The sequence below is a fragment of the Nocardiopsis akebiae genome (genome assembly GCF_018316795.1).
In the GTDB taxonomy this organism is placed as follows: Bacteria; Actinomycetota; Actinomycetes; order Streptosporangiales; family Streptosporangiaceae; genus Nocardiopsis; species Nocardiopsis dassonvillei.
In genome coordinates this window covers 6369237-6484579 of sequence record NZ_CP074132.1, presented here as the reverse complement: position 1 = coordinate 6484579, position 115343 = coordinate 6369237, and the positions used below count along the sequence as shown (strand labels likewise).

The 115343-nt window shown below is 73.4% G+C and carries 94 protein-coding genes and 3 pseudogenes (2 of these 97 cut by a window edge); 56 read left to right on the top strand and 41 right to left on the bottom strand.

Going from position 1 to position 115343, the window contains the following annotated elements:
* From KGD83_RS27815 to KGD83_RS27800, 4 genes are all read left to right on the top strand, one after another.
* Nucleotides 1-19 carry the 3' portion of an ATP-binding protein gene (locus KGD83_RS27815; protein WP_249352050.1) on the top strand. 518 nt of this gene lie to the left of the window's left edge, so 19 of the gene's 537 nt are visible here — the last part of the coding sequence; its start codon lies off the left edge, out of view; its stop codon occupies nucleotides 17-19.
* A gap of 50 nt (nucleotides 20-69) precedes the next feature.
* Complete coding sequence (locus KGD83_RS27810) at nucleotides 70-285, top strand: hypothetical protein (protein ID WP_212641855.1); 216 nt, start codon at nucleotides 70-72, stop codon at nucleotides 283-285.
* 428 nt (nucleotides 286-713) lie between these two features.
* On the top strand, nucleotides 714-1883 hold the full coding sequence (locus tag KGD83_RS27805) for a methyltransferase domain-containing protein (protein WP_212641854.1): 1170 nt from the start codon (nucleotides 714-716) through the stop codon (nucleotides 1881-1883).
* A gap of 288 nt (nucleotides 1884-2171) precedes the next feature.
* Entirely contained in the window at nucleotides 2172-2312 is a 141-nt protein-coding gene (locus KGD83_RS27800) for a hypothetical protein (RefSeq protein WP_212641853.1), read from the top strand.
* Between the two features lie 139 nt (nucleotides 2313-2451).
* Here KGD83_RS27800 and KGD83_RS27795 read toward each other — a convergent pair whose 3' ends face one another.
* A complete protein-coding gene (locus KGD83_RS27795; protein WP_212641852.1) occupies nucleotides 2452-2859 on the bottom strand; it encodes a hypothetical protein in 408 nt (135 codons plus the stop codon).
* Between the two features lie 686 nt (nucleotides 2860-3545).
* Between KGD83_RS27795 and KGD83_RS27790 the strand changes: the two genes are divergently transcribed.
* From KGD83_RS27790 to KGD83_RS27780, 3 genes and pseudogenes are all read left to right on the top strand, one after another.
* Nucleotides 3546-4151 carry a suppressor of fused domain protein gene (locus KGD83_RS27790; protein ID WP_212641851.1) on the top strand — a complete coding sequence of 202 codons (606 nt, stop codon included), beginning with the start codon at nucleotides 3546-3548 and terminating at the stop codon, nucleotides 4149-4151.
* An 83-nt stretch (nucleotides 4152-4234) separates the two neighbouring features.
* Nucleotides 4235-4480, top strand: a pseudogene (locus KGD83_RS27785) (type II toxin-antitoxin system Phd/YefM family antitoxin); the annotation flags it as partial.
* Nucleotides 4481-4482: 2 nt separating this feature from the next.
* Nucleotides 4483-4743: pseudogene (locus KGD83_RS27780) on the top strand (Txe/YoeB family addiction module toxin).
* A gap of 51 nt (nucleotides 4744-4794) precedes the next feature.
* Here KGD83_RS27780 and KGD83_RS27775 read toward each other — a convergent pair.
* The 3 genes from KGD83_RS27775 to KGD83_RS27765 form a co-directional block, all read right to left on the bottom strand.
* Nucleotides 4795-9825: a DNA repair ATPase gene (locus tag KGD83_RS27775; protein WP_212641850.1), complete on the bottom strand. Its 5031-nt coding sequence runs from the start codon at nucleotides 9823-9825 to the stop codon at nucleotides 4795-4797.
* A 10-nt stretch (nucleotides 9826-9835) separates the two neighbouring features.
* Nucleotides 9836-11875 carry a flotillin family protein gene (locus KGD83_RS27770; RefSeq protein WP_212641849.1) on the bottom strand — a complete coding sequence of 680 codons (2040 nt, stop codon included), beginning with the start codon at nucleotides 11873-11875 and terminating at the stop codon, nucleotides 9836-9838.
* 183 nt (nucleotides 11876-12058) lie between these two features.
* Entirely contained in the window at nucleotides 12059-12700 is a 642-nt protein-coding gene (locus KGD83_RS27765) for an OB-fold-containig protein (protein ID WP_212641848.1), read from the bottom strand.
* Nucleotides 12701-12996: 296 nt separating this feature from the next.
* Here KGD83_RS27765 and KGD83_RS27760 point away from each other — a divergent pair, with 296 nt between their 5' ends.
* The 4 genes from KGD83_RS27760 to KGD83_RS27745 all read left to right on the top strand — a co-directional run bounded on the left by KGD83_RS27760 (nucleotide 12997) and on the right by KGD83_RS27745 (nucleotide 16323).
* Nucleotides 12997-13437, top strand: a complete 441-nt coding sequence (locus tag KGD83_RS27760; protein WP_212644638.1) for a YciI family protein — start codon at nucleotides 12997-12999, stop codon at nucleotides 13435-13437.
* 127 nt (nucleotides 13438-13564) lie between these two features.
* Entirely contained in the window at nucleotides 13565-14827 is a 1263-nt protein-coding gene (locus KGD83_RS27755; protein ID WP_212641847.1) for an RNA polymerase sigma factor, read from the top strand.
* Between the two features lie 165 nt (nucleotides 14828-14992).
* Nucleotides 14993-15979: an NAD-dependent epimerase/dehydratase family protein gene (locus tag KGD83_RS27750; protein ID WP_212641846.1), complete on the top strand. Its 987-nt coding sequence runs from the start codon at nucleotides 14993-14995 to the stop codon at nucleotides 15977-15979.
* An 80-nt stretch (nucleotides 15980-16059) separates the two neighbouring features.
* Entirely contained in the window at nucleotides 16060-16323 is a 264-nt protein-coding gene (locus tag KGD83_RS27745) for a type II toxin-antitoxin system Phd/YefM family antitoxin (protein WP_212641845.1), read from the top strand.
* 169 nt (nucleotides 16324-16492) lie between these two features.
* Here KGD83_RS27745 and clpB read toward each other — a convergent pair whose 3' ends face one another.
* The 5 genes from clpB to dnaK form a co-directional block, all read right to left on the bottom strand.
* Nucleotides 16493-19108, bottom strand: a complete 2616-nt coding sequence (gene clpB, locus KGD83_RS27740; RefSeq protein ID WP_212641844.1) for an ATP-dependent chaperone ClpB — start codon at nucleotides 19106-19108, stop codon at nucleotides 16493-16495.
* 86 nt (nucleotides 19109-19194) lie between these two features.
* Complete coding sequence (locus tag KGD83_RS27735; protein WP_013156454.1) at nucleotides 19195-19680, bottom strand: heat shock protein transcriptional repressor HspR; 486 nt, start codon at nucleotides 19678-19680, stop codon at nucleotides 19195-19197.
* Nucleotides 19677-20840, bottom strand: coding sequence for a molecular chaperone DnaJ (gene dnaJ, locus KGD83_RS27730; RefSeq protein WP_212641843.1), 1164 nt, complete (start codon nucleotides 20838-20840; stop codon nucleotides 19677-19679). Before dnaJ ends, KGD83_RS27735 begins: the two co-directional genes overlap by 4 nt.
* 139 nt (nucleotides 20841-20979) lie before the next feature.
* On the bottom strand, nucleotides 20980-21732 hold the full coding sequence (gene grpE / locus KGD83_RS27725; RefSeq protein WP_212641842.1) for a nucleotide exchange factor GrpE: 753 nt from the start codon (nucleotides 21730-21732) through the stop codon (nucleotides 20980-20982).
* Nucleotides 21733-21767: 35 nt separating this feature from the next.
* Nucleotides 21768-23621 carry a molecular chaperone DnaK gene (gene dnaK / locus KGD83_RS27720; protein WP_212641841.1) on the bottom strand — a complete coding sequence of 618 codons (1854 nt, stop codon included), beginning with the start codon at nucleotides 23619-23621 and terminating at the stop codon, nucleotides 21768-21770.
* Nucleotides 23622-24059: 438 nt separating this feature from the next.
* Here dnaK and KGD83_RS27715 point away from each other — a divergent pair, with 438 nt between their 5' ends.
* Nucleotides 24060-25106, top strand: a complete 1047-nt coding sequence (locus tag KGD83_RS27715) for a polysaccharide lyase (RefSeq protein WP_212641840.1) — start codon at nucleotides 24060-24062, stop codon at nucleotides 25104-25106.
* 568 nt (nucleotides 25107-25674) lie between these two features.
* A complete protein-coding gene (locus KGD83_RS27710) occupies nucleotides 25675-27888 on the top strand; it encodes a (Fe-S)-binding protein (protein ID WP_212641839.1) in 2214 nt (737 codons plus the stop codon).
* A 113-nt stretch (nucleotides 27889-28001) separates the two neighbouring features.
* On the opposite strand, the gene KGD83_RS27705 is transcribed toward KGD83_RS27710, so the two are convergent.
* The gene (locus KGD83_RS27705) at nucleotides 28002-29291 is read right to left on the bottom strand and encodes an alpha/beta hydrolase (protein ID WP_212641838.1); all 1290 of its coding nucleotides are present in this window, start codon (nucleotides 29289-29291) and stop codon (nucleotides 28002-28004) included.
* 74 nt (nucleotides 29292-29365) lie between these two features.
* Between KGD83_RS27705 and KGD83_RS27700 the strand changes: the two genes are divergently transcribed.
* The 6 genes from KGD83_RS27700 to KGD83_RS27675 all read left to right on the top strand — a co-directional run bounded on the left by KGD83_RS27700 (nucleotide 29366) and on the right by KGD83_RS27675 (nucleotide 35763).
* Nucleotides 29366-29974, top strand: coding sequence for a TetR/AcrR family transcriptional regulator (locus KGD83_RS27700; protein ID WP_212641837.1), 609 nt, complete (start codon nucleotides 29366-29368; stop codon nucleotides 29972-29974).
* Nucleotides 29975-30223: 249 nt separating this feature from the next.
* Entirely contained in the window at nucleotides 30224-30988 is a 765-nt protein-coding gene (locus KGD83_RS27695) for a DUF2470 domain-containing protein (RefSeq protein ID WP_212641836.1), read from the top strand.
* A gap of 178 nt (nucleotides 30989-31166) precedes the next feature.
* Nucleotides 31167-32159, top strand: a complete 993-nt coding sequence (locus KGD83_RS27690; protein WP_212641835.1) for an ABC transporter ATP-binding protein — start codon at nucleotides 31167-31169, stop codon at nucleotides 32157-32159.
* Between the two features lie 57 nt (nucleotides 32160-32216).
* Nucleotides 32217-33068, top strand: a complete 852-nt coding sequence (locus KGD83_RS27685; RefSeq protein ID WP_212641834.1) for an ABC transporter permease — start codon at nucleotides 32217-32219, stop codon at nucleotides 33066-33068.
* 179 nt (nucleotides 33069-33247) lie between these two features.
* On the top strand, nucleotides 33248-34552 hold the full coding sequence (locus KGD83_RS27680; protein WP_212641833.1) for a sensor histidine kinase: 1305 nt from the start codon (nucleotides 33248-33250) through the stop codon (nucleotides 34550-34552).
* Nucleotides 34549-35763, top strand: coding sequence for a sensor histidine kinase (locus KGD83_RS27675; protein ID WP_212641832.1), 1215 nt, complete (start codon nucleotides 34549-34551; stop codon nucleotides 35761-35763). The genes KGD83_RS27680 and KGD83_RS27675 overlap by 4 nt, the downstream gene beginning before the upstream one ends.
* A gap of 9 nt (nucleotides 35764-35772) precedes the next feature.
* On the opposite strand, the gene KGD83_RS27670 is transcribed toward KGD83_RS27675, so the two are convergent.
* From KGD83_RS27670 to KGD83_RS27660, 3 genes are all read right to left on the bottom strand, one after another.
* Nucleotides 35773-36519: a hypothetical protein gene (locus KGD83_RS27670; protein WP_212641831.1), complete on the bottom strand. Its 747-nt coding sequence runs from the start codon at nucleotides 36517-36519 to the stop codon at nucleotides 35773-35775.
* A 125-nt stretch (nucleotides 36520-36644) separates the two neighbouring features.
* Nucleotides 36645-37100, bottom strand: coding sequence for a hypothetical protein (locus KGD83_RS27665; RefSeq protein WP_212641830.1), 456 nt, complete (start codon nucleotides 37098-37100; stop codon nucleotides 36645-36647).
* Between the two features lie 270 nt (nucleotides 37101-37370).
* Nucleotides 37371-37925, bottom strand: a complete 555-nt coding sequence (locus KGD83_RS27660) for a gamma carbonic anhydrase family protein (RefSeq protein WP_212641829.1) — start codon at nucleotides 37923-37925, stop codon at nucleotides 37371-37373.
* Between the two features lie 398 nt (nucleotides 37926-38323).
* Between KGD83_RS27660 and KGD83_RS27655 the strand changes: the two genes are divergently transcribed.
* Together KGD83_RS27655 and KGD83_RS27650 are read left to right on the top strand one after the other, a co-directional pair.
* On the top strand, nucleotides 38324-39577 hold the full coding sequence (locus KGD83_RS27655) for an ATP synthase F0 subunit B (protein ID WP_212644637.1): 1254 nt from the start codon (nucleotides 38324-38326) through the stop codon (nucleotides 39575-39577).
* A 199-nt stretch (nucleotides 39578-39776) separates the two neighbouring features.
* Nucleotides 39777-40226, top strand: a complete 450-nt coding sequence (locus KGD83_RS27650; protein WP_019609259.1) for a GNAT family N-acetyltransferase — start codon at nucleotides 39777-39779, stop codon at nucleotides 40224-40226.
* 10 nt (nucleotides 40227-40236) lie between these two features.
* Here KGD83_RS27650 and KGD83_RS27645 read toward each other — a convergent pair whose 3' ends face one another.
* On the bottom strand, nucleotides 40237-42003 hold the full coding sequence (locus KGD83_RS27645) for an MDR family MFS transporter (protein ID WP_212641828.1): 1767 nt from the start codon (nucleotides 42001-42003) through the stop codon (nucleotides 40237-40239).
* Nucleotides 42004-42209: 206 nt separating this feature from the next.
* Between KGD83_RS27645 and KGD83_RS27640 the strand changes: the two genes are divergently transcribed.
* Together KGD83_RS27640 and KGD83_RS27635 are read left to right on the top strand one after the other, a co-directional pair.
* Nucleotides 42210-42827, top strand: a complete 618-nt coding sequence (locus KGD83_RS27640; RefSeq protein WP_212641827.1) for a TetR family transcriptional regulator — start codon at nucleotides 42210-42212, stop codon at nucleotides 42825-42827.
* A gap of 108 nt (nucleotides 42828-42935) precedes the next feature.
* Nucleotides 42936-43592 carry an SAM-dependent methyltransferase gene (locus tag KGD83_RS27635; RefSeq protein WP_212641826.1) on the top strand — a complete coding sequence of 219 codons (657 nt, stop codon included), beginning with the start codon at nucleotides 42936-42938 and terminating at the stop codon, nucleotides 43590-43592.
* A gap of 67 nt (nucleotides 43593-43659) precedes the next feature.
* On the opposite strand, the gene KGD83_RS27630 is transcribed toward KGD83_RS27635, so the two are convergent.
* The gene (locus tag KGD83_RS27630) at nucleotides 43660-44040 is read right to left on the bottom strand and encodes a RidA family protein (RefSeq protein ID WP_047868469.1); all 381 of its coding nucleotides are present in this window, start codon (nucleotides 44038-44040) and stop codon (nucleotides 43660-43662) included.
* Between the two features lie 183 nt (nucleotides 44041-44223).
* Between KGD83_RS27630 and KGD83_RS27625 the strand changes: the two genes are divergently transcribed.
* Together KGD83_RS27625 and KGD83_RS27620 are read left to right on the top strand one after the other, a co-directional pair.
* Nucleotides 44224-45822 carry an N-acyl-D-amino-acid deacylase family protein gene (locus KGD83_RS27625; protein ID WP_212641825.1) on the top strand — a complete coding sequence of 533 codons (1599 nt, stop codon included), beginning with the start codon at nucleotides 44224-44226 and terminating at the stop codon, nucleotides 45820-45822.
* Nucleotides 45819-46781: a sugar kinase gene (locus KGD83_RS27620; protein ID WP_212641824.1), complete on the top strand. Its 963-nt coding sequence runs from the start codon at nucleotides 45819-45821 to the stop codon at nucleotides 46779-46781. The genes KGD83_RS27625 and KGD83_RS27620 overlap by 4 nt, the downstream gene beginning before the upstream one ends.
* A gap of 15 nt (nucleotides 46782-46796) precedes the next feature.
* Here KGD83_RS27620 and KGD83_RS27615 read toward each other — a convergent pair whose 3' ends face one another.
* Nucleotides 46797-47114, bottom strand: coding sequence for a hypothetical protein (locus KGD83_RS27615; protein ID WP_013156478.1), 318 nt, complete (start codon nucleotides 47112-47114; stop codon nucleotides 46797-46799).
* A gap of 235 nt (nucleotides 47115-47349) precedes the next feature.
* Here KGD83_RS27615 and KGD83_RS27610 point away from each other — a divergent pair, with 235 nt between their 5' ends.
* Both KGD83_RS27610 and KGD83_RS27605 read left to right on the top strand, forming a co-directional pair.
* The gene (locus KGD83_RS27610) at nucleotides 47350-47640 is read left to right on the top strand and encodes a DUF6412 domain-containing protein (RefSeq protein WP_013156479.1); all 291 of its coding nucleotides are present in this window, start codon (nucleotides 47350-47352) and stop codon (nucleotides 47638-47640) included.
* 131 nt (nucleotides 47641-47771) lie between these two features.
* Nucleotides 47772-48491 (top strand): YidC/Oxa1 family membrane protein insertase, encoded by a 720-nt coding sequence (locus KGD83_RS27605; RefSeq protein ID WP_212641823.1) that lies wholly within the window; start codon nucleotides 47772-47774, stop codon nucleotides 48489-48491.
* A gap of 43 nt (nucleotides 48492-48534) precedes the next feature.
* Here the strand turns inward: KGD83_RS27605 and KGD83_RS27600 are convergent, their stop codons facing one another.
* The 3 genes from KGD83_RS27600 to KGD83_RS27590 form a co-directional block, all read right to left on the bottom strand.
* Entirely contained in the window at nucleotides 48535-49152 is a 618-nt protein-coding gene (locus KGD83_RS27600; RefSeq protein ID WP_212641822.1) for a superoxide dismutase family protein, read from the bottom strand.
* A 63-nt stretch (nucleotides 49153-49215) separates the two neighbouring features.
* On the bottom strand, nucleotides 49216-49710 hold the full coding sequence (locus tag KGD83_RS27595; protein WP_212644636.1) for a DUF3291 domain-containing protein: 495 nt from the start codon (nucleotides 49708-49710) through the stop codon (nucleotides 49216-49218).
* Nucleotides 49711-49730: 20 nt separating this feature from the next.
* A complete protein-coding gene (locus tag KGD83_RS27590; RefSeq protein ID WP_212641821.1) occupies nucleotides 49731-50429 on the bottom strand; it encodes a helix-turn-helix transcriptional regulator in 699 nt (232 codons plus the stop codon).
* An 84-nt stretch (nucleotides 50430-50513) separates the two neighbouring features.
* Here KGD83_RS27590 and KGD83_RS27585 point away from each other — a divergent pair, with 84 nt between their 5' ends.
* Both KGD83_RS27585 and KGD83_RS27580 read left to right on the top strand, forming a co-directional pair.
* Nucleotides 50514-51134, top strand: a complete 621-nt coding sequence (locus KGD83_RS27585; protein ID WP_212641820.1) for a YigZ family protein — start codon at nucleotides 50514-50516, stop codon at nucleotides 51132-51134.
* 109 nt (nucleotides 51135-51243) lie between these two features.
* A complete protein-coding gene (locus KGD83_RS27580) occupies nucleotides 51244-52797 on the top strand; it encodes a hypothetical protein (RefSeq protein ID WP_212641819.1) in 1554 nt (517 codons plus the stop codon).
* 56 nt (nucleotides 52798-52853) lie between these two features.
* On the opposite strand, the gene KGD83_RS27575 is transcribed toward KGD83_RS27580, so the two are convergent.
* On the bottom strand, nucleotides 52854-54311 hold the full coding sequence (locus KGD83_RS27575; RefSeq protein ID WP_249352049.1) for a hypothetical protein: 1458 nt from the start codon (nucleotides 54309-54311) through the stop codon (nucleotides 52854-52856).
* Between the two features lie 316 nt (nucleotides 54312-54627).
* On the opposite strand from KGD83_RS27575, the gene KGD83_RS27570 reads away from it, so the two are divergent.
* The 8 genes from KGD83_RS27570 to KGD83_RS27535 all read left to right on the top strand — a co-directional run bounded on the left by KGD83_RS27570 (nucleotide 54628) and on the right by KGD83_RS27535 (nucleotide 68747).
* Nucleotides 54628-59295 carry a hypothetical protein gene (locus tag KGD83_RS27570; RefSeq protein WP_212641818.1) on the top strand — a complete coding sequence of 1556 codons (4668 nt, stop codon included), beginning with the start codon at nucleotides 54628-54630 and terminating at the stop codon, nucleotides 59293-59295.
* 37 nt (nucleotides 59296-59332) lie between these two features.
* On the top strand, nucleotides 59333-59659 hold the full coding sequence (locus KGD83_RS27565; protein ID WP_212641817.1) for a hypothetical protein: 327 nt from the start codon (nucleotides 59333-59335) through the stop codon (nucleotides 59657-59659).
* 29 nt (nucleotides 59660-59688) lie between these two features.
* Entirely contained in the window at nucleotides 59689-60336 is a 648-nt protein-coding gene (locus KGD83_RS27560) for a hypothetical protein (RefSeq protein ID WP_212641816.1), read from the top strand.
* Nucleotides 60337-60491: 155 nt separating this feature from the next.
* Nucleotides 60492-60788, top strand: a complete 297-nt coding sequence (locus tag KGD83_RS27555; protein ID WP_017563317.1) for a WXG100 family type VII secretion target — start codon at nucleotides 60492-60494, stop codon at nucleotides 60786-60788.
* A gap of 95 nt (nucleotides 60789-60883) precedes the next feature.
* Nucleotides 60884-65284, top strand: a complete 4401-nt coding sequence (locus KGD83_RS27550; RefSeq protein WP_212641815.1) for an FtsK/SpoIIIE domain-containing protein — start codon at nucleotides 60884-60886, stop codon at nucleotides 65282-65284.
* A 138-nt stretch (nucleotides 65285-65422) separates the two neighbouring features.
* On the top strand, nucleotides 65423-67057 hold the full coding sequence (locus tag KGD83_RS27545; RefSeq protein WP_212641814.1) for a serine/threonine-protein kinase: 1635 nt from the start codon (nucleotides 65423-65425) through the stop codon (nucleotides 67055-67057).
* A 29-nt stretch (nucleotides 67058-67086) separates the two neighbouring features.
* The gene (locus tag KGD83_RS27540) at nucleotides 67087-67488 is read left to right on the top strand and encodes a spore-associated protein A (RefSeq protein ID WP_212641813.1); all 402 of its coding nucleotides are present in this window, start codon (nucleotides 67087-67089) and stop codon (nucleotides 67486-67488) included.
* A gap of 20 nt (nucleotides 67489-67508) precedes the next feature.
* A complete protein-coding gene (locus KGD83_RS27535; RefSeq protein WP_212641812.1) occupies nucleotides 67509-68747 on the top strand; it encodes a sulfotransferase family protein in 1239 nt (412 codons plus the stop codon).
* A 145-nt stretch (nucleotides 68748-68892) separates the two neighbouring features.
* On the opposite strand, the gene KGD83_RS27530 is transcribed toward KGD83_RS27535, so the two are convergent.
* Entirely contained in the window at nucleotides 68893-69654 is a 762-nt protein-coding gene (locus tag KGD83_RS27530; RefSeq protein WP_212641811.1) for a DUF4184 family protein, read from the bottom strand.
* Nucleotides 69655-69682: 28 nt separating this feature from the next.
* Complete coding sequence (locus KGD83_RS27525) at nucleotides 69683-70417, bottom strand: hypothetical protein (RefSeq protein ID WP_212641810.1); 735 nt, start codon at nucleotides 70415-70417, stop codon at nucleotides 69683-69685.
* Nucleotides 70418-71209: 792 nt separating this feature from the next.
* On the opposite strand from KGD83_RS27525, the gene KGD83_RS27520 reads away from it, so the two are divergent.
* The 5 genes from KGD83_RS27520 to KGD83_RS27500 all read left to right on the top strand — a co-directional run bounded on the left by KGD83_RS27520 (nucleotide 71210) and on the right by KGD83_RS27500 (nucleotide 78052).
* Entirely contained in the window at nucleotides 71210-73144 is a 1935-nt protein-coding gene (locus tag KGD83_RS27520; protein ID WP_212641809.1) for a methylmalonyl-CoA mutase family protein, read from the top strand.
* Nucleotides 73141-75357 carry a methylmalonyl-CoA mutase gene (gene scpA, locus KGD83_RS27515; protein WP_212641808.1) on the top strand — a complete coding sequence of 739 codons (2217 nt, stop codon included), beginning with the start codon at nucleotides 73141-73143 and terminating at the stop codon, nucleotides 75355-75357. Before KGD83_RS27520 ends, scpA begins: the two co-directional genes overlap by 4 nt.
* A 69-nt stretch (nucleotides 75358-75426) precedes the next feature.
* Nucleotides 75427-76587 (top strand): methylmalonyl Co-A mutase-associated GTPase MeaB, encoded by a 1161-nt coding sequence (gene meaB / locus KGD83_RS27510; protein WP_212641807.1) that lies wholly within the window; start codon nucleotides 75427-75429, stop codon nucleotides 76585-76587.
* 419 nt (nucleotides 76588-77006) lie between these two features.
* Nucleotides 77007-77378, top strand: a complete 372-nt coding sequence (locus tag KGD83_RS27505; protein WP_061079278.1) for an STAS domain-containing protein — start codon at nucleotides 77007-77009, stop codon at nucleotides 77376-77378.
* A 38-nt stretch (nucleotides 77379-77416) separates the two neighbouring features.
* On the top strand, nucleotides 77417-78052 hold the full coding sequence (locus KGD83_RS27500) for a class I SAM-dependent methyltransferase (RefSeq protein WP_212644634.1): 636 nt from the start codon (nucleotides 77417-77419) through the stop codon (nucleotides 78050-78052).
* A gap of 146 nt (nucleotides 78053-78198) precedes the next feature.
* On the opposite strand, the gene KGD83_RS27495 is transcribed toward KGD83_RS27500, so the two are convergent.
* Complete coding sequence (locus KGD83_RS27495) at nucleotides 78199-78858, bottom strand: hypothetical protein (protein WP_212641806.1); 660 nt, start codon at nucleotides 78856-78858, stop codon at nucleotides 78199-78201.
* A 16-nt stretch (nucleotides 78859-78874) separates the two neighbouring features.
* Entirely contained in the window at nucleotides 78875-79270 is a 396-nt protein-coding gene (locus KGD83_RS27490; protein ID WP_212641805.1) for a hypothetical protein, read from the bottom strand.
* Nucleotides 79271-79454: 184 nt separating this feature from the next.
* Between KGD83_RS27490 and KGD83_RS27485 the strand changes: the two genes are divergently transcribed.
* Nucleotides 79455-81935, top strand: a complete 2481-nt coding sequence (locus KGD83_RS27485; protein ID WP_212641804.1) for a PEP/pyruvate-binding domain-containing protein — start codon at nucleotides 79455-79457, stop codon at nucleotides 81933-81935.
* Here the strand turns inward: KGD83_RS27485 and KGD83_RS27480 are convergent.
* Together KGD83_RS27480 and KGD83_RS27475 are read right to left on the bottom strand one after the other, a co-directional pair.
* A complete protein-coding gene (locus tag KGD83_RS27480; RefSeq protein ID WP_212641803.1) occupies nucleotides 81932-82528 on the bottom strand; it encodes a hypothetical protein in 597 nt (198 codons plus the stop codon). The two genes, KGD83_RS27485 and KGD83_RS27480, sit on opposite strands and share 4 nt — an antisense overlap.
* A complete protein-coding gene (locus KGD83_RS27475) occupies nucleotides 82525-82893 on the bottom strand; it encodes an MFS transporter (protein ID WP_212641802.1) in 369 nt (122 codons plus the stop codon). Before KGD83_RS27475 ends, KGD83_RS27480 begins: the two co-directional genes overlap by 4 nt.
* A gap of 328 nt (nucleotides 82894-83221) precedes the next feature.
* Here KGD83_RS27475 and KGD83_RS27470 point away from each other — a divergent pair, with 328 nt between their 5' ends.
* Nucleotides 83222-83839: a DUF1707 SHOCT-like domain-containing protein gene (locus tag KGD83_RS27470; protein WP_212641801.1), complete on the top strand. Its 618-nt coding sequence runs from the start codon at nucleotides 83222-83224 to the stop codon at nucleotides 83837-83839.
* 159 nt (nucleotides 83840-83998) lie between these two features.
* On the opposite strand, the gene KGD83_RS27465 is transcribed toward KGD83_RS27470, so the two are convergent.
* Together KGD83_RS27465 and KGD83_RS27460 are read right to left on the bottom strand one after the other, a co-directional pair.
* Nucleotides 83999-84628 (bottom strand): hypothetical protein, encoded by a 630-nt coding sequence (locus tag KGD83_RS27465; RefSeq protein WP_212641800.1) that lies wholly within the window; start codon nucleotides 84626-84628, stop codon nucleotides 83999-84001.
* On the bottom strand, nucleotides 84625-85173 hold the full coding sequence (locus KGD83_RS27460) for an ATP-binding protein (protein WP_212641799.1): 549 nt from the start codon (nucleotides 85171-85173) through the stop codon (nucleotides 84625-84627). Before KGD83_RS27460 ends, KGD83_RS27465 begins: the two co-directional genes overlap by 4 nt.
* A gap of 424 nt (nucleotides 85174-85597) precedes the next feature.
* Between KGD83_RS27460 and KGD83_RS27455 the strand changes: the two genes are divergently transcribed.
* From KGD83_RS27455 to KGD83_RS27440, 4 genes are all read left to right on the top strand, one after another.
* Nucleotides 85598-86404, top strand: a complete 807-nt coding sequence (locus KGD83_RS27455) for a helix-turn-helix domain-containing protein (RefSeq protein ID WP_249352047.1) — start codon at nucleotides 85598-85600, stop codon at nucleotides 86402-86404.
* Nucleotides 86404-86616, top strand: a complete 213-nt coding sequence (locus KGD83_RS27450) for a DUF397 domain-containing protein (RefSeq protein WP_212641797.1) — start codon at nucleotides 86404-86406, stop codon at nucleotides 86614-86616. The genes KGD83_RS27455 and KGD83_RS27450 overlap by 1 nt, the downstream gene beginning before the upstream one ends.
* 102 nt (nucleotides 86617-86718) lie before the next feature.
* Nucleotides 86719-87390, top strand: coding sequence for a hypothetical protein (locus KGD83_RS27445; RefSeq protein WP_212641796.1), 672 nt, complete (start codon nucleotides 86719-86721; stop codon nucleotides 87388-87390).
* A 134-nt stretch (nucleotides 87391-87524) separates the two neighbouring features.
* Nucleotides 87525-88508, top strand: a complete 984-nt coding sequence (locus KGD83_RS27440; RefSeq protein WP_212641795.1) for a LacI family DNA-binding transcriptional regulator — start codon at nucleotides 87525-87527, stop codon at nucleotides 88506-88508.
* Nucleotides 88509-88832: 324 nt separating this feature from the next.
* On the opposite strand, the gene KGD83_RS27435 is transcribed toward KGD83_RS27440, so the two are convergent.
* The 3 genes from KGD83_RS27435 to KGD83_RS27425 all read right to left on the bottom strand — a co-directional run bounded on the left by KGD83_RS27435 (nucleotide 88833) and on the right by KGD83_RS27425 (nucleotide 92847).
* Entirely contained in the window at nucleotides 88833-89399 is a 567-nt protein-coding gene (locus tag KGD83_RS27435) for a hemerythrin domain-containing protein (protein WP_212641794.1), read from the bottom strand.
* Nucleotides 89400-89630: 231 nt separating this feature from the next.
* Complete coding sequence (xylA, locus tag KGD83_RS27430) at nucleotides 89631-90788, bottom strand: xylose isomerase (protein WP_212641793.1); 1158 nt, start codon at nucleotides 90786-90788, stop codon at nucleotides 89631-89633.
* A 55-nt stretch (nucleotides 90789-90843) separates the two neighbouring features.
* A complete protein-coding gene (locus KGD83_RS27425) occupies nucleotides 90844-92847 on the bottom strand; it encodes a beta-galactosidase (protein ID WP_212641792.1) in 2004 nt (667 codons plus the stop codon).
* Nucleotides 92848-92932: 85 nt separating this feature from the next.
* Between KGD83_RS27425 and KGD83_RS27420 the strand changes: the two genes are divergently transcribed.
* The 3 genes from KGD83_RS27420 (at nucleotide 92933) to KGD83_RS27410 (ending at nucleotide 98343) form a co-directional block, all read left to right on the top strand.
* Nucleotides 92933-95248, top strand: coding sequence for a glycosyl hydrolase family 95 catalytic domain-containing protein (locus tag KGD83_RS27420; protein ID WP_212641791.1), 2316 nt, complete (start codon nucleotides 92933-92935; stop codon nucleotides 95246-95248).
* A 92-nt stretch (nucleotides 95249-95340) separates the two neighbouring features.
* Nucleotides 95341-98067 (top strand): cellulose binding domain-containing protein, encoded by a 2727-nt coding sequence (locus KGD83_RS27415; protein ID WP_212641790.1) that lies wholly within the window; start codon nucleotides 95341-95343, stop codon nucleotides 98065-98067.
* 120 nt (nucleotides 98068-98187) lie between these two features.
* Nucleotides 98188-98343, top strand: a complete 156-nt coding sequence (locus tag KGD83_RS27410) for a hypothetical protein (protein WP_249352046.1) — start codon at nucleotides 98188-98190, stop codon at nucleotides 98341-98343.
* A gap of 83 nt (nucleotides 98344-98426) precedes the next feature.
* On the opposite strand, the gene KGD83_RS27405 is transcribed toward KGD83_RS27410, so the two are convergent.
* From KGD83_RS27405 to KGD83_RS27395, 3 genes are read right to left on the bottom strand one after another with little or no spacing between them, the layout of a single operon-like run.
* Nucleotides 98427-99341, bottom strand: a complete 915-nt coding sequence (locus KGD83_RS27405) for a carbohydrate ABC transporter permease (RefSeq protein WP_212641789.1) — start codon at nucleotides 99339-99341, stop codon at nucleotides 98427-98429.
* Nucleotides 99338-100378 carry an ABC transporter permease gene (locus KGD83_RS27400; protein ID WP_249352045.1) on the bottom strand — a complete coding sequence of 347 codons (1041 nt, stop codon included), beginning with the start codon at nucleotides 100376-100378 and terminating at the stop codon, nucleotides 99338-99340. The genes KGD83_RS27405 and KGD83_RS27400 overlap by 4 nt, the downstream gene beginning before the upstream one ends.
* A complete protein-coding gene (locus KGD83_RS27395; RefSeq protein ID WP_212641788.1) occupies nucleotides 100371-102029 on the bottom strand; it encodes an extracellular solute-binding protein in 1659 nt (552 codons plus the stop codon). The genes KGD83_RS27400 and KGD83_RS27395 overlap by 8 nt, the downstream gene beginning before the upstream one ends.
* A 201-nt stretch (nucleotides 102030-102230) precedes the next feature.
* Here KGD83_RS27395 and KGD83_RS27390 point away from each other — a divergent pair, with 201 nt between their 5' ends.
* A complete protein-coding gene (locus KGD83_RS27390; RefSeq protein WP_212641787.1) occupies nucleotides 102231-105194 on the top strand; it encodes a glycoside hydrolase family 3 protein in 2964 nt (987 codons plus the stop codon).
* Nucleotides 105195-105248: 54 nt separating this feature from the next.
* Here the strand turns inward: KGD83_RS27390 and KGD83_RS27385 are convergent.
* Nucleotides 105249-105671: pseudogene (locus tag KGD83_RS27385) on the bottom strand (serine hydrolase domain-containing protein); the annotation flags it as partial.
* An 89-nt stretch (nucleotides 105672-105760) separates the two neighbouring features.
* Nucleotides 105761-107131 carry an ROK family transcriptional regulator gene (locus KGD83_RS27380; protein WP_212641786.1) on the bottom strand — a complete coding sequence of 457 codons (1371 nt, stop codon included), beginning with the start codon at nucleotides 107129-107131 and terminating at the stop codon, nucleotides 105761-105763.
* 249 nt (nucleotides 107132-107380) lie between these two features.
* On the opposite strand from KGD83_RS27380, the gene KGD83_RS27375 reads away from it, so the two are divergent.
* On the top strand, nucleotides 107381-107968 hold the full coding sequence (locus KGD83_RS27375) for a GNAT family N-acetyltransferase (protein ID WP_212641785.1): 588 nt from the start codon (nucleotides 107381-107383) through the stop codon (nucleotides 107966-107968).
* A 78-nt stretch (nucleotides 107969-108046) separates the two neighbouring features.
* Nucleotides 108047-108517 carry an NUDIX hydrolase gene (locus KGD83_RS27370; protein WP_212641784.1) on the top strand — a complete coding sequence of 157 codons (471 nt, stop codon included), beginning with the start codon at nucleotides 108047-108049 and terminating at the stop codon, nucleotides 108515-108517.
* On the opposite strand, the gene KGD83_RS27365 is transcribed toward KGD83_RS27370, so the two are convergent.
* Nucleotides 108510-109229, bottom strand: coding sequence for an HAD family hydrolase (locus KGD83_RS27365; protein WP_212641783.1), 720 nt, complete (start codon nucleotides 109227-109229; stop codon nucleotides 108510-108512). The genes KGD83_RS27370 and KGD83_RS27365 overlap by 8 nt on opposite strands.
* A gap of 202 nt (nucleotides 109230-109431) precedes the next feature.
* Nucleotides 109432-109989 (bottom strand): isopentenyl-diphosphate Delta-isomerase, encoded by a 558-nt coding sequence (gene idi / locus KGD83_RS27360; protein ID WP_212641782.1) that lies wholly within the window; start codon nucleotides 109987-109989, stop codon nucleotides 109432-109434.
* A gap of 282 nt (nucleotides 109990-110271) precedes the next feature.
* Between idi and KGD83_RS27355 the strand changes: the two genes are divergently transcribed.
* Complete coding sequence (locus KGD83_RS27355; RefSeq protein WP_212641781.1) at nucleotides 110272-111759, top strand: SDR family oxidoreductase; 1488 nt, start codon at nucleotides 110272-110274, stop codon at nucleotides 111757-111759.
* A gap of 74 nt (nucleotides 111760-111833) precedes the next feature.
* Here the strand turns inward: KGD83_RS27355 and KGD83_RS27350 are convergent, their stop codons facing one another.
* The 3 genes from KGD83_RS27350 to KGD83_RS27340 all read right to left on the bottom strand — a co-directional run bounded on the left by KGD83_RS27350 (nucleotide 111834) and on the right by KGD83_RS27340 (nucleotide 114132).
* Nucleotides 111834-111983 carry a type II toxin-antitoxin system TacA family antitoxin gene (locus KGD83_RS27350; RefSeq protein WP_212641780.1) on the bottom strand — a complete coding sequence of 50 codons (150 nt, stop codon included), beginning with the start codon at nucleotides 111981-111983 and terminating at the stop codon, nucleotides 111834-111836.
* Between the two features lie 119 nt (nucleotides 111984-112102).
* Complete coding sequence (locus tag KGD83_RS27345) at nucleotides 112103-112789, bottom strand: response regulator (RefSeq protein WP_275956958.1); 687 nt, start codon at nucleotides 112787-112789, stop codon at nucleotides 112103-112105.
* A 92-nt stretch (nucleotides 112790-112881) separates the two neighbouring features.
* Nucleotides 112882-114132: a sensor histidine kinase gene (locus KGD83_RS27340; protein WP_212641778.1), complete on the bottom strand. Its 1251-nt coding sequence runs from the start codon at nucleotides 114130-114132 to the stop codon at nucleotides 112882-112884.
* A 151-nt stretch (nucleotides 114133-114283) separates the two neighbouring features.
* Between KGD83_RS27340 and KGD83_RS27335 the strand changes: the two genes are divergently transcribed.
* Nucleotides 114284-115343: the 5' portion of a DUF418 domain-containing protein gene (locus KGD83_RS27335; protein ID WP_249352044.1), read on the top strand. 242 nt of this gene lie beyond the right edge of the window; only the first 1060 of its 1302 coding nucleotides appear in the window; it begins with the start codon at nucleotides 114284-114286; its stop codon lies off the right edge, out of view.

The window sequence follows — 115343 nt, the reverse complement described above, 5'->3', positions numbered from 1 at the left end:
TCCCACCACCAAGGTCTGAGGAACGGCACTGCCTCGCTACGCCCACCCGCCGAACACGGAAAGCGCCTCATGCCCGACTACAGCTACCTCCTCGACGGTCGCCCCGACGTTTTCACCCCCGGCGAAGTCGCCGCCCTGTTCAACATCCGCCCCCGCAGCCTCCACCGAGGCGACTGGGACCGCGTCCTCCGGCCCTTCCGCACCCCGGGCGGAGCACGCCGCTACCCCAAGGAACACATCGCCGTCCTCCTGAATCAGCCGGATGAATCCGCCCCTATCCCGTAGCGCCGCCACGAGCCGGTCCGCGCGTCCGCGACGGTCTGCCGACCTGGCGCGAGGTATCCGAAGCAAGGAAGGAACTCCCTATGTCCTCCACGAACCTCTCGACACTGCTGGAGTCGCCCGACGGCGAGTCCCGCGCGCAGATCGCCCGCCTCATCGACACCCTCCGCACCACTACCTGAACCGACCAGAGGACCGCATTTCCCCTGTCAGCACCCGGTCACACGGACAGACCGATCCCGGCCAATGTCCTGACGCAGCGTGCTGGCGGGACTACCTTCACATCAACCGCCCTCTCACACCGAGGAGACCGCCATGGGCAAACGTGAGGACAAGTCGACCAGCGACGGCCACAAGCCCGACCGCCCCATTCCGCCGCCCACCCCCAACGACGGTGGCAGTGGCGGAGGAAAGCACGAGCGCGACGACAAATGACCAACCCCGAACACCTCTCGTCCCGCCTCGTCGAGGAGATCGCCCCCTCCCCGGCCTGGCGGGACACCTTCGAGCGGGTTCCCCGCCACCGCTTCATCCCCGACCGCATCTGGGTCGAGGACGGGGACGAGCTGACAACCCTCGACAGGGCCGATGACCCCGAGGCGTGGTCGCGTGCCTGCTACGCCGACCGGCCGGTCATCACCCAGATCGACGACGGAGACCCGACCGGGCGCGGATACAGTTCCTCGTCGGCGTCCATGCCGAGCATCGTGGCGCTGATGCTGGAGGCCACCGACCTCGCCGCCGGTCAGCGGGTGTTGGAGATCGGCACCGGAACCGGATGGAACGCCGCGCTGCTCGCTGACAGGGTCGGTGCCGGGAACGTGACGTCGGTGGAGATCGACCCGGCCGTGGCCGCGCGGGCCGAGGAGAACCTGGAGGGCCACGGTGTCCATGTGGTCGTCGGGGACGGTGAGAAGGGTTGTCCGCCCGACGCCCCCTACGACCGGGTGCTGGCGACCGCCGCCGTCCAGCGGGTTCCCTACCCGTGGGTGGAGCAGACGGCGCCCGGCGGGCGGGTCGTGACCCCGTGGGGGACGAGCTTCCACAACGGCACGCTGCTCCGCCTCCGGGTCGGAGCGGACGGAACGGCGTCCGGGAGGTTCGGCGGGAACGCGGGCTTCATGTGGGTGCGCGGCCAGCGGACGCCGCACGGCACGCTCGAAGAGCGCGTCCGTCCCGACCACGAGTACGCCGAGAGCACCACGGACCTGCACCCGTACGAGCCGGTCGGTGACTTCGACGCGAGCTTCGCGATCGGCCTGCGGGTCCCCGGCATGAAGGACCTGCTGGTCTTCGACGACGACGTGCCGGGCAACCCGGACTACACGGTGTACCTGATGGACCCCGGTTCGGGCTCGTGGGCCTCGTGGCGGATCCGGTCCGGCTCTCATGAGTTCGGGGTTCGCCAGCACGGCCCGCGCCGCCTCTTCGACGAGCTGGCCGGGGCCCACGCCTGGTGGCGGGAGGCGGGCCGCCCGGAACACTCCCGGTTCGGCGTGACCGTGACCAGCGGGGGCCAACGCGTGTGGTTGGACGACCCCAACAACGTCCTTCCCACGGGGCAGAGCGCCGCCGGACGAACGGAGAACGGCCAGGCCTGACCGGAGTCGTATCCGAACCCTCGTCCGCGCTTGTGGACCTTCTGGTCGAGGAGGGCGCGCTGGTGCCCGGCGACCGCCTAACCGAGGCGTTCCGACGCGTGGACCGGGGCGTCTTCGTCCCGGCCTTCGCCCTGCACGAGGAAACCCCGCGGGGCGCGCGCTACAGGCTCCTGTCCGGCGAGGACCCCGACCAGCGTGAGGATTGGGTCCGCCACGTCTACGCCGACGAGACGCTGACCATCGGGATCGCCGGAGAACCGGTGACCGACGCCCTGCCCGGGGGCGCGGGTGGAGGAAGCGCACCGGTGGTGGCTCGCCAACGGCCAGCCGGGCTGGAGCGCCTTCGGCGTCACCGTCACGCCCGGGGACCAGCACGTGCGGTTCGGTTCGGCGGAGAGCGACCAGCGCTGGCCGCTGCCGCTCCCGTAGGCAACGGCCCCCTCCGGTTGGGGGCCGGTGTGTGCACTGCCGCCGCGCGGAACGGCTGAGGTCACAGGGAAGGGGCGGCACTCCGTGGAGGAGTGCCGCCCCTTCGGGCCCTCTCAGCCGCTGTCCCGGTTCCCGGGGATCAGGGCTGGAACTCGGTGATCGTCTGGGCGATGCCGTCCTCGACCTCGACCCCGGCCAGGACGACGGTCCCGTCCTTCAGCTCGGCCTCGAACTCCTCCATGTCGCACTCCACGGTCCCGGTCATGTCGTCGTTGGGGACCTCGGGTGCGCAGGTGTACAGGCCGCCGAGGATCTCGGTGTCCTCGGTGACGTAGAACGCCTGGTCACCGACGAGGTACTCGTACGGAGCCAGGTGCACGACCTCGCCGGAGAGGGTTCCGGTGAACCCGTCGGCGCTGGCCTCCACACCCTGGTTCCCGGCTCCTTGCTGCTCGGCGGCCGCCGCCGGGCTGAAGCCGGTCGCACCGAGGGTGAGCAGGCCTGCGGAGAGAACGGCCAGCGCGCTCGTGCGGATGTCGCGATTCATCGTGTTCCTTTCCTATGGGGAGCGGTGTGTTAATTGACTCACCAGGGATTGGGGGATGAGTGCGTTATGTGTCGACTTTCCCCTAGTCGGGCTGCTCAAACACGTGTCGAGGATATCGGTGAAATCCTGGGGTGCTGCAGTGGCGTCGTTCCAGGGAGATCAGAGATTCCGCCATGAAATTTCAAGGGTTGATCGTGCAGGGTTGGTTTGTGTTGTCCGGGTGAGGGAAGGATGGACCTTCGCCTGTTCGGTATCGCTGTCTGTGCAGGCTGGCTCGACCCCAGGTGTTCCGTGGCCGGGGGGGGCCTCGCAGCCGGTACCCATGATCAATGGCGGGAGCTAAATATCCCGTTAGCCGTCGCTGGTTCCCCCGATTTGTCCACGGCGGGGCGGCCGCCTCCTATCGGCGGACGCATGAGTCGTGTAAATCGACCCGTTCGCCTTGGATGCTTGTTCGGGCTCCGCGGTTCTCCTTTCCGGGAGAACGCGCGGATTCTCCCGGGCGGGCCCGGCGGTTCCGCGCCGCCCGAACACTCCTCGGGGAGCCCCCGGCCTTCCGCCCGCGGTCGACCGCCCGCGCCGCGCCCGTTCGGCGTCCCGGCGCATCCGTCCCCGGCCCGCGCGCTCACGGCGCGCTCGTATCCTCGGACCCGGACCCGTCACCCGAGCTGGAGAGCGACGACGCGATGCTGGAGATGCTGCCCGGACTCGTCCGGATCTACGAGGAGTGGGCGGAGCGGTACCCCGACGTGCAGCCGCTGACCATCCAGTTCGCGCCGGACGGCAAGCCCGCCGACGGTCTCGACGGGGTGCTCGCCTACCCCCTGGACGGCCACTGGCTGCTGGTGTCCTTCGGCCTGACCGAGCTGGGGGAGAAGACCAGCGGGGAGCCCCGCGTCTCCGGGTCGGGCTTCGAGTTCACCTGCCGCGTCCCGCGCGAGGACGGCGACGAGGCCGTGCCCGCCTGGATCCTGCGCGTCATGCACGCCCTGGCCGACCGCTTCGTCGCGGGCAGCGACCTGGACGTGGGCCACTGGATCGTCACCCCGTCCCCGCTCGGCGGCGAGCCCGCCAACGGCGACATGACCTCGCTGGTCATCGTCCCCGACACCGAGATCCGCGCCATGGACACCCCCAACGGGATCGTCCTCTTCTTCCAGCTCGTCGGTCTGCTGGCCGAGGAGGGCGAGGCGATCCAGCAGGCGGGGACCGCCGCGCCGCTCGTCGCCCTCCTGCGTGACCGCGACCCGAGGATGGTCACCGACCCCTCGCGCGAACCCGTCCGCCTCTGACCCCACCGGAGACGACAGCCCAGCAGCATGCGTACGGAATGCTGTACATGATGGGAGCGGTGACGGAACCAGGAGGCGCAGCTGTGAAGACGGTGAGCTACTCGGAGTCCCGCGCGAACTACGCGGCCACGCTCGACTCCGTCGTGAACGACCGCGAGGAGGTCGTGATCACCAGAGCCGGACACGAGCCCGTGGTCATGATGGCGCTGTCGGAGTACGAGACACTCAAGGAGACCGCCTACCTCCTCCGCAGCCCCCAGAACGCGCGACGCCTCGTCACCGCCGTCGAGGAGTCGGAGTCCGACCAGGGCATGGAGCGGGGCCTGGCCGAATGGACCTCGTCCGGGCGCAGGGCGCCTGGGAGGACTACGTCTGGTGGCAGGGCCGGGACCGCGAGATCCTCAAACGCATCAACACCCTGATCAAGGACATCGACCGCAACGGAAACGACGGCATGGGCAAGCCCTAACCCCTCCGTCACGGCTTCCACGGGTACTGGTCCCGGCGGATCACCGACGAACACCGGTTGGTCTACCGGATCGGCGGGGACGAGATCCGCATCGCCGCCTTCCGGTACCACCACGGGAAATGATCATGTGGGCCGCCACCCGCAGCGGGTGGCGGCCCGCACGTTGTCATCCGGTCAGTGCCCGGAGCCCCGTTCCCGCCCGATCGCGGCGCCGATCTCGCCCACCCGGTCGGCCAGCAGGCCCATCGCGCCGATGGCCCTGGTCATCGGGTCGTCCTCGGCGCCGCCCAGCGCTCGGCCGCGCCGGAAGGCCTCCTTGACCTCCGTCCACCGGGCCTCCTGCTCGGGGGTCATGACCCCGCGCAGCTCCGCGAGCTTGAGCAGGTTGGCCTCCGCGCCCGAGGTCAGGGTCTGCGCCTCGCCCATGTAGTGGTCGTCGATCACGGCCTCCACCTCGGCGTCGTTCATGACCGGCACGATCCGCTCCGCCAGCCGGTTCATGTTGCGGTACGAGCCCTGGAGCCGGAACGGCGGCTCGGTGCGCGCCTCCTCCGACTGCGCCGCGGAGGCGATGTAGGCCGCGTTGTTGGTCATCACCACCTCCTGCACCCGCAGCAGCTTGCGCAGCACCGACACGATCCGGTCCACCTCGACCGCCGAGTAGGGGTGGTCGAGCTGGTCCGCGCCCACCGAGTCGTCGCCCCGCGCCATCCGCACGAACCGGTACACGTCATCCCTGCTCCGCGTGGACAGCGGGGCCAGGGTCGGGTTCGAGGTGAGCGCGTTCTCGACGTAGCTCAGCGCGAACAGCTCCTCCCTGCCCGCCAGCACGTCGCCCAGGTTGTACACGTCGGCGCGGTTGGCCAGCATGTCCGGAAGCCGGAACCGCTTGCCCTGCTCCGTGTACGGGTTGCCCGCCATGCACACCGCGAAGCGCTTGCCCCGCAGGTCGTAGGTCCGGGTCCGCCCGTTCCACACCCCCTCCATGCGCCGCTGGCCGTCGCACAGCGAGATGAACTTCTGGAGCAGCTCGGGGTTGGTGTGCTGGATGTCGTCCAGGTACAGCATCGTGTTGGCGCCCATCTCCAGCGCGAAGGAGATCTTCTCGACCTCCTGGCGTGAGGTGGCGTCCGGCGCCTCGTCCGGGTCCAGCGAGGTCACCGCGTGCCCGAGCGCTGGCCCGTTGACCTTGACGAACACCAGCCCCAGACGGCTGGCCACGTACTCCATGAGCGTGGTCTTGCCGTAGCCGGGCGGGGAGATGAGCAGCAGCAGGCCGCTCTGGTCGGTGCGCTTGTCGTCCCCGGCCGCGCCCAGCTGCTTGGCCAGGTTGTCGCCGATCAGCGGCAGGTACGCCTCGTCCAGGAGCCTGTTGCGGACGAACCCGCTCATCACCTTGGGCCGGTACTCCTCCAGCCGCAGCCGCTCGCGCTCGGCCGCCACCAGCTCGTTGCGGCGCCGCTGGAAGTCCCGGTAGGCGGGCACCTCCTCCAACCGGAACCGGCGGGTGCGCGGCAGGAACTCGTCCAGCCGCAGCTCCAGGGAGCGCTCGCGCACGCGCGGGTGCGACCCCAGCAGCCCGTCCACGTCCTCCGCGACGGCCGCCGACGACTCGTACCGCTCCACCGCGCCGCCGGTCAGCTCGATCGCGGCGGCCTCCGGCAGGTCGCCCGGGTCCACCTCCTCCAGGGTGGTCGCGAACGCCTCCAACCAGGCCGCCACGAGCTGGTGGCGCGCGTTCAGGTCGCCGTCGAGCGCGCGCAGGTCCTCCTCGAAGGCCTTGCGGGTGCTCTCCTGCGCACTGCCCACCGCCCGGTGGAACCGGTCCAGCAGCAGACGGGCGCCCGCGCCGGTCACGAACCCCCGCTCCCCGGGCCCCTCCGCCGCGATCTCCTCGAACAGGTACTCGCCCACCAGGTCCAGATCGGCCTCCTGGTGGAGCCCGGTGTCGGTGAGGAACCCGTCCACGGCCGCCGCCAGCTCCGCGCGCAGCGCGTCCACCGCGGCCGACCCGCGCACCCCGAACACCTCGCGGGCCCGCGCCAGCGAACCGGCCCGGGTCCGCCACGCCGACCGCCGCTCCTCGTCGGCGCCGAAGGCCCAGAACACCTGCGCGGCGGCACGCGTCGCGCCCGGGTACCGCAGCAGCCCGGCGCCCGCGCGCAGCCGCAGCAGCACCGACAGGATCCGCGCGGCGTCGTGGTCGTGCACGCCCCGCTCGTAGCCCTCGTCGTAGCGGGCCTCGGCGAAGCCGCGCACCAGGTCCGGCAGCGACGACCCGTCCCGGCCCCCCGCGTCCGCCTCGGCCAGCCGCTCCGGCGACAGCCCCTGCGCGCCCTCCTCGGCCGCGGCCAGGACCGACGCGGCCAGGTACTCGGCCCGGTACACCTGCGGGCTCTCCGACACCAGCACCCGGTCCCACAGGTGCCGGGTCCGCCCGAACCCCTCGTCGGTGACCGGCGCACGGAAGTCGGTGCCGGTGATCGCCACCGACATCTCCCCGCCGTGCGGGGTGAGGGTGAGGTCGATCGGCTGGGTGTTCACGGCGAAGCGGTGCCGGCCCAGCCGGATCGTCTCGCCGCCCGCACCGCCCTCGAAGAGGTCGGCGCGGTCCCGCAGGGCCCGGCCCGCCTCCTGCCGGGCGGCCAGCACCTGCCCGTCCAGCTCCTCCGCGCGCACGGTCTCGCCGAGCGCGCGCAGCTCCTCGGAGGTGCGCCGCAGCCGCGACACCATCGCGTCCGAGGCGAAGTAGGTGTTGACGTCCTCCAGCGTGTCCAGAGTCGCGACCCGGCGCTGAACGCTCTCCAGCACGCGGGCGGCCGACGACGCCAGGCGGTCGGCCCGCCGCGCCCGCTCGTCCACCAACCCCTGCTTGCGGGTGGAGAACGCCTCGTACACGTCCTCGCGCTTGTCCGCCAGCTCCCCGAGGAAGTCGTCGAACTCGGCGAACCGCGTCTCCAGGTTCTCCAGCTGGAGCATGATCCGCCCCAGCTGCTCGTCGCACCGGTCCGGGGTGTCGGCGGCGGCCAGCGCCCCCGTGATCGCCTGCCCGAGCAGGGCGAACTCGGCCGCGAACTCCGCCCGCCCCTCCAGGGCGAGCAGTTCGCCGCGCCGCGCCTCCAGTGTGGCGCGCGCCCGGTTGATCCCGGCCATCACCTCGCTGACCCGCTCCAGGATGCGCGTGCGCACCTGGGCGTCGCCGATGTCCAGCGAGCCGACGACCTCGGTGACCACCTGGAGGCCCTCGGTCTGCTCGGCGATGCGCTCGCCGACCGCCGTCGCCGCGCTGACCGCCCCGATTCCCTCGGCGTCGGCGACAAGCCGCGCCACCTCGTCGTGGTACCCGGCGAAGGCGTCGTCGCGCTCCAGGAAGGCCACCGTGCGGCGGCCGGTGGCGTCGATCTCCTCGGCGAGTCCGCCGTCCAGCTCATCCAGGCGGTCGGTGTCCACGTAGCGCGTCTCGCGCAGCGTGGCCGCCCGGCCCTGGGCGCGGCGCAGCCCGGTCAGCCGCGCCACCCAGCCCTCCGCCGTGCGCGGGGCCTCCCCGCGGGCGGTGCGGATGAGCGAGGCCGCCTCCTCCTCGGCCCCGGCCAGGGTCTCGGCGGCCTGCCGGGTCAGGGTCTGGACGGTCTCGAACTCCTCCAGCACCCGCGCGGCGGTGTCGCGCACCTGCGACAGGGGCGCCGCCAGGTCGCCCAGCTCCTCCTCTCCCAGCCAGTGGAACCGGTCCGACACCCGGCGGCAGGCGGCCATGAGCGCCTCGAACACCTCGGTGGAGGGCCGCATGTCCTCGGCCATGCGCGCCACCGACAGGCACTCGGACACGCCCCGCACCAGCTCGGCGTTGCCGATCCGCTCCAGCGGGCCGGTCCCCACCGGCTGCGCCGCCGCGTACACGTCCGACGCGTACGGCGTCTGCCACACCTGCATCGGGTGCACGCGGGTCGGCTCGCCCGAGTTGTCGCGGAACACCGTCATGGTGCCGTCGTCGAACAGCGAGTACCCGTGGCAGACGATCGGGGTGGCGACCTCCTTGCGGATGGTGTTGTAGGGCAGCAGCAGGCTGCGGCCGTCCGCGCGCGAGTGGAAGACGTAGAGCACGTCCTCGCCGTTGGGCGAGCGCACGACGCGCTCGAACTCCAGGTCGGTGACGTCGGTGTCGAAGGTCCGCGCCACCCCGGTGGCCAGGTAGTAGCCGCCGGGGAAGATCAGCCCCTGGTCGTCGGGCAGGCGCTGGCAGGACTGGCCGATGCCGTCGAGGCGCTCGACCTCCTTGGTACGCGTGTTGAAGACCAGGTGGCGCCACTCGGTCTCGTTGTAGGGCAGCACGCGCAGCAGGATGAGCGGGCCCACCCGCGCGTGGTGCACCGACGCGTCGGCCAGGCTCTGCAACGGCTCGTCCACGGGCTCGCTGTAGACGCCCTCGCCGACCTCGGTGTTGTTCTCCACCTTGATGGTGAGGTCGCCGCCGACGGTCTCCACGAACAGCTCGTCGAGGATCGAGATGTGCGGGTGGCGGCCCGCCACGTGGTCCTCGCGGGTGGCCTCCACCCACGTGAAGTCGTGCGCGGGCGGGAACACGTGGTCGCGCTCGCCGCGCGCGTCGAGGTAGGCGATCTCGCCCGTCGGTGACACCGACCACCGCAGCACTCGCACGTCCTCGGTGCGCGGGCCGGTCTGGAACACGGCCAGCAGCCGCTCCTCGACCCGGCGCAACTGGAGCAGGCGCGCGTCGCGGTAGTACCGGTAGAGCTGGCCGAAGTCCTGCTGGAACCGCTCGTCGTCGAGCAGCCCGGGGACGGCGCCCCCGTCCGCGTCGGCGAAGGCGAAGCCGTCGTCGGCGCGCTCGTAGCGGTGCAGCGAGAACACGTCGGGGACGTGGGTCTCCCGCTGCATGCCGATGAACACGTTGTAGCCGAACAGGATCACGGCGCCGTCGGCGCCGTCCGCGGCCGGACGCCCCACGCTCACGATGTCCCGTGGCACGCAGTTGTGCTCGGTGCGCACGCGCTCGGTGCCGAGCAGGGTCAGCTCGGTGCCGCCGAACACCTCCAGCCGTCGCGCGTTGAGCCGTTCGGTCCGCCGGGCCAGCTCGCCGGTCTGCTCGCGCAGCCGGGCGCGGAGCACCTCGTAGGTGCCCGCGTCCAGCGAACGCGCGTCCCCGGCGTCCGGCCCCTCGGTCTCCTGGGACAGGGCCTCTGTCACGAAGGTTCCCCTACTGCTTGGCGAGGGCGGAGGCGGGCAGCTGGTCCACGCCCAGGGAGCGGGCGGTGCCGAGCAGGCCGTCGAGCTTGTCGGCCTGCGGGCCGCCCGCACCGATCAGCTTGAGCAGCAGCGCGGAGACGGTGAGGTTCTTGACGTCCTCGGTGTCCACCGAGGCCAGCACCCCGCGCATGTCCGCGGCGAAGTCGCCCTCGCCGTTGAGCCAGTTGCCGCCCAGCGCCTGCACGGTCTTGGAGTTGCCGACGAAGCCGTCCACGGCCTTGCCCAGACCGATGGAGCCCACCATGCGGTCGAAGAAGGCGCCGTCGCCGCCGACGATGTTGATGTCGGCGTTCTCCAGGCCGGTGGCCAGCACGGTGGCCTGGGCCTCGGCGACCTCGCGCTGCACGTTGATCCCGGCCAGGCGGATCTCCTTCTCGGCCTCCAGGCGCAGGCGGTACTCCTCGTGCTCGCGGCTGACCTGGTCCAGGGCGGCCATGGCCTCGGCCTTGTCGGTGAGACCGGCGGCCTCGGCGCGCAGCTTCTGCTCCACGGCCTCGGCCTCGACACGGGCCTTCTCGCTGGCCACGGCGGCCTCGGCGCGGCCGACCTTCTCGATGGCCTCGGCGTCCTGGTGGCGGACCTGCACCTCGGCCAGACCGGCCGCGGCGGCCTCGGCCTGGATTCCCTCGGCGAGGCGGATCTTGGCGCGGGTGTCCAGTTCGGCGGCCTGCTGGCGGGCCTCGGCCAGGGTGAGCTCCTCGGCGGCCCTGTGCTTGGCGGCGGCCTCCGCGGCCTCGGCGGCCTTGATGTCCTTGACCAGGTTCTCCTGGGCCTCGGCCTCGGCCTGGATGATGACGGCCTGGCGGGTGCGCTCGGCCTCCTCGACGGCGCGCAGGCGCTTGATGGCCTCCTCCTGCTCGGCCACGGTGCGGTCCACGGCGATCCGCTCGCGGACGACGTCGGCGACCTCGCGCTTCTCGGCCTCGACCTCCTTGTCCTTGGCGATGCGGCTCAGCTCGGTCTCGCGCTCGCGCCCGATGACCTCCAGCAGGCGGTCCTTCTCGATGCGCTCGCTCTCGATGGCGATGACGCGCTCGCGGTTCTTCTCGGCCACCGCGATCTCGCGCTGCTGGTTCTGGTGCTGGACGCCCAGCGCCTCGGAGGTGCGGATGTTGGCGGTCTCGGACTTGAGGCGCTCCTCGGCCTGCACGCGGGCGGTCTCGGCCTCCTCGCGGGCGCGGATGATCTCGATCTCGCGCTTGGCCTTGGCGGCGGCCTCCTCGCGGCGCTTCTCCAGCTCGGCGAGGGTCTCGGCCGTCTCGGTGTTCTGCCGGTCGATCTCCTTGCGCCGGTCGTTCTCGAACTCGTTGGTGCGCTTGTGCTCGATCGAGGTGCGCTCGGTGATCTTGGAGATGCCCTGCGCGTCGAGGATGTTGTTGGCGTCGTGCTGGTGCAGCGGCGTCTGCTCCAGCTCGTCGATGGCCACGTCCTCCAGGCTGTAGCCGTTGAGGTCGGTGCCGATCAGGGAGATGATCGCCTGGCGGAACTGCTCGCGGTGCGTGAACAGCTCCTCGAAGTCGAACTGCTTGCCGACGGTCTTCAGGCCCTCGGAGAACTTGGAGTTGAACAGCTCCTGGAGCGTGTCCTGGTGGCTGGCGCGCTCGGTGCCGATGGACTTGGCGACCTTCTTGACGTCCTCCGCGGTCTCGTTGACCCGGACGTAGAAGTACACCTTGATGTCTGCGCGGATGTTGTCCTTGCAGGTCAGGCCCTCGCGACCGCGCCGGTCCACCGTCAGCGTCTTGAGCGAGATGTCCATGATCTCGGCCTTGTGCAGGACCGGCAGGACGATCGCGCCCGTGAAGGTGACGTGGACGTCGCGGACCTTGGAGATGATCAGCGCCTTGCCCTGCTCGACCTTGCGGAAGAGGCGGGTGACCATGAGGAGCAGGGCGATCAGGACGACGACGCCGACGGCAAGGGCGACGCCGACGGTCAGGAAGGCCGCGGACGCGGCCTCCTGGCCGTTCGCGGTGGCACTCAGCAACACGTGGGGGTCTCTTTCTGCAAGGGGATGTGCGTAAGAGGGGTGAAAGCGCGTCGGGAGCGGGGGTACGGCGGCGGGGATCCGGCCCCCGGTCGGGGGCGCTCGACATATGTGACGCCGCGCGGTCGCGAACGGTTCCGCGTACCACCTTCTACTTGACGGCCGCAAAGCCGCGGCGTCGCGGGCTCAGCCCTGTCCGGGGTCCAGCGCGGCGTCGAAGTAGGTGACCAGGAAGACGTCCTGCTCGGCGCTGTGGTCGAAGATCAGGGCGGTGCTGCCCACCGGCAGGACCTCGCCGCCGGTGGTGCGCACCGGGATGGAGATCGCCGCGCCGCCCGCGGTGGTGATCTCGGCCTGGCCGAAGCCCTCGTTGGCCTCGCCGATGCGGATCACGCAGGTGCGTCCGACCAGTTCGTTCTTGGAACCGCTGCTACGGCTGGGCAGGAAGCGCTGCACCGACATGACCAGGCCGCTGGTGACCGCCCACGCGGCCACGAGCGCGATCAGCAGGACCACCAGGCCCAGGGCGATGAGCAGGGGTGTGGAGGTGGTGTGGAGGAGGCTGGTCATGATGCTTCCCATCATGCTCACGAACCAGGCGACGCAGATCAGAGAGCTCAGCGACACGGTGACCGGGACCCCACCCAGGCCGACACGGCTCATCAGGGAGCTCAGACCCGCGGCCTCACCCGAGTCGTCCACGCTGTCGAGCGCGTCGGAACCGGTGGCGCCGACCGAGACGAGCAGCCAGTAGACCGCGACGACGACAAGCAGCGGGGTGAACAGCACGGTCGGGAAACCGAAGGCGGTGTCCAGGAACATCCCCACCCGTCACCCTCCTCCGCGCCGCACCGTGCCGGAACTCTACCGAACCGCCCGCTTCGCGACGCGGGCGGGCGTCCCCTTGGCCGTTTGCGGCCACCGGGACGCGGCGCGGACCCGGCGAGCGGTGCGGCGCGGACCCGGCGGACGGGCGGGTAGCGGGCCCGGCGAGCGGTGCGGCGCGGGTGCGGAGAAGAACCCCGAGAAAAAAATCCGGGGAGGTGTCGATCCGGTGCGGTGCCGTTCGACGTGTGGACGAGAGCGGGGGAACGGACCCCCACACCGCACGAGAGGCGAACACCATGCGCTACATGATGTCGATCATGTCGACCGCCGAGTCCGAGGCCGCCGACTACGAGCCCGGCCCGGAGGTCTTCGAGGAGATGGCCGCCTACAACGAGCAGATGGTCAAGGCCGGTGTCCTGCTCGCCGGGGACGGTCTGGCCCCCGCCTCCGAGGCCACCCGGGTCACCTTCAGCAACGGCGGCGCGACCGTCACCGACGGGCCCTTCGCGGAGGCCAAGGAGTTCGTCGCCGGGTACTGGGTCATCCAGGTGTCCTCGCACGAGGAGGCCGTGGAGTGGGCCAAGCGCTGCCCGCACCCGCCGGAGGGCGACGACACCGAGATGAGCCTGGTGCTGCGGCGGATCTTCGACACCGACGACTTCGGCGACGAGATGCCCGAGCACCTCAAGGAGCGCGAGCGCGAGCTGCGCGCCGAGGGGTACTCGCACGGCGGCTGACCCGACCGTGCCGGTGCGGTCCGCGGCGCTCCGGCGCACCCGCGGGCCGCGCCGGGCGTCGCGCACGGCCCGCACGGCGCCGCCGCGCGGGCTTGCGGCGGGGTGCCCGTGGTGCTGAGATTGCCCCGTGAGCCACACCGACGCCACGCGCGCGGTCGAGGCGGTCTGGCGTATCGAGTCGGCCCGCCTCGTCGCAGCGCTCACCCGCATGGTCGGCGACGTCGGCCTCGCCGAGGAGTTCGCCCAGGACGCGCTGGTCAGCGCACTGGAGAAGTGGCCCGGCGACGGGGTTCCCGACAAACCCGGCGCCTGGCTGACCACCGTCGCCAAGCGCCGCGTGCTCGACCGCTGGCGCCGCGACGAGCGCTTCCAGCGGCGCATGGCCGACCTCGGCCGCGAGATCGCCGAGCACGACGGGCGGGCCGAGTTCGACGCCGTACTGGAGGAGGACTTCGGCGACGACCTCCTGCGGCTGATGTTCGTGTGCTGCCACCCGGTGCTGTCCACCGAGGCACGCGTCGCGCTCACCCTGCGCCTGCTCGGCGGGCTCACCACCGAGGAGATCGCCCGGGCCTTCCTGGTGTCCGAGTCCACCGTCGCCCAGCGCATCGTGCGCGCCAAGCGCACCCTGGCCAAGAGGAGGGTGCCCTTCGAGGTGCCCGTCGGCGAGGACCGCCAGGCCCGGGTGGCCTCCGTGCTGGAGGTCGTCTACCTGGTGTTCAACGAGGGCTACACCGCCACCTCGGGCACGGAGTGGACGCGCCCCACGCTGTGCGAGGAGGCGATGCGCCTGGGCCGCGTACTCGCCCAGCTTCTGCCCGAGGAGCGCGAGGTGCACGGGCTGGTGGCGCTGATGGAGCTGCACGCCTCGCGGCTGCGCGCCCGCGTCGGACCCGGCGGGGAACCCGTCCCCCTGGCCGAGCAGAACCGCGCGCTCTGGGACCGCCTGCTCATCACACGCGGGATGGAGGCCCTGATCAGGGCGCTGCCGCCGGACCGGAGCCGACCCGGCGGGCCCTACGTGCTCCAGGCGGCCATCGCGGCCGAGCACGCCAGGGCGGTCACCGCCGCCGACACCGACTGGACGGTCATCGCCGGGCTGTACCTGGCCCTGGTCCGGGCCACCGGATCGCCGGTCGTGGAGCTGAACCGGGCGGTGGCGGTGTCGATGGCCTCGGGCCCGGAGCCCGCGCTGGAGATCGTGGACGCGCTCCGGGACCAGCCGGGGATGGGCGACTACCACCTGCTGCCCGCCGTGCGCGCGGACCTGCTCGTGCGGCTGGACCGCCGGGCCGAGGCCCGCGCCGAGTTCGAGCGCGCGGCGTCCCTGACCCGCAACGAGCGCGAGCGCTCGCTGCTCCTGGACCGCGCCCGCGCCTGCGAGGACTGACCGGGCCGGTCCGGGGCTCGGAGGGTTCCCGCCGGAACGACCCACGTCGTCGGTTGGCCGGTGACGCCGGCGATATCGGAACTCCCGCTCGCCGGACCCGCGCGCGGTTCTGCCCTGAGCAGGAAACCCTGGCGGGTCGGGCCGCAGACCGGCAGACTCCCGGACATGAGACTTCTGGTTCTGGGCGGTACCGAGTTCGTGGGGCGGGCGGTCGTGGAGGACGCGCTCGCCAGGGACTGGGACGTCACCGTCTTCCACCGCGGCAGGCACCCCGCGCCCCCCGGTGCCACCGCCCTGCACGGGGACCGCACCGGGGCGGGCGGGCTCGGCGCGCTGGCCGAAGGACGATGGGACGCCGTCGTGGACACCTGGTCGGGGGCCCCGTCCGCGGTGGCCGCCGCCGCGAAGCTGCTCGCCGACCGGGCCGGGCACTACTCCTACGTCTCCAGCCGCTCCGTCTACGCGTCCCCCGCCCCGCCCGGACTGGACGAGGACGGGCCGGTCGTGGACGCCTCGCCCGAGGCCGAGAGCACCGACTACGCGCGGGACAAGCGGGGCGGCGAGCTGGCGGCGGAGGCGGCCTTCGCGGAGCGGGCCCTGTCGGTGCGCGCGGGACTGATCCTCGGACCGTACGAGAACATCGGCCGCCTGCCCTGGTGGCTGGAGCGGATCGCCCGGGGCGGTCCCGTCCTGGCGCCCGGACCGCGCGACCTGCCGTTGCAGTACGTGGACGCGCGCGACCTGGCCGCCTGGACCCTCGACGCCGCCGAGGCCGGGCTGGGCGGCCCCCACAACCTGGTGAGCCCGCCGGGGCACACCACCACCGAGCGGCTCCTGGAGGCGTGCGCGGCGGTCACGGGATCGGACGCCGAACTGCGCTGGACCGACCCCCGGGTCATCCTCGACGCGGGCGTCCAGCCGTGGACCGAGCTGCCGGTGTGGGTGCCCCCCGGCGAGCTGTACGACACCCTGCACCGGGGTGACGTGTCCAGGGCGCTCGCGACGGGGCTGCGCTGCCGCCCGGTGACCGAGACCGTCGCCGACACCTGGACCTGGCTGAGGGGCCTGGAGGGCGGCGCGCCACAGCGCCCCGACCGCCCCCGCGTCGGCCTGGACCCGGAGGTGGAGGCCCGCCTGCTCGCCGGAGCCTGATCCAGCCTCGCGCTCTCGTGCTCCGGCCGCCCCCGAGCCGGGGCATGGCACGGTGGGACACCTCGGGCCGCACTGGGAGCATGAAGACCATCACCCAGCGCGAGTTCCGTAACAACGCGGCTTCCGCCATGGAAGAGGTCGAGGCGGGGGAGACCTTCCACGTGACCCGCAACGGGGTTGAGGTGGCCCGGGTCAGCCCGGTTCCGCGTCGTCGGCGCCTCACCGCGGAGCAACTGGCGGAACGGCATCGTAGGCTCCTCCGGGTGGGCTTCGCACTGATGCGCGGGGAAGCTGACGCGTTCTTCGGTGGTGAGGGCAGGGTCGGGGAGGGCGACCGTGGCTGACCGGTTCGATGAGGGCGCCCTCGGTACCTGCGACTTCGTCGGTCTCGACAGCGTCGTACGGGTCATCCCGGTCTGAGAGCCAACCGGGCGGCCGCGGACACGGCGAAGGGCCGCCTCCCCTGGAGACGGCCCTTCGCGCTGCTTCTCCGTGTACGACCCGGCGCCCGGGTCAGGCCACCGGCGCCTCCCCGGCGCCGCGCGAGGTCACCCGGAGCCTGTCCGCGCCCTCGGCCACGTCCACCACCACGGTGGCCCCCTCGGCCAGGTCGCCCGACAGCAACTCGCGCGCCAGCGGGTCGCCGATCGAGGACTGCACCAGCCGGCGCAGCGGACGCGCGCCGTAGTTGGGGTCGTAGCCGGTCAGCGCCAGCCACTCGCGGGCGCCCGCCGTCACCTCCAGCCCCAGCCGCCGGTCCGCCAGCCGCCGGGCCAGCTTGTCGACCTGAAGGTCCACGATCCGCGTCAGGTCCTCGGTGGACAGCGCGTCGAACATGATCACGTCGTCCAGCCGGTTGAGGAACTCCGGCTTGAACGTCGCGCGCACCACGTCGAGCACGCGGTCGCGGCGCACCGACTCCTCCAGCGACTGGTCCACCAGGAACTGCGACCCCAGGTTGGAGGTGAGGATCAGGATGGTGTTGCGGAAGTCCACCTGACGGCCCTGGCCGTCGGTCAGGCGGCCGTCGTCCAGCACTTGGAGCAGGGTGTCGAACACCTCCAGGTGCGCCTTCTCCACCTCGTCCAGCAGCACCACCGTGTACGGGCGGCGGCGCACGGCCTCGGTCAGCTGGCCGCCCTCCTCGTACCCCACGTAACCGGGGGGAGCGCCCACCAGCCGCGACACCGAGTGCTTCTCGGAGTACTCGCTCATGTCGATCCGCACGATCGCGCGCTCGTCGTCGAAGAGGAACTCCGCCAGCGCCTTGGCCAGCTCGGTCTTGCCCACGCCCGTGGGGCCCAGGAACAGGAACGACCCCGTCGGCCGGTCCGGGTCGGAGATGCCCGCCCGCGCCCGCCGCACCGCGTCCGACACCGCGGCCACGGCGTCCTTCTGCCCGATGAGGCGCCTGCCCAGCTCGTCCTCCATGCGCAGCAGCTTGGAGGTCTCGCCCTCCATGAGACGCCCCACGGGGATGCCGGTCCACGCCGACACCACGTCGGCGACCTCGTCGGCGCCCACCTCCTCCTTGACCATGGTGGCGTCGCCCCGGCTGGCCGCCCTCTCCTCGTCCCGGCTGGCCTCCTCGACCTGCTTCTCCAGCTGCGGGATGTCCCCGTACATCAGCCGGGAGGCCTCGCCGAAGTCGCCCTCGCGCTGGGCCAGCTCGGCCCGCGTGCGCAGGTCGTCGAGCTGCCCCTTGAGCTCACCGACCCGGTTGAGGCCGGCCTTCTCCTGCTCCCAGCGGGCCACGAGCCCGTTGAGCTGCTCCTGCCGGTCGGCCAGGTCCGCGCGCAGCCGCTCCAGCCGCTGGCGGCTGGCCGGGTCCGACTCCTTGTCGAGCGCCATCTCCTCCATCTTCAGGCGGTCCACGGTGCGCTGGAGCTCGTCGATCTCCACCGGGCTGGAGTCGATCTCCATGCGCAGCCTGGACGCCGCCTCGTCGATGAGGTCGATCGCCTTGTCCGGCAGGAACCGCGCGGTGATGTAGCGGTCGGACAGGGTCGCGGCGGCCACCAGGGCCGAGTCGGCGATCTGCACCTTGTGGTGCGCCTCGTAGCGGCCCTTGAGCCCGCGCAGGATCGCGATCGTGTCCGCGGCGGAGGGCTCGCCCACCATGACCTGCTGGAAGCGCCGCTCCAGGGCGGGGTCCTTCTCGATCTTCTCCCGGTACTCGTCCAGGGTGGTCGCGCCCACCATGCGCAGCTCGCCGCGCGCCAGCATGGGCTTGAGCATGTTGCCCGCGTCCATGGCGCCCTCGGCGGCGCCGGCGCCCACCATGGTGTGCAGCTCGTCGATGAACGTGATGACCTGGCCCTCGGACTCCTTGATCTCCGAGAGCACCGCCTTGAGCCGCTCCTCGAACTCGCCCCGGTACTTGGCGCCCGCCACCATCGCGGACAGGTCCAGGCTCACCAGCCGCTTGCCCACCAGGGACTGCGGCACGTCACCGGCCACGATCCGCTGGGCCAGGCCCTCCACGACCGCGGTCTTGCCCACGCCCGGCTCGCCGATGAGCACGGGGTTGTTCTTGGTGCGGCGGCTGAGCACCTGGATGACCCGCCGGATCTCGCCGTCGCGGCCGATCACCGGGTCCACCTTGCCCTCGCGGGCCCGCTCGGTCAGGTCCACCCCGTACTTCTCCAGGGCCTGGTAGGTGTCCTCCGGGTTCTCCGAGGTCACCTTGCCCGAGCCGCGCACCCGCTCGAACCCCTCCAGGAGCGCGTCGGGGGTGGCACCGGCCTCGGTGAGCAGCTTCGACGCCTCGCCGCCGTCCGCGGCCAGCCCCACCAGCAGGTGCTCGGTGGAGACGTACTCGTCCTCCATCTGCTGCGCGCGCTGGGCCGCGGTGTTGATGGAGACGATCAGCTGGCGCGAGGAGCTGGGCGAGCTGACCGTGGAACCGGCCGCCTTGGGCAGCGCGCCGACGGCCGCCTCGACCTTGTCCCGGAGCGCGTCCGGGTTGGCCCCGACCTCCTTGAGCAGCGGGCGGGTGATGCCCTCCGCCTGGTCCAGCAGGGCCGCCAGCAGGTGCACGGGCTCCGTCTGCGGACTGCCGTCCGTGGTGGCCCGGCGGATCGCCACCGACAGGGCCTCCTGGCTCTTCTTGGTGAGCTTGTAGTTCATGCGCGGTGACTCCTTTCACAAGTCGTGTCACGGGGGGTGATGTCCGACGGCCGACCGCGCCCCCGTGTCGCCGTGGCGGAGTTCCGTCAGTCCTGCTCGTCGTCGGCGCGGCCCGGGGCGCCGCGGCCCCTGCCCCGCTCCTCGTCGTCGTTCCCGGGCTCGGCGGTGTTGAAGATCGTCACGCGGGTGCGGCGCACCAGTTCGCCGCGCACCCCCGTGCCGCCGTCGGCCGGGCGACCCCGGCGGGCCACCGCCCGGCGGGCCGCCTCCAGCTCGTTGGCCAGGTGGAACACCTGCTCCCGCAGCTGCTCGACCTCGTGTTCCAGTTCCAGGATCCGCTTGATCCCGGCGAGGTTGATGCCCTCCTCCTGGGACAGCCGCTGCACCTGGCGCAGCGTCTGCACGTCGCGCATGGAGTAGCGGCGTCCCCGGCCGGACGCACGGCCCGGCGAGACGATCCCCAGTCGGTCGTACTGGCGCAGGGTCTGCGGGTGCATCCCCGCGAGCTCCGCGGCGACCGAGATCACGTAGACCGGAGCGTCAGCGCCGAAGGAGTCGTTCACGTCGTTCACGCACCCTTCGCCCGCGTTTCGAGTCCGTCGCGCGGGTCGTAGTCGGAGGTCGCGGCGCGGAACTTCTCCAGAGCCTCGCGTGCGTCCCCGTTGAGAGTCCTCGGTACCGCCACCTCGATCGTGACGAGCATGTCGCCGGTGGTGCCGTCCTTGCGGTTCGCGCCCTTGCCGCGCACCCGCAGCTTGTGCCCGTTCTGCGTGCCCGGCGGGACCTTCACGGTCACCGGGAAGCCGTTGAGGGTGGGGATGCGCACGTCCGCGCCCAGCGCCGCCTCGGGGAAGGTCACCGGGACGGTGATAGTCACGTTGTCGCCGCTCCTGCCGAACACCGGGTGCTCCTTCACGCGTACGACGACGTAGAGGTCACCCGCCGGGCCGCCGTTCTCGCCCGGCGCGCCCTTGCCCTTGATCCTGATCCGCTGCCCGTCGGTCACGCCGCCGGGGATGCGTGTCTGGACGGTGCGGGTGCTCTTGCCGCGCCCGCTGCCGCTGCACGTGGGGCAGGGGTCGTCCACGACCAGGCCGCGGCCCTTGCACTCACTGCACGGCTCGGACAGCGAGAAGCCGCCCAGGTTGGTGTTCTCGTGCCCGGTGCCGGAGCACTTGGGGCACATCCGCGGGGCGGTGCCCGACTTGGCGCCGGTGCCCTTGCAGGTGGGACAGGCCGCCTCGCTGGCCAGCTGGAAGGAGCGCGTGGCCCCCTCTGCCGCCTCGCGGAAGGTCAGTGTCGTCTCGGTCTCGATGTCGGCGCCGCGTCTGCTGCGGGTGGTCCCGCCGCGCCCGCGGCCGCCGAACAGCCCGCCGAAGAGGTCGCTCAGCCGCTCGCCGCCGCCCGCGGTCCCCGTCCCGCCGGTGCCCTGGCCGAACAGGTCGCCCACGTCGAACCCGCCGGGGCCGGTGCCGCCGCCGGGGCGGTAGGAGCCGCCGAACAGCGACCGCGCGTTGTCGTACTCCTTGCGGCGCTTCTCGTCCGACAGGACGTTGTAGGCCTCGGAGATCTCCTTGAAGCGGTCGGCCGCGCCGGGGTCGTCGGCGTTCGCGTCGGGGTGGTTCTCCCTGGCCAGCTTGCGGTAGGACTGCTTGATCTCGTCCTTCGAGGCGGTCTTTGAGACTCCCAGGACCTTGTAGTAGTCCTTCTCCAGGTAGTCCTTGGTGCTCATCGACTGGTGCCTTCCCCCGCTGGTGCCGGTTGCGTCCGATGCTTCCATGTGACCCCGCACCGTGTCGGGCCGGGGTCCGGCTCCGGCCGCGGCCGCCGCTCACGCGGGGCCGCGGCCGGAGGATCAACGGGCGGACCCGTTACCTGTCGTCTTCCCCGCCGTCGGCGCCGTCCGCGGCCGGGGACTCCCCGCCGGGGCCGTCGCCCTCGGCGGCGGAGCCGGACGCGGCCTCCTCGCCGCCGTCGGCGGGATCGCCGACGACCACGCGGGCCGGGCGCAGTACCCGCTCACCGATGCGGTACCCGGGCTGGAACACCTCGATCACGGTCTGGACCGAGATACCCGGGACGGGGACCAGGGTGAGCGCCTCGTGGATGTTGGGGTCGAACTCGTCGTCCTTCTCCGCGTACCGCTCCAGGCCCAGCTTGGTGACCACGGCCTCCAGGGCCTCGCCCACCGCCTTGAACCCGCCGTTGAGCTCGTCGTGCTCACGGGCCCGGCCGACGTCGTCCAGGATCGGCAGCAGTTCGCCGAGGACCTGGGCGGTGGCCATCTCGCGGACGGCCACGCGGTCGCGGTCCACGCGCTTGCGGTAGTTGGCGTACTCCGCCTGCACCCGCTTGACGTCGTTGGTGAGCTCGACGACCCGCTCGTCCGCGTTGATCGCCTCCGACACCACCGACTCGGGGGTGTCGGGGACCTCGACGTCCTCCAGGTCGGCCTCGACGACCTCCTCCTCGGCGACCTCGGGGATCTCCTCGGTCGCGTCGCCCTCGGCCTCGGGGTTGCGGACCTGCCCGGTCTCCGGGTCGATCCGGCGGTTGTCCCGGATCACCGGCCCCTGGCGCTCCTCACCGTCGCCGGTGCCGTTGGTGTTCTCCGACGGTGCCATCTGAGACACTCCTCCTTCCTCGACTCGACCCGGGATCAGGACTGCTGGTTGCCCTGGGTGCCCTTGTTGTCCTCGTCGACGATCTCGGCGTCCACGACGTCGGCGTCGTCGGCGGAGCCCTGGGCGCCCTGCGCGGCGTCGCCCTCGGCGCCCTGCTGGCCCTGGCTGTAGATGGCGGAGCCGATCTTCTGGCTGGCCAGCGCGACCTTCTCGCTCGCGGTGCGGATGGCCTCCACGTCGGAGCCCTCCAGCGCGGTCTTCAGCTCGGCGACGGCGGCCTCGGTCTCGGAGCGCACGTCCGCCGGGACCTTGTCCTCGTTGTCCTTGATGACCTTCTCGGTCTGGTAGACGAGGGACTCGGCGTTGTTGCGGACCTCGGCCTCCTCGCGGCGCTTGCGGTCCTCCTCCGCGTACTGCTCGGCCTCGCGGACCATCTTGTCGATGTCGTCCTTGGACATCGCGGAGCCGCCGGAGATGGTGACGGACTGCTCCTTGCCGGTGCCCAGGTCCTTCGCGGTGACGCTGACGATGCCGTTGGCGTCGATGTCGAAGGCGACCTCGATCTGCGGGACGCCGCGCGGCGCCGGGGGCAGACCGGTCAGGTCGAAGACGCCCAGCTTCTTGTTGTACTGGGCGATGTCGCGCTCACCCTGGTACACCTGGATCTGCACGGACGGCTGGTTGTCGTCGGCCGTCGTGAAGATCTCGGAGCGCTTGGTCGGGATGGTCGTGTTGCGCTCGATGAGCTTGGTGAACACGCCGCCCTTGGTCTCGATGCCCAGCGACAGCGGGGTGACGTCCAGCAGCAGGACGTCCTTGACCTCGCCCTTGAGCACGCCGGCCTGGAGCGAGGCGCCGATGGCCACGACCTCGTCCGGGTTGACGCCCTTGTTGGGGTCCTTGCCGGTCATCTCCTTGACCAGGTCCACGATGGCGGGCATACGGGTGGAGCCGCCGACCATGACCACGTGGTGGATCTGGTCCAGGCTGATCCCGGCGTCCTTGAGGACCTGCTGGAACGGGGTCTTGGTCCGCTCGACCAGGTCGGCGGTCAGGCGCTGGAACTCGGCGCGGGAGAGCTTCTCGTCCAGGTGCAGCGGGCCCTCGGCCGAGGCCGTGATGTAGGGCAGGTTGATCGCCGACTCGCTGGAGCTGGACAGCTCGATCTTGGTCTTCTCCGCGGCCTCGCGCAGGCGCTGGAGGGCCATCTTGTCCTTGGACAGGTCCACGCCGTTGGAGTTCTTGAAGCGCTCGACCAGCCAGTCGACGATGGCCTGGTCCCAGTCGTCGCCGCCCAGGTGGTTGTCGCCGTTGGTCGCCTTGACCTCCACGACGCCGTCGCCGACCTCCAGGAGGGAGACGTCGAAGGTGCCGCCGCCGAGGTCGTAGACCAGGATGGTGGCCTCGTCCTCCTTCTCCAGGTGGTAGGCCAGCGCGGCCGAGGTCGGCTCGTTGATGATGCGCAGGACGTTGAGGCCCGCGATGGTGCCGGCCTCCTTGGTGGCCTGGCGCTGGGAGTCGCTGAAGTAGGCCGGGACGGTGATGACCGCGTCGGTCACGTCCTCGCCCAGGTAGGCCTCGGCGTCGCGCTTGAGCTTCTGGAGCACGAAGGCGCTGATCTGCTGGGGGTTGAAGGTCTTGTCGTCGATCTTCACCGTCCAGTCGGTGCCGATGTGGCGCTTGACCGAGCGGATGGTGCGGTCGACGTTGGTGACCGCCTGGCGCTTGGCGACCTCGCCGACGAGCACCTCACCGTTCTTGGCGAAGGCGACGACGGACGGGGTGGTACGGGCGCCCTCGGCGTTGGCGATGACCGTGGGCTCGCCGCCCTCCAGGACCGCGACACACGAGTTCGTCGTACCGAGGTCGATTCCGACCGCACGTGCCATGGTTGCTTCCTCCGTCAAAGTTGAGTCGTTCAGACGTAATTTTGCTTCGTCGGTTGAGGGCTGTCAAGTCAGTTGAGTTGACCCGACTCAAGTTGGTTCCTACGTCCTGACAACGGGCGGCCGGACCGGGATGTTCCCGACCTGGGCACTCCGATCGGGGATATGGGCGAACCCCGGGACAAGTCGGGGAGAACCTTGACCCGCAAGATCAGGGAGGGCCGGGGTTCCCCTAGGGCGGCTTCGGGGTGCGGTCGCGGGCGGCCCCGGAAGGCGCGGTCACCGGAGGGGCGCCTTCCGGTCAAGCGGAGGGAAACGCCCGTGTCGCGGCGCCGGGCGCCGGCGTTCGGCGGTCGACGATGGCCCTGCCGCCGACGCGCCGGTGCCGAAGCGCCGGTGCCGCCGGGCGGCGCCCGCCGTACCCCTGGAACGGAGACGCCCGTGACGCCCAAGGCCCTGCTCGCCTCCGCGCTCGCCGCCGCGGTGCTGCTGCCCGCGCTGGGCGCGGCCCCCGCGTCCGCCCAGGACGACACGCGGCCGATCGGGGACACCACCGCACCCGCCGGTGAGGTCCGGGCTCCCTCCGCCCAGACCCCGACGTCCGGCGGCGGCGTCGCGCTGCCGCCGGGGGACGCCGCCGGGACCGCCGGGGGCGGCCCCACGTCCGCGGGAGACGCCGGGGACGCCTTCTCGGCCACGTACCGGCACAACACCTTCGAGCGCCCGGCCGCGGGCACCGCCTACACCCTCGACGAGTGGGAGAAGGACGGCTGGTACGCCTCCAGCGCCAGGGGCCTGGAGGAGCGCGCCGTCATCGACGACTCCGTGCCCGCCCACGGAGGCGGGCAGTCGCTGCGCGTGCTCTACCCCGAGGGGAGGATCGGCGCGCAGGAGTCCGGCGGGCTGGCGCCGTTCCAGCTCTCCCCGGCGCGCGAGTACTACCTGTCCTTCTGGGCGCGCCTGGGCGAGGACTTCAGCTGGGGGACCACCTCGTTCGGCGGGAAGCTGGGCTTCGGGCTGGCCGGGGGCGCGGGCTGCTCGGGCGGGGACGTGTGCACCGGGGAGAACGGCTACAGTTCGCGCGTGGTCTGGCGCCGCGACGGCAAGGCGGAGCTGTACTACTACCACATGGACAAGGCGGGCGAGTTCGGCGACTCCGAGCCCCTCGTCTCGGACGGGTCCGTCGTCCACCTCCCCCGGGGCGAGTGGGTGCACATCGCCCAGCGGGTCCGCGTCAACACGGTCACCGACGGCCGGGCCGAGCCCGACGGGGAGATCGAGGTCTTCTACAACGGCGAGCCCGCCGCGCTGGTCACCGGCCTGCGCCTGGTGACCGACGACGACTTGGTGGACAAGGCCTACCTCTCGTCCTTCTTCGGCGGCTCCACCGAGGGCTTCGCCCCGGCCCACGACAGCTACGTCTGGTACGACGACCTGAAGGTGTCCACCTCGCGCGCCGACATCTGCGAGCTCGGCGGCTGCGCCTGACCCCCGCCCGGCCCCGCCCCGGGGAGCCGTCCACAGGCGAAGGGCGGGCGTTGCCGGAGGCCGTGTCCCTCCGCGACACTGGAGGACGGGGGCCCCGGGGCGTCCCGGGCTTGGCCGTGCCCGCGCGCCGCGCCGCAACGCTCGCGAGGGCGGACCCCGCGCTCGGCCCCCCGGAGGTCGTCCACAGCCGCGGATCCGTGGTTGTTCCACTCCCGGCGATGCCGCAACCTGGTAATAGGGGAGAGACGGTGAAGTCACCGATACCCCCGTCGAGTCGCCCCGCGTCCGCCGTCCGCTACATATAGGACGTGCGGTGCGCCCGAGACCTGTTCGGGCACACCCGCGCGGTCCTGTCACACCGGTACCGGCGCCAGCGCCGGACGGCACCGGCGCGGACGCGCCGACCGGGTTCCGCGACCCGGCGGCCCGCGGCGACGGCGGCGGGGCGTCCGTCCCGCGAGCGGTCGGGCATCCGGTGGCGACCGCGGCATTACTCACTAGTAACATATAGTTCGACCCCCGGTGTGTGGCGCACCGGACGACGAAGCAGGATGGGAGGCCACGGACGATGCTGTACCTGACACTGGGCATCATCACCTCGGTCTTCGCCGTGGTCGCGTTCACCATGTTCGCTCTGGGTATCCGCCAGATCGTGCGAACCGTGGGTGTGGGCCGCTCGGTGGAGCCGGAGCGCAAGGGGCCGTTCGGACAGCGGTTCACCATGGCGCTCATCGAGATCCTCGGGCACGGGCGGATGCTCAAGCGGCCCTGGATCGGCGTCGCCCACTGGTTCGTCATGGTCTCGTTCCCGCTGCTGGTCTTCACCGTGGTGGAGGCCCAGGGCGAGGTCTTCGACCCGCACTTCAAGCTGCCGATCATCTACGACTGGGCCCTCTACGGCCTGGCGATCGAGTTCATCGCCGCCGCCAGCCTCGTGGGCATCGTCGGCCTGACCGTCTACCGCCTGCTCAACGGGCCCAAGCGCCTGGGCCGCCAGTCCCGGTTCACCAACTCCCGGCACTGGACCGCGTACTACGTCGAGGCCTACCTGTGGGGCCTGCTGATCTCGATCTTCGTGATCCGCGGTCTCAAGTCGGCCATGGGCGACTTCCCGTTCCCGGCCTGGGCGACGCCCATCTCCACCGGCCTCGGCGCGATCCTGCCCGGCGACCCCGCGATCGCCGAACCCGCCATCGCGCTGGTCGCCGCGTTCAAGCTGATCATCAGCTACCTGTTCTTCGTGGTGATCGCCCGCGTGCTCACCATGGGCATCGGCTGGCACCGCTTCCTCGCGCCGGTCAACATCTACTTCAAGCGCAACGCCGACGGCTCCCCGTCCCTGGGCGCGGCCAAGCAGATGATGGACAAGTCCGGCACCAAGCCCCTCGACTTCGAGGAGGCCGACCCCGACGAGGACCCGTTCGGCGCGGGCAAGCTGGAGGACTTCACCTGGAAGGGCCTCCTGGACTTCACCACCTGCACCGAGTGCGGGCGCTGCCAGTCCCAGTGCCCCGCCTGGAACACCGGCAAGCCGCTCTCGCCCAAGAAGGTCATCCTCGACCTCCAGCAGCACACCTACGAGAAGGCCCCGTACCTTCTCCAGGGCATCACCGAGGAGACCCTCGCCGAGAAGCCCGACGAGAGCCACGCGGGCGTGGACGTCCTCGCCCTCCTCAACCGGCCGCTGGTCGGCACCGAGGAGGAGAACGGCGTCATCCACCCCGACGAGCTGTGGGCCTGCACCAACTGCGGCGCCTGCGTCGAGCAGTGCCCGGTGGACATCGAGCACATCGACCACATCCTCGACATGCGCCGCTACCAGGTGATGGTCGAGTCCAACTTCCCGTCCGAGGCCAACACGCTCCTCAAGAACCTGGAGAACAAGGCCAACCCGTGGGGCATGGCCGAGGACCGGCGCATGGACTGGATCGAGGAGCTGGCCTCCCGGGAGGAGAACCCGGTCGAGGTCCAGGTCGTCGAGGACAAGCTCCCCGAGGGCACCGAGTACCTGTTCTGGGTCGGCTGCGCCGGTGCCCTGGAGGACCGGGCCAAGAAGACCACCAAGGCCATCGCCGAGCTGCTCGACATGGCGGGCGTCGAGTTCGCCGTGCTGGGCGGCATGGAGGCCTGCACCGGCGACCCCGCGCGCCGCCTGGGCATGGAGTACGTCTTCCAGATGCTCGCCCAGCAGAACGTGGAGACGCTGAACGAGGCCGGTGTCACCAAGATCGTGGCCAGCTGCCCGCACTGCTTCAACACGCTCGCCAACGAGTACCCGCAGCTCGGCGGCACCTACGAGGTCGTGCACCACAGCCAGCTGCTGGCCAAGCTCGTGGAGGAGGGCAGGCTCACGCCGGTCAACTCCGTGGAGGAGAACATCACCTACCACGACCCCTGCTTCCTGGGCCGCCACAACAAGGTGTACACGCCGCCGCGCGACATCATGGCGCAGGTGCCCGGCGTCAAGACGCAGGAGATGCACCGCCACAAGGAGCGGGGCTTCTGCTGCGGAGCCGGCGGCGCCCGCATGTGGATGGAGGAGCGGATCGGCAAGCGCATCAACACCGAGCGGGTGGACGAGGCGCTGACCACCAACCCCGACACCGTCTCCACCGCGTGCCCGTTCTGCCAGGTGATGCTCGGCGACGCGATCAACGAGAAGAAGTCGCAGGGCGAGGCGAAGGAGACGCTGGAGGTCGTGGACGTCTCCCAGCTGCTGCTGCGCTCGGTCCGCGGCGAGGCCCCCGAGCAGGAGGCCGAGACCGCCGACGCCCGGGGCTGACGCGGGGGCCCGGACGAGGGCACCGGACCCGTGCGGGGGCCGGGGAGCCGACCACGCGGTCGGCGCCCCGGCCCCCGCGCCGTTCACCGGCGAGGTCCGGCCGGGGGAACCGCTCAGGGCGAGACGGCGAGGTGTTCGCGGAGGAACCCGTCCAGGCCGTGCCGGGTGACCTGGCTGGCGAACCCTCCCCAGTTGAGGTCGAACATGTGCTCCGCCCAGGGGATCTCCAGGTGCCGGTGCGGGACCCCGGCCGCGTCGAGCCGTGCGGCGAGGCGGCGGTTGTCCTCCGGGTCGACGAACAGGTCGTGGCCGGGCGTGATCAGCAGGGTGGGCGGAACCTCCGGCGAGACGTACGTGATGGGCGAGCTCATCGCGTACTCCTCCGGCAGCTCCTCCACGGAGCCGCCCATCAGGCGCTCGCTCTCCTCCAGGAGTTCCCCGCCCATCGGGGAGTTGCGCTGCCGCCAGGGCACCCGGGGCGCCTCGGCGGTCCCGTCGGCCACCGCGTACCAGGCCACGACCGCGTCGACGCCGGTGTCGGGCACGTCGCAGCTCGGCGGGATCTCCTCGTCCGAGCTGTACCCGGCCAGGAGGGTGAGCAGGCCGCCCGCCGACTGGCCGGTGACGGCGACCCGGCCGGGGTCGGCCCCGTACTCCGCGGCGTGCTCGCGGGCCCAGCCGATCGCGCACTTGACGTCGGAGACCGGTACCGACCAGTCGCCGTCCGGGAAGTAGCGGTAGTCGACGTCGAACACCACGTGCCCGCTGTCGGCCAGCCACGTGTCCCAGCGGGGCAGGAGGCTCTGCGGCAGGTCGTCCGCGCCCCCGTGGACGTTCACCACGATCGGCAGAGGGGCGTCCCCCTCCCGCTGCGCGGGCTCCCACACGTCCAGCTCCAGCTCCTGCGGGTCGGAGGCGTCCCCGACCGCCGACTCGCCGGTGCGCAGGTAGACGCGGGTCTCGGGTGCGCGGTCGGCGCTCGTGGCGAGTCCGGCGGCGTACTCGCCGAGGTCGAGCCGGACGCCCTCCGCGCGGGCGGTGGACCAGACCGACGCGGGCGGGACGAGCGCGGCGACCAGCACCGCGCCGTTGGCCGCGGCGGCCGCCGCGGTGAGGCGCTGACGCCACACCGTTCCCGTGCCCCCCGCGCCCGGACGCCGCCCGGCCTCCTTCCAGAAGCGCGGACGCCCCGCCGCGAGCAGGGCCAGGACCAGGCCGGCGACGGCCAGGGCGGCGAACACCAGGCTGAACTCCAGTACCAGCAGTCCGTACTGCCACGCGGCCCAGGAGGGCGGCGGCAGCAGGACGAGAGCGGCGGCGCCCGCGCCGACAAGCGCGGCCGTGCCCGCGAGGGCGGTCGCCAGACAGCGGGCTGCCGTGGCGGCGCGGTTCCGTCGGTCCATGGTCTCCCCTTCGACAACTCCATCGATACGTCCGTATCGATACGAACGTATCAGAATGGGGGGTGTGTCAGAATGTGGCCGTGCCCAGGTACGTGGACAAGGACGGACGCCGCCGACAGGTGGCCGCCGCCCTGCACCGGATCGCCGCCCGCGAGGGTCTGGAGAGCGTCAGCATCCGCACCGTGGCGGCCGAGGCCGGGCTCTCCGTCGGAGCCGTCCAGCGCGACTTCGGCACCAAGGAGGCGCTTCTCCTCTTCGCCATGCACGAGGTCGTCGACGCGGTCTCCGCGCGGTTCGCCCGGGTGCGGATCGGCCCGGGTCTGCTCTCCTTCGCCGAGGGGCTGCGGCAGGTCCTCACCGACCTGCTGCCGACCGACGACGAGCGCCTGGCCGAGGCCCGCGTCTGGTCGGCGTTCTACGCCCGCGCGGCCGTGGACGCCGAGTTCGCGGAGGTGCTGGCCGGGTTCGACGCCCGGGCCCGCGCGGCTCTGCGCGCCGCCGTCGGCTGGGCGGGCGAGCGGGGGGAACTGGTCCCCGGCCAGGACCCGGACGCCCTGGTGGAACTCCTGCTGGTCCTGGTGGACGGGATCTGGCTCAGCGCCGTGCGCCAGCCCCCGGGCGCCCCGCTGGACGCCCAGCGCGCCGCGGTGGAGGCGGCGGTCGCGGCGGTCGCGCGCGGATAGGGGTCCTGCGCTGCCCTCCGGCGTCACCCTGGTCGCCCACCCGGCGGTCGCGCGCGGATGAGCCCTCCCGGGGGCGTCCGCGCCGTCGGCGCGCCCCGGCCGGGGCGCGGCTCACCCGTGGCGGCGGACGCTCCCCCCTCCTCCCTCCGCGCGACCGCACCGCACCCGCGGGCGCGGCGCGGGGGGCTTCCGGAGAAGAGAGTATTAGGTTAGCCTTACCTGACTGTCTTCTATTCGAGGTGGTCGCCCGTGAACGCCCCCGTTCCCCCTCCCGCCGACCGCGCCCGTTCCACCCTGGCCCGCGGCGGTCCGGTGACCGTGGCGGCGGCCTCGGACCGGCTCGGCGAGGCGGGGACCGTGCACCTGGAGGACGCCCCCTGCCACGTGCACGCCGACGGCGCCGTGAGCCTTCTGCTGCCCGACGGCCACCCGCTCACGGCCACCCGCTCCGAGGGCCCCGTGGTGATGGCGGAGTTCACCGACCTGTCACCCGTGCTGATGCGCGACAGGGTGCGGGCGGTGCTGTGGGTGAGCGGCGCCGTGGAGGCGCTGGAGCACGCCGACGCCCGCGCCCGCGCGGCCCGGCTGCCCGAGGCCGCCACCGACGACGGGCTGCTGGAGATCGGCCACGGCCTGACGATGGTGGTCCTGCGCACCGCCCTGGTGGTCCAGTCCGACCACGACGGGGCCCACGTGCTCGGTCCGGCCGAACTGGCCGCCGCGCGCCCCGACCCGTTCTGCCTCTGGGAGGCGCCCTGGCTGCGCCACCTCGACGAGGACCACGCGGACCTGGTGGGCGACCTGCTGGCCGCCGCTCCGGGCGCCGCGCGCGGAGGCCGGCCCCGGCCCCTGGGCGTGGACCGCCTCGGGCTGCGGCTGCGGGTGGAGACCGTGCGGGGGTACCGCGACGTGCACCTGCCCTTCACCCGTCCGGCGCGCACCCCCGACGACGTCGCCGTCCAGGTGCACCGGCTGGCCGGGCACCCCGTCCCCCAGGGCTACGACCGCGGATGAGCGGACGCCGGAGGGCCGGCGCGGCCGAGGAGGCCGGGGGAGCCGCCACGAACCGCGGACGAGTTGCCGCCGCACCGGCCCGATGACATTTGTCAGTGCGCCCGCCGGTAGGTTCCCCCGTGCGGTCGGTGATAACGGCGTCTGTTCCGCGTGAGCCGTTCCGCGGGAACCTGGGGACATGACGACGACAGCGAGCACCGCGGCCACCGGCCCCGGCCGACAGGACGCCACCGGCCCGGCGGTGGTCGTCCGCGACCTGCACCAGCACTACGGCGACTTCGAGGCGGTCAAGGGGGTCTCCTTCGAGATCCGCCCCGGCGAGCTCTTCGCCCTCCTCGGGACCAACGGCGCGGGCAAGACCACCACCATCGAGACGATGGAGGGCTTCCGCCGCCCCAGCTCCGGCAGTGTCCGGGTCTTCGGCCTCGACCCCTACGGCCAGCCCGCCGGAGTCCGGGAGCGCACCAACGCCGTCCTCCAGGGCAGCGGCCTGCTGGAGGACCTGAGCGTCGCCGAGACCCTGCACCTGGCCCGCGACCTCGCCGCCACGCCCAGGGACACGGACGAGACGCTGGAACTGGTCGGCCTCGCCGACAAGCGCGGGGTCGCGGTCCGCCAGCTGTCCGGGGGGCAGAAGCGCCGCCTGGACCTGGCGCTGGCACTGCTGACCAGGCCCGAGGTCCTGTACCTGGACGAGCCCACCACCGGCATGGACGCCGAGGGCCGCATCGAGACCTGGCGCATCGTCAACGACCTCAAGCGGGAGGGCGTGGCGGTCCTGCTCACCACCCACTACCTGGAGGAGGCCGAGCGCCTCGCCGACCGGCTGGCGATCATGCACCGCGGCGAGGTCCGGGTGGAGGGGACGATCCAGGAGGTCCTCGCGGGCTGGGGCGACCGGGTGAGCTTCGTGCTGCCCCCGAACGTGCGCACCACCGACCTGCCCCGCGTCGAGGGCGCGGACGTCTCCGTGGAGACGCGCGGCCAGGCGCTGTGGGCCACCTACACGGTCACGCGGGGGGACGTCGAGGAACGGGCGCACCACGCGGTGGCCGCGCTCATGTCCTGGGCCGTGGAGAACGGCACCGTCCTGCGCAGCCTCCAGGTGCGCAGCGCCTCCCTGGAGGACGTGTTCCTCCGGGTCGCCGACGGCGCCGCCGACCTGGTCTGACACGGGCCGCAGCGCTCCGTGCCCCCGCCCCGCACAGTCCTTCGAGGAGACACCGCGATGACCGCGAACACCGCCGCCCCCACCACCGACGCCACCGGCGTCCGGCCCGGCGTCAGCTGGACCAAGCAGGCCGTCCGCCTGGCCCGGACCGAGTTCACCCTGTTCGCGCGGTACAAGACCGCCTGGATGTACCTGGCCCTGCCGCTCTTCTTCGCCTTCATGACCACGAACCTCCCCAACGACGAGATCGTCCCCGGCTTCGGGACGGGGCAGATGGCCATGGTCGCCACCATCGGGTCCATCGGGCTCATCCTGGGCGTCGGCCACCCCTCCAACGTGTTCACCGCGCGGAGGGAGTCCCTGGTCCTCAAACGGCTGCGGGTCAGCGGGGTGCCCCAGCTGGCGGTCTTCGGCGGCGTCATCGGGGCCGTGGTGGTCCTCTCCCTGGCGATCACGGTGGTGGTGGCCGCCCTGGTCCTGGTCTTCTTCGGCAGCCTCCCCCGGGACCCGCTGATGCTCGCCGTCGCCGTCGTCCTCAGCTCCGTCATGTTCTCCCTGATGGGGCTGCTCATCACCCCGATCGTCCGCAACGCCGAGTCCGCCCAGATGATCTCGATGCTGCCCATGCTGGTCCTGCTGTTCGTGGGCGGCGGTCTCATCCCGCTGGAGTTCCTGCCGGAGGCCGCTCGCGTGGTCATCGGCTTCGTCCCGTCGGTCCCCGCCGGGGAGATGGCGCAGACCGCCTACTCCGGCTACGACGCCTTCCGGGGCTTCGGGGACGGTGAGGAGAAGGGCTACCCCGCCCTGTGGGTCGCGGCCCTGCCCTCCATCGGGATCATGCTCGCCTGGATCGCGGTGCTGGCTCTGCTCGTGCGCCGCTACTTCAGGTGGGACCCCCGCCAGCCGTAGGGCGGGCGCGGGGTGCCGGGGAGGCCGGGGACGGACCGCCTGCCCCGGCCTTTCCCGCGCGGGCCCGGAAAGGCCCGCGGACAACGGTTCGAAGGGCCCCGCGGCTTCTACGGTGGTCGTGGTGCGGCCGACGGCGGTCGCGGAGGAGCCGTCGGCCACGGCGGAGGAGAGGAGGAGCGGTGGGTTCCCAGGACACGTTCACCGCCGGGCACGGATCAGCGGACTCGGGCGCCCCCTCTCCCGTTCCAGGGGCCGACGCGGGCATGAACCCCCGTCTCCTGCGCAGGCTCCGGTTCGCGCGGTGGTACATCCTGTGGACGTTGGGCTCGCTGGCGCTGATGGTGCCTTTCGCGCCGTTCATGGAACTGCTCCTGTCCTGGGTCAGCTCCGTCGGCCCGGAGGACGGATCCAGGATCTGGCCTCCCGCGGTGTCCACCGCGGTCGCCCTGCTGTGCGCGCTGCTGTGCCTGTGCATGATCCGGAGCCGGGTGGACGGGAGGAGGACCGCCGACCCCCGGCTCTACTGGGGCTCGCTCGCTCTGCTCTTCCCGGTGTGCCTCCTCATGCAGGTCACGCCGTACGTCTTCCTCACCTGCACGTCTTGGTGGGGGGTGGCGGCCTTCTCCGCCCCCTGGAGGCGTTCCCTCCTGGTCGGCCTCGCGCTGCTGGTGCTGCCCTGGCTGCACCCGTCCGTCACACTGGTGGACATACCCCTCTTCGTGCTGGTGTTCTCCAGCCTGTTCTCGGTGGGCTGGACCCTCATTGTCTGGTTCGTCGCCCTGACCATGTTCCGCCTGTGGGAGGCCACGAACGAGGCTCTGGAGGGGGAGCACGCCCGTACCCGGCTGGCGGTGAGCGAGGAGCGGCTCCGGTTCGCCCAGGACATGCAGGGGATGATCGGCCAGGGCCTGACCACGCTCGCCGTCAGGGCCAGACGGGCCGAGCTGCTGCTGGAGAGCGATCCGGCGGGCTCCACGGCCGAGATCAACGAGGTGCACGAGCTGGCGCGACGGGTGCTCCAGCAGGTGAGGTCGGCGGTCAGCGGCTACCGGGGTGTGGACCTGGCCGCGGAGGTGGAGTCGATCGGCGCGGTCCTGCGCGCCAACGGCACCGAGACCGTCGTCACGGGAAGGGGGAGCCCCGACGGCTTCCCGGCCGCGACCGCGCTGGCCGCCCGGGTGCTGCGCGAGGGGGCCACCAACGTCCTGCGGCACAGCGACGCCCGCCGCTGCCGGATCTCCTTCTCCGTGGACGAGGGCACCGCACACGGGGGGAGACTCCTCGCGGTGGAGGTGTTCAACGACCGTGCGCGTGGCGGACCGGAGGACGGCGCGGCCTCGGCCAGCGGTCTGGCCGGGCTCTCCGAACGCGTCGCACGGGAGGGTGGCACACTGTCGGCGACCCGTACGGGCGACGGCGGTTTCCTGCTCAGAGCCGTTCTTCCGCTGTCCGGCGGAGTCCACCACACCGAGGAGTCACGTTGAGCGACCACGGCACGCCCTCCGCCGAGTACACCGCCTCCGACCGGGAGGGCGACCGCAGGGTCCGCTTCGCCCGGCGCATCGTCATCGTCTCGGTGGGCTTCACATCGCTGCTCGTCGTCGGGATGCCCCTGGTGGACGTCATCACGGCCGCGGCCTCGGACTGGCCCCTGTGGCGCTCCCTGACCGGGGTGGTCGCCTCCGTGCCGATCGCCGTTCTGCTGATCGTGATGCTCCGGGCCAGGCTGGACGGCAGGCGGAACCCGGACCCGCGCTCCTACTGGACCTCGCTCGGCCTGATCGTCGTGGTCGTCCTGTGCCTCCAGGAGCCGATCAACACCGTGTTCTTCCTGGCCGCGTGGTGGGGTACCGGGGTCTTCCTCGCCCCGCGCAGGCGCAGCGCGTACGTCACCGCCGCCCTGCTGGCGCTGCCCTGGCTCGTGGTCCCGTTCTACGGGTTCGAGACGCAGTTCCAGCCGCTCCTCTACCTGCTGGTGTGGATGTTGATGGTCTTCAGCGGACTGATGTTCGCCGGAGCCTCGCTCTCCATGATCTGGCTGTGGGACATCAGCCGCGAGGCCGTCGCGGGACAGCGGGCCCGCGCCCAGCTGGCGGTGAGCGAGGAGCGGCTCCGCTTCGCCCGCGACATGCACGACCTGCTCGGGCACAGCCTCTCCGCGCTCGCTGTCAAGGCCCAGCTGGCCGGACGGCTCGTGGAGCGGGACCCCGGGCGGGCGGGCGCGGAGATGGCGGAGGTGCAGGTGCTCGCCAGACAGGCGCTCCAGCAGGTGAGGTCGGCGGTCAGCGGCTACCGGGAGGTCGACCTGGCGGGCGAGGCGGAGGCCGTCCGCGCGGTGCTCGACGCGGGGGGAACCAGGACGGTCGCCACCGGACTGGAGGGGCTGGACCTGCCGCCGCAGACCGCCGCGCTCGCCGCCTGGGTGGTGCGCGAGGGCGGTACGAACGTCCTGCGGCACAGCGACGCCAACGAGTGCCAGATCAGCTTCACCCTCGCCCGTGACAGCGCCGTGGGCCCCCGGACGCTCGTGGTCGAGGTGTTCAACGACCGCGCCCGGGGCGGCGGCCAGGACGGGAAGGAGTCGGGCAACGGGCTCGCCGGTCTGTCCGAGCGGGTCGCCATGGGCGGCGGCACCCTCTCCGCGGCCCGCACCCCGGAGGGGGGCTTCCTGCTCCGCGCGGTCCTGCCGCTCTGACGTCCCGGTTCAGCGTGTGCCCACCGAGCCGAAGGCCGCGTCGATGTCCTCGCTGGCGCCGTCCCCGCCCGCGGTGTTGACCCCGAGCATGAACGCGCCCCGGCCGTCGTCCAGCTCCACGATCACGAAGCGGCCGTAGGTGTCCCCCGAGCCGCCGCCCATGGTCGCCCCGAAGGCGGGCAGTCCGTCCACGTCGGTCTGGCCGGAGGGCTCGGCCCACACGCCGCCCTCGGCGGCCAGGTCGGCCGCCAGGTCCACGGCCAGTCGCACCCCGGCCACCGCGATCGGCTCCACCGAACCGAGTTCCTCGGTGCCGGTGACGATGACCGCGTCCGGGTCCCCGGCCGGGCCGAGGACCGCGTAGGAGGTGTACTCCGGGGGGACCTCCTCGCCGCCGAGCCTGTTCCACTCCCCACCGGGCAGTTCGTAGGCCAGCCCGGCCGGGGAGTCCGCGCCGGCGTCCCCGCCGTCCGCCGGGTCCCGCGGTGCCTCCTCCGTCCCCCCAGCGCCGCCGTCCTCCTCTCCCGCGCCACCGCCCTCCCCGGCCGACTCCGGAGCCGAACCTGACAGCGGCCCGCCGTCGGAGAGGAACCAGCCGAGTCCGGCCGAGGTGGCCAGCAGGAAGGCGAAGGTCACGACGAGGGCGATGGTGAGGGTGACCCGACGGGCGCCGTCCGGCTCGCGGCCGTCGGTGCGGGGGCGGGGGCCGATGCGGTGACGGTCGCCGCGGTCCGGCCTTTCCGGTCCTGGTGGCATCAGGGGCTCCTGTGTGCTGCTGGGGGGTTCCCGGGGGCCGGGGCCCACAGAAGCACTACCCATACCGGGGCGCGCGGAGACGGGCCGCCGTGGCCGGATCGGGCCGTGGGCGGGGCGGGACCGCCTCAGACGTGCCAGGGGGCGAGGGGCAGCGGGGACCACAGGATGTGGGGCTCGGGCACGTCGCGGGGCGCGGGCAGCACCGTGGGCGGCAGCCGGTACTCGGCCGGGAGCGGATCGGTGGACCACGAGCGCCGCGTGCCGGGGTCCTCGTCGCGCGGTCGGACGACGTGGCCGGGCACGGGGCCCGCCGCCCGGGGAGGCTGCTCGGGGGCCGGGTCGCGGACGTGTGCCGTCCCGTCGGCGGGACCGGACCCGTCGCGGGGGAGAGGGCCGCCGGGGCGGGCCGCTTCGGCGGGGGCCGCGGGCGTCCCGGACAGCCCGAGCACCCGGTCGATCTCCTCTGGGCTGAGCGGGCGGTCGGCGTCGGCCACCGCGATGAGCACCTCGGCGTACAGTTCGATCTCGTCCAGCGCGACGTGGTCGTGGAGGTGGTCGTGCAGGTCGAGGCTGTGGTTCACGTGAGCTCACCCCCTGGGACAACGGTGTCGCGGCAGGACGGGACACCCCGCGCCGGAGTGCCGTGGGTGCGGTTGCGACGGATCCGGACCCACGCGAGCGTGAGGAGTACCAGGCTACGCGCAGGGCGGACCGGCGCGCATGACCCGTGAGGACCAGGCGGCGGAGTCACCCGGGTTAGCCAGGAGGGGACCCGGCCTGGGCGGACGCGGTGCTTTCGGACCACCGGGCCGGTGACCCGGGTACGACTTTCGTCCCCGCCCGGCGTGACGTCAGGCCCAGGTGACCTCCTGGTGCTGGGCGGCGAGCGAGGCGTAGTGGGCCGGAGTGTGCTGGAGCACCAGCCGGTCGTCGTCGTTGAGCTCACGCACCACCTTGCCGGGCACGCCCGCCCACAGCGTGTCCGGCGGGACGGTCTTGCCCGGCGGCACGAGGGCGCCCGCCGCGACCAGCGCGCCCCGGCCGACGCGGGCGCCGCCCAGCACGATGGCGCCGATGCCGATGAGCGCGCCCTCCTCCACGACCGCGCCGTGCACCATCGCCTTGTGGCCCAGGCTCACGTCGTCGTGCAGGACGACGGGCTCACCGGGGTCGGAGTGCAGGCCGCACTGGTCCTGGATGTTGACCCGCTCGCCGACCACGACGTCCTCGGTGTCGGCGCGCAGCACCGACCCGTACCACACGCTGCTCCGGGCGCCCAGGCGCACGCGGCCGACCACCACCGCGCCGGGCGCGATCCACGCGCTCGGGTGGACCTCCGGTCGTCCGAAGTCCGCTCCGCCCACGCGGGGCCCCGCGGGCCCGCCTTCCGTGCGGCCGTTGTCCATCTCGTGGCCCTCCCTGCGTCTCGTACCGCCGTGTCCGTCTCTCCCGTGAGGGGGCGGATCAGCGGGAAGTTGACCGCTCTGCCCCCGTACGGGGATGATCGCGCATACCTTAGTAAGGACGTGACCGGGGTCCGCACGGCGATGTGCCGGTCGGGGATCTTGACGCGGCCGCGCCGCGCGTGTCTACCTTGGTCGCCTGGACGGTGTCCACGGCGTTACGCTCCGCTCCCGACCGGTGCCCCCAGGCGGCCGGGTCGGTATGCAGAAAAGAGCACTATCGGGCGTATGTCGCTGACGAGACCAATCGGGTGTCGTGGTGACAATGGGTACGGGTCAACTCGCACCTTCTGCGTCGTACAGTCACAACGGTGTAAGGACATGAAGGGCACATGAGCGATATGTTGCCGGGCGGCGGACTCCAGCAGGACAGGTTTCCGACGGTGCGCAAGGGCGGTTATGACAAGGCGCACGTCGACGACTACTTCGTGCGGACGGACAACCAGGTCAAGAGCCTCCGCGAGCGCCTCCAGCGGTTGGACGACGAGCTGGAGCAGTACAAGCGCGACCTCGCCATCGCCCGTGAGAAGGCGCAGGTCAAGCCGGAGCACGAGCAGATCAGCGAGCGCATGGCCGAGATCCTGCGCATCGCCGAGGAGGAGGCCCAGGAGCGCCGCTCCAGGGTCGAGTCCGAGGTGAAGGAGGCCGAGAAGAAGGCCCAGGAGGAGATCGCCAAGTACCGCAAGGAGGCCGAGGAGCACTCCGAGCGGATCCTGTCCTCCGCGCGCTCGGAGGCCCACTCGATGGTCGACAGCGCCAAGAAGGAGTCCGACCAGCTCCGGGACCAGGCCAAGCAGGAGGGCGAGCGCCGCCTGAACGAGGCCGAGGCGCGCGCGAAGAAGATCCACGACACCGCGGACCGCAGGCTCGCCACCCTCACCGCCACGCACGCCGAGGCGCTGCGCCGCCTCAAGGACATGCACTCGACCCTGGCCGACCTGGTCGCGGCCGAGGACAAGGCGGGCGCGCTGGAGAGCGGGCTCTCCCGCGAGGAGATGGCGGCCGCGCCCGCCCCCGCCAAGCCGGTCCCGGCCAAGCCCGCCGCGGCGGCCAAGAACCCGGACCCCGAGCGCGCCGCGGAGCCCTCCCGGCCCCAGTCCCGTCCCGAGGCGGCCGCTCCCGCCCCGGCCAAGCCGGCCCCGGCCGCGTCCGGGGACAAGGACGAGGCCACCACCAAGCTGCCTCCCCTCCAGCAGCAGCCGGACGAGGCGACCGTGCGCATCAGGCCGGTGGCCAAGCCGGAGCAGACCGGCCAGGACCCGGCGGGGGCCTCCTCCCCCAAGGAGCAGGACCAGTCCGCTCCCCGTCCCCCGCAGGGCGCCCGCTTCACCGGCCCCGCCCCCGAGGGCGACGAGAAGCCGCAGTCCGGCCAGCAGCAGGGCCAGGCGGGTCCGCAGCAGCCGCAGTCCGGCCAGCAGCAGGGCCAGGCGGGTCCGCAGCAGCCGCAGTCCGGCCAGCAGCAGGGCCAGCAGGGCCAGAAGGGCCAGGAGCAGGGCGGCGACCCGGGCATCACCGGCATCTACCGCCACCCGGAGTCCGGCCACAACCAGCCGCCCAAGGGCGAGGACGGCGTCCGGGTCATCCGCAAGCCCTGACCCCTCGGCCGCGCTCGGAAGGGAGCGCCCGGGGAGCCGTCCCCCAGGCAGTCCCCGGGGCCCGCGGAGCGCCCCGGCGCAGCACCGGCCCGGAACGCGATCCGGGGGCGGGGACCGTGTCCCCGCCCCCGGCGTTTTGTGGCCCGATGTAGGGTGACGTCCGCCTTGTCGCAGGCTGTCGGCTACGATGCCGACAGCCATGATTATCCGCGCGGCCATCCGGTCGGACCTCGGTGCGATTCTGCGTCTTCTCAGGGAACTCGGCGACACCACCCACGCGCAGAGCGCGCACGTCCGCATGTCCTCCGCCGCCGTACGCGCCTGGACGCGGATGGAGAACGACCCCGACCGCACGATCCTCGTCGCCGAGCAGCGCGGCCAGATCATCGGCACCCTGGACCTGCTGGTCGTGGCCAACCTGACCCACGACGCCCAGCCCTGGGCCGTGGTGGACAACCTCGTGGTCGACCCCCTGGCCCGGGGCCGGGGCATCGGCCGGGCGCTCATGGAGGACGCGCTCGACCGCGCCACGCGGGCCGGGTGCTACAAGGTGGAGCTGCTGGCGCACGAGAACGGCCAGGACGTCCACCGGTTCCACACCGCGCTGGGCTTCGACAGTTCCGCCGAGGGCTTCCGCCGCTACTTGTGACCCGCGGCCGTCAGCGCTTGGCCGCCGAACCCCCGCTCAGCGGCACGCCCCGCATGAACACCACGGTGACCAGCCCGATCACGGCGATCGGGATCCCCGCCAGGAACACGCCCTGCATGGCGTGGTCGAAGGCGCCCACGACCACCTCGCGGACCGGCTCCGGCAGCGAGTGCACCAGTTCGGGGGAGCCCTGCGCGGCCTCGGCCGCCTCCGACAGCCCGACCGACAGCTCCCGCGCGCCCGAGTCGGTCCCGGACGCGGCGTCCGCCGCCACCCGGGCCCGCGCGTCGGCCGACGCCTGGGCCAGCTCGCCGTTGAGCCGTCCCACCATCACCGCGCCGAACGCGGCCACGCCGGTGGCGCCGCCCAGGTTGCGGAAGAACACGACCGAGGCCGTGCCCGTGGCCATGTCCGCCAGGGGCAGGGCGCTCTGCGTCGCCAGCAGCAGGATCTGCATGCACAGGCCCAGCCCCAGGCCGACCATCACCTGGCCCGCGACCACCGTGGTCAGCCCGGTGTCCAGATAGGCCAGGCTGAGGGCGGCGAACCCGAACAGGCACAGGGCCATGCCCGTGACCGGGTAGGCCTTCCACCGGCCGCTGCCGCCCACCGCGTAGCCGGAGCCGATCGAGGTGAGCAGGAACGACGCCACCAGCGGCAGCGTCATCAGGCCCGACACGGTCGGCGTCATGCCGTGCACCATCTGGAGGTACTGCGGCATGTAGATGATCAGGCCGAACATCATCATCCCGACGCAGGCCGACCCGAGCGAGGACAGCACGAACGTCCGGTCGCCGAACAGGCGTGCCGGGATGATCGGCTCCCGCGCCCGCCGCTCGACCACCACGGCCGCGGCCGTGAGCACGAGGGCCCCGGCGCCCAGGGCGTAGGACAGCGGCGAGTTCCACGGGAACTGGGTGCCGCCCAGGCTGAGCAGCACGATCACGGTGCTCGCGGCGCTGAAGATCAGCCCGGCGCCCAACCAGTCCACCGGCGCGTCGCGGCGGGGGACGAAGGGCATGGTGAACATGAACTGGATGACGACGAAGGCGAACAGGGCCAGCGGCACGGTGATGAGGAAGCACCACCGCCAGCCGAGCGGGCTGTCCACGAGGAACCCGCCCACCAGCGGCCCCAGCACGGTGGACACACCGAACACCATGCCGATGAGTCCGCTGTAGCGGCCGCGCTCCCGGGGCGGGACCACGTCTCCCAGGATGATGTTGGGCAGTGTGGCCAGCCCGCCGACGCCCAGCCCCTGGAGGGCGCGGGCCGCGATCAGCCAGTTGATGTCCTGCGCCAGGCCCGCGGCGACCGAGGCCACGATGAAGATGCCCAGGGCCAGCTGGAAGAGGAGCTTGCGCCCCCAGACGTCGGAGAGCTTGCCCCACACGGGGGTGGAGGCCGTCATCGTGAGCAGGGCGGCCGTGGCGACCCATGCCAGGCGGTCCTGGCCGCCCAGCTCACCCATGATCGTCGGCAGGGCGGTGCCCACGATGGAGTTGGTGAGCATCGAGGTGAGCATGGCCAGGACCAGGCCGACCATGATCCGCCGCACCACGCGGCGCGAGGGCAGCTCGGGGGCCTCGTCGGCGGCGGAGCCGGCCGGGGCGCCCGCCGCGGAGGAGTCCCCGGGGGCGTCCTCGGCCGGAGCGCTCCCGTTCGGGGCGTCTGTCAGGGGTGTCTCGGTGAGGGGATCATCGGAGGTCCGTGTCCGCGCGACCGCTCGGGGTTCGACGCCCGGGGGAGTGTCCCCGGTTCCGGCTCCTCCACGCAACGACTGTTCCACACAAGCCCCCGATCGCGGACGCACGAAAGGCCCCGCGGCGTGCTGCCGGGGGCGTCGTCCTGCTCCCAGGTATATGTAAACACTGTTGACCTGTCAAATCGATATCTCTCCGCACGTTTCGGTATGCGACGGTTCTCCGGAAGTGTCAACCTGGAGTCCTGACCGCCAGTTCGCAGCCGCCAAGGGGTACGCAGATGGACCGTCCGGAGGAAACCGGAGGCGGCCCCGGGCCGACGCGGGGCCGGGAGGCCACCAGAGCCCGCATTCTGGCCAGCGCCAAGGAGCTGTTCACCAACGAGGGCTACGGGTCGGTGTCGTCGAGGATGATCGCCGCGCACGCGGGGGTCAACGTCGCGCTCATCAACCGCTACTTCGGCGCCAAGAGCGGGCTGCTGACCGAGCTACTGCGCGAGGACGGCGTCTTCCCCGGGCTGATCGAGGGCGAACCCGCCACCCTCACCCGGCGCCTGGCGGAGCAGGCGGTGAGCCGTCTGCACGGCGAGGCCACCGCGCTCCAGCGCGCTCTGGACGACTCCGCGGGCGACCCCGACCTCCAGGCGGTCTACCAGGGGCGGATCACCAGCGCGATGATCGACCCGCTGACGGTCTACCTCGGCGGGAACGACGGCCGGGCGCACGCCTCGCTGCTCTCGGCCGTGATGCTGGGGCTGACCAGGGTGCGCGTGGTCGAGGGGGCCACGGCGCTGCGCGCGCTCGACCGAGACCGGCTCACGGACCGGGTCCAAGCGCTGCTGGACCTGTGCCTGGACGACTTCGCCGAGGGGGACGGGGGCGCGCCGGAGAGCCGGTGACCACGGCGGCCCCGGTCCGCCCGGACGGGCGACACGTTTTGCCGGGACGGCAAAGAACGTCGCGCCCCGCGGACCGCGCGTGGAGAGTGGGGCGCGGAGGTGGTCGACATGACCGGTGAGGACGCGGCGGACTCCCTGCCCGAGGAGATGGGCGAGGACTTCTGGAACGAGCGCTACCGCTCGCGGGAGCGGATCTGGAGCGGCAGCCCCAACCGCCACCTGGTGGCGGAGGCGGCAGACCTCGAACCCGGACGGGCGCTGGACGTGGGCGGCGGCGAGGGCGCAGACGCGATCTGGCTGGCCGAACGCGGCTGGCGGGTGACCGCGCTCGACATCTCGACCGTGGCGCTGGACAAGGGAGCCGCCCACGCGCGCGAGCGGGGCGGTGACGTGCCAGGGCGCATCACCTGGCAGCGGGCGGACGTGACCCGCTGGTCCCCGGACGAGGGCGCGTTCGACCTGGTGACCTCGCAGTTCATGCACCTGCGCGAGCGCTGGCGCGCCCGGTTCTTCGCCGCGCTGGCCTCGGCGGTGGCGCCCGGGGGAGAACTCCTGGTCGTCGCGCACCACCCCCGCGACCTGGAGGAGGGCGTACCGCGCCCGCCGGACCCGGACCTGTTCTACACGGGCGACGAGGTGGTGGCGGCCCTGCCCCGGCGGGAGTGGACCGTGCTGGCCGACGAGGTCCGCACCGGGACGGCGGCCGTCGGCGAGGAGACCTTCACCGTGCACGACCTGGTGGTCCGCGCCCGACGCGAGGCCTGACCGGGGCCGGTCGGAGGCGGCGGGGCAAGGCCGGGGCCCGGGCGGGCCCCGGCCGGCCGGGCGGGGCTCAGTCCCGGAGCTTGGCCACCACGTCGATCTCGACCAGGATGTTCGCCAGGTCCGAACCCACGGTGGTGCGCACGGGGTAGGGCGCGCTGAAGTGCTCCTCGTACACGGCGTTGAACTCCGGGAAGTCCGCCTTGAGGTTCTCCAGGTGGACGGTCGCCTTCACGACGTCGTCCAGCGTCAGGCCGTGCTCGGCCAGCACGGCGGAGATGTTGGCCAGCACCTGGGCGGTCTGCTCGCCCACGGTCGGGGCCACGCGGCCGGTCTCGGGTTCCTGCGGGCCGAAGCCCGCGGTGTACAGGAACCCGCCCGCGACCACTCCCTGGCTGTACGCCCCGGCCGGAGCGGGGGCCTTGTCGGTGCGGACCGCCTTCTTGGACATCCGTGGACTCCTTCGCTGGTCTGCTCCGGCGGCGCGTGCGCGCGCCGGTGCCCGTGCCGTTTCACGGGCGCTTTACTGGCAACAAAGTTACCAATTTTCTTCCGGGCAGCGTATCTTGGCCACACCGGACACCGGTCGGCCGCGCGCCGCACCGGGGTGACCGGTACGTCGAACGGAGGAACAGTGCATTCCGAGACCGTACTCACCGGCGGACTGGTGGTCGACGGCACCGGCGGTCCCTCCCGCCGCGCCGACCTCGTCCTCCGCGACGGCCGCATCGCCCACATCGTCCCACCCGGCGGCGCGCGCACCACAGGCACCGTCGTGGACGTGGAGGGGCTCGCGGTCACCCCGGGGTTCGTCGACATGCACTCCCACTCGGACCTGGCCGTCCTCGCCGACCCCGCGCACGAGGCCAAGACCCTCCAGGGAGTCACCCTGGAGGTCCTGGGCCAGGACGGGCTCGGCTACGCCCCCGTCACCGACGACACCGCCGGTGAACTGCGCGCCCAGCTCGCCGCGTGGAACGGCCTACCCGACCTCGACCACTCCTGGCGCACCGTCGGCGGGTACCTGGACCGGATCGACGCGGGCGCCCCCGTCAACGCCGCCGTCCTCGTCCCCCAGGGCAACGTGCGCATGGCCGTCCTGGGCGGCGAGGACCGCCCGCCCACCGACGACGAACTCGACCGCATGCGCCGGATCGTCGCCCGGGGCATGGCCGACGGCGCGCACGGACTGTCCGCCGGCCTGACCTACACCCCCGGCATGTACGCCACCGACGACGAGATCGTCGCCCTCCTCGAACCCGTCCGCGCCGCGGGCGGCTACTACTGCCCCCACCACCGCAACTACGGCTCCCGGGTCGTGGAGTCCTACCGCGAGTGCCTGGAGATCGCGCGCCGCGCCCAGGTCGCCCTGCACCTGGCGCACTGCCACGTCAACTTCCCGCAGAACCGCGGCCGCGCCCCCGAGGTCCTGGACGCCATCGACGAGGCCACCGTCCACTACGGCCTCGACGTCACCCTCGACAGCTACCCCTACCGGGCCAGCGCCACCCACCTGGGCGCACCGCTGCCCAGCTGGGTGCAGGTCGGCGGCACCGCCGCCACCCTGGAGCGCCTGCGCGACGCCCCCACCCGCGCCCGCGTCCTGCGCGAGATCGAGGAGGAGGGCACCGACGGCAACCACGGGGTCCCCATGGACTGGTCCGCCATCGTCGTCACCGGCGTCGCCGACCCCGGGCTGTCCTGGGCCGTCGGATCCTCCGTCGCCGACCTCGCGCGCACGCGCGGGCGCCTCCCCGGCGACCTCTACATGGAGCTGCTCGTGGCCGACGAGCTGCGCAGCGGCTGCCTGCTCCAGGTGGGCAACGAGGAGAACATCCGCACCATCATGCGACACAGCTCCCACACCGCCGGAAGCGACGGCATCCTCGTCGGCGCCGTGCCGCACCCGCGCGGCTGGGGCACCTTCCCCCGCTACCTGGGCCACTACGTGCGCGAACTCGGCGTGCTCACGCTGGAGGAGTGCGTCCGCCACCTCACCTCCCGGCCCGCGCGTAGACTCGGCCTCACCGACCGCGGCGTCATCCAGGCCGGTGCCGTCGCCGACCTGGTGGTCCTGGACCCCGCCACCGTGGACGCCCGCGCCACCTACGAGGAACCGCGCCTGGCCCCCCGGGGCATCCACCACGTCCTCGTGTCGGGAGACTTCACCGTCCGGGACGGCCGTCGCACCGACCGGCTGCCCGGCCGATCCGTCCGGAGGAACCGCCTGTGAGCGAGCACCCGACCCCCGCGGGGAGCGAGCCGACCAGCAGTGCCGACGCCGTCTGCGTCGGCGAGACCATGGCGGTGCTCGCCTCGGCCGAGGCGCTCGCGGCCGGAACGAGGCTGGTCGTGGGCACCGGCGGCGCGGAGTCCAACGTGGCGGTCGCCCTGGCGGCCCTGGGGCACACCGCCGCCTGGGTCAGCCGGGTCGGCGACGACCCCTTCGGCCGCATCGTCACCGGCGCCGTCGCCGGGTGCGGCGCGGACGTGACCGGTGTGGAGGTGGACCCCGAGCGGCCCACCGGCCTGTACGTCAAGGACACCGGTCCCGGCGGCGCGGGCGTCCTGTACTACCGCGCCGGTTCGGCCGCCTCCGCCCTGTCGGCCGCCGACGCCGAGCGGGTGTGGGCGCGCGACCCCGGCGTGGTCCACCTGTCCGGCATCACCCCGGCCCTGTCCGCGCGCGCCGCCGCGCTCGTGGAGCACCTGCTGGACCGCCGGACCGGGAACGGCGCGCTGCGCTCCTTCGACGTCAACCACCGGCCCGCCCTGTGGGGGGCCAGGACCGCCGCGCCGGTGCTGCTCGACCTGGCCCGCCGCGCCGACGTGGTCTTCGTGGGCCGTGACGAGGCCGAGCGGCTGTGGGGCACCCCGGCGGCCGAGGACGTGCGGGCGGTGCTGCCCGAGGTGCCGGTCCTGGTGGTCAAGGACGCCGAGCACGGCGCGACCTGCTTCGACTCCGAGGGCGCGGTGTTCGTGCCGTCCCCGCCGGTGGACGTGGTCGAGGCGGTGGGCGCGGGTGACGCGTTCGCCGCCGGTTTCCTGTCCGGCCTGCTCGACGGGCTGTCCGTGGAGCGGCGGCTGCGGCTGGGCCACGCGGTCGCGGGCGCGGTGCTGCGCTCGCCCGGGGACGTCCTGGAGGCCCTGCCCGCGGACGTCGCCCTCATCCGCGGCTCCGCGGGGGCCTGAGCGCCCGCCCGGTCCTCAGCCGATGACGATGGCGCCCGCCAGGACCGGGTCGCCGAAGCTCACCGAGCCGTGTCCGGAGGCCAGCGCGCGGCTGCCCTGGCAGCTCGTGCCCGCGAAGAGCGCGAACTTGACCCTGCTCTCCGTGGAGATCCCGGTGACGCCCCCCTGCCCCGTCTTGAGGGTGCGGCAGCCCCCGTTCTCCACGGTCTGCTGGTAGCCGGACTCGAAGGTGACCCGGACCGGGGGAGCCTGGTCCTGTCTGCTCGACAGCCCGGCGATCGCTCCGGCGATGGTGGCGGACATGGTGGCGAGGTTCGCAGGGCGGATCGGCACGGTAACTCCCCTTCTCTGCCGGCCCGCACGGGGCTCCCGGCGAGCACGGAGTTGGTTACTCTGTGTCATTTAGCTACAGCTTCACGAGAACCGAGAGGAGCCCCGGCGGAGTGTCGGCGGATTTCTGCGCCCGCCGACCGCCGCCGCCGTCCGCCCCGGGGCGCGGCGGGGCGTTGTGGGGCGCCGCCGCCGCGCATACAATGCGGTTCGACCGGAACGGGGAGGTGAGGGCGTCATGAGCCTCCTCCTCGCGTTCTTCGAGTTCCTCATGCTGGGCGTGGTCCCCGCCGAACTCCTGCCGGTCCCCGGCTCCCTGGCGCTGCTGGTCGCCGCCGTCGGCGCGGCCGTCGCCTGGTACGTCCTGCGCGGCACCTGGGCCTGCCCGGCGCGCGACGCCGCCGCGGGAGCGGTGCGCGCGATGCGCCGCAGGTCCGCGCGCCTGCCCGTGCTCACCCTGTGTGACCCCGACGCGGCGGGACGGCCCCGTCCCAGAGCCCCCGGCGCGGCCCTTCCGGCCGCTCGCTGACCCTTTCCCTGACACACTCCCGCGTGCGCGCCCGCACGCGCCGCGCCCCGGATGTGCGCTCCGCCCTGTGCGCGCGGTCACGAGCGGCCCGACGTCTGTTCCCCTCCCACCGGACGAAGGGCCTTCCCGCCTTGTACAGCCTCGGGCCGATCGCGGCCGCCATGACCCTGCTCTCGACCGTCCTGTCCGCCCTCACCTCACTGCTGGCCCCCCTCACCGGGGGCCTGGCCGCCGGTCTGGCCGTCGTGGCCCTGACCGTGGCCGTGCGCCTCCTGCTCGTCCCCCTGGGGGTGGTGCAGGTCCGCGCCGAGAAGGCACGCGCGCGCCTGGCCCCGCAGCTGGCGAGGATCACCGCCCGGCACCGCGGGAACCCCGAACGGCTCGTCGCCGAACAGCGCCGTGTCTACGCCGAGGCGGGCACCTCCCCGCTGGCGGGCTGCCTGCCCTCCCTCGCCCAGGTCCCCGTCATGATCGCCCTCTACGGCGTGTTCATCGGCGCGGGCGGCGGTGAGGAGGCGATGCTCGCGCACACCTTCGGGGGCGTCGAACTGGGCGCGACCCTGCTGGGCGGCGCGGACGGGGCGTCCGCGGCTCCCGTGTTCGCCGCGCTCCTGGCCCTGATCGCCCTCGTGGCCTGGGCCAACCGCCGCTACCTCGTGCTGCCCGCGATGCGGGCGGGCGCCGAGGCCGACCCGGGCCGGCCCCAGCTCCCCGGGCTCCTGACCTACACGCAGTTCACGACCGTGGCGGTCGCCGCGTTCGTGCCGCTGGCGGGGGGCCTGTACCTGCTGACCTCCAGCGCGTGGGCGCTGGGGGAGCGGCTCCTGCTGCGCCGGGTCGTCCCGGACTGAGCCGTGGCGCGGTCCCCGGAGCGCTCCGGGGACCGCCGGTCCGTCAGAAGTCCACGCTGACGCAGGCCAGGCGGTCGCCCGCAGTGCCCGCCTCGCCCTCACCGGTGTGGGTGTGGTGCTCGTGCAGCACCAGCGACCGGGCCTCGCCCTCGCGGAACTCCCAGTCCACCGTGCTGGTCGCGCGGGCGTTGCCGTCGTCGTCGGTGGTGAAGTCCAGCCAGACCTCGTTCTCGGGGTTGGCGTAGGCGGGGTCGCTGGAGGGCTCGTCCTCGGTTGCGGCCGGGTCGAGCTCGTTCTGGTAGTGGGGGCCCGCGTCGGCCGGGTCGTCGCCGCAGGGCCGGGTGTGCACGTGGGCGCCGAAGTCGCGGCCCCCCTCCAGGCTGGTGCCGGTGAACTGCACGTGGGTCTGCCCGTCCTGGGTGCGCACCTGCACGTCGGAGGTGGCTCCCTCGGGCACGGCGGTCTCGTCGTAGGTGATGGCGCCCGCGCCCTCGCCGGGAGGCAGGAAGATCGACGCGGTCACGCTGGGGGAGGCGCTGGGCGAGGACTGCGGTGACTCCTGGGCCGCCGAGCCGTCGTCCTCCGCGGTGTCGGACTGCGCGCAACCGGTGGCGAGGGTCGCGGTCAGGGCCAGGCCGACGGCGAACGGTGTGATGCGCATGACGGAACTCCCGGTTGCTCTCAGCGGTCGCCCGCAAGACTACCCAAGGTACCCGAGGGATAACTAGGCGTGCGGAGCGCGTTCTGCCGGGGGCGGGAAGGGCGACCTGAGGGTGAAGGCCTCGGGGGTGGGGCCTTCGGCGCGCAACAGGTCCAGGCGCCTTCCGGCCTCCTCGACAGTGGGGATCGTACCGCTGGGAATCCACCACAGGACCAGATACGCCTCCCGCAGGTGCTCGAACCACTCGCGGCGCCCGCGCAGCAGCTCCAGGTGCTCACTGCGGTAGGTGAAGTTCCACAGCGACTCCACGTCCCGCCAGACGGAGTAGTTGATCAGGAGGGCGCCGCCGAAGGGCCGCAGGCCGGTGGCGTCCTCCTTGCCCTCCTCCACCAGCCGCCACACGAACCCCGGGGCGCTGTCGGCCAGCGCGTTGATCGGGTCGATGCGGGCGGTGAAGCCCGCCATGGAGGGGTCGTCGAGGGGGGCCTTGAGGACGCCGACGTTGATCTGGGCGAGGTGGTGCCCGGAGGGGGAGGTCTCGTTCACGGGACACAGCAGACCACGGCCGGTCTTCTATGTCAATATTCATTATTTTTGGAAATCACCACGCAGCACCGGCCCGGACGTGCGTCCATCCGGGCCTCCGCCCCGTCCCCGCCGCGTCCCTCCAGCAGGCCGCGCAGCAGCTCCAGGTTGAGTCCGCAGGCGAGCGGGGGGAAGGCGCGGGCCAGGGTGTGGAAGGGGCAGTTGAGCAGCCGCACGCCGCCGTCCTCCTCCGGGCCCCCGTCCGGTCCGGAGCCGCCGCCCGTGGCGCGGGCCGCCCCCTCCTCGGGCTCGTAGCCCCGGGCGCGCAACAGCTCCACCAGGGGCTCCTCCCGGTGTCCCGCGCCTATCCGTCGGCCCTCCTCGCGGGCGGCCGCGTGCAGTGCCTCCTCGGCCCCGTGCCGCTCCACCGCCTCCGCCAGCACGTGCGCGGCCAGTTCGTAGTCCCTCGGCGGCAGGTGCAGCGACAGCTCCCGGTCCGCACGCCGGTACAGCTTGGCCGGACGGCCCGACCCCGGCCCCTCGCGGCCGCTCACCTTGCGGCGGGCCACCTCCAGCAGGCCCGAGTCGGCCAGCCGGTCCAGGTGGTGCGCGGCCAGGGTGCGCTGGATACCGAGGGCGTCCGCGGCCTGGCCGCGGCTGACCTCTCCGCGCGCCGCCGCCACGTACTCGTACAGCCTGCGGCGCACGGGGTCGGCGAGGGCCTGCGCGGCGTCGATCGAGGAGTCGTCCATGCCCCCATTGTCGGCGCGGCCCGGCCCGGCACGGCGCGCGGTGGGACACTGGTGGACGACCACGACCCCTGCCGAACAGGTGACATGCGAACGATCAGACACGGCGGCGAGCACGAGCTGGAGATCCGCAGGTCCCGCTTCGTCTGCGCCCTGGCCAGGGTGGACACCGAGGACGCCGCTCGCGCCTTCATCGCCGAGCGCCGCAGGGAGCACTGGGGCGCCAACCACAACTGCACCGCCTACGTGCTCGGCGACCAGGGCGAGGTCCAGCGCTCCAGCGACGACGGCGAGCCCTCCGGGACCGCGGGGCTGCCCATGCTGGAGGTGCTGCGGCGCAGGGGGATCACCGACACCGTCGCCGTGGTCACCCGCTACTTCGGCGGTGTCAAGCTCGGCGCGGGCGGGCTGATCCGCGCCTACGGCAACGCGGTGTCCGCCGCCGTGGACGCGCTCGGGGTCCTGGAGCGCCGCGAGCTCCTCGTCGTGGACGTGTTCGCCGACTACGTGCTCGGCGGGCGCTTGGAGAGCGATCTGCGCGACTCCTCCCTGACCGTGCGCGACGTCGCCTACGCCGACAGGGTCCGGATCGAGGTGGCGCTGCCCGAGGCCGACCTGCCCGGGTTCGAGGTCCGCCTGGCCGAGCTGACCGGGGGGAGGGCGGAGTTCGAGGTGCGGGGGACCACGGTCGTCGAGGTGGAGCCCTGAGCCCGCGCCACGTCCCATGGCTGTAACGACTCGCTCTCCCTGTGTCCACCCGTCGCGGCGCGGCTTAGGATTTGCCGTAAACGTCATCGTTCGTGGGGAGAAACCGTCCATGCGCCGCTCACGGGTGCCCAGGGCCCTCGCCTGTGGACTCGCGGTGCTGCTGGCCACCGCGTGCACCGGTGACCCTGAACCCTCAGCGCCCCCTCCCGGGGAGGAGCCCGCCCCGGTTCCCACCGTGTTCGAGGGGCAGGCACCGCCCGGTGTCGAGGGCGAGGTGCTGCGCTACCTGCACGGCGGTTCCGCCGGCGTCCACGAGATCTTCGCCGACCCCCTCGGCGTGCGCATCAGCCCGGTCGGCGACGCCTTCCTGGTCAGCTCGGGCAGCGAGGACCGCCACCTGCTGCACGACGCCGCCACCGGCGAGACCCTGTGGGAGGGCGCGGCTCGCCTCGACGGCTTCGGCACCGACCGGGACGGCGAGCGGGTGCTGCTCATGGCGGACGCCGACGGTCTGCCGTTCGTCCTCGACTCCCGCGGCGAGCTGCTGTGGGAACCGGCGCGGGAGGGCGACGCCTACCTCGACGGCCTCGCCGTGCGCCGCCCCGAGGGGTGGACCGCGGAGGAGCCCCACGGATCGTTCTCACTGCTCGACGGCGGGGGCGACGCGCTGTGGGACTACGAGTTCGAGGCTCCGGCCGAGCCGGAGGAGGGGGCCGCCGAATCCGGGTCCGGCGAGGAGGAGCAGGGGTCCGGGGCCGAGGGGGAGCCCGGGGAACCGGCCCTGGGCGTGCCCGTGGCCGCACGCGGGGACCTGGTCCTGCTCGCCACCGGAGGCCCCGTCCTGCACGCCCGTTCCGTCGGAGCCGACACCCCGGGCGAGGAGCTGTGGACGGTCGAGGGGGAGGACGAGGACCTGGGCCTGCCCACATCCTCCCGGGTTCCCGCGCCGCAGGTGATCGGCTTCTACACGCTTCCCGAACCGGACTCCGCCACCGGGTCCGAGAGCGAGTCGGAGTCCGCGAGCGAGTCCGCGTCCGAGAGCGCCGGGGACGGGGATGACGGAGAGGACGTGGATGACGGGGAGGCCCCGGGGGAGGACGAGCCGGAGGGCGAGGACGTCCTGCTGCTGCGCTGGGCCCAGTCCGAGGCGCCCTCGACCCTCTCCGCGCACGACCCCGACACCGGCGACCTCCTGTGGACCCTGGAGGAGCCGGGCACGAACCCTGTCGCCGGGGCCTTCGACCCCGACGGCGTCGCGGGCAGCCTCTACGACGAGGCCACCGGGACCCTCCTGCTGCCCCAGGCCAGCGGTACGGCGCCGGTGGTCGCGGTCGACCTGGCCGGGGGAGGGGTCCTGTGGGGCCTGGAGGAGGAGGCGGGGTCGATCTCCCCGGCCTTCGCCTTCGACGGCCTCGTCTACGGGGACTCCCGCGCCAGCGGCGGACAGGACCGGCAGCTGGTGCTCGACGCCGTCACGATGGACGTGGTCGAGGACGAACTCCCGGCGTACGTGGAGGCGGTCACCGAGAGCGGGCACGCCATCCTCGTGCACGACCGGCAGCGCTTCGTCTACGGGCCCCTTCCGGACGAACCCTCCGAGGCGGAGTCCGAGGAGCCCTCCGACGCGGAGGGTTCCGGGGCTCCGGACGACGGCGCCAGCTGACCGGCGACGCCGAGGGGCCGCCCCGGCGGCGGCCTCCGGACACCGGGGCGACGGGCTCAGCCCCTGGGCTCGGCCATCCGCAGGACCACGTCGATCCCCAGCGCGCCCGTGTGCACCGTGCCGTCGTCGAAGGCCTCCCACTGCCAGCGCGCGGCGTGCGAGGAGCCCGCGGCGACCACGATCACGTCCGGCGGCAGGCTCGTCAGCACGTGTTCGTCGGCCTGGCCCAGCGGGCGCGGGACCACCACCACCGTCGGCGCCTCCGTTCCCGGGTCCAGCCCGTGGATCGGGTCCGGGGCCGCCACCACCGGGACCGTGTCGGGGACCAGCGAGCGCAGGGGGCGCCCCTGCCTGAGCACCCGTACCCGCAGGCCCGCCGCGTGCAGTCCGTCGGCGACCACGCGCACCGCGTCGGCGGCCACCTTCGGGTCCCCGTCCACCGCCAGCAGCCCGCGCACGCGGGTGAAGTCAACGTGCACCAGGGCGTCCGTCCCCTCCTTCTGCCCCAGGCACACCAGCACGCCCCGCAGCGCGGCCCCCGTCATTGTGTGCACGGACGTGCCGAAGCGCACCGGTGCCGACGACCGGCCGCTGCCGTAGCGCCAGGTGGTCGTGTCCACGGCCCGCCAGGAGGAAGCCGGAGGGGTCGCCCCGGCGGGTACCACGGCGGCCGTCTCCGAGGGCGTGGTCAGCAGGGCCACGGGACGCACGGGCACGTCGGCGGGCGCGCCGACCAGCTCCGCGTGCGCGGTCCCGGCCCGCCGCGCCGCGTCGGGGTCGGAGGCGATCAGGTCCGTCGCGGCGCGGCGCCGCCGCGCGGCCGCTCCCGGGCGCGAGGGCCGCCGCTTCCGCGGACGGTCGGCCCGGGCCGCCGCGGCCCTGCGGAACGGCCAGGCCAGGGCCCGGCCGATCGGCTGCCAGAACAGGGTGATGAGGGTCAGCAGGACCAGGCCCGCCGCGCCCGCCGCGAGCAGCCGCGGGTCGATGCTCGGTTCCTCCTCGGCCGCGGTGTCCCCCGAGGCGGCCTCCGCGGAGGGCTCCTCCTCCGGGGGAGGCGTGTAGGCGGGAGGGGCGGGAGGGGGCGAGGGCGGTTCCTGCCCCAGCGCGTTGGCCCGGTCGACCGAGACCACGCACAGGGGGTCCAAGCCCTCGTAGACGCCCTCGCCGCCGGAGTCGAAGGGCACCACCAGGCGCCACTCGGGGCTCACCTGGCGGTCCTCGCCGAGGGCGCCGCCGTCCGCCTGGGTGCGGCCCGCGTTGTACTCGTAGATCTCGTCCGCGCGCCCGGGGTCGCCCAGGACGAGGTCGGCGATGCCCTCCAGGCCGGGGGAGCCCTCCGGGACCACGTAGTAGTACACGGTGGGACAGATGTCGTACGTGCCGGTGGCGGTGTCCGCCGCGGCCGGTCCCGCGGACGCGGCGCACCAGGTGGCGAGGACCGCCGTGAACGCCATGGCCCCGCGCGCGGGGCGCGCCTGCGAGGATCCGGACCGTGCCGCCGCTGTCAGGGTCACTCGCTCTCTCCTGTGACTGTCTTCGCTGCTGGGGAACGCCTTCCGTGCCGCGCGGACCGGCGTCGCCGGGCCCGGGGCCGGTTCCGCGGGGCGGCGGACACCGCCAGGGACGGGCGAAGGCAAACCCTACGAGGTTCGGGAGAACTTTGCGGGCCCCTGGGACATCTGTTCACGCGTGGGCGTGGCAGTCTATGATGTCGGACTCTCCGAGCGCCCCCGGCCCCGGGCCCGCACAGTCCCCTCCCCATCCCCGTGGCAGGTGTGAGATCGCCTGAACCGCGCCGTTCTGCGATCTGGAAAGCGAGCGATACGGGACGTGGCCAAGCAACCGCGCACTCACCACAGGTGGGACCTCCTCGACAGGGAGGGGGACCCGGTTCCGTGGTCCGCCTACGACGTACGTTCGCTCAAGACGTTCTACGAGGGGCTGGCGGACGCCGCCGAGCAGGCCGCCGCCGACCTCCGGAGGCTGGACAAGGGGCGACTGGGCGAGGGCAGCACCGTCGACGCCCTCAAGGAACTCATCGAGGAACTGCCCAAGTACCTGGACAAGGCACACAACGCCTACGAGAAGGGCTACAAGGCCCTCGAAACCTGGACGGGCGCGCTGGAGACGGCCCGCGAGCAGAGCGGGATCATCGTCTTCGAGGCCGAACAGGCCTACCTCGCCCTGGAGGACCCCGAGGAGTGGAAGCGGGAGACGGACGGTGACGACCCCGTCCGCGACGCATACGTCACGCGCCTCCAGACGGTGCTCGGTGACATGGACGACGCCGTCAGCACCTGCAAGAACGCCTTGGAGGAGGCCAAGCAGGGCGATCCGAACGAGCTGTGGGGATGGCTCGACGCGATCGTCACGTGGGTCGAGGAGAACCCCCTCATCTACGCGGCGATCCTCGTGGTCGGCGGTATCGCCGCCATCTTCATCCCGGGCCTGGGCATCGCCCTGGCCCTCGGGGCGCTCGCGATCAGCGCGTCCACCCTCCACCGTGAGGGCAAGCTCGGTTTCAACATGGAGACGGTCACCACCCTCGGCCTGGACCTGATCTCCCTCGTCCCCGGCGGTGTGCTCCTGCGCGGCGGGCGCGCGGTGACCCGGGGTCTGACCGCCGCGGCTCCGCGCGTGACCGGAAGCATCTCCTCGGGAGTGCGCAGCGCCTCCTCGGCGGTGCGGGGCGCCACCAGCGGGGTACGGGGCGCGGTGGGCGGCAACCGCGCCGTCCGGACCGTCACGTCGACGGTGGGCCGCGTCAGCCGGGACCACCCGATCATCTCCACGACCATCACCACCGGCGCCCGGGACACCGCCGTCGGCATGGGCTCCTCGATCGCCGTCCAGATGGCCGCCGGTACCTCCTGGGAGGACATCGACCTCGGGTACGAACTCGCCAGCGCCGCCGCGACCAACGTGCCCGGCGCCGCCGTCGGCGCCGCCCGCGACCACGGATCGCTGCCGTCCTTCCTGGGCGGCTCCGACGGTTCGGGCGGCGGCTCCGGCCCCGCTCCGGGGCCCGATCCCGCGCCCACGGTCGGCGACGGCGCGCCCCCGGAACCGGCGGCCGCTCCGGCCACGCCCGACGCCGCCGTGGGCTCCGGCGACTCCGACACGGGCGGGAACCCGGCCACGTCGGAACCCGCCGTCACCCCGTCCGCTCCTGACACGGGCGGAATCCCCTCCACCCCGGAACCGGCGGCCGCTCCGGCCACGCCCGACGCCGCCGTGGGCTCCGGCGACTCCGACACGGGCGGGAACCCGGCCACGTCGGAACCCGCCGTCGCCCCGTCCGCTCCTGACACCGGCGGTGCTCCCGCGACCGCCGACGCGGGCGGCACTCCCGGAGCCGCCGACCCCTCCCGCTCCCCGGGGGACGGCCCGGACGCCTCCCCGCAGGGCGGTACGACCTCCTCCGCCACCGCGGACTCGACGGACGGCGGGCCCGGTCCCGAGGGCCAGCGCTTCGAGGGCGAGTACGGGGGCTCCACGGGCGGGGCCAACGTCGCGGGCGAGGGCGTACGCCTGCCCTCCCAGCGCCCGGGCCAGCCCGGGGAGCCGATGGTCGACGACCGCGTGCCGCACCGGAACGACACCTCCGCCGCGGGGCGGCCCGGCGGGGAGGCCCCGGCCGCATCCGGCCGGGCGGGCCAGGACGAGGGGGCCGCAGCGCCCACGGGACCGCGGGCGGAAGACACCCCGGCCGGCCCCGACGACGGCGTGCCCTCCGCCACGCACGACGGCACGGGAGCGGCGGAGGGCCGCACCGTGGCCTCCGGCGACTTCGGCGAGTACCGCACCGGCCGGGGACCGGACGGGGAGCGCAGCGTCTCCTACCGCTATCCGGCGGACGGCGGCGACTACACCATGGACGTCACCCGCGACGGAGTGGACGTCAACGGCACCTCGGTGCGGCGTACCGACGACGGCTTCCAGGTGGCCCGGCCGGACGGCGCGTCGGTCACGGCCTCACGCGGCGGGAACGACGAGCCGCGGGGCGTCACCCTGACCGGACCGGACGGCGCCCCCGGCGCCTCCTACCGGGACGGGGAGGTGCGCGTCCCCACCGCGGACGGCGACGTCACCGCCTCCCGGGACGGCGACGGCTCCACCATCCGGACCGGCGACGGCCTCACCGTCCAGCAGCCCCGCGGCGACGGCGACGTCCGCATCACCCGGGGCGGAGACGGGCCGGTCGACCTGCGGTTCGAGAACGGGGGCCCGGAGATCTCCCGGCCCGGGAACGACGGCTCCTCCGCCGTGCCGCGCACCCGGGTGACCGACCCCGCCACCGGCCGGAGCACGGAGATCGGCCCCGACGGCTACCGGCTCGACACCGGGGGCGCTACCTCGCAGAGCTACGACCGCGGGACCGACAGCGCCACCGTGGACTCCGGAGACACCCGGATCCGGGCCGACCAGCACGAGGTCAGGGTGACCGACGGCGCGCGCGGAGTCGACCTGTGGCAGGGCCGTGACGGTGCGGGCGCCGCCACGGGCGCCAACTCCAGGGCGGTCGTCCGGCCGGACGGCAGCGCCGAGATCAGGACGGACAACCCCTCGCTGACCCCGAGGGCCGTCCAGGACGCGAACGGCCACGTCACCGTCGGGGACACCCGTACCGCGCCGGGGCGTGTGCGCACTGAGGACGGTGCCGCCGTCGGGATCACCGAACGGGACGGCCGGACCGTCGTGGAGGTGCGCGGAACCGACGGGGCCACGCGCTCCTACGGCACCGACGGCCGCCCCCACGGGCCCTACCCGCCGCTGCGCACCGATCCCGCTACGGGCCAGCCCTGCGTGCTCACGGGCGGCACCAGGGTGACCCTCGTCCAGGGCTCGGACCCCGCGCTGCGGGTGGACACCCCCCAGGGCTGGACCGTGACCACCTCGCGCGACGGCCAGTCCTCGGTGAGCACGCCCCCGGACGCCCGGGGAGACCGGCTCCAGACCGTCCGCGAACCCGACGGTTCCACCGCGATGAGGAGCGGCGACCACTGGGTCGCCTCCGGACCCGAGAGGCCCGGCGGTCCCGGGCGCGTGGTGGCGGGCGGACCCGAAGGCGTCCACGCCCGCAGCTCCGCCGACGGCGCCCACGTGTCCGACGGAACGACGCGGACGGACGCCCGGCCGGGGGCCTCGCCCGGTCTGGGGAGGGGGGAGACCACGCACGCGGCGCCCCCCTACGGGCCGGTGGCCGAGCACTCGGGCACGGGAGGCCGCGTGACCACCGACGACGGGATCACCGTCCACACGCGCGCGGACGGGCTCCGGGTGGACGTGCCCCGCGACGCGGACCGCACCGTCCGCGACGGCGACCGCACCATCGGCGTCGGTCCCCGCGGCACCGACGTGCGCGGGCCCTCCCCGGACAGCCAGGGCAACCCCCCGCTGCGCATGGGCGAGACCGCCGGGGACGCGGGCAGGGTCCCGCCGCGCTGGCGCGTGTCCGCGGACCCCGAAGGAGGCATGACCGGGCACACCCGCCCCGACCAGGGCGTCAGCGTGCGGCCCGAGCCGGGCAGGCTCCCGTCCCCGTTCCGCGGGGCCGACGAGGTCGGCTTCCGGTCGGGGGACATCGAGGGAACCCAGACGCGCTCGGGCCGGACCACGGTCACCGACGGCACCGGCAGCACGGTCCGGGACGGCCGGGGAGGGGTCCGGGTGGACGGCGGCGACGGCCGTCCCGACCTGCGCGTCACCGAAGACCACGTCCGGGTGACCACTCCCGGGGGCGCGCAGCACCGGGTGGACGTTCCCGGCGCACGCGCCGACGACGGCGGCCTCACCGGTACGCCCCGCACCGACGGCGCCCCGGCTGTGCGGACCGACGGTGACGGAGCCCCCGCGCGCACCGACGACGGCACCGGTGCCTCCGGCGGCCGGCGGGACGGGGACTCCCCGGACGGGGACCGTTCCCCAGTGCGGCCGAGCCTCAACAGCTTCGGCGCCATGCTGGAGGAGATGCGCCTGACGCTCGCCAAGAACTTCGTCAACGTCCTCGGCGGCCTGGGAGTGGAGATCGCCTGGCAGGAGTTCGCCGACGGCGACTTCACGGGTACCGACGTCGTCCAGGCCGTCGTCCAGCTGGGTACCGCCGTTCCCAAGGGCCTGGCCGAGGGCCGGATCTCCGGGACCACCGCGCTGCCGACGGACGGCACGGGGTCCCATCTGGCGGCCTTCCCGCTGGAGATGGGCCACCAGGCGGTGCGCAACGACCTGCGCGACCTGATCACGGGGGAGTACCTCGAAGAGGAGTCCGCCATCACCGCGGAGAGGGGTGCCATCGCGGAACAGGCCGGCTTCCTCGACGAGGAGCTGATCCCCGAGCTGGACGCGGAGATCGGTGCGCTGGAGGCGGACACCAGCCGCACGCCGGAGGAGGAGAGGGTCCTGGAACGGCTGAACGCGGTCAGGGACGCGGCCGAGGCGCTGAGCGCGGACCTGGCCAGGAGGGACGCCGAGCTCGACGAGAGGGTCAACCTCCTCTAGGGGCCGGACCGCACACACACCGAGGAAGGGAGTACGCGTGGCACGTGTCGTGAGGATCGACATCGGCGCCCTGGAGGAGATGGAGCGCTCCCTGGGGCGCATCCAGAACGCCTTCGCGGGCGAGAACGTCGAGAGCCCCGAGGACAGGTCCGAGGACATCGGCCCCGGCGACCTCGTGGACAAGGCCAAGGACTACGGCGAGGACTGCAAGAAGAACTACGAGCGCCAGGCCGAGGACCTGGGCGCCCTGCTCCAGGCGATCACCCCGGTCATCGACAGCTTCCGGGAGGCCGACGAGAAGCTGGGCGCGAGCCTGACGGAGGGCGACAAGCCCGCTCCTCCGCCCAACCAGGTCGCCGTCTGACCCCGAGGCAGTAGAGGAGAGGCACCTCCATGCCCTACCAGTTCGAAGAGGACGTCCCCGAGGTCGACATCCTGTTCGACATCGCCGTCCCCGAGACGTGGACGCAGTACGACCTCAGCGGGGACGCCCTCGCCCGGCTGCGCGCCCAGGCCGTCGAGATGCACGGGAACAGGCCCGAGGAGCTGGACGCCCTCGACGACATGTTCGGTGACATCGCCCAGGTGACGAGCGACGTGGTCGGAGCGGGCCTGCTGGCGGCGGCGGGTGTCTTCGAGGAGTACGACGACGGCTTCTTCATGGCGACCGTCTGCGTGTTCGCCTTCCCGGCGGGGAGGGGAGCACAAGCCATGGACCCGATCCGGATGATCGAGCACGTCTACCCGGACACCGCCACCGCTCGTGAGGGCACCTGGCTGCGCAAGGACGTGGTCGACCTTCCCGAGTCCGGCGCGGGAACGTGCGGCCGCGTCTTCGGTATCGCCGACCACGACCTGGAGGACGCCGTCGTCCGGTCGGTCGTCATGCACACCGCCTTCGAGCTCCCCGGGCTCGACAGACGCGTCATGGTCAGCTGCACCAGCCCCAACTCCCAGCAGGCCGAGGAGGTCCTGGACCTCTTCGACGCCGTCACCGCGAGCGCGCGGTTCCGGCTCCGCGAGGTCGAGCGGACCACCTGAGGGGACCGCGTCCGGTGGTGAACGGGGCGAACCACCACGCGGAATGACGTATCCACCACAATGGTGCTCGCGGAAACGGTCCAGGCCCCCGCCACGACCGCGCCGAGCGGGCACGAGCGACAGGACCCACCCGACCAGACCAGCAGGAGGCACACATGCCCGTGTACAACGTCGACAGCGACAAGACCGAGGAGACCTCGTCCTCCCTCATCCAGGAGTTCAACGAGTTCACCGAGCGCCTGGAAGGCATCAAGAGCAAGGTCGACGGCCTCATCTCGGACGGCTACAGCACCCCGGCCGCCGAGAAGCACTTCCGTCCGTTCTTCGAGGAGTTCAACACCGGTTTCGAGGGTGTGAACAAGGGCCTCGAAGGCATCGGCAAGTACATCAAGACCGTCGGCGAGACCTTCAGCGAGACCGACGACAAGCTGGGCGAGGGCCTCAGGGGCTGATCCCGGGGAAGACCCCGGCACCACCCGGAAGGCGGGGCGGCGCCTTCGCGCCGTCCCCGCCACGACCCGACGACGAACCCGGAAGCAGTCCCACCGTGCGCCTCCTCTTCACAGCGACCCCAGCCACCGGTCCGGCCGTGGACGGCCCCGACGGCAGCGGCCCCGTGGCGTCCTCCGCGCTGCGCCTGGACGTCCTCGTCGACGCCGACCCCAGCTCCACGGTGCGCCAGCTCGCCGAGGCCGTCGATCCGATGGTGCGCACCCTGCCCCGCGCACCCGGCCAGGACGTGCCGCTGTACCTGGGCGACCGGCCCGTGGACCCGTCAGCCTCCCTGGCCGACGCGGGCTTCCTCGACGGCTCCCTCGTCGGCGTGGGCGGCCCCGCCCCGGTCAAGGGCGAGCCTCCCGGCGTGGTCGAGGTCCGCGTGGTCTCGGGCCCCGACGCCGGGCGCGTGGTCCGCCTCGACCCCGGCGACTACGTCGTCGGCGACGACGAGGTCGCCGTGCTCGCCGTGGAATCCGAGGGCTACTGGGCGCGGATCCGGGTCGCCCCGGACGGGACCGCCACCATCCTGGGCACGAGCGGGGGCCGGGGCTGCTCCCTGGAGGGCGACGAGGTCGGCCCGGACACCGTCTGGCCGCAGGGCGAGCAGCTCACCCTGGGCGGCACCCTCTTCGAGGTGTGGCCCAACCACCGCCCCGACGCCTCCGTGGTGGCCTCCGACGACGGCACCGGGCTGGACTACAACCGCCCGCCCCGCCTGCACCCGGCGCCCACCAAGACCAGGTTCAAGCTGCCCACCCCGCCCGAACCGCCGGACCGCCCGATCACCCAGCTGATCATGATGATCCTCATCCCGATCACCATGGCGGTCGGCAGCGCGCTCATCATGGGCCGCCCCCAGTACCTGCTCATCGGTCTGCTCGCCCCCGTCTCGGTGCTGTTCATGCAGATCATGCAGCGGCGCACCACCAAGGCGCGCTACGACAAGCAGCTCAACGAGTACGAGGAGAAGAAGGAGCGCGTCACCCGCGACGCGCGCGACGCCCTCGTCGCCGAACAGCGCAAGCTCCGCGACACCTGCCCCGACCCCGCCGCCGTGCTGCTGCTGGCCACCGGCCCGCGCGCGCGGCTCTGGGAGCGCCGCCAGATCGACGAGGACTTCACCCAGCTGCGCGTGGGCACCGGCAGCATCCCCTCCCAGGTGGTCCTGAGCGACCCCACCAAGGACGAGCACCGCCGCGACGTCACCTGGAACATGCGCGACGTCCCGGTGAGCGTGTCGGTCAAGGACAACGGGGTCGTGGGCGTGGCCGGGCGCGGCGAGGGGGCCGAGGCCCTGGAACGGTGGCTGGTCGCCCAGCTCGCCGCCCTGCACAGCCCCGCCGAACTGCACCTGTACCTGCTGTCCATGGAGGGCGACCACAACCGCTGGCGCTGGACCCGTTACCTGCCCCACCTGCGCGGCGACCGCCCCCAGCTCTCGCTCGGCCGGATCGGTATCGACGCCACCACCTGCGCCCGCCGGGTGTCGGAGCTTCTCATGCTCCTGGAGGCCCGCCAGCAGGCCCGGCGCGACCCCGCCGACCAGCCCGCGGTCGTGGTGGTGCTCGACGGCGCCCGGCGCATCCGCTCGCTGCCCGGCGTGGTCCAGCTGCTGCGCGAGGGCCCCGAGGCCGGAATCTACGTCCTGTGCCTGGACGCCGACGAGCGCCTGCTCCCCGAGGAGTGCCAGGCCGTGGTCAGCTCGACCCCGCACGGCATGCGCCTGCGCCGCACCTCCTTCGACAACGTCGAGGACGTGCGCGCCGACGTGCCCTCCGCGGCCTGGGCCGACCGGCTGGGCCGCGCCCTGGCGCCCATGCGCGACAGCAGCGTCGGCGAGGGCGGCGGCTCGCTTCCGCGCAGCGCCCGCCTGCTCGACGTCATCGGCCTGGAACCGCCCGACGGCGAGGCCATCGCCGCCCACTGGGCCTCCGGGGGGCGCAGCACCGTCGCCACGCTCGGCGCGGGCCTGGACGGCCCGTTCTCGGTGGACGTGCGCCGGGACGGCCCGCACGCCCTCATCGCCGGCACCACCGGTTCGGGCAAGTCCGAACTTCTCCAGACCCTCGTGGCATCCCTGGCGGCGGTCAACCGCCCCGAGTCCATGTCGTTCGTGCTGATCGACTACAAGGGCGGCAGCGCGTTCAAGGACTGCGTCGAACTGCCGCACACCGTCGGCATGGTCACCGACCTGGACACCCACCTGGTGAGCCGGGCCCTGGTGTCGCTGGGCGCCGAACTGCACCGACGCGAGCACATCCTCGCCAAGGCCGGGGCCAAGGACATCGAGGACTACCTGGAACTGCTGGACCGCGACCCGCGCATGCCGCAGATGCCCCGCCTGATGCTGGTCATCGACGAGTTCGCCTCCATGGCCCGCGAGCTGCCCGACTTCGTCAAGGGCCTGGTCAACATCGCCCAGCGGGGCCGCTCCCTGGGCATCCACCTGGTACTGGCCACACAGCGCCCCGGCGGCGTGGTCACCAACGACATCCGCGCCAACACCAACCTGCGCATCGCCCTGCGGATGACCGACGAGGCCGAGAGCCGGGACGTCATCGACGCCGCCGAGTCCGCGCACATCGGCATCGACACCCCCGGGCGCGCCTACGCGCGCCTGGGGCACGCCTCCCTGCTGCCCTTCCAGTCCGGCCGGGTGGGCGGGCGCAGGGTCGTGGCCGCGGCCAACGCCTCCGACCCGGTCGCGCACGCCGTCAAGTGGTCGGACCTCGCACTGCCCGCGCCCGCGGCCGTCCAGGGCCCCGCCGACACCGGCGACCTGGAGGTCACCGACCTGACCGTCCTGGTCGCCGCGGTCAAGGAGGCCGCCGAGCGGTCGGGCGCCCGCCGCCAGCCCAGCCCGTGGCTGCCCGCGCTGCCCACCGCGCTCACCCTGTCCGAGCTGCTGCGGGGCCGTTCCCCGCAGGCCGTGCACGGCCGGATCCAGCCCGCTCCGGTGGGACTGGTCGACGTGCCCGCCCAGCAGCGCCAGTTCCCGTACGTGTTCGACCTGGGCAGGACGGGGCACCTGCACGTCATGGGCTCGGGCCGCACCGGCCGTTCCCAGGCGCTGCGCACCATCTCCGCCTCCCTCGCCCTGGCCCACCACCCCGGCGACGTGCACATGTACGGCCTGGACTGCGGCAACGGCGCCCTGCTGCCGATGGAACGGCTCCCGCACTGCGGCGCGGTGGCCCAGCGCACGCAGGGGGAGCGGGTCGTGCGCCTGCTGGGCATGCTCGGCGAGGAGCTGGACCGGCGCCAGAAGCTCCTCGCCGCGCACGGCTGCGCCGACCTGGAGGAGCTGCGCACCAAGCTGGCGCCGGACGAGCGCCCCGCCCACGTGGTGCTGTTCATCGACCGCGTGGACGCCTTCGAGCAGACCTTCGGCGAGTACAACTACGGCGCCCTGGTGGAGGGCGTCACCACCCTCATGCGCGACGGCGCGGGTGTGGGCGTGCACGTGGTGGCCACCGGCGACCGCCTCCTGACCCGCACCAAGTACTCCTCCACCACCGAGGAGCTGCTGGTGCTGCGCTGCAACGACAACGGCGACTACAGCGCCGCGGGGCTCAACGCCCGCTCGCTGCCCGAGGAGATCCCCGACGGCAGGGCCTTCCGCGCCGGGGACGCCATGGAGGTCCAGCTCGCCCTGCTCAACCGCGACCCGCAGGGCTCGGCACAGGGCGCCGAACTGGCCCGTATCGCCGACTTCGTGTCCCGGCGGCCCCAGCAGGAACCCGGGCCGCGCCCGTTCCGGGTGGACGTCCTGCCCGACCAGCTCACCTACGCCGACACGGCCCGGTACCGTTCCGGGGCCCCGCGTCCGCTGCACGCGCTGCTGGGTGTGGGCGGAAACGAGCTGACCGCGGTCAGCGCCGACCTGTCGCGCGTCCCGACGTTCCTGGTGAGCGGGCCGCCCCAGTCCGGACGCTCCAGCATGCTCGCCACGATGGCCAGGTCGCTGCTGGAGGCCGGCACCGAGCTCCTGCTGGTCACCCCGCGCTCCTCGCGGCTCGCGGACCTGCGCCACCAGCCGGGGGTCCAGGGGGTCCTGGACGCGGCCGAGCCGAAGCTCTCCCGACTGCACGAGGCGCTGGGCCGGTTCCAGGGCGAGACCGCCGTGGTGATGATCGACGACGCCGAACTCCTCCTCCAGAGCGACCTCGGCAAGGAGTTCACCCGTATCGCCCGCGGCATGGTCGGCGCCGGGTGGGGCATCGTCGCGGCGGGAACCAACGAGGCCCTCCAGGGCGGCTTCAACGGGTGGCACGTCCACCTCAAGCGCAACCGCGTGGGAGCCCTGCTCTCGCCGCAGGCCCAGAGCGACGGCGAGGTGCTGGGCATGCGCCTGCCCAAGGGCGTGTCCAGTCCCCGCCTCACCCCAGGCACCGCCTACCTGCACCTGGGCGACGGCCGCATCCAACAGGTGAGGGTGCCGCTGCCGTGACCGCCACCGGCCGCCCCGAGCGGGGCGGCCGGGCCGGGACCGGTGATATTCATGAGTGTGCCCCCTTCCTCCCCTCACCCCCTCCGGGGGAGGACCCCGTGCCCCCCCGCCCCGAACGAGACCTGTGAGCAGACAGCAGTGAGTACGCACCCCTCAGCCGTCACTCTCCCCGCGACCGCGACCGAACTGACCTCCGCCGACCCGGGGCGCATCGGCCCCTACCGGCCGCTCAGGCGCCTGGGCTCAGGAGGCATGGGCGTCGTGTACGCGGCCCGTGACCAAGGCGGTGCCCTGGTCGCGGTCAAGCTCATCCACCCCGAGTACTCCGCCGACCCGGAGTTCCGGGCACGCTTCGCCCGCGAGGTGGAACTCCTGCGCCGGGTGGGCGGCGCCTGCGCCGTGCCGCTGCTGGCCGCCGACACCGAGGCCGAACGGCCGTGGCTGGTCACCCCGCTGGTGCGGGGCATGACGCTCAGCGCCTACATGCGCAAGAACGGCCCGCTCGGCGAACAGCTCCTGCTCGGTCTGGCCGCCGGGGTGGCCGAGGCGCTCGCCCAGATCCACGAGGTCGGCATCGCCCACCGCGACCTCAAACCCGCCAACATCGTGCTGTCCCCGGAGGGCCCCCGCGTCCTGGACTTCGGCGTGGCCCGCGCGATCGACCAGACCGCGCTGACCCGCACCGGGTCCGTGCTGGGCTCACCCGGCTGGATCAGCCCGGACCACTACCGGGGCGCGCCCGCCAGCACCGCCGACGACATCTTCGCCTGGGGCGCGCTGGTCTCCTACGCGGCGACAGGGCGCCCGCCCTTCGGCACAGGCGACCCGGCCGCCGTCGCCCACCGGGTGATCAGCGGCGAACCGGACACGGAGGGCTTCAGCGGACCCCTCGCCGACCTGGCCGCCCGTGCGCTCAGCAAGGAGGCGTCCGAGCGGCCGACGGCGCTGGAGCTGGTCAGCGGGGTGGTCGCCGCGGGCAACCCGGGGCGCTCCTACGCCCCCGTGGAGTCCGCCGCGGCGGCGGGCAGCGTCATGGCCGCCGTGGTCGACCACACCTGGCAGGGCGTGCAGGCCGCCCCCGAGCGCGAGTTCGCGGTGGCCCCCGACCGGAGCTCCGGCGGCTCCGGCAGGGTGCTGGCCCTGGTCGGCGCAGCCCTGGGCGCCCTGGTCCTGCTCGCGGGGCTGGGATTCGGCGGTGTGGCCCTGGTCGGCAACTGGGACTCCCTGCCCGTGGCCGCATGGTTCGGGGACGAGCCGGACGACGCGGCCGAAGCGCAGCAGACCGCGGAGGAACGGCGGCGCCCGGGGCCGGTGGGCCAGGAGCCGCAGGAGAGCCCCCCGCCCTCCGACGACCCCTCCGGGGAACCCTCCGAGGAGGCCTCCGGGAGCGGGGAGGACGAGGAGGGCACCGACGGCGGGCCCACCACCACGACGGCCACCGTGGGCGCCGGGGTGGGCGCGGGCGGAACACGCCCGCCGGGCGAGCACGTCGTGGCCTTCCAGCCCTCCGGCGGCTCGGGACAGTACGGCGTGCTCGACGGCGCCACCGTGGTGTGCGCGTGGAGCTTCTGCCAGAGCCAGGGCGGATCGGTGGGCGACGGCGGCGCCGGTTCGGTCCCCTCCAGCCCCTCGGCCCTGACCGGCTACGTCAACCAGGGAAGTCGCACCATCACCGCCGAGGTCACCTACACCACCGGCGCCGACGGCACCGTCACCATCACCCGCCTGGTGGAGCGGCACAGCACCAGCGGTACGGGCACCCCGCCGTGGTAGGGGCCGGAACTCGAAACGACGGGAGAGACATGCCGAAGACCCTCGTACGCGGGGCCGCCGCCGTGGCGGGCCTGGCACTGACCATGGCGGTGGCCGCCCCCGCGCCCGCCACCGCCGCCTCCTACGGGGGCCAGTGCGGGAGCGGATACGGGGTGGTCAACGAGGCCTCCGTCAACGGAGGCACCGTCTTCCTCACCTACAACAACTCCAACGGCCGCAACTGCGTCGTCGTGGTGCGGACCGACCCGGGCAGCGCCGTCAACATGGACGCGGCCCTCAAACGCAGCGACTCCACGTCCTGGGACACCGACCCGGGCGACTGGACGGAGTACGCGGGCCCGGTCTACGCCGACGCCGCCGGCCACTGCGTGGACTGGGGCGGCGCGGTCGGCGACGAGTGGGTCCTGCGCAACGGCACCAACTGCGGCTGACACAACAGGAGAGGGCGCTTGTGAACGTGCACCACCCGTGGTGGATGAACCCGGTCAACACCCTGCTCAAACCCTTCGACCAGAGCCTGGGGGCCGACGAGGGCGCCTTCGACGCCATGCTGGCGGAGGCCTCCGCCAGCAGCGGGCTCCCCTGGCCCTCCGACGAACCCTTCCTCTCGGACATGCGCGTGCTCCACGACGCCTGGCAGGCGGTGCCCGGCGTCACCCCCATCGGCCGGATCGGCCTGCGGGGCGAGGTCCGGCGGCGGCTGGAGACGCGCCTGCGCATGCTCCACCTGCTCGACGCCAACCCGGAGATCGCGGCCCAGCCCGTCGAGCGGCCGGTGTTCATCACCGGACTGCCCAGAACGGGCACGACGTTCGGCCACGGGCTCCTGGCCCAGCACGTCCGGGCCCGCGCTCCGCGGCTGTGGGAGATGCTGAGTCCGGTCCCCGACACGGGCAGGCCCGGCGAGCGCACCGTGAGCAGGCGCGAGCGCCTCGCGCTGGCGCGGAGGCTGGTCCGGGGCATGGACGCCATGGGGCCGGGGTTCCAGACCATCCACCCCATGCACCCGCTCGAACCCGAGGAGTGCGTCTTCCTCCTGCCGCACGGGATGTTCTTCCACGTCCGCGCCGCCTCCCCGGACTACCGCGCCTGGGTCGAGGGGCGCGACGCCACCCCCGACTACGCCTACCTCAAGCAGCAGTTCCAGGCGTTGCAGTGGAAGCGTCCCGCGCGGCGCTGGGTGCTCAAGTCGCCCCTGCACCTGTTCAACCTCGACGCCCTGCTCAACGTCTTCCCCGACGCGGTGGTCGTCATGACCGACCGCGACCCGGTGCGGGCCATGGCGTCGTGGGCCAGCCTGACCGAGGCCTCGATGCACATCCACAACAGCGACGTGGACCCGCACTGGATCGGCCGCGAATGGCTGGAGATCTGGGCGGCGGGCGCCCAGCGGGCCCGTCGCGTGCGCCGCGAGCACGGCCCGGAGCGCTTCCTGGACCTGCCCTACGGCGAGCTGACGTCCGATCCGCTCGGGGCGGCCGAACGCGTCTGGAGCAGCCTCGGCGAGGACTTCGACTCCGAAACCCGGGCCCGCACGCTCGCCTACACGCGGGCGGACCGGCGCACGAACCCGGGCGGCCACCAGTACAGCCCGGAGTACTACGGCCTCACCGCCGAGGAGGTGCACGCGGCGTTCGGTCCGGACCTGACCGGCGCCGGGGCGGCCCGCGCCCGAGGGGGCGGGGACTGAGGAACCGCGGTGCGCGCCCGGCCGGATCCGGCCCACGCCGTGGCGTGCGGCCGGTGCGAGCCGGGCTCGCACCGCCCGGTCCGAGCGGGGTCCGCGTCCGCGCCTTCGCGGCGACCGTCCGGACGGTCACCGCGAAGGCGCTGTGTCAGCGCGCCGTGCGGCGCAGTGGCCGCCGCGACCACCAGACCGCCGTCCACGCGGCCAGGCCCAGCCCGCCGCCGGTGACCGCCCCGACGAGCAGGCACCGCACGAGGTCGTAGCCGCTCACCTGCGCGCGGTCGGACAGACCGCCCGCCACGGCGCCCGCCACCGCGCACACGGCCAGGACGCGCACGCGGCCACCGGGGACGGGCCCGGAGCGCTCACCCGCTTCCCGGCCCGCGCTCCCGGTGCCCGCGCGGCGGGCGCGCTCGCGGTGCACCCACCGGGCCAGGACGGCCAGGCCGCCCGCCGAACTCGCGTACATCAGCACGTTGTAGAGCAGGTGCGGGCCCGCCACCGGGGTGCTCAGCAGCGGCCAGGCCCGCACCAGGGCCCCGCCCGTCTGGGTGAAGGAGTCCCAGGCCATGTGCGTGACCGAGCCCACCGCCAGCGCCGCGGAGGTCAGCGCGGCGACCCGCGTCGCCCCCCGCGCCGACCGGGGAGCCCGGACGCGCGGTGCCGTGGACCCTCCGGCCAGCGCGTGCAGCGGCGGCCGGAGCACGTACGCGTACAGCGCCAGCACGGCGCCGCCGAGCAGCACGTCCAGCCACAGCCCGGCGGGGCCGTGCGTGGTCGCCGCGGCCACGGGCAGCGGCAGGTAGTACGGCAGGTCCGGCGCCACCGACCCGACGACCAGGGCCGCGGGCGGCAGCCCGGTGCGCGCCAGGGGCAGGACCGCCGCCACATGGCTGGGGGTGAAGGGCACCTCGTCCTCCCCCTGACGGGCCCGGCCGCTACTCCGCGTCCAGGTACTGGTAGGTGGCCAGGGTCCCCCCGATGAGCACGAAGACCTCGTAGGGGGAGACCGTGTCCTCCGGGGAGTCCGACCCCGCGAGCCCTCCGTCCCGGGCGTAGCAGAGGTAGGGGGCCCGCTCCGCGCCCGGCTCGACGGCCACGACGTCGTCCATGTCGCAGTACACCGCCTCTACGCCGTGGTCGAAGCGGATGGTGTCCTCGACGACCTCGCGCACGGTGGGCAGCTCCGGGTACTCGAACCGGAAGGCGGCGCCGCCGTCCCCGGACATGACCGGGAACTGCATGTCCAGGCCGCCGTAGGTGAGGGTGCAGCTCAGGCCCGGTTCGACGGGTTCCGTCATCTGCTCGGGACACGCGGCGGCGGCGCCCGGATCGACGCGGGAGGCCTTGCGGGTCACCTCCGTCAGCAGGGCCCAGGCCGCCCGCTCCGACACCGACGCGGAGGACTCGGGCTCGGCTGGCAGGGCGGACTCGTCCACCTGGGGTCTGGAGACGGGAACGGGGGCTTCGACGAGGAGCCCGGCGAGCTCCTCCTGGGACAACGCCTCCGGCGGAGTGCCCTCCGCGGCGGTGGTCTCCTCGACGGCCTCTTCCGAGGGCGCCGAGGCCTCCGCGGTGTCCTCCCCGCCGCCACAGGCGGACAGGGCGAACACGAGCGAGAGGGAGACCGCCGGGGTGAGGGCGAAGCGGCCGTGAGGGGGGAAGAAGGGCATCTCTGTCCTTTTCGTCCTTGATGGGGGTTGGGGGGATGCCGTGGACCGTGAAAAGCATGGGGTGGCCCGCCAATCCGACTCCCGTCACCCTCCGTCGGTTCACCGAATACCAGGAGTGTGTTCCACTTCACTGAAAGAACGCGTGTGGTGACACTTCGGTGAAGAGCGGGATTCCTGAGGCGCTGAAGCTCCCGAGGCTGCCGCTCCCGCTGTGAGCAGGCACGGAGGCGCGCACCCACTCGCGGCCGTGCGCGTGCGCCGCGTTCCCGGGCCCCGGCGGGCCGATCCCGGCCGCCCGGGCCCGGGTGCCTCAGCGGGACCACCCGCGGGCGGCCCGCCGGGAGGCGCCTCCGAGTGGACCGCCCGCACCCTTCCGATCGCGTGCCCGCCGTGCTCGTCGCAGCCGACGGCGGACTCCGCGGTCTCCCCGGTCGTGTCGTCCGGGGCAGCGCACGCGGTCGGGGCCGGAACGGAACCGGCGAGGGCGGGGCCGGGCGCCGTACGGCGCCCGCGGACGGGGCCTCCCTGGCCGTCGGACGACGCGGGGGAGCGGTTCGCGCGCGCACCGTCACCGGCGGAGCGAAGGCCCGCCCACGCGCGTCCGGCCCGCCCCCGGGAGGGCTCGCCTCGCGCCCTCGGGAGGGACACACCGCGCCGCACGCCCCGGGGGAGAGGCCGCGGCGGCGAGGGGAGGGCCCGGCGCTTCCTCCGGCGGGCCGGTCCGACACGCGGTGTGCCGCGCCCCACACCCCGGGGCGGCGCGACCGAACGCGATTCCCTACCATCCACTATATGGACGTCCCTGAGAGCGGGGCCGCCGGATCCGGCGCCCCCAACCCGGCCGACGGGTTCCCCGCCGCCACACACCAGCGGTGGCGCGAACTCGTGGCGGGGGTGCTGCGCAAGAGCGGTGTCCCCGAGGACCGGCTCACCGACACACCCGAGTCGGTACTGGCCACGCACACCTACGACGGGTTCGACATCGAGCCCCTCTACACATCCGACCCCCCGGCCGCCGACCCCGGCTTCCCGGGGCTGCCCCCCTTCACCCGGGGCCACCGGCCCGGCGGGTCGGTCCCCGAGGGCTGGGACATCCGCGCCCGCCACACCGACGCCGACCCGGCCGTCCTGCGGCGGCGCCTGCACGCCGACCTCATGAACGGCGTCAGCTCGCTGTGGATCGCCGTCGGCGGCGCAGGCCTGCCCGTCTCCGCGCTCGGCCAGGCCCTCAGCGACGTCTACCTCGACCTCGCGCCCGTGGTCCTGGACGCAGGGGCCGATCACGCCGACGCCGCCACCGCGCTGCTCGACGCCCACTCCGACGCGGGCGTCCCCGACGGCCGGATCACCTCCCACCTGGGCATCGACCCCCTCGGCACCGCGGCCCTGGCGGGCGAGCGCCCCGACGTCATGGACCCCGCCCGCCTGGCCGCGGAGCTGGCCCGCGGGCGCCCCGGCCTGGGGCTGTTCGTCGCCGACGGCCGCCTCGTGCACAACGCGGGCGGCTCCGACGCCCAGGAACTCGGCTTCGCCGTCGCCTCGGGAACCGCCTACCTGCGCGCCCTGCACGCCGCCGGGATGGACCTGCCCGACGCCGCACGGCGCATCGAGTTCCGCCTGGCCGCGAACGCCGACCAGTTCGCCGTCATCGCCAAGCTGCGCGCCGTCCGCGCCATGTGGGACCAGGTCCTCGACGCCAGCGGGGTGCCCGCCGACCAGCGCGCCATGCGCCTGCACGCCGCCGCCTCCGAGGCGATGACGACCCGGCGCGACCCCCACGTGAACATGCTGCGCACGACCGTGGCCTGCTTCGCCGCCGGGGTCGGGGGAGCCGACGCGGTCACCGCCGCCCCCTTCGACTCCGCGGTGGGCCTGCCCGACGACTTCGCCCGCCGCATCGCCCGCAACACCCAGTCCCTGCTCATCGAGGAGTCCCACCTGGCGCGGGTCATCGACCCCGCCGGGGGCTCCTTCTACGTCGAGGCGCTCACCCGCGACCTGTACCGGGCGGGCTGGGCGTTCTTCCGGGAACTGGAGGCCGCGGGCGGGGCCGCCGAGGCCGTCGAGCACGGCCTGCTGCGCGAGCGCGTGGACGCGGTGTGGACGCGCCGCCGCCTCGACCTCGCCCACCGGCGCTCCCCGCTCACCGGCGTCAGCGAGTTCCCCAACGCCGACGAGGTCCCGCTGGTGCGGCCCGCCGACCCCTCGCGGCCGCCGGCCCCGGTCCCCGGCGGCTTCCCGGTGCGCCGCTACGCCGAGGACTACGAGGCCCTGCGCGACCGCAGCGACGCCCGCGCGGGCGACACCGGACGGCGGCCCACCGCCTTCCTGGCCACGCTGGGACCGGTCGCCGCGCACACGGCCCGCGCGTCCTTCGCGGCCAACCTGCTCGCCGCGGGCGGCGTCGCCTCACACGATCCCGGCCCGCTCGACGGCGCCGCCGCCGTCGCGGAGGCCTTCGCCGCCTCGGGCAGCCGCGTCGCGGTGCTCTGCTCCTCCGACGCGGTCTACGCCGAGCAGGCCGGGGACGCCGCGCGGGCGCTCAGGCGCGCGGGGGCCCTCCGGATCCTGCTCGCGGGCGCGCCCGACGACTCCTACCGCGAGGCCGGGGTCGACGCCTTCGCCCACCGGGGGTGCGACGCCGTCGCCCTCCTCACCGACCTGGTCGACGTCCTGCTCGCCGACCCGCCGGCACCGTCCGCCACTGCCGAGGGGGCGCACGCATGATCCCCGACTTCTCCGACGTCCCGCCGCGGCTCCCCGCCTTCCAGGGCGACACCGCCTCCGGACACGCCGCCTGGCACACAGCGCTGGAGGCCGGGACCGGCAAGGCCGCCGACGCCCTGGAGTGGGAGACCCCCGAGGGCATCGGCGTCAAGCCGCTGTACACCCCCGCCGACCGCGCGGGCCTGGACTTCGTGGACGGGCTGCCCGGCATCCCGCCCTACCTGCGCGGGCCCTACCCGACCATGTACGTCAACCAGCCGTGGACCATCCGCCAGTACGCCGGGTTCTCCACCGCCGAGGAGTCCAACGCCTTCTACCGGCGCAACCTGGCCGCCGGGCAGAAGGGCCTGTCGGTCGCCTTCGACCTGGCCACCCACCGCGGCTACGACTCCGACCACCCCCGGGTGGCGGGCGACGTCGGCATGGCGGGCGTGGCCATCGACTCCATCTACGACATGCGCCAGCTGTTCGACGGGATCCCGCTGGACAGGATGAGCGTGTCCATGACCATGAACGGCGCGGTGCTGCCGGTCCTGGCGCTCTACATCGTGGCCGCCGAGGAGCAGGGCGTAGCTCCGGAGAAGCTGTCGGGGACCATCCAGAACGACATCCTCAAGGAGTTCATGGTCCGCAACACCTACATCTACCCGCCGAAGCCGTCGATGCGGATCATCTCCGACATCTTCGCCTACACCTCGCAGCGGATGCCGCGCTTCAACTCCATCTCCATCTCCGGCTACCACATGCAGGAGGCCGGGGCCACGGCCGACCTGGAGCTGGCCTACACCCTGGCCGACGGCGTGGAGTACATCCGCGCCGGGCAGCGCTCCGGGCTGGACGTGGACGTGTTCGCGCCGCGCCTGTCGTTCTTCTGGGCGATCGGCATGAACTTCTTCATGGAGGTCGCCAAGCTCCGCGCCGCCCGCCTGCTCTGGGCGCGCCTGGTCAGGGACCTGGGCGCGACCGGGGACAAGTCGCTGAGCCTGCGCACCCACTCCCAGACCTCGGGGTGGTCGCTCACCGCCCAGGACGTGTTCAACAACGTGGCCCGCACGTGCGTGGAGGCGATGGCCGCCACCCAGGGCCACACCCAGTCGCTGCACACCAACGCCCTGGACGAGGCGCTGGCCCTGCCCACCGACTTCTCCGCGCGCATCGCCCGCAACACCCAGCTGCTGCTCCAGCAGGAGTCGGGCACCACCCGCGTCGTGGACCCCTGGGGCGGCAGCTACTACGTGGAGCGCCTCACCCAGGAGCTGGCGGCCAGGGCCTGGGAGCACATCCGGGAGGTCGAGAAGGCGGGCGGCATGGCCGCCGCGATCGACGCGGGGCTGCCCAAGATGCGCATCGAGGAGGCCGCCGCCCGCACCCAGGCGCGCATCGACTCGGGCCGCCAGCCGGTGATCGGCGTCAACAAGTACCGCCCCGACGGCGCGGACGAGATCGAGGTCCTCAAGGTCGACAACTCCCGGGTGCGCGCCCAGCAGCTGGAGAAGCTGCGCCGCCTGCGCGAGGAGCGCGACGAGGACCGGGTGCGCGCCGCGCTCGACGCGCTCACCGCGGCCGCCGGGGGCGGGTCCCGGGCGGACGAGGCCCTGACCGGCAACCTCCTGGCGGCGGCGGTCGACGCGGCCCGCGCCAAGGCCACCGTGGGCGAGATCTCCGACGCCATGGAGAGGGTCTTCGGCCGCCACTCCGGGCAGATCCGTACGATTCAGGGTGTGTACAGGGACGAGGCGGCGGGCAGCGCCGACGCGGCCGACCTCATGGAGCGCGTGACCCGCCGGGTGGAGGAGTTCACCGAGGACGAGGGCCGCCGCCCCCGCATCCTGGTCGCCAAGATGGGCCAGGACGGCCACGACCGGGGCCAGAAGGTCATCGCGACCGCCTTCGCCGACCTGGGCTTCGACGTGGACGTCGGCCCGCTGTTCCAGACCCCGGCGGAGGTCGCCGCGCAGGCCGTGGAGGCCGACGTGCACGTGGTCGGGGTGTCCTCCCTGGCCGCGGGGCACCTGACCCTGGTGCCCGCGCTGCGCGAGGAGCTGGCCCGGCTGGACCGCGGGGACATCATGATCGTGGTGGGCGGGGTCATCCCCCCGGCGGACTTCGCGCCGCTGCGGGAGGCGGGCGCGTCGGCGATCTTCCCGCCGGGAACGGTCATCGCCGAGGCCGCCGTCGACCTGCTCGACCAGCTGGACGAACGGCTGGGCTAGGGCAGGGCGAAAGGGGCGCCGACCTCCGGGCCGGGAGGCGGCGCCGGGACCGGGAAGAGGGAGGCAGGCGTGGCGGAGCAGGGTTCCGTGCCGGGCGCGCGGCGTTCGGGGCGGCGCCGTCGGGTGGACGTGGACGCCCTCGCCGAGGGGGTCCTGGCCGGGCACCGGCCCACCCTGGCGCGGGCGATCACCCTCGTGGAGTCCCGCCGCCCGGACCACGCGCGCCCCGCGCAGGAGCTGCTCGTGCGGCTGCTGCCGCACACCGGCGGGGCCCGGAGGGTGGGTATCACCGGGGTCCCCGGCGTCGGCAAGTCCACGTTCGTCGACGCGCTGGGCACCCGGCTGACCAAGGCCGGGCACCGGGTGGCGGTGCTGGCGGTGGACCCCTCCTCCACTCGCACCGGCGGCAGCATCCTGGGCGACAAGACCCGGATGGAGCACCTGGCGGTGGACCCCGACGCGTTCATCCGGCCCTCGCCCACGGCGGGGACCCTGGGCGGCGTCGCCCGGGCCACGCGGGAGACCATGCTGCTCATGGAGGCGGCCGGGTTCGACGTGGTCCTGGTGGAGACGGTGGGCGTCGGCCAGTCCGAGGTCGCGGTCGCCGCCATGGTGGACTGCTTCTGCTTCCTCACGCTGGCCCGCACGGGGGACCAGCTCCAGGGCATCAAGAAGGGCGTGCTGGAGCTGGTGGACGTGGTCGCGGTCAACAAGGCCGACGGGCCGCACGCCGACGACGCGCGCAGGGCGGCCCGCGAGCTGTCGCGGGCGCTGCGGCTGCTCCAGCCGGTGCACCCCGACTGGCGTCCGCCGGTGCTCACGTGCAGCGGCCTGACCGGCGACGGGCTCGACGAGGTGTGGGACGCCGTGACCCGGCACCGCGCGGTGCTGGAGCGCGACGGCGCGCTGGCCGAGCGCCGCAGCCGCCAGGGGGTCAGCTGGATGTGGGACCAGGTCCGCGACCAGCTCATGGACGCGTTCCTGCGCGATCCCCGGGTGGCCTCGCTCCTGCCGGGGACGGAGGAGCGGGTGCGGTCGGGGGAGACCACGGCGACCCTCGCCGCGCGCACGCTGCTGGACTCCTTCAGCCGGGACCGCGGGTCCCGTCCGGAGGGTGAACCCGGAGGCGGCGCGGTGCGGGGGGCGGACCCGACGGGTGAACGCGGTGGCGGCGCGGGGCCGGAGCACGGCGCGGAGCCTTCCGGGGGCCCGGGTCCGTCCGGCGGGTGAACGCGGCGGCGGTGCGCGGCCGGGGCGCGGTCCGCCTCCCCCGGTCGGGGCGCGGGTCCGGTCCGTCGGGTGAACGCCCGGTGGCGGCGGCGCCGCCGTGCAGCGCTGCCCGGGTGTCTATGGCGCATCCCATGTCATGAAATATCCCGGTGCCAACGGTATATAACGGGCGCTCACCGCCGAGTTCGTGCCCAGGAGGCGAAAATTTCTTCCGGTATGCCATTCCCGAACGGGCGGTTCGCTTATACCGTGTGTGTCCAACGACTTACCAGGCTCGCGGACGTACCATACGCTCCCCCCTGACGTCGGACCGGCTCTGTGGGAGTGGCGCCGGTCCGGGTGGGCGTGGTCCGCCGGTCTGCGTATGGTTAAGCGAAGGGACCCCTCACCATCTCAACGTGGGGCCGGGAGGAGTGAACGTGCACAGGCTTGGGCTGAGCACGCGGGTGGAGAGCCGCAGCGTCATCGTCGCGATCGAGGGAGAACTCGACATCGCGACCGCCGCCGACCTCCAGGAACACATCCAGTCCGCCGTCGAGGACCACGGTCCTTGGCTGATCCTGGACCTGTCCGGTCTGGACTTCATGGACTCCAGCGGTCTGAACGTCATCATCAACGCCTACAGGACCGTCCGCGAACTGGGCGGCTCGCTGGCGCTGGCCGCTCTGAACGAACGCGTCACCAAGGTCGTCCGCCTGGTCGGCCTGCACCGCCAGGTCCCGGTCCACCAGACCGTGGCCACCGCCGTCGCCGCCATGGAGGCACTGGAGGCCAAGCGCCAGGCCGGATAGCCTCCGGGCGCATGAGCCCAGTCCCTCCCCCGAGTCCCGTGGACATCTCCTGGGACCACAACAGCCACTATCACGAACACCTCCTCCGCCACGTGCCCCCGCACTGCACCCGAGCGCTCGACGTCGGGTGCGGCGGCGGTAGGTTCGCCAGGGCCCTGGCCTCCCGCGGGATCGCCGTCGACGCGATCGACCCCGAACCGCGGATGATCTCCACGGCCCGTGAACGCACGCCCGCCCGCCTGCCGGTCGACTACCGCGTGGCCGCGCTGGCGCAGACGGAGCCGCGTCCCGGGGGGTACGGGTTCGTCAGCTCGATCGCCAGCATCCACCACATGCCGTTCGGGCCCTCGCTCGAACGGATGGCCGCCGCCCTCGCCCCCGGCGGCACGCTGGCCGTCCTCGGCCTGTACGCAGAGAGGGACGCCGCCGACGTCGCGGCCGGTCTGGCCGCGCTGGGCCCGCAGTGGGCGGTCGGGCTCGGCCTGCGGCTGGGCCGCGCCCTCACCGGCACGCCGAATCCGCACGGCGTGGGGCCCGCCGCCGAGATGCCGGTGCGCGACCCGGGGATGGGCCTGCGCGAGATCGCGGCGGAGGCCGGTGAGGTGCTGCCCGGCGCACGTCTGCGGCGGCTGCTGTTCTGGCGCTACTCGCTGGTCTACACGCGACCGGCCTGACCCCGTTCGAGGTCGGGTCGGCCGCTTCGTGTCGGTCGCGTGTGCCGGTGGTGCTGGCCGTGCCGCTGCGCGGGCCGGTCCGCCCGGGTCGGCCCGCCCGGGCTGAGCGTTGGGAGCGGGTCCGCGCGGGGTCGGCCCGCCGGAGATCAGACCCCGCCGCCACCGCCACCGCCGCCGTCAACGGAGGAGGAGCCTCCCCCGCCGTCGGAGGAGGAGCCTCCCCCGCCGAAGCCTCCGCTGTCGCCCGGACCCCACCCGGTGCCGCCCCCGGGTTCACCGGACGGGGGCTGGTGGCCCTCCGGGCCCGGGTGTCCGGCGGCCCCGCCGCCGGGGTGGGGGTACCCGTAACCGGGGCGGTCGTGCTCGGGCGGCGCCGGGTAGGCCTGCCCGTACCCGTACGGCTGGCCGGGCGCGGGCGGTGCGAACGCGTGACCGGCCGGGTGGCCCGGGGCGGCCGGACCGGCGGCGTGGGCATCGGCGGACTTCGAACGGACCAGGGCCGCGGCGAGCACGACCAGCGCCCCGGTGACCGTGAGCCCGTACAGGAGCTCCACGATGACGTTCGTCAGCCCGGTGGCCGTCATGACCGCTTCGAAGGACGAGCCCGTGGCCCCGACCACGAAGTAGACCACCGAGCTCGCGACCTGGACGAGCGCGGCGGCGGTGAGCAGGGCCCCCGCGGTCCGGACGGCGCCGGGGAAGGGCGATCCCTTCGCGCGGACGAACGCGGTGATCCCCACCGCGAGGAGGGTGAGGGTGCCGAGGAGGTAGAGGAGCGGGCCCAGGTTCGTGGGGAGGGAGGACATCGGAGGGCTCCTCGTGTCAGCGGGTCGGGAAGGGCCGCGGACCGGGGTGGGGGCCGGGCGGCGGTGGCGGAGCGGTGTTCCGGGCCGTGAGGCGCTTCGCCGCGGCCAGCACCAGGGCGAGCAGGCCGCCGACGAAGAACAGCGTGAACACCAGGTGCAGGGCCGGGACCACCGTGGTGTGCACCGCGATGTCCACGCCCGCGTACACGGGGGTGAGGGTCCAGATCTCGACCGCCAGGTCGCCGAGGGCGCCGAGCACGATCAGGGCCCCGCCCGCCGCCACGAGGCCCCTGCGGTCGGAGGCCGCCACGCCGCTGAGGGCCAGCACGACGACGCCGAACAGCAGGTAGAGGGCCTCGAACAGCAGGGAGAGGACGGAGGAGACGGTGTAGAGGGGGGAGATCAGTTGCATCCGGGGCCTTTCCTCGGGGTCACGCGCGGATCCAGACTCTCACGCCGGGCGCCGCCGTCCGCGTACGCGGAGCGGGACGGCCGGCCCGCCGCGGGAGTTTTCCACAGACCCCTTCCGGCTGTGGCGGTCCCCGCCTCCGGCGGGGAACATGGGAAGCGGCGGTACAGCAGCCGGAGGTGGCGTCGTGCTCGTGGTGGAACTGGATCGGATCGACGGGATGGGGACCGACCTGGTCGGCGGCAAGGCCGCCGGGCTGGCCGGGGCGATCGCGGCCGGAGAACGCGTGCCGCCGGGTTTCTGCGTCACCGCCGAGGCCCACCGCTCAGGGAGGCTGCCGGAGGCGGAGGTGACCGCCGCCTACGAGGCCCTCGGCGGCGGCCGGGTGGCGGTCCGGTCCAGCGCGACCGCGGAGGACCTGCCTGACGCCTCCTTCGCGGGACAGCAGGACACCTACCTCGACGTCGAGGGCGCCGACGACCTCCTCACGGCCGTCCGCCGGTGCTGGGACTCGCTGTGGACCGACCGCGCCGTCGCCTACCGGCGCGACCGGGGAATCGGCGACGACGGGGTGCACATGGCCGTCGTCGTGCAGCGCATGGTCGAGCCCCGGGCCGCGGGGGTGCTGTTCACCGCAGACCCGGTCACCGGCACGCGGGGCGAGACCGTCCTGGACGCCGTTCCCGGCCTCGGGACCGCGGTGGTCGACGGCACGGTCCGGCCCGACCACTACGTCGTGCGCGCGGACGGCGGGACCGAGGGGCCGGAGGACGGATGCCTGTCCCCGCAGGAGGTGGCGGTCCTGCACGCCGCCGGGGAGCGGCTCCAGCGCCACTTCGGCTCGCCGCAGGACGTCGAATGGGCCCTGGACCGCGACGGAACCCCCTGGATCCTCCAGTCCCGCCCGGTCACCACCCTCTTCCCTCTGCCCGACCCCCACGAGGACGGGCCCCGCGCCTACTTCGAGGTCGGCAACATGCAGGGCATGCTCCGCCCGTTCACCCCGATGGGCCTGTCCGTGCTGGGAATCGTCGCCTCAGCGTGGCTCGGCTCCCGGGGTACCGGATCCGACGGCGGAGGAGGGGCAGCGGTCTCGGTGGCGGGCAGGTTCTACCTGGACCTCACCCCCTACCTGCGCAACCGTTGGATCCGCGGCGCGCTGCCGGGCAGCATGGTCGTCTACGGACCCCGGGCCGCGGCCGCCGTCCGCTCCCTCCTGGACGACCCGCGCTTCGCCGCGCGCCCGGGTGGCCGCATCAGCCTGGGCAGGGCGTTCGGGGCCGTCGTGCGGGCGCTGCCGCTCACCGGCAGGGTCCTCGGGGACGCGGTCGCCGCGCTCGTGGACCCCGAAGACGCCAGACGCCGCTTCCTGAGGGCCGGTGCGGTGCTCCGGCAGCGGGCCACCCGCGCTCCGGAGCACGCACTCACCCCCGCGCGACGGCTCCGGCACGCGACGGACCTCCAGAACGAGGCGCTGAAGGAGGGGATGATTCCGATGATGGGGCCCCTGTGCGTCGCGATCCTCTCCGCCAGGGCGCCCGAACTGCTGCTCAGGGGGATCGCCGAACCGGGTGAGGTGGCCGCCGTCCTCGGCGGGATGCCGCACAACGTCACCACGGAGATGGACCTGGCGCTGTGGCGGCTGGCGGTCGGGGCCCGCGGGCACGGCGAGCTGTTCAGGGACACCCCGCCCGAGGAACTGGCGGCCCGGTACCGGGCGGGGACGCTCCCCAGCATCGGCCTCGACGGTTTCCTGGAGCGGTACGGGCACCGCGGCGCCGCCGAGGTCGACGTCGGCGTGCCCCGGTGGTCGGAGGACCCCGCACCCCTGTTCGCCGCGATCGCCAACTACCTGCGGGTGAGCGATCCGGAGCAGGAGCCCGACCGCAGGTTCGCCCGGGCCGCCGCCGAGGCCGAACGCACGCGGGACGCGCTGGTCCGCAGGGCGCTCGCCTCCCGGCCGGTCCGCGCGCGTCTGGCGTCGTTCTCCCTCGACCGTGCGCGCGCCCTGGCCGGGATGCGGGAGTACCCCAAGTTCTCCTGGTTGTTCGCTATCGCCGAGACGCGTCGGCACCTCCTCCTCGTCGGCGCGGAGATGGTCGGGGCGGGGCGGCTGGACGAGCCCGACGACATCATGTTCCTCCGTCTGCCGGAGGCGCGCGCCCTGGTGGAGGACGCGGACCAGCGCGCGCTCGTCGCCGAGCGCCGCGCCGAGTACCTGCGTGAGCGCAAGCGCCGCCGGGTGCCCCCGGTCCTGCTGTCCGACGGAACCGACGTGGAGGCCGTGCTGCCCGCCCCGCGATCCGGGCGGTACGGGGAGTTCCTCGGCGTGCCCGCCTCCTCGGGGACCGTGACCGGGACGGCGAGGGTGATCCACGACCCGGCGGGTGCCACGCTCGACCCGGGGGAGATCCTGGTGGCCCAGAGCACGGACCCCGGGTGGACGCCCCTGTTCATGACCGCCGGAGGGCTGGTGGTGGAGACGGGCTCCACCATCGCGCACGGGCCGACGGTCGCCAGGGAGTACGGCATCCCCGCTGTGATCTGTGTTCCCCGGGCGACCGAGGAGATCCGGGACGGGCAGAGGATCACCGTCGACGGCAGCACGGGCACGGTCCGCGTCGAGGGCGGGGAGGGGCCGGAGCAGCCCAGACCGGTGGAGGGCTAGAAGCCGCCCCCGCCACCGCCTCCGTCGACCCCGCCGCCGTCACCGCCTCCGGCTCCTCCTCCGCCGCCGTCGTTGTGGACGCCTCCGCCGTCGAAGGCGTCGCCATGACGGCCGGGATCGCTCGTTGCCGCGCGGGCGTTCGAAGCGTGTGCGGAGGACCGGCCGTCGTCGTACAGGGCGCCGCCCGGACGTCCGCCCCGTGGTTCCGGCCGCTGCTCCGGCCGTCGCTGCACGGTTCCCCGGGGCGCGCGCCGCCGTCCCCGGGAGCTGATCACCGCGCACAGCAGTAGGACGAGCGCCACCGCGAGCAGCACGTGGACCCCGATGTCGAGGGCGAACAGCACCGGGAACGGGACCGGCACCTCACCGTTCTCCACCAGGGCCGGGTGCAAGAGGAACCGGAACCAGAGTTCCCGAGCCCCCTGGATGACGCCGAGGAGCACGAGCAGGCCGCCTCCGGTGCGTACGAAGCCGCGACCGCCGGGTGCCCTCCCGGCGAGGGCCAGCGCGATGGCCCCCGCCATTAGCGGGGGGAGCACCACGGTCAGCAGGTTCAGGAGGAACGGCACCAGGTCTGGTCCCTGTTCGGTCATCGCCGGGCCTCCTCGTGCGGTCCGCCGTAGGGGGAGGCCGACGGAGGTGGCGGCCCGGCCCGCGACGTCCTCCGGGCGGCGGCCACGACCAGCAGGAGCATGCCCGCGCCGAGGAGGAGCGCGGACAGGTGGTGCGACACCCCCGTGATCAGCGCGGTGGTCCCCGAATCCGCCACCCGTTCGCGCACCCAGGGGGAGGAGAGCTGGTCGAGCAGCGACAGGACGGAGGAGGCCAGCAGCGCCGCCGCGCCCAGCCCGGTAAGCGCACGGCGTTCCGGCGCGGCCGCGAAGCAGCAGACCAGTGCGAAGAGGCCCACCAGCAGAAGGAGGAGAGGTCCGATCAGGTAGGGCAGGTGGAGGTTCACTGCGGTCCTCTTCGGTGGGGGAGTCGTCGGGGCCGTGGCCCGGTGCGCGCCGAGCCGTGAGGGAACCTACCCGCCCGAGGGGTGTTCGAGGCGGCGACGGCCGCTTGTGGCCAGACCCGTGGAACCCGCACCCGTCCCGCCCCGGCCGCGCCCCGAAGCGCGCATATCGGCCAAGGCCGGGCCGGAGTCCCGGGGCCGCGGCCTAGCCGATTCGGCGGAACTGCTCCCGGCCCACCCGTGCCCGGACCGGGGGCACCGGCACCCACGGCAACGACGGGTCCGGCCTTCGAGATGTACAGTCCGGTTCGCCCGCTCCTATCCTTGGGCCATGAACGCCCAGCCTCCGAAGCCCCCCGCGCGCACCGTTCCCACCGCGGACCTGCGCGCCTCCCACGCCGAACGGGAAGCGGTGGTGGAGCAACTGCGCGACGCTGCGGCCGAGGGGCGCATCGACCTCGACGAGCTGGACACGCGCCTGGAGCAGGCGCTGAATTCCAGGACGCACGCCGAACTGGCCGTCCTGACCGCCGACCTGCCGCAGCCGCAGCTCCCCGAAAGCCAGCCGCCGCTGGTGGTAAAGGGCGGTATGCACGGGGCGTCCCTCGGCCCCGGGCGATGGGAGGTGCCCGGGCACGTGATCGCCCACGGGGGCATAGCGGGGGTGAAGATCGACTTCAGCCGGGTCGAGTGCCGCTTCACGGAGGTCGTGGTGGAGGCGTACGGGGAGGCCGCCGGTGTCACGATCGTCATCCCCGACGGCTGGGGGGCGGACACCGGCGGCCTGGACCCCGGCATCGGCGGCCTGAAGGACAAGACGACCCCCGACCGGCTCGCGGGGACCCCGTTGATCCGGCTCACCGGGAACGGTGGTATGGCCGGAGTGGTCATCCGCCACCCCAACCGCTGGGAACGGCGCAAGCTGAACAGCAACCCGAAGCAGGACTAGCCGCGCCGCCCGGGGCCTCCGACATCGGTCCCGGGCGACGCGGGGTCTCCGCCCGAGGGCTCCTCGTAGCCGGAGCCGTCAGCGCACACCACCGGTCCGCGTCGTGTGCCCCGATCCGGCGCGGCCTCCTGGAGGGGTTCGGGTGCGGGCCGGTCCCGGCTACAGCAGAACCGAGGCCAGGTGCTGGGCCAGGGCTCCGGCGCTGGTCGCGAGCGTGTAGGCGGCCAGCAGACGGGCCGGGCCGGTGCGGGTCCAGCCGAGACGTCGGGGTCTGCGGTGGCTGTGCGGGCGCTGGGATCGGCGGCGCGGCAGCGGTGGGCGTTCCGGGTGTTGCGGACGGGGCTGGAGTGGGCCGTCGTCGGTGGCGGGTCGCGGGGGCGGAACCGCTGGTGCCTGCGGGCGCTTCGGTGGCGGTGAGGGTTTGCGCGGGCCTTCGGGGGCCTCGGTGCCCCGAGTGCCCGGCGTGCCCGGAGTGCTCTGAGAGCCCTGGGGTTTCTGGGAGCCGTGTGCGGCCAACCGGGCGGCTTGGACGTGCATCCAGGTGGGCAGCTCGCCGTGGCGTTGGCGGTAGGCCACGCGGGGGTTCCCCGCCATCTGCGCCAGGAGCCGCTGTTCCCGGGTGGGTTCGTTGGGTTCGCCGGTGTTCCTGGAGCGGTTGAGGCTGTCGGGACGACCGGAGGGACCGGTGTTGCTGGCGGTACCCGGGCGGACGAAGCGCTGTCCCCGGGGCGCGTCCAGGACCCGACGGATGCGGTCGGTGCCGGGCCCGCTGACGGCGGGGGCGCTCACCTGTCGGCTCCGGCGGTGGTGGCGCCGGCGGGAGCGGTGGGGGTGAGGGTGAACTCGGCCCACACGACCGTGCCCAACCCCGCGCAGAACGGGAAGTCCACCACGGCACGGGTGCCCCACCTGGCGGCCAGGGAGTTGATGAGCAGCAGGCCACGGCCGCGTTCGGCCTCCTCCCAGCCGGACGCGGTGCGCTGGTGCGGGATGTGCGGGAGGGAAGGGTTCTCGGTCCGAACGCCGTCGTCGGTGATGCCCAGGTGCAGGGTGGTGGCGGTGGGCATGGACAGGGTCCGGATGACCCGGCCGTTCTCCTGGCCGGAACGGGAGTGGGCGGCGGCGTTGGCGAACATCTCGCTGGCGCAGAGCACGATCGTGTCGGCCAGGTCGGGGCACAGCCCTTCAAGGCGGGACAGGTCGGAGCGCAGGTCCTCACGCACCCAGGCGGCCTGGGCGAGGAGACCGGGATAGATCCGGGAGGGCCAGCGCCGCCCGGCGACGGGCGGGGCGGGCGTGTGGATGGCTGCGCGGGGACGCGGCACAATGGTCATGTCGGCACGCTCCTTCAGGCATGAATCGGGTTGTCGATGTGGGCTCTGGAGGCGCTGCTATCGCCCCCAGAGCCCGTTTTCGTGTGGCCGCCCCTTGGCGGACGGCCGCCCCGGCGGTGAGTGTCACCCCGCCGTGGACCGGCCAGATCCCAGGCTCTTCTCCTGCGCCGCCTCGTGCCAGGCAAGGCGTCTATCGAGGTGGGCGCCCCTTTTCCAAGAGCCGCGCCGGAATCTCGCTTCGTCCTCTAAGCTAGAGACCAGCCTTAGAAGTTACAAGGCCTGTATAAAAACTGGCCTGCATTGTTGGCGCATGTCCTTTTTGGTGCAGTGAGATGATCGGGCTGTCCCCGCCATCCACTGTGACGACGACGGAACGAAGGAGGCCTTCGTGGCCCAGGGCTCCCCCGTGCGCAGGCACTACCTGGTGAGTCAGCTCAAGCGACTCAGGACCCAGGCCAAGTTGTCTCAGGAGCAGGTCGCCAACGAGTTGGGGTGGGACACCAGCAAGCTCTACAGAATCGAGAACGGGCGGTTCGTCCGGCTGACGACGGAGGCTGTCGCCGCGCTCTGCCGCCTGTACGGCTCAACGGATGCACTCCGCGAGGAGCTGGTGGAGATCGCCAAGGCGGCCCGCAAGCAGAAGCCCTGGTGGTTCCAGCACGAGGACGTGGCGGGCAACGCCTTCTACAGCCTGGAGAACGAGGCCACCAAAATCCAGCAGTACGCGATGGGTATCGTCCCGGGTCTCCTCCAGCATCCGGACTACATCGAAGCCCTGATGGCTCGGGGATTCGTGACAGACCCGAAGGAGCGTCAGAAGCGCGTCGCCGCCCGGATCGAGCGCTGCACCAGCATCCTGGACCGCGACGTCCCTCCCCGGATCTGGGCGGTCATCGACGAGTCGGCGCTGCGCTGCCTCGTCGGTGGACCTGAGGTCATGCGGACCCAGTTCCAACACCTGATGGAGCTGGACAAGCGCCCGAATATCGACATTCAGGTCCTGCTACTGTCCAAGGGCATGGCGCAGTCCTGCGGCTACACTCTCCTGCACCTCGGCGAAACCGACCGGGTGGGCTACCTTGACGTCCCTCCGAGCGGGCACTTCTTCGAGGGCAGCGACGAACTCGCGAACCACGAACACGGATTCGAGTACATGCAGGCCGCTGCCCTGCCGTTGGACGACACGCAAGACTTCATTCGCGACCTAGCGGACAACCTGGAGAAGCCCTGATGACTGAGCACGAAGCCGCCGAGGCGACGTTGGTGCCTGCCTCCCTCTGGCACACCTCCAGTTACAGCGTTGAACGAGGTGAATGTGTGGAGGTCGCGGAGGGCCCGATTACCGGGGTCCGGGACACCAAGCACCGTGAACTGGGCGCGCTCTTCTTCGGCGGTGGCGAGTGGCAGGCCTTCCTGGGTGCCGCGAAGGACGGCCGTAGCTAGAGTCCTGTGGCCCCAGGGGCTGCCCCGGGACGTCCGGCCCGCCGTGCGCCCTTCGGGTCGTTGGTCCCATGTATGCGGCACGCCCCGGGGTAGTTCGCCGGTATGAACAGGAACCGCGGCATCCCCCGTACCCCCGGGCGGTTCGGTACCCTCATGGGCCGTTGGACCATCTACGCCCAGAACAACCCGCGTCAGTACGGCCTCCGCACGGCCCTGCTGGTCGCCGTCCTCGCCGTCCCCTTCATAGCCCTGCTGTTCGTTCCTCTGATGATCGGGACCGATTTCGCCCCCGCCATCGTCGCCGTCACGGGAGGAACCCTGGCCGTGGCGGTGGTCGTCTCCGCGGCCACCGGTTTCGGCACCGCGTGGATGATGCGCCGCATGGTCAAGGACAGACCGCTACCTGTGGACGCCGACCCGGCCAAGGCCTGGGCCGCGCACTGGCAGATCATGCGGGGCACCCTCCACACGGACCCCGAGACCAACCGGCTCGGGCGCATCCTCGCCGACCAGAGCGACACCTCCCGCTCCCCGAAGTTCATGCTGCTGTTCGGCTGCGTACTCGTCGTGCCCAACGTCGCCAACGCCCTGCTCCAGTACGCCAACGGAACCCCGTTCGCTTCGGGCAACCTCTTCCTGGCGGGACTGCTGGTGGTCATGATCGCGACCTTCGTCCCGCTCACGATGCGCCGCCAGCGCAGGGTCCGCCAGTTCCGTGAGACCTACGACCGCGCCGCCGCGGGCTCCTCCGGTACGCTCGGAACCGAGGACTGACCACGGCGCCCCCTTCCCTCACCCCCCACGCTCCGTGACCACGCCTCGCCCGGCGGCGCCCATCGGCGCCACACCCGGTAAACACGGTGCGTAACAGCGCATCGAATCGGTTCGAAAACGGACGGGACGGCACGGTGCGGATCTCCGATGTGGCCCGGCACGCTGGCGTGTCGCCGAGCACGGTCTCCTACGTCCTCAGCGGCAAGCGGTCGATCTCCGAGACCACCCGGCGGCGCGTGAAGGAGAGCATCGACGCACTCGGTTACCAACCGCACGCGGGCGCCCGCTCCCTGGCCAGCCGCCGCAGCAACGTGATCGCCCTGGTCATCCCGCTCCGCGGCGACGTGCACGTCCCCGTCGCGATGCGCTTCGCCGTCTCCGTGGTCACCGCCGCCCGCGCGCACGACCACGACGTCCTCCTGCTCACCCAGGGCGAGGGCCCCGACGGCCTGCGCCGGGTCTCGGGCAGCGCCATGGTGGACGGCGTCATCGTCATGGACGTGGAGGCCGACGACGCCCGCGTCCCCGTCCTGCGCGAGTTGGACCTGCCCTCGGTCCTCATCGGCGTCCCCGAGGACACCGAGGGCCTGACCTGCGTGGACCTCGACTTCGCCGCCGCCGGGGCCGCCTGCGTGCACCACCTGGCCGACCTCGGCCACACCGACCTCGCCTTCGTCGGGCAGCCCCCCTCGGTGTACGAACGGCGCACCGGGTTCGCCGAGCGCACCACCACCGGATTCGAGCGCGCCGCCGCCGAGCGCGGCGTGCGCGCCACCCTGCACCCGTGCTCCCCCGACACCGCGCACGGCCTCGCGGAGGACCTGCTCCGCGAGCGGCCCGGCCTCACCGGCCTCATCGTGCACAACGAGCCCTCGGTCGGCCCGCTGCTCGAATCCTTCGCCGAGCACGGCCGCACCCCGCCCGGGCTGTCCGTGGTCGCCATCGGCCCGGTCCCGCCCGGCGGCCCGCCGCTGACCTCGGTGGACCTGCCCGCCGAGGAGGTCGGAGCCCGCGCTGTCGGCCTGCTCATGGACAAGATCGACGGCCCGGGCAACCCCGGGGTGACCCTGCTCGAACCCCGGCTCACCTCCCGGGAGAGCACCGCCCCGCGGGTCTGACCGCGCTCGGCCCCCGGCCGCGCTCCGCGCCCGACCGGGGATGTGGCGGGGGACACCGGAAAAAGTGTCCCCGGGTCGCGGAATACCCGCCCCCGCCCTCCCGTTGTACGGGGTGCCGGAAGGTGCGGTAGAAAGTGTCCCCCGGGCTCCACTCAAAGCCTTCACGGAATACCGCGCCCGCAAGGGCGGCAGGAGCCGTGTTGTGCACCGCGCCGTGAGGCGACCGCCGCACCGTTCCGGTGTACGTGACGGCCCCGCCGGGAAACTGCCCGGCGGGGCCGTTTCACGTCTCGCGCCCAGCGGGGAGCGCACCCAAGAAGGGTCTCAGCCGCGCCGGGCCTTCTGCACGGCCTCGGCCAGCTCCGCCTTGTCCATCTTGGAGCGGTTCTCGATGTCCAGCTCCCTGGCCTCCTCGTAGAGGTCGCGCTGCCTGGGAACCCTGCCCTTGACGTCGAAGCGCTCCAGCTCCCGGGCGCGCCGCTCCCAAAACGCCCTGCCCAGCTCCTGGGCCCGCTTCTGGCTCACGGCCTCCCTGAGGCCGGGCAGGACGTCGCTCTCCTCCTCCTCGACGTGGTGCTTGACCGCGTCGACGAACTCCTCGCAGCGCTTGTCGAACTCCTTGCTCTTCGGGTCGCACTCCTTCAGCTTGCGGAGCAGCTCCTCGGCCTCCTGGTGCTCCTCCGTGCCGTGCCGGACCTCCGGTCCCTCGCCGGCGGCCTCGGCGGCGGCCGGGTACACCTCGTCCTCCTCGGCGCGGCTGTGCGCGGTGAGGATCGCCTCGATCTCCTCCAGCAGGCGCGGCCGCTGGTCGGGCTCGGACTGGAGCCGGTCGAACAGCTCCTCCATGGTCCGGTGGTCCTTCATGATCAGGGTGACGGCGTCCTCGGCCATGTTCGCCTCCGCTTCGGTGGGGTGCTTCCGACCACCGCCACTACCCACGGCCCCGCTGCCCAGACACGGCGCCGACCGGCCGCCGACCCGGCTGCTGCCCGGATCCGGCCAGACCCCGACTCCACCCCGCCCGCCCGGAACCGGCCGTCGCACCGCGCCGATCCCGGAAACAGCCGGGGCCGCGCCCCGCGCGCCTCGCGCGGAACACGGCCCGGATACGGGAGCGGAGGGTCAGCGCAGGCCGAACAGGTGCTCCATGGCGAGCTGGTCCAGGCGCTCGAAGTGGTAGCCGCGTGCGCCCACCTCGGCCAGGTCGATCTCCTCGGCCAGCAGGTCGGACAGGGACTCGCCCTCGCCCAGCGTGGACTGGGACAGCTCGGGCACGCGCGAGGCCGCGAGCGCCTCCACCACCTCGGGGTCGGCGCGGAACGCCCTGGCCTTCTCCTTCAGGATGAGGTAGTTGCGCATGCAGGCCGCCGCCGACTCCCACACGCCGCTCATGTCCTCGGTGCGCGGCGTCTTGAAGTCGAAGTGCAGCGGGCCGTCGTAGCCCGCGCTCTCCAGCAGGTCCACCAGGAAGAACGCCTCCTTGACGTCGCCCGAGCCGAAGCGCAGGTCCTGGTCGTACTTGATCCCGCGCTGGCCGTTGAGGTCGATGTGGAAGAGCTTGCCCGCCCATAGGGCCTGCGCGACGCCGTGCGCGAAGTTCAGCCCGGCCATCTGCTCGTGGCCGACCTCCGGGTTGACCCCCACCATCTCGGGGTGCTCCAGCTCGTTGATGAAGGCCAGGGCGTGGCCCACCGTGGGCAGCAGGATGTCGCCGCGCGGCTCGTTGGGCTTGGGCTCCAGGGCGAAGCGCAGGTCGTGGCCCTGCTCGCGCACGTAGCCGCACAGGATGTCGAAGGCCTCGCGCAGCCGGTCCAGGGCGGCGTGGTCGTCCTTGCCCGCCTCGGTCTCGGCACCGTCCATGCCGCCCCAGCACACGTACGTCTTCGCGCCCAGCGACACGGCCAGCTCGATGTTGCGGATGACCTTGCGGATGGCGTGGCGGCGCACGTCGCGGCTGTTGGAGGTGAACCCGCCGTCGCGGAACACCGGGTCCGAGAACAGGTTGGTGGTCGCCATCGGCACCTTGAGCCCGGTCTCGTCCAGGGCCGCGCGGAACCGCTTGAGGATGTCCTCGCGCTCGGTGTCGGAGCTGCCGGGCGGGATGAGGTCGTCGTCGTGGAAGGTGATCCCGTGCGCGCCGAGGTCGGCGAGGCGGCGCACGGCGTCCACCGGGTCGAGCACAGGGCGGACGGGGTCGCCGAAGGTGTTCACCCCGCGCCACCCCACGGTCCACAGACCGAAGGTGAACCTGTCCGCGGGCACGGGCTGGTAGCTGCTCATGTCGTGTCTCCTGAGGTAGGCGCAGGACTCCGGAATAGTTTGTCTAGAGTCACAACTAATTGTCAACGGGGTGGCCGCGCAACACCGCCACCCCGCCGCCCGGCAGGGTCATCCCCTGCGCCGAAACGCCCGACACCAGGTCGCGGGCGCCGGCGTCCAGCCCGAACCGGGCCGGGTCGATCCACCGCGGCCGGTCGTCGTGGTTGGTGACGAACACCCACGCGCCGTCCCGGTCCACCCGGCGCACCACCTCCAGCCCCGGCTCCGGGAACGGCCCCGTCCCCGCCGCCTCGGCCAGCAGCCGGGCCAGGCCCCGGTCCGACAGCCGGGCCGACAGGTACCAGGCCTCGCCCGCGCCGTGGCGCCGCCGCGTCACCGCGGGCAGCCCGTCCAGCGGCCCGCCCGCGTAGTGGGCCACCGCCTCGGCCCCCGCCAGGTGGACGTGCTCGCTCCACAGGGTGGCCTCCTCGCGCACCGAACCCAGGTCCACGCCCACCGACTCCCCGGGCGGCAGCGGGTGCATCTCCTCCACCCGAACCCCCAGCAGGTCCCGCAGCGCGCCCGGGTACCCGCCGGTGCGCACGGTCCCGTCCGGGTCGGCGGCCCCGCTCAGGAAGGTCACCACCAGCGTTCCGCCGTCCTCGGCGTAGCGGGCCAACCGCTCGGCCGCCTCGTCCGAGAGCAGGTACAGGGCGGGCACCACCAGCAGCGGCACCCGCGGCAGGTCGCGGTCGGGGCGCACCATGTCCACCGTGCGCCCCGACCGCCACAGCACCCGGTGCACCTGGCGCGCGGCCTCCAGGTAGTCCACGCCCCGGGCGGGCAGCGACGGGCTGCCCAGCGCCCACCAGCACTCGGGATCCCAGGTGAGCGCCGCGTCGGCGACCACGTCGGCGTCGCGCGCCTCCGCCACGCGGGGCAGCACGCTCCCCAGCTCGCACACCTCGCGGAAGATCCGCGAGTCCGGCCCGGCGTGCGGCACCATCCCCGAGTGCCACTGCTCGGCGCCGCCCCGGGAGGCCCGCCACTGGAAGAACATCGCGCCCCGCGACCCGCGCGCCACGTGCGCCAGGCCGTGCCGCGCCGTCTCCCCGGGGGCCTTGGGCCGGGTGACCTCGCCCGTGTAGGTCACACCCGCCGCCTGTTCCATCAGGAGCCACGGCCGTCCCGGGCCGGGCACGCGCTCCGCCCACGAGCGGGCCAGGTCGGCGGCGAAGGCGGTCTGCTCCGCCGCGCCCTGCCCCGTCCGGTCCGGGTAGTCGTCCACGGCCACCAGGTCCAGGTGCTCGGCCCACCGCCACGGGTCCACCGGCACCCAGTCGCCGAAGGCCAGGTTGGTCGTGACCGGCACGTCCGGCCGCACGGCGCGCAGCACGTCGCGCTGGGACAGGAAGTGGTCGAGCATCGCGTCCGACAGGAACCGCCGGAAGTCCAGCACGTGCGCCGGGTTGGGCAGGTACTGGGTCGCACGCGGCGGCTGGACCTGCTCCCACTCCGAGTAGTGCTGGCTCCAGAACGCCGTGGTCCACGCCGCGTTGAGCCGGTCCAGGTCGCCGTGGCGGCCCCGCAGCCAGTCGCGGAAGGCCCCGGCGGTGTGCTCGGAGTGCGACCACGTCCCGTACTCGTTGTGCACGTGCCACAGGCGCAGCGCCGGGTGCGCGGAGTAGCGCTCCGCCAGCGCGCGGGCGATGCGCACCGAGGCCTCGCGGTAGGCGGGGGAGCACACGTCGTAGGTGTCGCGGCTGCCGTGGGTGAGCCGGGTCCCGTCCGCGGTCACCGGCATCGCGTCGGGGTACGCGAGCCCGAACCACGGCGGGGGAGAGGCGGTCGGGGTGGCCAGGGCGACCCCGATCCCGGCGTCGGCGAGCCGGTCCAGCACCCGGTCCATCCACTCGAACCGGTACTCGCCCTCCTTCGGCTCCAGGAGCGCCCAGGAGAAGACGCCGACCGTCACGAGGTTGACCCCGGCGCGGCGCATCAGCTCCACGTCCTCCGCCTGGACCTCCTCCGGCCACTGCTCGGGGTTGTAGTCGCCGCCGAACCACAGCGGAGAGGACATCGGGAACTCCTTCTGGTTTGGTGTGTGCGCCAACAAAGTAGGGCGAAAACCCTTCCTGGCGACACCCCCCACACGAGGAGAGCGCATGTCCGCAGCACGACGGGTCCGCACCCGCCACCCGGTCGGGAACTGGGAGGACGCGCTGGTCACCGGCAACGGGCGCGAGGGGGCGCTCGTGCACTCGACGGCGGAGCGCGTCCGCCTCACCCTGTGCCACGAGCGGCTCTTCCTGCCGGTCACGGAGTCCCTGCCCGCCCCCGAGACCGCTCCCCTGCTGCCCGAACTCAGGGAGCTGCTGCGCCGGGGCCGCTCCCGCGAGGCCGCCGGGCGGATCGCGGAGTCCGCGGCGCGGGAGCACCCGGGCTACGCCGACACCCGGTGGATCGACCCGCTGGCGGGAGCCGCCGTGCTCTCGTTCGCCCCGCGCGGGACCCGGCCGGGGCCGGTCACGCGCACGTGCGACCTGGACTCGGGGCTGGTCACCGAGGAGCTGCCGGACGGGACCGCGCACCGGGCCTTCGCCTCCCGGCCCGACGGCGCCGTGGTCGTCGAACTCTCCTCGCCCCGCGGCCTTGACGGAACGCTGCGGCTCACCGCGTTGGAGGAGGCGCCGCCGGTCCCGATGACGGTGGTCCGCGGGGCCGACCCCGCCCTGCTGACCCTGCGGGCGGACTTCCCCCAGCGCCCGCCGGGCGGGCTGTCGGGGTACACGGTGACCTGCGCCGTCAGCGCCGAGGGCGGCCGGGTCGGCGCCGACGGCGAGGGGCTGGACCTGCGGGGCGTCCGGCGGCTGCGGCTGACGGCGCGCGTGCGGGTGGACGGGTTCGCCGCGTCGGAAACGGGGAGTCGCGTGGTCCTGTCCGGGACGGGGGGTCCCACCGGGGGCCCGGAGGGCTTCGCCGGGGCGCTCGAACGCCACCGGGCGGTGCACGGCGACCTCATGTCCCGCTTCCGGCTGGAGCTGGAGGGCGGTCCGGTCCGCCCCGACGCGCTCGGCGAGGACCTCCTGGCGGCGGGGGCGGCCCCCGGCCTGATCGCCCGCCTGGTCGACGCCGGGCGGTACGCGATCATCTCCAGCTGCGGCGACCTGCCGCCCACCCTCCAGGGGGTGTGGAGCGGCACCTACGATCCCCCGTGGCGGTCGGGGTACACCTTCGACGGCAACCTGCCCTCCGCCCTCGCGGCCCTGCACACCACGGGCACGCCCGAGCTGATGACCGGCCTGTTCGACCTCCTCGACGGCATGGCCGACGACCTGGCGGAGAACGCGCGGCGGCTCTACGGCTGCCGGGGGATCCTGCTGCCCGCGCACGCCTCCACCTCCGGCAGACACAACCACTTCGGCCCCGAGTGGTGCCTGACCTGCTGGACCGCGGGCGCGGCGTGGACGTCCCGCCTGTACTGGGACCACTACTCCCACACCCGCGACCGCGCGTTCCTGCGCGAGCGCGCCCTGCCCTTCCTCACCGCCGCAGCGGAGTTCCACGAGGACTTCCTCACCGACGAGGGCTTCTCCCCCTCCTACTCGCCGGAGAACACCCCCGGGGACGGCGACGGCCAGGCCGCCGTCAACGCCACCATGGACGTCGCGGCCGTGCGCGACCTGGTGCGCAACCTGCTGCGGGCGCACCGCGTGCTGGGCGTTCCCGGCTCGCGCCGCTGGGTCCGGCTGGGGGCGCGTCTGCCCGGCTACCGAATCGCCCCGGGCGGCGAACTCGCGGAGTGGGCGGGCCCGGCCGGGCCGGTTGAGCAGAGCGAGCGGCACGCGCACCGGCACGCCTCCCACCTGTACCCGCTCTGGTACGAGACCGACCCCGCCCTGGCCTCGCCCCGGCTGCGCGCGGCGGCGGTCGCCGCCGTGCGCGCCCGCCTGTCGTGGTGGCGCGGGCAGGAGTCCGACGAGATGGCCTTCGGGCTGGTCCAGCTGGGACTGGCCGCGGCCAACCTGGGCCTGGCCGCCGAGGCTCACGAGACCCTGTCCCTGCTGGCCACCCGCTACTGGCGCCCCACCCTGGTGCCCACGCACAACCGGGGCAGCCTGTTCAACGTGGACATCGGCGGCGGGTTCCCGGCCGTGGCCGCGGCGATGCTGGCCCGGTCCGCGGAGGGGCGCCTGGACCTGCTGCCCGCCCTGCCCCGGGAGTGGGCGTCGGGGCGGGTGGAGGGGCTGCGGGCCCGGGGCGGGGTCGTCGTGGAACTCCTGGAGTGGTCCGGCGGCCGGGCCCGCGCGCGGCTGCGGGCCGTCGAGCCCCGCCGGACGGTGGTCGCGCTGCCCGGCGGGGAGCGGCGCGGGGTGGACCTGGTACCGGACCGGGCGGTGCCCCTGCAATTCGCGGTGGTTGCGGAGAAGGAGTCGAATCGCTTCGAAAATTCCCGCGCAACACCCCTTGCCGGGGGTTAGTCGGCTATTCAGACTAATGGGGAATTCGCGCCTGCCCCGGGACCGGATTTCCGGGGAGGGCTCACCCCCCGATTCCCCCAAGGAGCCCGCACATGCCTCCCGAACAGCACCGGCCCCCCAGACGCGGTCGGGGCTTACCGGCGCTCGCCGCCGCGGCGGCCACCGCACTGGCCGCCTCCACCGTCGTCGCCACCACCGCGGCCGGGGCCGCCCCCGCCGAACCGGCCGCGGCGCAGGCCGCCTACGAGTGGGACAACGTCGAGATCGTCGGCGGCGGCTTCGTCCCCGGCATCGTCTTCAGCGAGACCGAACCGGGCCTGGCCTACGCGCGCACCGACATCGGCGGCGCCTACCGCTGGAACCCCGACACCGAACGCTGGATCCCCCTCCTCGACTGGGTCGGCTGGGACGAGTGGGGCTACACGGGCGTGGTCAGCATCGCCACCGACCCCGTCGACCCCGACCGCGTGTACGCGGCCGTGGGCACCTACACCAACGACTGGGACCCCAACAACGGGGCCGTCCTCAGCTCCGACGACCGCGGCGAGACCTGGGACGTCGCCGAACTGCCCTTCAAGCTCGGCGGCAACATGCCCGGCCGCGGCCTCGGCGAGCGCCTGGCCGTGGACCCCAACGACAACAGCGTCGTCTACTTCGGCGCGAGCGGCGGCAACGGCCTGTGGCGCAGCACCGACCACGGCGCCACCTGGGCCGAGGTCGAGGCCTTCCCCAACCCCGGCGACTACGTCCAGGACCCGGGCGACGAGACCGGCATGATGTCCGACATCACCGGCGTGACCTGGGTGGACTTCGACCCCCGAACAGGGTCCGAGGGCTCGGTCACCCAGGACGTCTACGTCGGCGTCGCCGACCTGGACGACCCGGTCTACCGCAGCCGGGACGGCGGGCAGACCTGGGAGCCGGTCCCCGGCGCGCCCACGGGGCACCTGCCCGCGCACTCGGTCGTGGACCACGAGGGCGGCCAGCTCTACATGGCCACCACCAGCACCCCCGGCCCCTACGACGGCGACTCCGGCGACGTGTGGCGCATGGACCTGGCGACGGGGGAGTGGACCGACATCAGCCCCGTGCCCTCCGGTTCCGAGGACAACTACTTCGGCTACGGCGGCCTGACCATCGACCGGCAGGACCCGGACACGCTGATGGTCGCCACCCAGATCTCCTGGTGGCCCGACATCCAGATCTACCGCAGCACCGACCGCGGCCGGACCTGGACCCAGGCGTGGGACTGGGGCGCCTACCCCGAGCGCACCGCGCGCTACGAGATGGACATCTCCGGAGCGCCCTGGCTGGACTTCGGCGGCAGCGGGACTCCCCCGGAGACCCAGCCCAAACTCGGCTGGATGACGCAGGCGATGGCGATCGACCCGTTCGACTCCGACCGCTTCATGTACGGCACGGGCGCGACGGTCTACGGCAGCGACAACCTCACCGACTGGGACGCGGGCACCACCTTCGACATCGGGGTCATGGCGCACGGCATCGAGGAGACGGCCGTCAACGACCTGATCAGCCCGCCCGGGGGAGCGCCGCTGCACTCGGCCCTGCTCGACGTCGGCGGCTTCACCCACCAGGACCTGGAGACCGTGCCCGATCAGATGTACCAGCAGCCCTACTGGGGCCACGGGACCAGCCTGGACTTCGCCGAACTCCAGCCCGCGACCATCGCGCGGGTCGGCGGCAGCGACGCCGAGGCCGCCATCGGCCTGTCCACCGACGGCGGCGAGAGCTGGTGGGCCGGGCAGGAGCCCGGCGGCGTGACCGGCGGCGGCACGGTCGCGGTGAACGCGGACGGCTCGTCCCTCGTGTGGAGCCCCGACGGCACCGGCGTCCACGCCTCCACCACCCTGGGCTCGTCGTGGACCGCCTCCACCGGTGTTCCGGCGGGCGCGAGGGTGGAGGCCGACCGGGTGGACCCGGACGTGTTCTACGCCGTCTCCGACGGCACGTTCTACACCAGCACCGACGGCGGGGCCACCTTCACGGCGGGCTTCGACGGGCTCCCGGCCGAGGGCAACATCCGCTTCGGCGCGGTGCCCGGCCACACCGGTGACGTGTGGGTCGCCGGAGGCACCGGCGACCACTACGGCATGTGGCGGACCACGGACGCCGGGGCCTCCTTCGCGCGGATCGAGGCCGTGGACGAGGGCGACGCGGTCGGCTTCGGCGCGCCCGCGCCGGGCTCGGACTACCCGGCGGTGTACACCAGCTCCAGGATCGACGGCGTGCGCGGGATCTTCCGCTCCGACGACGCGGGCGGGAGCTGGGTGCGGATCAACGACGATCAGCACCAGTGGGCCTGGACGGGTGCGACCGTCACCGGCGACCCCGACGTCTACGGCCGGGTCTACGTCGGCACCAACGGCCGGGGGATCGTCTACGGCGACCTGGCGGGCGGGGGCGGAGACCCCGGCCCCGAACCGACACCGGAGCCCTCGCCGGACCCCGAACCCACCCCGGAGCCGTCCCCGGACCCCGAGCCCGGGGACTGCGCGGTCGAGTACGAGGTAACCAACACCTGGAGCGGCGGGTTCCAGGCCGGGGTGACGGTCACCAACACCGGCGACGAGGCCCTGGAGGGCTGGGAGGCCGGCTGGGAGTTCACGGCCGGTGAGGAGGTCACGAGCCTCTGGAACGGCGCGCACACGCAGGACGGCGCGTCGGTGCGGGTGACCGACGCCGGATGGAACGCCCGGATCGCCCCGGGGAGTTCGGTGACGGTCGGCTTCAACGGGACCGTGGACGGCGAGCCCGCGCGGCCGACCGGGCTCACCCTCGACGGGGAGGCCTGCGGCTGACGCCCTGGCACGGCGGGGCCGGGAACCGCGGGGGCGGTTCCCGGCCCCGCCGTGCCACGCCTTCGGGGCATTGAGCCGTTCCTGCCCAGGAGCAGACCCGCATCCGCTACACAGGGCCGTATGAACCAGCCGGTGACCGCCGCCCTGTCCGAAGTGGAGCAGGCAGCGGAGGACGCGTGGCTCAGCCGTCTCGCGGCCGAAGCCGAGGAGGAGGGCCGGGAGGGGTCCGTCTCCTCGGAGGAGATGGAACGGGAGCTGACCCGCAAGGAGGGGTGAACCGACCGTAGCCCGGACACACCCGCGCCCCCGGGGTTCCAGGAGGAGGGAGAACCCCGGGGGCGCGGGCGGACCCGGGGCCGCTAACCCTTCACGGCGCCGATGATGACGCCCTTGGTGAAGTGCTTCTGGACCAGCGGGTAGACGAACGTGACCGGCACCAGGGCCACCACCACGATGGCCATCTGGATGGCCAGGTTGGGCGCCGAGGCGCTGCCGCCCTGCACCGCGTCGCCGATCACCGAACTCGAACTGAGCTGCTGGCCCTGCTGCACGTACTGGCGCAGCACCAGCTGGAGCGGCCACTTGGCGTTGTCGTTGATGTAGAGGATGGCGTTGAAGAAGGCGTTCCAGTAACCCACCGCGTAGAACAGGCCGACGACCGCGGTGACCCCCTTGGACATGGGCAGGACCAGCCGGGTCATGATGGTCCACTCGCTCGCCCCGTCCACCCGGGCGCTGTCGCCGATCTCCTGGGGCAGGTTCATGAAGAACGCCCGCATCACCACCAGGTTGAACGCGTTCACCGCCGTCGGCAGGATCAGCGACCAGTAGCTGTCGATCAGGCCGACGTTGCTCACCAGCAGGTACAGCGGGATCATCCCGGGCGCGAACAGGAAGGTCAGCAGCACCGCGAACAGCAGCGGCCGGTGCCACAGCGACCCGGGCTGGGACAGTCCGTAGGCGGCCAGGACGGTCGCCACCAGGCTGACCAGCGTTCCCACGGCCGTGACGCCCAGACTGACCAGCACGGCCCGGGTCACCACGCCGCCGCTGAACAGGTCCGCGTAGGCCTGGAAGGAGATCCCCTGCGGGACCAGCACCAGGCCGCCCGCGCTGTTCACCGCCGAGGCGGGGGACAGGCTGGTCAGGATCACGACGTAGAGGGGGAAGACGATGACGACCGCGATGGCGGCCAGGGTGGTGTTCTTCGCGGCGCGCGCGGGGAGGCTGGGGCGCTCCGCCCACACGGGGCGGTCCTTGAACAGTGTGCTCATGCTCGTCGGTAGATTCCGTTTTCGCCCATCTTGTGGGCCAGCTTGTTGGCCAGAACGATGAGGACCAGTCCGACCACGCCCTTGACCAGGCCCGCGACCGCTCCCGCGCTGAAGTTCCCCGTCACCAGGGTCTGGTGGTAGATGAAGGTGTCCAGCACCTCCGACACGCCCGAACCGAACGCGTCGCGCTGGAGGTAGAACTGCTCGAAGCCGACGTTGAGGATGTCGCCGATCTTGAGGATGAGCAGCAGGACGATCACCGGGCGCAGGCCCGGCAGGGTGATGTGCCACATCCGCCGCCAGCGTCCGGCGCCGTCCACGGCCGCGGACTCGTAGAGGTTCTGGTTCACGGCCGCCAGCGCCGCCAGGAAGATGATCGTGCCCCACCCGGCGTCCTTCCAGACCATCTGGGAGGTGACCACGAACAGGAACGCGTCCGGGTCGGTCATGACCTCCAGCGGCGCGTACCCGTTCTGCCGCAGGATCTGCGAGAACAGCCCCGCGCCGCCCAGGATCTGCTGGAACAGGGTGACGACCAGGACCCACGAGAAGAAGTGCGGCATGTACACGATGCTCTGGAGCACCATCCGCATCCTGGGGCTGAGCACGCTGTCCAGCAGGATGGCCAGGGCGATCGGGACGGGGAAGAAGAACACCAGCTGGACCGCGGCGATGACCAGCGTGTTGCCCGCCGCGGACCAGAAGCGGGGGTCGGTGAACAGCCGCTCGAAGTGCGCCAGCCCCACCCACGGGCTGCCCCACACCCCGTCCCAGGGGTTGTAGTCCTGGAAGGCGATGACGTTGCCCAGGGTCGGCGTGTAGTGGAACACCGCCAGCAGGCCGATCGCCGGGACCGTCATCAGCAGGAGCTGCCAGTCGCGGCGCAGCCTCGCCCCGAACGGGACCCGCCTGCGCCCCCGGGGCGCCGACCCGCTTCCGAGGTCCGGGACGGCCGGGGGCCGCCCCCGGCCCCCGCGCCCTCGGGACGCGGCGGCCGGGGAGGGCGGTTCGCCCTTGGTCATGGTCCGCTCAGTCACGGCCGTGCTCCTGGAGGACCCCCATGTAGAACTCGCGGCCCTCGTCGCCGCCGTCTCGGCGCCAGTCCGCGACGGCCCGGTCCAGGGCGCTGAGGTCCTCGCGGCCCCGGATGATGTCGTTGACCCTGTCGGTCAACGGGGTCTCGGCCCCGGAGAAGCGCTCGGGGCGCTGGATGCGGATGCCCGCGAACGGGTCGTCCTCGGTGAACTGGGCGGCGTGGTTGTACCAGTCGCACTTCCACGGCACGAAGTCCGGGTACTGGCTCTCGGTGATCGCCTGGGGGCGGCCGCTGATGAAGTAGTAGCCGTCGTTGACCTCGCCGTTGCCGGTGTCGGTGAGCTGCGGGGCGCCGTCGTCGTTGAGCTCGTGGTGCACGCCCTCCTCGCCGTAGCGGTAGTCCATGTACTCCCGCGTCCCGAACGGCGCGGCGCAGTAGTCGACGATGCCCAGGATCTCCTCGACCTGCTCCGGTTCCATGCCCTTGCGCAGGAACACGGACTGGGCCGAGGGGTCGCTGCGGTGCATCACCGGGTCGGCGCCGCCGTTGCCGAAGACCGGCATCAGGTCCAGGCGGAAGTCGGGGTCGTCGCCGAGCATCTGCATGTAGGCCTCGTGCCAGGCGCCGATGCCGTCCTGGTTGAAGAGGATCTGCCCGGAGTTGAGGAGCTCCTTGGAGTTGTCACCCTGGGCGACGATGTCGGGGTGGACGAGTCCCGCGTCGAAGAGCCTGCGCATGTACTCGACGCTGGCCCTCCACTCCTCGGTCTCGAACATGTGGATGAGCTCGCCGCCCGCGTAGCGCCACTGCTTGGGCGCGCCGAAGACCTGGCGCATGGTGAGGTTGAAGTCGCCGAAGGCCCAGCGGTTGTTGTCCGGGTCGTTGACCTCCTCGCCGATCGCGAACAGGTCGTCGGGGCTGGCCGGGGCCTCCAGGCCGTACTCCTCCAGGAGGTCGCGCCGGTACAGGACCCAGTTGCCGAAGGGCTCGGCGGGCCAGGGCACCCCGTGCAGCCGCTGGTTGAAGACGTTCCAGCGCCAGGCGTCGCTGTCCAGGTTGGCCAGCAGTGGGTAGGCCCGCGCCGCGTCGCCTGCCAGGTGCGGCGTCAGGTCCTCGAAGAGCTCGCCGACGGCCCGGTTGAACTGCGGGACCAGGTTGATGACCCAGTCGGGGATCATCGTGATGTCGGCGACGTCGCGCCCGGCGATCACCGCGTTCATCTTGTCGATGACCGAGTTGCCGTCCTGGAAGTTGAACTCCACCGTGGCGCCCAGGCGCCCGTTGACGTACTCGAAGAAGGAGTTGTCGCCCAGGCCGGGCGGGATCGGCCCCCACAGCGGGGTCATCGCGGTGTACCGCCCGCCCCTGCCGGGGGCCTCGGGCACGGCTTGGACGAACTCCGTCGGGTAGGCGGTGAAACCGTCCGGCGCGCCGTGCTGTCCCGGGATGTCGGGGGTGACCCCCTGGAACGGGATGTGCGTGGGGATCAGGTCGTCCAGCGAGCCGGCGGAGGAGGCGGACCCTCCGCCGCTGGACGACTCCGAGCCGCACCCGGTGAGCGTTCCGGCGGTGAGCGCCGCGGCGGTGGAGGCGCCCACCAGGCCGAGGAAGCGGCGTCGGCTGGGGGGCAGGCGCAGGGGGGTGGTGCGCATAGCGTCGTTCCTTCGGTTGAGCAGGCCGGGGGAGCCCAAGGGGGGTAGGAAACGAAGGGCCATTTTGCTATGAATTAGTTGGCCGTTTAGACAAACAAATTACTCCACTGTGATGTGGCACACAAGGTCTTCAGGTATCGAAGTCGAAGCGGTTCGATTTCGAAGGACAATACCCTCACGCACGAGAGGCGAACACCCCCCATGACCCTCCAGCCGCACCTGCCGCCGTACCGGGACCCCGCCCTGCCCTCGGAACGGCGCGTGGACGACCTGCTCGCCCGCCTCACCCCGGAGGAGCGGATCGGCCTGCTCCACCAGCACCAGGCGCCCGTGGAGCGCCTGGGCGTCGGCCCCTTCCGGACCGGGACCGAGGCGCTGCACGGACTGGCCTGGCTCGGACCGGCCACCGTCTACCCGCAGGCCGTCGGCCTGGCCAGCACCTGGGACCCCGACCTGCTCCGCCTCGTCGGCCGGGCCACCGGCGACGAGGTGCTCGCCCGCAGGGGCGCGGGAGCGTCGCCCAACGTCTGGGCGCCCGTGGTCAACCCGCTGCGCGACCCCCGCTGGGGCCGCAACGAGGAGGGCTACTCCGAGGACGCGTGGCTGACCGGGCTCCTGGCCGCCGCCTACGCCCGGGGGCTGGCCGGCGACGGCGCCACGCTGCGCCTCGCGCCCACCCTCAAGCACTTCCTCGCCTACAACAACGAGGAGGGCCGCTGCGAGACCTCCAGCGACCTGCCGCCCAGGGTCCTGCACGAGTACGAGCTCCAGGCCTTCCTGCCCGCGCTGGCCGAGGGGGCGGCCGTGTCCGTCATGCCCTCCTACAACCTGGTCAACGGGCGGCCCGCGCACCTGAGCCCGCTGATCGGCGACGTGTTGCGCCCGGCCGCGCCCGACCGCCTGCTGGTGGTCAGCGACGCCTACGCGCCCGCCAACCTCGTGGAGGCGCAGCACTTCCACCCCGATCTGCCCACGGCCTACGCGCACGCGATCCGGGCCGGTCTGGACAGCTTCACCCAGGACGACGACAGAGCCGAGGCCACCCTCGACCACGTGCGCGAGGCGCTGCGCCGTGGGCTGCTCACGGGGGCCGACATCGACCGCGCCGCGCGCAACGTGCTCTCGGTCCGGATCCGACTGGGCGAGTTCGACCCCGTGACCGGCGGGGCCGGGGAGGGCGGGGACCTGCTGGCCGGGGACGGTCCGGACGGCGGGACCGGGCACGGCGGCGCCGCGGTGGAGGCCGGTCGCGGGACCGCCGGGGACGCCGGGGCCTTCGACACCCCCGAGCACCGGGCGCTGGCCCGTGAGGCGGCCACCCGCTCGATCGTGCTGCTCCGCAACGAGGGCGCGCTGCTCCCGCTGCGCGACGTGCGCCGGGTCGCCGTCGTCGGCCAGCTCGGCGACACCGTGCTGGAGGACTGGTACAGCGGGACGCTGCCCTACGCCGTCACCGCGCGAGCCGGGATCGCCGAGCGGGTGGAGACGGTGTTCTGCGAGGGCGTGGACCGGATCCGGCTGAGCACGTTCGGGCACGGAACCGTCGTGGACCCCGGCGACGGGAGCCCCGCCCGGTCGGAGGTCCACGGCGTCCGCGACGGGCACCGAGGCGCGGACGGGGACGCGCCGACCGTGGAGGAGGTCGAGGGCGCGGACTTCGACCTCCTGGACTGGGGCGGCGGCGCCTGCGCCCTGCGCTCGGCGCGGACCGGGAGGTACCTCGACGTGGGGCCCGGGGGCGTTCTGGCCTTCACCGCGCCGGGACCCGGCACCTGGGAGGTCACCCAGACCTTCCGCCTGGAGGAGTACGAGGGCCTGCACACCCTCGTCCACGTGCGCACCGGCCGCGGCGTCACCCCGGGGTTGCCCGACGGGGAGCTGCGCCTGGCCGGAGCGGGGGAGACAGCGGGCCTGTTCATCGTGAACGGGCTCGGCACGGGCGCCGAGGAGGCCGCACGGACGGCCTCCGCCGCCGACGTCGCGGTCGTCGTCCTGGGCGACCACCCCATGGTCAACGGGCGCGAGACCGAGGACCGGACCGACCTGGACCTGCCCGCCGCCCAGGAGCGGGTGCTGCGCGCCGTGCGCGCGGCCAACCCCGCCACGGTCCTGGTGCTCAGCAGCGGCTGCCCGTTCGGGATCACCTGGGCCGACGAGCACGTCCCGGCCGTCCTGTGGTCGGCGCACGGCGGCCAGGAGTACGGCCACGGGCTCGCCGACGTGCTCTTCGGCGACGCCGAGCCCTCCGGGCGGCTTCCGCAGACCTGGTACCGCTCCGCCGACGACCTCCCCGGGATGCTCGACTACGACATCGTCGGCGCGCGCGGCACCTACCTGTACTTCGGTGGCGAGCCGCTGTACCCCTTCGGGCACGGACTCGGCTACGCGACGGTGGAGTACGCGGACCCGGTGGTCCGCGTGGACGGCGGCCGGGTCACCGTCACCGTCGTGGTCGCCAACACGGGCACGCGGCCCGCCGACGAGCTGGTGCAGGTCTACACCCGCCAGTTGGCCTCGCGGGTGCGGACCCCGCTGCGCGCGCTGCGCGGATTCGCCCGGGTGCGCGTGGAACCGGGCCGCAGCGCGCTCGCCGCGGTCTCCTTCGACGTGGACCGGCTCGCGCTGTGGGACACCACCCGCGACCGCTTCGTGGTGGAGGACGCGCCGCGCCAGGTGCTGGTCGGGCGCTCGGCGACCGACATCCGCGCCACCGCGGCCCTGGACGTGCCGGGGGAGGCCGTCCCGCCCCGAGACGCGCGCACGCCGTGGTCGGCCGCGGGCTACGACGACGCCCGGGGCACGTCACTGTGCCCGCTCACCCCCGAGCGGGGCGACGCGGTGCGCTCCCGGGAGGGCGGCGCGTGGGCGGCCTTCCACGGCGTGGACCTCGGCGACGGGACCACCGGGTGCCGCCTCACGGTGAACGCCGAGCACGCCTGCACGGTCCGCATCCGCCTGGACGACCCCCGGGACGGGCCGACCGCCGCGGTGGCCGACGTCCCGGCGGGCAAGGACGGCTACGACTTCACCGAGGTCGGCGCGGCCTTCGAGGACGCGGGGGGAGCCGGGGGCATCCGTGACCTGTACCTGGTCTTCGACCGGCCGGGCACGGCTGTGGCCGACCTGGTCCTGACCGGCGGCGCTCCGGCGCCGGAGGCGGACTGAGCGGCAGGCGGCGACCTCGTCGTAGCGGTCCAGCGTGTGCGGGGTGAACAGCCAGGTGTCGCGCAGCCCGAGCGGTTCGGGCACCCGGTCGCGCGGGGCCCGGGCGTAGCCGCCGGACGCGGCCACCTCGACCACGCGCCCGAGCAGCTGGTAGTTGGTGTCGCAGTAGTGCGCCCTGCCCGGGGTCGAGGGGGCGAACCGGCTCGGCATGGCCCCGGCCGTGTCGAGGAGGTCCTCGAAGGTCCAGGCGGCGTCCTCGCGGAGCATGTCGCCCAGGAACGTGGTGCCGTCGGGGCGCTTCTGCTCGAAGTAGTCGGGGATCCCTGAGGTCTGCGTCAGCAGTTCGCGCACCGTGATCGCCGGGCCGTGGTCGCGGCCCCCGCACGTGTTCAGTCCGCGCATCGTGTCCGCGCCGAGCAGGTCCGCGACGGGTGTGTCCAGGGTCAGGACCCCCTCGTCGCGCAGATGCACGACCATCGCGACGGTGTACGGCTTGGTGACACTGGCGACGAAGTACGGCCGTCCGGTGTCGCCGTGGCTCCAGGCGAACCTCCGTGGTCGCGGCGCTAAGCGGTGTCGGCGGTGCTTCCGTCCGGCCGCGCCGTGTCCGCCGCCGGGTGCTCGGCGGGCTCCACCGCGGTCGCCGCTGTCGACTCCTCGACGGCTGCGGCTGCGGGCGCGGGGACGGGAGCCGGTGAGACGGGCTCGGGCAGGGGCAGCAGCCCGGCGTCGAGCGAGTGGATCATCGCGGTGGCCCCGCCCCGGGCCGCCGCGCTCAGCCCCAGCGACGACAGCTCCACCCGGCAGCCGCCCGCGTCCGGCGCGAACGCGCTCGCGGTCGCCTCCGCCCGGCAGTTCGGCAGCAGCCACGGGCCCAGGGGCACGAAGTAGCCGCCCAGCACCACCAGGCTCGGGTTGGTGACGTTGATCAGCACGGCCAGGCCCCGGCCCAGCCACGTGCCCGCCCGCTCCAGCGCGCCGACGGCGGCGTCGTCACCCGATTCGGCGCGTTCCACGGCCGCCCCCACCAGCTCTGCGACGTCGCTGCCCGACAGCGGGTGGTCCGGGAACCGGTCGGGGACGGCCCCGCGCAGGATGGCCCCGATCCCCGCGAGTGCCTCCAGGCAGCCGCGGCGCCCGCACGCGCACTCGGGTCCGTCCGGGGACAGCGACAGGTGGCCCACCTCGCCCGCGAACCCGCTGGCGCCGCGCAGCAGCCCTCCCCCTGTCAGGATGCCCGCGCCGATCCCGACCTCACCGGTCAGGTACGCGAGGTCGGCCGTCCCCGCGAACGACCCCACCCGGTACTCGGCCACCGCGCCCAGGTTCGCGTCGTTGTCCACCCGCACCGGGACGTCGCCCGCCCCGGCCTCGCGCAGCAGCTCCGTCAGCCGGTCGCGCAGCGGCACGTCGCGCCAGCCCAGGTTGGGCGCGTGCGTGACCGTCCCCGAGGGGGCGTCGATCAGCGCCGGGACCGCCACGCTCACCCCCACCACGGTGCGCCCGCGCAGCGCGGGGTCGGCCGCCGTCGCGCCCAGGGTGCGCGCGATGTGCCGCGCGCAGGCCTCCGCCCCGGCCGACCCGGCGTCGAAGGGGACGTGGCGGCTGACCAGTTCGCGCTGGAGCAGGTCCACGGCGACCACCGAGAGGTAGTCCACGTTGACCTCCAGGCCGATCGCCGCGATCGAGGAGTCGTCCAGGTCCAGCAGCACCCCGGGGCGCCCCACCCGCTGCCGGGAGGAGCGCCCGGTCTCGCGGACCAGCCCGCGCGCCATGAGGTCGGCGACCAGGCTGGACACCGTGGTCTTGTTCAGCCCGGTGGCCGCGGCCACCGCCGCGCGCGAGCAGGGGGCCAGCTCGCGGACCGTGCGCAGCACGACGCCCAGGTTGGTCTCCCTGACCGTCTGGAAGCTCACCGTTCCCGAACCGACCGACACCTGGTCCCCCTCCTCCCGTCCGACACGGCACACCGTGCCCGGATCGTACAGGGAGCCGACGGCGTGAGAGGGGGCGCTGCCCCGGCAGGGAGTGGCCGCGGAGGTGGAAGCGGCGGAGGGGACGGTCGTCGCCGGGGAGGCGATCGTGGAGCCGGAGGGCGACGCCGGTGCGGGGATCCGGAGCCGGAGCCGGGGGCAGGACCGGAAAAGCCGTTGCGCCCGGCCGACCCCTCTGGTGGGATCCCGGGCATGGTGCCTCCCGACGTCTTCCGCGACCAGCCCGTCCTCACCGGGGGGAGGGTCCGCCTCGAACCGCTCGACGCCGGGACCGGTGAGCACTTCATCGAACCGGTACTGCGCATGGACCCCGAGGTGCGCCGACTCACCGGCACCCACCGGGAGTTCACGAGGGAGGAGCTGGTGCGCTGGGCCGCTACGCGGCCCGACCACCACGACCGCGCCGACTGGGTGGTCTTCGAGAGGGAGGGCGGCGCGCCCGTGGGCGAGTGCGCGCTGATCGACCTCGACCCGGACAACGCCAGCGTCGGCTACCGGATCGCGCTCAACGGCGCGTCCGTCACCGGGAGGGGCTACGGCACCGAGGCCACGGACCTCGTGCTGGAGTACGCCTTCACCGTGGCCGGGCTGCACCGGGTCGCCCTGGAGGTGTTCGCGTTCAACACCCGCGCGCAGAGGTCCTACGCCCGGTCGGGTTTCGTCCGGGAGGGCGTCCGGCGCGAGTCCCTGCGCTGGGACGGCGAGTGGCACGACGCTGTGCTGATGTCGATCCTGGCCGAGGAGTACGCCGAACTCCGCGCCGCCCGGAAGAAGGGCTGAGGCGGGTTCCGTGGGCACCGCCCGTCGCGCAGCGGGGTGCGTACCCGCTGAACACGTCCCGCGACTACCCTCGGGCCCATGCCCGTTCCTGACTTCCTCCTCGCCCTCCGCAGCCACGTCGGCCACGGCCTCCTGCCCCTCGTCGGGGTGACGGCGGTGGTGGTCAACGAGGAGGGCGAAGTCCTCCTGCACCGGCGCGCGGACGACGGCCGCTGGGCCACGCCCGGCGGCATCCTGGAACCGGAGGAGGAACCCGCCCGGGCCGTCGTCCGCGAGGTGCGCGAGGAGACCGGGGTGGAGGTCGAGGTGGAGCGGCTCACCAGCGTGCTCGCCCAGGAGCCCTTCACCTACCCCAACGGCGACCGAGTGCAGTTCCTCGACCTGGCCTTCCGCTGCCGCCCCGTGGGCGGGGCGCCCGACGCCAGCGGCGACGAGAGCCTGGAAGTGCGCTGGTTCCCGCCCGGGGCCCTGCCGGACATGCCCCAGCGCATCCTCGACCGGATCGGCCACGCCCACGAGGACCGCCCGGGGCCGTTCTACGTCACCTGAGCCCCGGCCCCCCGGCGGGTGGGGAGAGCAGCCCGTCCACCGTCTCGGCCAGATCGCGGCCCGAGACGTCCGGAGGGGCGAAGACCGACGGGAAGCGCCCCTCCAGGTGGGAGGACCATCCGGTCACCAGCCCCGCGTTCCGCGCCCCCGCGACGTCCCATCCGTGCGCGGTGACCAGGGCCAGCCGTTCCGGGACGACCCCCAGGGACCGCGCGGCGGCCAGGTAGGCGCCCGGCGCGGGCCGCCACTCCCCGGCGGGGCGGGCGGCGGGCACGTCCTCCACCAGGTCGAGCAGACCGGCGCGCTCCAGCAGCCCCCGGGCCAGCGCGTCGTCGTGGTCGCCCAGGACCGCTACTGGCACCCCGGCCCCGCGCGCGGCGCGCAGCGCGGCGGCCGCCTCGGGGCGGGGGTCGAGTCCGGCCAGCCCCTCGACCACGGAGTCCTCGGCGGAGGGGGCGATCTGGTGGCCGGTGATGTCGCGCAGCGCGCCCCGGACCACGTCCTCGAAGGAGCGGTCGGCGCCGTCGCCGCCCACCAGGGCCAGGGCGAACGAGTCGCGCAGCAGGTGGTCCGACCAGCGGGTCATGAGCACCCGGGGGATTCCGGCCTCCCGGAACCGCCACTCCAGGGGCGCGAGCGGGAAGAGGGTGTCGAGGACGTCGAGGACGAGGGCGGCCGGGCGGAGGGGTCGCCCGGCGGGGCGTTCGGACATGGGAGCGGCTCCAGGGCGGGGGTAGGGGACGGCCACCCCGTTCCTACCCGGGCGCGGGGCCCTTCGCGCCTCCCGGTCGCCCGGTCGCCGCCCCCCACGCCCGCCGTCCCCGCGACCGGTACCCGGCGCGCCCACTCCCGCCTCCGCCGCACGGCGCCCCGGGCCGCCCCGGTTGCCCCCGTTCCCGGGGCCGCCGCACGGCTCAGAGCGCGTCCAGGCGGGGGATCTGCTCCACCGCCCACGGGCTCAGCAGCCACGGTGTCCGTTCGGCGACCGCCACCAGGTCCGCCCACTCCGCCCACGCGTACTCGGCCACCTCCGACGGGTCGGGGTCCGGGCCCTCCTCCGCGCGCGCCCAGAAGACCGGGCAGAACTCGTTCTCCACGATCCCCTCGGCCGACACCGCCCGGTACCGGAAGTCGGGCAGCGCGGGCCGCACCCCGCTGACGCGCATCCCCAGCTCCTGGCCGACCCGGCGGCGCACGGCCGCGTCGAGGTCCTCGTCCGGGCCGGGGTGGCCGCAGCAGCTGTTCGTCCACACCCCCGGCCAGGTGGTCTTGCCCAGGGCCCGGCGGGTGATCAGCACCCGCCCGTCCGCGTCCAGGACGTAACAGGAGAACGCCAGGTGCAGCGGTGTCTCCCGGGTGTGCACGGTGGCCTTGTCGGCGACGCCCACGCGCCGGTGCTCCTCGTCGAGCAGGACCACGAGTTCGCGCTCGGCGCCGCCCTCCGCGCTCGCGGCGGCCTTGTGCTGGGTCACGGCTCCTACCCCCCGGTTCCGGGACCGCCGCGCTCCGCCCGGCCGTCCCTCGCTCCTACGTCACACCCGCACGGTCCGTACTCCCCAAGCGGCGACGTTCTCCCCTCCCATACTCACCCGTCACTCCCACCCGATGCGCACCGGCTCCACCGGACCGTGCTCCGCGCGGTCCCGGGGTGCGCATACAGTTCCTCATGGCCCCGAGTCGGGAGCCACCGGACACAGGGAACGGGAGGCCGGCCGCGACGACCGCGGCGCGGCGGTGGAGCGGTGACGGAGACGATGACGGACACGGGTACCAGGACGCTGCCGGAGGAGACGGAGCACCCGGCGGAGCGGATCGACCCCGACCGGCTGGCCGCGTGCCTGGACGTGATCGCCCGCGCCGGTGAGCTGCCCAGCGACCACCCGGACTCGGTCGCCCTCCAGCGCGCGACCGCCCGCCTGTTCAAGAACGTCAAGGAGCAGCGCCGCAAGGAGCGCCAGGCCGCCCGCCGGGCCCACGACAGCGCCGTGTTCGCGGCCACCGCCACCGCCGCGCCGGACCGGATCGACGACGAGACCAACGGCCGCGCCCTCACCAGCGGCAGCGGCGGCGCCCTCGCGGGCGTGCTGAGCAGGCCCCGGCCCTGCTACATCTGCAAGGAGAAGTACCGGGAGGTCGACTCCTTCTACCACCAGCTGTGCCCCGCGTGCGCCGCGTTCAACAGGGAGCGCCGGGCCGCCCGCACCGACCTGACCGGGCGCCGGGCCCTGCTCACCGGCGGCCGGGCCAAGATCGGCATGTACATCGCCCTGCGGCTGCTGAGGGACGGCGCGCACACCACCGTCACCACGCGGTTCCCCAACGACGCGGTGCGCCGGTTCGCCGCGATGCCCGACAGCGGCGAGTGGCTGCACCGGCTGCGGGTGGTGGGCATCGACCTGCGCGACCCCGCCCAGGTGCTGCGGCTGGCCGACTCGGTGGCCGAACAGGGGCCGCTGGACGTCCTCATCAACAACGCGGCCCAGACGGTGCGCCGCTCGCCCGGCTCCTACGGGCCGCTGGCCGAGGCCGAGGCCGAACCGCTCACGGGCGAGGGCCTGCCCGAGCCGCTGGTGCTGGGCGGCGTGCGCACGCGCGCCCTGGAGGGCCCCGACGGCCCGGAGCGGGACGCCCCTGCGACCCACGCGCTCACCCCGGCCGTGCTCACGTCCCTGGCGCTGACCACGGGCTCCGCGTCGATGGAGCGGGTGCGCACCGGAACGGCGATCGACGCCGGAGGGCTGGTGCCCGACCTGGCCCCGGTGAACAGCTGGACGCGGCGGATCGGCGAGGTCGACCCCGTCGAGATGCTGGAGGTGCAGCTGTGCAATGTGAGCGCGCCGTTCCTGCTGGTGGACAGGTTGCGTCCGGCCCTGGCCGCGTCCTCGGCGCGCCGCACCTACATCGTGAACGTGTCGGCGATGGAGGGGGTGTTCGGCCGCGGATACAAGGGGCCGGGTCACCCCCACACCAACATGGCCAAGGCCGCGCTCAACATGCTCACCCGCACCAGCGCCCAGGAGATGCTGGAGTCCGACGGCATCCTGATGACCAGCGTGGACACCGGGTGGATCACGGACGAGCGCCCGCACCCGGAGAAGGAGCGGCTGGCCGAGGCCGGGTTCCACGCGCCCCTGGACCTGGAGGACGGGGCCGCGCGCGTGTACGACCCCATCGTGCGGGGCGAGCTGGGCGAGGACCTGCACGGGTGCTTCCTGAAGGACTACGCCCCCGCCAACTGGTAGGGAGCGCGCGGGAACGGCCGTCCGGAAGCCGGGCCGCCCCGTGGTCCAGGCGAGTGCCCGGCGGAGGTCCTCCATCAGCAGCACGAGGTGCGTCGGATCGCTCGGGCTCTGCTCGAACCGGGCCAGACCGTGTCCCCCGAGGCGCTGCCCGCCGCCTCCAGCAGCGCCTTCTGCTGGTCATCGGCTCTCAGGTGGATCCTCTCCGCCTTCATGGCGGTGGTCACGCCCCGGATCGTACGCACGATGTGTGTACGCGCGGCCCCGTTCTCGTCGAACAGCGGTGCGCTCCCCGAGCGTCCGGAACGCGGGCGTGCCGGCAGGGGCGGCGGGAGCCGGGCCCCGCCTACTCCGCGTGCCCGTTGCGGTAGGCCCAGGCCGCCACCTCCACGCGGTTGCGCGCCCCCAGCTTGGCCTGCACGCTCGCCAGGTGCGTCTTGACCGTGCTCACGGTGACGAACAGCTCCCCGGCCACCTCGGTGTTGGTCAGCCCCCGCGCGACCGCGCGCACGATGTCCAGCTCCCGTACGGTCAGCCCGCAGTCCCCCGGCGCGGACCGGGGAGCCGACGCGAAGTGCCGCAGCAGCCGGACGGTGACCCTCGGGGAGACCAGGGCGTCGCCCCTGGCGGCGGCCCGCACCGCCTCCACCAGCAGGGCCGGTCCGGCGTCCTTGAGCAGGAACCCGACCGCCCCTCCGGTGATCGCCGCGTGCACGTACTCGTCCAGGTCGAACGTGGTCACCACGACCACCCGGAGCGGGTCGGCCACCCCCGGACCGGCCAGCCGCCGGGTGGCCTCCAGGCCGTCCACCCCCGGCATCCGGATGTCCATGAGCACCACGTCCGGGCGCAGCTCGCGCGCCAGCCGGACCGCCTCCAGGCCGTCACCGGCCTCGCCCACCACCTCGACGCCGTCCTCGGCCGCCAGCATGTACCGGAACCCGGTCCGCACCATGGCCTGGTCGTCCGCCAGCAGCACGCGGATCGGCGCCTCGCCGTCGCCGGGCGCCGCCCGCTCCCCTCCGGTCCCCAGCGTCACCCCTGCTCCCTCCCTTTCTCCAGAGACTCCCCGGCCACCGTCACCACTCCTGCTCCTCCTCGACCTCCCGAGAAGCCCCGTCACCGTCACCCCTGCTCCCCGACCGTCGAACGCCGCCCCGGGTCCCCGTCCGTCCGGTCCAGCGGCAGCCGAGCCGCCACCTCCCAGCCCCGGTCCCGGGGACCCGCGGAGAACACACCGCCGAGCAGGCGCACCCGCTCCGCCATGCCGACCAGGCCGAACCCGCCTCCGGACGGGCCCGCGGCCCCCTGGCCGTCGTCGACGACCCGCACCGCGACCTCCTCCGTTCCGGCCTCCACCGACACCTCCACCCGGGTGGCGCCCCGGGCGTGCCGCAGCGCGTTGGTGACCGACTCCTGGGCGATCCGCAGCACCGCCGTTCCGGCGGTCGGCGGCAGGGCGTCCACGGGGCCCTCGCACCGCACCGCCACCCCCGGGCGGTTCCCGGCCGCCGGTGTCGCCAGCCGGGCCAGCCCCGCGGCGGCGTCCGGGGCCAGCGGCACGTCACCCGGTTCCCGCAGCCGCGAGACCATCCCGCGCATGGACTCCAGGGCGCGCGCCCCCGCCGCCTCGATCTCGGGCAGCGCGTTGCGCACCGCGCCGGGGTCGCGGTCGGCGATGTGGCGCAGCGCCTGGGCCTGGACGACGATGCCGGTCACCTCGTGCGCCACGACGTCGTGCAGGTCGCGGGCGATCGCCAGCCGCTCCTGGGACCGGGCCTGCTCCATGTGGGAGCGCCGCTGGGCCTCCCGCCACCGCAGGTACAGTCCCGGGGCCAGTCCCACGGCCACGAACGTCAGCGACGTGTTGGCCAGGCTCGCGTAGTAGGGGACGGGATCCCGCAGGTAGTCCGAGAGGGCGGCCGCGAAGGCGCACAGGGACAGCGCGCCGATCTGCCAGGGACGGCACCGCAGCCCGGCCAGGGCGAGCAGCACCAGCAGCGCGCCGACCTCCGAGCCCACCAGGGAGTACCCGAACGCCTCCCCCCTGGGCAGCGGCCACAGCACCGCTGAGACCGCCAACACCGCGGCCGAGGCCGCCGCGCCGCTCACCGCGGTCGCCGCCGGTCCCGACGACGGGCGCAGGGCTAGCAGGGCGAGCACGCAGGCCGCCGCGCCGGAGACCACCGGCGCGTAGTCCATGGCCGAGTGCGGGGGCCCCATCCAGTTCGGCGTGCTGAAGTCGTCGTGAACGCGCAGCAGGTCCAGCACCCATATCACCGAGAGCACGCACGCCACCGCCCACGGCGTCAGCCGGGGCAGCGCACCGCTGGTCCGGCTGACGCCGAGCTTCGCGAACACCCTGTTCATGGCCATGGCGACCAGCGTAGGCGGCACGGACGCGGCGGGCCTCGGTCGAAGGTACGAGGCGGGCGGCTCCGGACGTCGACCGTTCGGTCGATGCGCGCGCACGGGCCCGGAGGCGAGGCTGGTAGCCGTTCACCTTCGGAGGGGGAGAGGGCACCGCATGAGCGAGGCGGGGAACAACACGACGGAGCCGCGACGGCAGGGGGCCGAGCCGCAGGGCGAGGCCGGCGCGCGGCACGGGGGCGGAGCGCTCCACGCGGCCGGGGCCGAGACGCGGCACGGACCCGGGACGGCGCCCGACGGCGTCGGCCCCGGCCTCGCGCCCCCCGCGCGGCGCGTGGCCTTCCTCGACGTCGCACGGGCGCTCGCGATGATCGGCGTGGTCATGATGAACGCGTCCTCGGTGGTCTATCCCGTCGAGATGTCGGGCAACCGGGTGCCGAGTCTGCTGACCGACCTCGTGGACGGCGGACTCAACCTGCTCATGTCGGGCAGGGCCAGGACCATGCTCATGGTGCTGCTGGGCGCGGGCGTGGTCCTGGCGTGGCGGTCCGCCGCCCGGCGCGGCGGGCGTCCGGCGGCGGTGATGCTGCGCCGCTACGCCGTCCTGGGGCTGTTGTTCGGGCTTCCGCACCTGGCGGTCTTCGACGGGGACATCCTCACCCAGTACTCGGTCGCGGCGCTGCTGCTGACCCCGCTGGTGCCGCTGCTGCTCGCCGGGTCCCGCCGCCGACCGCTGGTCGCGGCGGCCGTGCTGTTCGCCGCCGTGCCGGTGTCGGACCTGCTGCTCTCGCCCTTACTCGGGGACCACGCCTGGGGGGTCTCGGTGATGCTGCTCCCGCAGACCCTCGGGTTCTTCTGCGTGGGCGTGTGGCTGGCCCGCCGCCCGGAGCTCACCGCCGATCCCGCGACCGGTGCGCGGGGGGCCTCCCGCCTGCCGCTGCGCATGCTCGTGTCCGGCGCGGTGGTCCAGGCCCTCAGCGTGGTCCTCATGCTCGTCGGCGGCATGGTGTTCCCGACCGAGTTCGGCGCCGACGGCGCGCCGGTGCGGTCGGTGGGGGAGATCGTGACCATGCTCCTGGGGAACACCCTCCTGAACCTGGGCGGAGCCCTGTTCTACCTGGGACTGGTGTGGTGGCTGGTGCTGAGAGGCCGTAGAGCCTCGCGTGTGCTGGGCGCCCTGGCCCCGCTCGGGCGGATGACCCTCACGGTGTACCTGG

Excerpts from the sequence above, each read along its gene's own strand:
- KGD83_RS27810 (WP_212641855.1), top strand. The coding sequence starts at position 70 with ATGCCCGACTACAGCTACCTCCTCGACGGTCGCCCCGACGTTTTCACC.
- KGD83_RS27805 (WP_212641854.1), top strand. The coding sequence starts at position 714 with ATGACCAACCCCGAACACCTCTCGTCCCGCCTCGTCGAGGAGATCGCC.
- KGD83_RS27795 (WP_212641852.1), bottom strand. The coding sequence starts at position 2,859 with ATGAATCGCGACATCCGCACGAGCGCGCTGGCCGTTCTCTCCGCAGGC.
- KGD83_RS27790 (WP_212641851.1), top strand. The coding sequence starts at position 3,546 with ATGCTGGAGATGCTGCCCGGACTCGTCCGGATCTACGAGGAGTGGGCG.
- KGD83_RS27760 (WP_212644638.1), top strand. The coding sequence starts at position 12,997 with ATGCGCTACATGATGTCGATCATGTCGACCGCCGAGTCCGAGGCCGCC.
- KGD83_RS27750 (WP_212641846.1), top strand. The coding sequence starts at position 14,993 with ATGAGACTTCTGGTTCTGGGCGGTACCGAGTTCGTGGGGCGGGCGGTC.
- KGD83_RS27745 (WP_212641845.1), top strand. The coding sequence starts at position 16,060 with ATGAAGACCATCACCCAGCGCGAGTTCCGTAACAACGCGGCTTCCGCC.
- clpB (WP_212641844.1), bottom strand. The coding sequence starts at position 19,108 with ATGAACTACAAGCTCACCAAGAAGAGCCAGGAGGCCCTGTCGGTGGCG.
- dnaJ (WP_212641843.1), bottom strand. The coding sequence starts at position 20,840 with ATGAGCACCAAGGACTACCTGGAGAAGGACTACTACAAGGTCCTGGGA.
- grpE (WP_212641842.1), bottom strand. The coding sequence starts at position 21,732 with ATGGCACCGTCGGAGAACACCAACGGCACCGGCGACGGTGAGGAGCGC.
- dnaK (WP_212641841.1), bottom strand. The coding sequence starts at position 23,621 with ATGGCACGTGCGGTCGGAATCGACCTCGGTACGACGAACTCGTGTGTC.
- KGD83_RS27710 (WP_212641839.1), top strand. The coding sequence starts at position 25,675 with ATGCTGTACCTGACACTGGGCATCATCACCTCGGTCTTCGCCGTGGTC.
- KGD83_RS27705 (WP_212641838.1), bottom strand. The coding sequence starts at position 29,291 with ATGGACCGACGGAACCGCGCCGCCACGGCAGCCCGCTGTCTGGCGACC.
- KGD83_RS27690 (WP_212641835.1), top strand. The coding sequence starts at position 31,167 with ATGACGACGACAGCGAGCACCGCGGCCACCGGCCCCGGCCGACAGGAC.
- KGD83_RS27685 (WP_212641834.1), top strand. The coding sequence starts at position 32,217 with ATGACCGCGAACACCGCCGCCCCCACCACCGACGCCACCGGCGTCCGG.
- KGD83_RS27670 (WP_212641831.1), bottom strand. The coding sequence starts at position 36,519 with ATGCCACCAGGACCGGAAAGGCCGGACCGCGGCGACCGTCACCGCATC.
- KGD83_RS27660 (WP_212641829.1), bottom strand. The coding sequence starts at position 37,925 with ATGGACAACGGCCGCACGGAAGGCGGGCCCGCGGGGCCCCGCGTGGGC.
- KGD83_RS27655 (WP_212644637.1), top strand. The coding sequence starts at position 38,324 with ATGTTGCCGGGCGGCGGACTCCAGCAGGACAGGTTTCCGACGGTGCGC.
- KGD83_RS27650 (WP_019609259.1), top strand. The coding sequence starts at position 39,777 with ATGATTATCCGCGCGGCCATCCGGTCGGACCTCGGTGCGATTCTGCGT.
- KGD83_RS27640 (WP_212641827.1), top strand. The coding sequence starts at position 42,210 with ATGGACCGTCCGGAGGAAACCGGAGGCGGCCCCGGGCCGACGCGGGGC.
- KGD83_RS27635 (WP_212641826.1), top strand. The coding sequence starts at position 42,936 with ATGACCGGTGAGGACGCGGCGGACTCCCTGCCCGAGGAGATGGGCGAG.
- KGD83_RS27630 (WP_047868469.1), bottom strand. The coding sequence starts at position 44,040 with ATGTCCAAGAAGGCGGTCCGCACCGACAAGGCCCCCGCTCCGGCCGGG.
- KGD83_RS27610 (WP_013156479.1), top strand. The coding sequence starts at position 47,350 with ATGAGCCTCCTCCTCGCGTTCTTCGAGTTCCTCATGCTGGGCGTGGTC.
- KGD83_RS27600 (WP_212641822.1), bottom strand. The coding sequence starts at position 49,152 with ATGCGCATCACACCGTTCGCCGTCGGCCTGGCCCTGACCGCGACCCTC.
- KGD83_RS27590 (WP_212641821.1), bottom strand. The coding sequence starts at position 50,429 with ATGGACGACTCCTCGATCGACGCCGCGCAGGCCCTCGCCGACCCCGTG.
- KGD83_RS27585 (WP_212641820.1), top strand. The coding sequence starts at position 50,514 with ATGCGAACGATCAGACACGGCGGCGAGCACGAGCTGGAGATCCGCAGG.
- KGD83_RS27580 (WP_212641819.1), top strand. The coding sequence starts at position 51,244 with ATGCGCCGCTCACGGGTGCCCAGGGCCCTCGCCTGTGGACTCGCGGTG.
- KGD83_RS27560 (WP_212641816.1), top strand. The coding sequence starts at position 59,689 with ATGCCCTACCAGTTCGAAGAGGACGTCCCCGAGGTCGACATCCTGTTC.
- KGD83_RS27555 (WP_017563317.1), top strand. The coding sequence starts at position 60,492 with ATGCCCGTGTACAACGTCGACAGCGACAAGACCGAGGAGACCTCGTCC.
- KGD83_RS27540 (WP_212641813.1), top strand. The coding sequence starts at position 67,087 with ATGCCGAAGACCCTCGTACGCGGGGCCGCCGCCGTGGCGGGCCTGGCA.
- KGD83_RS27525 (WP_212641810.1), bottom strand. The coding sequence starts at position 70,417 with ATGCCCTTCTTCCCCCCTCACGGCCGCTTCGCCCTCACCCCGGCGGTC.
- KGD83_RS27520 (WP_212641809.1), top strand. The coding sequence starts at position 71,210 with ATGGACGTCCCTGAGAGCGGGGCCGCCGGATCCGGCGCCCCCAACCCG.
- scpA (WP_212641808.1), top strand. The coding sequence starts at position 73,141 with ATGATCCCCGACTTCTCCGACGTCCCGCCGCGGCTCCCCGCCTTCCAG.
- KGD83_RS27495 (WP_212641806.1), bottom strand. The coding sequence starts at position 78,858 with ATGTCCTCCCTCCCCACGAACCTGGGCCCGCTCCTCTACCTCCTCGGC.
- KGD83_RS27490 (WP_212641805.1), bottom strand. The coding sequence starts at position 79,270 with ATGCAACTGATCTCCCCCCTCTACACCGTCTCCTCCGTCCTCTCCCTG.
- KGD83_RS27480 (WP_212641803.1), bottom strand. The coding sequence starts at position 82,528 with ATGACCGAACAGGGACCAGACCTGGTGCCGTTCCTCCTGAACCTGCTG.
- KGD83_RS27470 (WP_212641801.1), top strand. The coding sequence starts at position 83,222 with ATGAACGCCCAGCCTCCGAAGCCCCCCGCGCGCACCGTTCCCACCGCG.
- KGD83_RS27460 (WP_212641799.1), bottom strand. The coding sequence starts at position 85,173 with ATGACCATTGTGCCGCGTCCCCGCGCAGCCATCCACACGCCCGCCCCG.
- KGD83_RS27450 (WP_212641797.1), top strand. The coding sequence starts at position 86,404 with ATGACTGAGCACGAAGCCGCCGAGGCGACGTTGGTGCCTGCCTCCCTC.
- KGD83_RS27445 (WP_212641796.1), top strand. The coding sequence starts at position 86,719 with ATGAACAGGAACCGCGGCATCCCCCGTACCCCCGGGCGGTTCGGTACC.
- KGD83_RS27435 (WP_212641794.1), bottom strand. The coding sequence starts at position 89,399 with ATGGCCGAGGACGCCGTCACCCTGATCATGAAGGACCACCGGACCATG.
- xylA (WP_212641793.1), bottom strand. The coding sequence starts at position 90,788 with ATGAGCAGCTACCAGCCCGTGCCCGCGGACAGGTTCACCTTCGGTCTG.
- KGD83_RS27425 (WP_212641792.1), bottom strand. The coding sequence starts at position 92,847 with ATGTCCTCTCCGCTGTGGTTCGGCGGCGACTACAACCCCGAGCAGTGG.
- KGD83_RS27420 (WP_212641791.1), top strand. The coding sequence starts at position 92,933 with ATGTCCGCAGCACGACGGGTCCGCACCCGCCACCCGGTCGGGAACTGG.
- KGD83_RS27415 (WP_212641790.1), top strand. The coding sequence starts at position 95,341 with ATGCCTCCCGAACAGCACCGGCCCCCCAGACGCGGTCGGGGCTTACCG.
- KGD83_RS27410 (WP_249352046.1), top strand. The coding sequence starts at position 98,188 with ATGAACCAGCCGGTGACCGCCGCCCTGTCCGAAGTGGAGCAGGCAGCG.
- KGD83_RS27405 (WP_212641789.1), bottom strand. The coding sequence starts at position 99,341 with ATGAGCACACTGTTCAAGGACCGCCCCGTGTGGGCGGAGCGCCCCAGC.
- KGD83_RS27395 (WP_212641788.1), bottom strand. The coding sequence starts at position 102,029 with ATGCGCACCACCCCCCTGCGCCTGCCCCCCAGCCGACGCCGCTTCCTC.
- KGD83_RS27390 (WP_212641787.1), top strand. The coding sequence starts at position 102,231 with ATGACCCTCCAGCCGCACCTGCCGCCGTACCGGGACCCCGCCCTGCCC.
- KGD83_RS27375 (WP_212641785.1), top strand. The coding sequence starts at position 107,381 with ATGGTGCCTCCCGACGTCTTCCGCGACCAGCCCGTCCTCACCGGGGGG.
- KGD83_RS27370 (WP_212641784.1), top strand. The coding sequence starts at position 108,047 with ATGCCCGTTCCTGACTTCCTCCTCGCCCTCCGCAGCCACGTCGGCCAC.
- KGD83_RS27365 (WP_212641783.1), bottom strand. The coding sequence starts at position 109,229 with ATGTCCGAACGCCCCGCCGGGCGACCCCTCCGCCCGGCCGCCCTCGTC.
- KGD83_RS27355 (WP_212641781.1), top strand. The coding sequence starts at position 110,272 with ATGACGGACACGGGTACCAGGACGCTGCCGGAGGAGACGGAGCACCCG.
- KGD83_RS27340 (WP_212641778.1), bottom strand. The coding sequence starts at position 114,132 with ATGGCCATGAACAGGGTGTTCGCGAAGCTCGGCGTCAGCCGGACCAGC.